This window comes from Pseudozobellia sp. WGM2, assembly GCF_017810075.1.
In the GTDB taxonomy this organism is placed as follows: domain Bacteria; phylum Bacteroidota; class Bacteroidia; order Flavobacteriales; family Flavobacteriaceae; genus JADNYK01.
The window spans coordinates 288,356-403,698 of sequence record NZ_JADNYK010000001.1 but is presented as its reverse complement, the minus strand read 5'-3'; the positions used below and the strand labels follow the sequence as shown (position 1 = coordinate 403,698).

117 protein-coding genes, 1 other RNA gene and 1 riboswitch (2 of these 119 running past the window's edge) are annotated in these 115,343 nt (G+C 38.1%); of the genes, 62 read left to right on the top strand and 56 right to left on the bottom strand.

What is annotated here, in order from left to right:
- The 3 genes from fsa to ffs form a co-directional block, all read right to left on the bottom strand.
- On the bottom strand, positions 1-349 hold the 5' portion of the coding sequence (fsa, locus tag IV512_RS01720; RefSeq protein WP_100868789.1) for a fructose-6-phosphate aldolase. 308 nt of this gene lie to the left of the window's left edge; only the first 349 of its 657 coding nucleotides appear in the window; the start codon lies at positions 347-349; the stop codon falls past the left edge of the window.
- A gap of 71 nt (positions 350-420) precedes the next feature.
- The gene (locus IV512_RS01715; protein ID WP_209400034.1) at positions 421-1,230 is read right to left on the bottom strand and encodes an SDR family oxidoreductase; all 810 of its coding nucleotides are present in this window, start codon (positions 1,228-1,230) and stop codon (positions 421-423) included.
- 123 nt (positions 1,231-1,353) lie between these two features.
- Positions 1,354-1,452: signal recognition particle sRNA small type (ffs, locus tag IV512_RS01710), an RNA gene on the bottom strand.
- Between the two features lie 131 nt (positions 1,453-1,583).
- Between ffs and IV512_RS01705 the strand changes: the two genes are divergently transcribed.
- From IV512_RS01705 to IV512_RS01670, 8 genes are all read left to right on the top strand, one after another.
- Positions 1,584-2,633, top strand: coding sequence for a glutaminyl-peptide cyclotransferase (locus IV512_RS01705; protein ID WP_209400032.1), 1,050 nt, complete (start codon positions 1,584-1,586; stop codon positions 2,631-2,633).
- Complete coding sequence (locus tag IV512_RS01700) at positions 2,634-3,026, top strand: thioesterase family protein (protein ID WP_209400030.1); 393 nt, start codon at positions 2,634-2,636, stop codon at positions 3,024-3,026. It begins immediately after the preceding gene.
- Positions 3,027-3,058: 32 nt separating this feature from the next.
- Positions 3,059-4,576: a hypothetical protein gene (locus IV512_RS01695; protein ID WP_209400028.1), complete on the top strand. Its 1,518-nt coding sequence runs from the start codon at positions 3,059-3,061 to the stop codon at positions 4,574-4,576.
- Between the two features lie 302 nt (positions 4,577-4,878).
- The gene (locus IV512_RS01690; RefSeq protein WP_100872153.1) at positions 4,879-5,610 is read left to right on the top strand and encodes a LytTR family DNA-binding domain-containing protein; all 732 of its coding nucleotides are present in this window, start codon (positions 4,879-4,881) and stop codon (positions 5,608-5,610) included.
- 141 nt (positions 5,611-5,751) lie between these two features.
- On the top strand, positions 5,752-5,916 hold the full coding sequence (locus IV512_RS01685) for a hypothetical protein (protein WP_209400026.1): 165 nt from the start codon (positions 5,752-5,754) through the stop codon (positions 5,914-5,916).
- Positions 5,917-5,996: 80 nt separating this feature from the next.
- Entirely contained in the window at positions 5,997-8,108 is a 2,112-nt protein-coding gene (locus IV512_RS01680; RefSeq protein ID WP_209400024.1) for a tetratricopeptide repeat-containing sensor histidine kinase, read from the top strand.
- Positions 8,101-8,772, top strand: coding sequence for a response regulator (locus tag IV512_RS01675; RefSeq protein WP_209400022.1), 672 nt, complete (start codon positions 8,101-8,103; stop codon positions 8,770-8,772). The genes IV512_RS01680 and IV512_RS01675 overlap by 8 nt, the downstream gene beginning before the upstream one ends.
- A gap of 165 nt (positions 8,773-8,937) precedes the next feature.
- Positions 8,938-9,591 carry a hypothetical protein gene (locus IV512_RS01670; RefSeq protein ID WP_209400020.1) on the top strand — a complete coding sequence of 218 codons (654 nt, stop codon included), beginning with the start codon at positions 8,938-8,940 and terminating at the stop codon, positions 9,589-9,591.
- A gap of 130 nt (positions 9,592-9,721) precedes the next feature.
- Here IV512_RS01670 and glyA read toward each other — a convergent pair whose 3' ends face one another.
- Entirely contained in the window at positions 9,722-10,996 is a 1,275-nt protein-coding gene (glyA, locus tag IV512_RS01665) for a serine hydroxymethyltransferase (protein ID WP_209400018.1), read from the bottom strand.
- A gap of 111 nt (positions 10,997-11,107) precedes the next feature.
- Between glyA and fahA the strand changes: the two genes are divergently transcribed.
- Positions 11,108-12,394, top strand: a complete 1,287-nt coding sequence (gene fahA, locus IV512_RS01660) for a fumarylacetoacetase (RefSeq protein WP_209400016.1) — start codon at positions 11,108-11,110, stop codon at positions 12,392-12,394.
- Between the two features lie 116 nt (positions 12,395-12,510).
- Positions 12,511-13,698, top strand: a complete 1,188-nt coding sequence (locus IV512_RS01655; RefSeq protein WP_209400014.1) for a hypothetical protein — start codon at positions 12,511-12,513, stop codon at positions 13,696-13,698.
- A gap of 58 nt (positions 13,699-13,756) precedes the next feature.
- Here IV512_RS01655 and ytxJ read toward each other — a convergent pair whose 3' ends face one another.
- Positions 13,757-14,152, bottom strand: a complete 396-nt coding sequence (ytxJ, locus tag IV512_RS01650) for a bacillithiol system redox-active protein YtxJ (RefSeq protein ID WP_209400012.1) — start codon at positions 14,150-14,152, stop codon at positions 13,757-13,759.
- A gap of 160 nt (positions 14,153-14,312) precedes the next feature.
- On the opposite strand from ytxJ, the gene clpB reads away from it, so the two are divergent.
- Entirely contained in the window at positions 14,313-16,913 is a 2,601-nt protein-coding gene (gene clpB, locus IV512_RS01645) for an ATP-dependent chaperone ClpB (protein WP_209400010.1), read from the top strand.
- Between the two features lie 114 nt (positions 16,914-17,027).
- Positions 17,028-17,624, top strand: a complete 597-nt coding sequence (locus tag IV512_RS01640; protein ID WP_209400008.1) for a TetR/AcrR family transcriptional regulator — start codon at positions 17,028-17,030, stop codon at positions 17,622-17,624.
- Positions 17,625-17,732: 108 nt separating this feature from the next.
- On the opposite strand, the gene IV512_RS01635 is transcribed toward IV512_RS01640, so the two are convergent.
- On the bottom strand, positions 17,733-19,469 hold the full coding sequence (locus IV512_RS01635) for a PorP/SprF family type IX secretion system membrane protein (protein ID WP_256439266.1): 1,737 nt from the start codon (positions 19,467-19,469) through the stop codon (positions 17,733-17,735).
- Between the two features lie 103 nt (positions 19,470-19,572).
- On the opposite strand from IV512_RS01635, the gene IV512_RS01630 reads away from it, so the two are divergent.
- Both IV512_RS01630 and smpB read left to right on the top strand, forming a co-directional pair.
- Positions 19,573-20,130: a histidine phosphatase family protein gene (locus IV512_RS01630; protein WP_209400003.1), complete on the top strand. Its 558-nt coding sequence runs from the start codon at positions 19,573-19,575 to the stop codon at positions 20,128-20,130.
- 83 nt (positions 20,131-20,213) lie between these two features.
- Positions 20,214-20,678, top strand: a complete 465-nt coding sequence (smpB, locus tag IV512_RS01625) for an SsrA-binding protein SmpB (RefSeq protein ID WP_209400001.1) — start codon at positions 20,214-20,216, stop codon at positions 20,676-20,678.
- Positions 20,679-20,698: 20 nt separating this feature from the next.
- Here the strand turns inward: smpB and IV512_RS01620 are convergent, their stop codons facing one another.
- On the bottom strand, positions 20,699-21,340 hold the full coding sequence (locus IV512_RS01620; protein WP_209399999.1) for a protein-L-isoaspartate(D-aspartate) O-methyltransferase: 642 nt from the start codon (positions 21,338-21,340) through the stop codon (positions 20,699-20,701).
- A 165-nt stretch (positions 21,341-21,505) separates the two neighbouring features.
- Here IV512_RS01620 and IV512_RS01615 point away from each other — a divergent pair, with 165 nt between their 5' ends.
- From IV512_RS01615 to IV512_RS01590, 6 genes are read left to right on the top strand one after another with little or no spacing between them, the layout of a single operon-like run.
- Positions 21,506-22,486 (top strand): Gfo/Idh/MocA family protein, encoded by a 981-nt coding sequence (locus tag IV512_RS01615; protein WP_209399997.1) that lies wholly within the window; start codon positions 21,506-21,508, stop codon positions 22,484-22,486.
- 36 nt (positions 22,487-22,522) lie between these two features.
- Positions 22,523-23,179, top strand: a complete 657-nt coding sequence (locus IV512_RS01610; RefSeq protein WP_209399994.1) for a YggS family pyridoxal phosphate-dependent enzyme — start codon at positions 22,523-22,525, stop codon at positions 23,177-23,179.
- Between the two features lie 59 nt (positions 23,180-23,238).
- Positions 23,239-24,606 (top strand): exonuclease domain-containing protein, encoded by a 1,368-nt coding sequence (locus tag IV512_RS01605; RefSeq protein WP_209399992.1) that lies wholly within the window; start codon positions 23,239-23,241, stop codon positions 24,604-24,606.
- Between the two features lie 3 nt (positions 24,607-24,609).
- Positions 24,610-25,464 carry an ion transporter gene (locus IV512_RS01600; RefSeq protein ID WP_209399990.1) on the top strand — a complete coding sequence of 285 codons (855 nt, stop codon included), beginning with the start codon at positions 24,610-24,612 and terminating at the stop codon, positions 25,462-25,464.
- On the top strand, positions 25,464-26,366 hold the full coding sequence (gene miaA / locus IV512_RS01595) for a tRNA (adenosine(37)-N6)-dimethylallyltransferase MiaA (RefSeq protein WP_209399988.1): 903 nt from the start codon (positions 25,464-25,466) through the stop codon (positions 26,364-26,366). Before IV512_RS01600 ends, miaA begins: the two co-directional genes overlap by 1 nt.
- Positions 26,363-26,866: a gluconokinase gene (locus IV512_RS01590; RefSeq protein ID WP_209399986.1), complete on the top strand. Its 504-nt coding sequence runs from the start codon at positions 26,363-26,365 to the stop codon at positions 26,864-26,866. Before miaA ends, IV512_RS01590 begins: the two co-directional genes overlap by 4 nt.
- Positions 26,867-26,914: 48 nt before the next feature.
- Here the strand turns inward: IV512_RS01590 and IV512_RS01585 are convergent, their stop codons facing one another.
- The 13 genes from IV512_RS01585 to IV512_RS01525 all read right to left on the bottom strand — a co-directional run bounded on the left by IV512_RS01585 (position 26,915) and on the right by IV512_RS01525 (position 39,503).
- Positions 26,915-27,628 (bottom strand): response regulator transcription factor, encoded by a 714-nt coding sequence (locus IV512_RS01585; RefSeq protein ID WP_209399983.1) that lies wholly within the window; start codon positions 27,626-27,628, stop codon positions 26,915-26,917.
- Between the two features lie 9 nt (positions 27,629-27,637).
- On the bottom strand, positions 27,638-29,221 hold the full coding sequence (locus IV512_RS01580) for a sensor histidine kinase KdpD (RefSeq protein ID WP_209399981.1): 1,584 nt from the start codon (positions 29,219-29,221) through the stop codon (positions 27,638-27,640).
- An 80-nt stretch (positions 29,222-29,301) separates the two neighbouring features.
- The gene (gene coaE, locus IV512_RS01575) at positions 29,302-29,892 is read right to left on the bottom strand and encodes a dephospho-CoA kinase (protein WP_209399979.1); all 591 of its coding nucleotides are present in this window, start codon (positions 29,890-29,892) and stop codon (positions 29,302-29,304) included.
- On the bottom strand, positions 29,889-30,851 hold the full coding sequence (locus tag IV512_RS01570) for a CdaR family protein (protein ID WP_209399977.1): 963 nt from the start codon (positions 30,849-30,851) through the stop codon (positions 29,889-29,891). The genes coaE and IV512_RS01570 overlap by 4 nt, the downstream gene beginning before the upstream one ends.
- Entirely contained in the window at positions 30,829-31,869 is a 1,041-nt protein-coding gene (locus IV512_RS01565) for a glycosyltransferase family 2 protein (protein ID WP_209399975.1), read from the bottom strand. The genes IV512_RS01570 and IV512_RS01565 overlap by 23 nt, the downstream gene beginning before the upstream one ends.
- A gap of 87 nt (positions 31,870-31,956) precedes the next feature.
- Entirely contained in the window at positions 31,957-32,766 is an 810-nt protein-coding gene (locus IV512_RS01560; RefSeq protein ID WP_100868816.1) for an enoyl-ACP reductase, read from the bottom strand.
- A gap of 131 nt (positions 32,767-32,897) precedes the next feature.
- The gene (gene recN, locus IV512_RS01555) at positions 32,898-34,550 is read right to left on the bottom strand and encodes a DNA repair protein RecN (protein WP_209399973.1); all 1,653 of its coding nucleotides are present in this window, start codon (positions 34,548-34,550) and stop codon (positions 32,898-32,900) included.
- A gap of 55 nt (positions 34,551-34,605) precedes the next feature.
- Positions 34,606-35,493: a DUF4835 family protein gene (locus IV512_RS01550; protein WP_209399971.1), complete on the bottom strand. Its 888-nt coding sequence runs from the start codon at positions 35,491-35,493 to the stop codon at positions 34,606-34,608.
- Positions 35,486-36,691, bottom strand: coding sequence for a bifunctional phosphopantothenoylcysteine decarboxylase/phosphopantothenate--cysteine ligase CoaBC (gene coaBC, locus IV512_RS01545; RefSeq protein ID WP_209399969.1), 1,206 nt, complete (start codon positions 36,689-36,691; stop codon positions 35,486-35,488). Before coaBC ends, IV512_RS01550 begins: the two co-directional genes overlap by 8 nt.
- Positions 36,692-36,697: 6 nt before the next feature.
- On the bottom strand, positions 36,698-37,030 hold the full coding sequence (locus IV512_RS01540) for a DNA-directed RNA polymerase subunit omega (protein ID WP_209399967.1): 333 nt from the start codon (positions 37,028-37,030) through the stop codon (positions 36,698-36,700).
- A gap of 12 nt (positions 37,031-37,042) precedes the next feature.
- Positions 37,043-37,867: an outer membrane protein assembly factor BamD gene (locus tag IV512_RS01535; protein WP_245224641.1), complete on the bottom strand. Its 825-nt coding sequence runs from the start codon at positions 37,865-37,867 to the stop codon at positions 37,043-37,045.
- Between the two features lie 209 nt (positions 37,868-38,076).
- A complete protein-coding gene (gene dapA, locus IV512_RS01530; RefSeq protein ID WP_209400682.1) occupies positions 38,077-38,970 on the bottom strand; it encodes a 4-hydroxy-tetrahydrodipicolinate synthase in 894 nt (297 codons plus the stop codon).
- Positions 38,970-39,503, bottom strand: coding sequence for a hypothetical protein (locus IV512_RS01525; protein ID WP_209399964.1), 534 nt, complete (start codon positions 39,501-39,503; stop codon positions 38,970-38,972). Before IV512_RS01525 ends, dapA begins: the two co-directional genes overlap by 1 nt.
- Before the next feature lie 141 nt (positions 39,504-39,644).
- Between IV512_RS01525 and IV512_RS01520 the strand changes: the two genes are divergently transcribed.
- Positions 39,645-40,370: a 5'-nucleotidase C-terminal domain-containing protein gene (locus IV512_RS01520; RefSeq protein WP_245224640.1), complete on the top strand. Its 726-nt coding sequence runs from the start codon at positions 39,645-39,647 to the stop codon at positions 40,368-40,370.
- An 8-nt stretch (positions 40,371-40,378) separates the two neighbouring features.
- Positions 40,379-41,290, top strand: a complete 912-nt coding sequence (locus tag IV512_RS01515; RefSeq protein ID WP_209399960.1) for a bifunctional UDP-sugar hydrolase/5'-nucleotidase — start codon at positions 40,379-40,381, stop codon at positions 41,288-41,290.
- A gap of 45 nt (positions 41,291-41,335) precedes the next feature.
- On the opposite strand, the gene IV512_RS01510 is transcribed toward IV512_RS01515, so the two are convergent.
- Positions 41,336-41,638 (bottom strand): hypothetical protein, encoded by a 303-nt coding sequence (locus IV512_RS01510; RefSeq protein ID WP_209399958.1) that lies wholly within the window; start codon positions 41,636-41,638, stop codon positions 41,336-41,338.
- 66 nt (positions 41,639-41,704) lie between these two features.
- Here IV512_RS01510 and IV512_RS01505 point away from each other — a divergent pair, with 66 nt between their 5' ends.
- Positions 41,705-42,961, top strand: a complete 1,257-nt coding sequence (locus IV512_RS01505; RefSeq protein WP_209399957.1) for a hypothetical protein — start codon at positions 41,705-41,707, stop codon at positions 42,959-42,961.
- Positions 42,962-43,050: 89 nt separating this feature from the next.
- On the top strand, positions 43,051-43,218 hold the full coding sequence (locus IV512_RS01500; RefSeq protein ID WP_157813125.1) for a lmo0937 family membrane protein: 168 nt from the start codon (positions 43,051-43,053) through the stop codon (positions 43,216-43,218).
- 69 nt (positions 43,219-43,287) lie between these two features.
- Here the strand turns inward: IV512_RS01500 and ligA are convergent, their stop codons facing one another.
- Complete coding sequence (gene ligA, locus IV512_RS01495; protein WP_209399956.1) at positions 43,288-45,282, bottom strand: NAD-dependent DNA ligase LigA; 1,995 nt, start codon at positions 45,280-45,282, stop codon at positions 43,288-43,290.
- A 57-nt stretch (positions 45,283-45,339) separates the two neighbouring features.
- Positions 45,340-46,203, bottom strand: coding sequence for a peptide chain release factor N(5)-glutamine methyltransferase (gene prmC / locus IV512_RS01490; protein ID WP_209399955.1), 864 nt, complete (start codon positions 46,201-46,203; stop codon positions 45,340-45,342).
- A 64-nt stretch (positions 46,204-46,267) separates the two neighbouring features.
- On the opposite strand from prmC, the gene ribD reads away from it, so the two are divergent.
- Genes ribD through IV512_RS01470 form a run of 4 tightly spaced genes read left to right on the top strand, consistent with a single transcriptional unit; the run spans position 46,268 to position 49,405 of the window.
- Positions 46,268-47,326: a bifunctional diaminohydroxyphosphoribosylaminopyrimidine deaminase/5-amino-6-(5-phosphoribosylamino)uracil reductase RibD gene (ribD, locus tag IV512_RS01485; RefSeq protein ID WP_371743242.1), complete on the top strand. Its 1,059-nt coding sequence runs from the start codon at positions 46,268-46,270 to the stop codon at positions 47,324-47,326.
- Positions 47,319-47,924 (top strand): HAD family phosphatase, encoded by a 606-nt coding sequence (locus IV512_RS01480; RefSeq protein WP_209399954.1) that lies wholly within the window; start codon positions 47,319-47,321, stop codon positions 47,922-47,924. The genes ribD and IV512_RS01480 overlap by 8 nt, the downstream gene beginning before the upstream one ends.
- The gene (locus tag IV512_RS01475; RefSeq protein ID WP_209399953.1) at positions 47,925-48,788 is read left to right on the top strand and encodes a DMT family transporter; all 864 of its coding nucleotides are present in this window, start codon (positions 47,925-47,927) and stop codon (positions 48,786-48,788) included.
- Positions 48,788-49,405, top strand: coding sequence for a YigZ family protein (locus IV512_RS01470; RefSeq protein WP_209399952.1), 618 nt, complete (start codon positions 48,788-48,790; stop codon positions 49,403-49,405). Before IV512_RS01475 ends, IV512_RS01470 begins: the two co-directional genes overlap by 1 nt.
- A gap of 8 nt (positions 49,406-49,413) precedes the next feature.
- Here IV512_RS01470 and IV512_RS01465 read toward each other — a convergent pair whose 3' ends face one another.
- Positions 49,414-49,812 (bottom strand): thioesterase family protein, encoded by a 399-nt coding sequence (locus tag IV512_RS01465; protein WP_209399950.1) that lies wholly within the window; start codon positions 49,810-49,812, stop codon positions 49,414-49,416.
- Positions 49,813-50,016: 204 nt separating this feature from the next.
- Between IV512_RS01465 and dnaA the strand changes: the two genes are divergently transcribed.
- The 3 genes from dnaA to IV512_RS01450 are packed head-to-tail and all read left to right on the top strand — an operon-like array spanning position 50,017 to position 52,640.
- Positions 50,017-51,441 carry a chromosomal replication initiator protein DnaA gene (dnaA, locus tag IV512_RS01460; protein ID WP_100868833.1) on the top strand — a complete coding sequence of 475 codons (1,425 nt, stop codon included), beginning with the start codon at positions 50,017-50,019 and terminating at the stop codon, positions 51,439-51,441.
- A 6-nt stretch (positions 51,442-51,447) separates the two neighbouring features.
- A complete protein-coding gene (locus IV512_RS01455) occupies positions 51,448-51,894 on the top strand; it encodes a low molecular weight protein-tyrosine-phosphatase (RefSeq protein WP_209399948.1) in 447 nt (148 codons plus the stop codon).
- 20 nt (positions 51,895-51,914) lie between these two features.
- Positions 51,915-52,640 carry an SAM-dependent methyltransferase gene (locus tag IV512_RS01450; protein ID WP_209399945.1) on the top strand — a complete coding sequence of 242 codons (726 nt, stop codon included), beginning with the start codon at positions 51,915-51,917 and terminating at the stop codon, positions 52,638-52,640.
- Between the two features lie 72 nt (positions 52,641-52,712).
- Here IV512_RS01450 and IV512_RS01445 read toward each other — a convergent pair whose 3' ends face one another.
- The 4 genes from IV512_RS01445 to dapF form a co-directional block, all read right to left on the bottom strand.
- Entirely contained in the window at positions 52,713-53,357 is a 645-nt protein-coding gene (locus tag IV512_RS01445; protein WP_209399943.1) for a hypothetical protein, read from the bottom strand.
- A gap of 146 nt (positions 53,358-53,503) precedes the next feature.
- Positions 53,504-54,547 (bottom strand): endolytic transglycosylase MltG, encoded by a 1,044-nt coding sequence (gene mltG, locus IV512_RS01440; protein WP_209399941.1) that lies wholly within the window; start codon positions 54,545-54,547, stop codon positions 53,504-53,506.
- Entirely contained in the window at positions 54,547-55,071 is a 525-nt protein-coding gene (locus tag IV512_RS01435; RefSeq protein WP_209399939.1) for a GNAT family N-acetyltransferase, read from the bottom strand. The genes mltG and IV512_RS01435 overlap by 1 nt, the downstream gene beginning before the upstream one ends.
- Positions 55,052-55,840, bottom strand: a complete 789-nt coding sequence (dapF, locus tag IV512_RS01430) for a diaminopimelate epimerase (RefSeq protein ID WP_209400680.1) — start codon at positions 55,838-55,840, stop codon at positions 55,052-55,054. Before dapF ends, IV512_RS01435 begins: the two co-directional genes overlap by 20 nt.
- A gap of 191 nt (positions 55,841-56,031) precedes the next feature.
- On the opposite strand from dapF, the gene IV512_RS01425 reads away from it, so the two are divergent.
- From IV512_RS01425 to IV512_RS01385, 9 genes are all read left to right on the top strand, one after another.
- On the top strand, positions 56,032-57,426 hold the full coding sequence (locus tag IV512_RS01425; RefSeq protein ID WP_209399937.1) for a trypsin-like peptidase domain-containing protein: 1,395 nt from the start codon (positions 56,032-56,034) through the stop codon (positions 57,424-57,426).
- Positions 57,427-57,672: 246 nt separating this feature from the next.
- Entirely contained in the window at positions 57,673-58,287 is a 615-nt protein-coding gene (locus tag IV512_RS01420; RefSeq protein WP_209399935.1) for a tRNA (guanine-N1)-methyltransferase, read from the top strand.
- A gap of 49 nt (positions 58,288-58,336) precedes the next feature.
- Entirely contained in the window at positions 58,337-58,780 is a 444-nt protein-coding gene (locus tag IV512_RS01415; RefSeq protein ID WP_209399933.1) for an N-acetyltransferase, read from the top strand.
- A gap of 23 nt (positions 58,781-58,803) precedes the next feature.
- Positions 58,804-59,478 (top strand): tRNA (guanosine(37)-N1)-methyltransferase TrmD, encoded by a 675-nt coding sequence (trmD, locus tag IV512_RS01410; RefSeq protein WP_209399931.1) that lies wholly within the window; start codon positions 58,804-58,806, stop codon positions 59,476-59,478.
- A 123-nt stretch (positions 59,479-59,601) separates the two neighbouring features.
- Positions 59,602-59,952, top strand: a complete 351-nt coding sequence (gene rplS, locus IV512_RS01405; protein WP_209399929.1) for a 50S ribosomal protein L19 — start codon at positions 59,602-59,604, stop codon at positions 59,950-59,952.
- Positions 59,953-60,707: 755 nt separating this feature from the next.
- Positions 60,708-62,927, top strand: a complete 2,220-nt coding sequence (locus IV512_RS01400; RefSeq protein WP_209399927.1) for an NADP-dependent isocitrate dehydrogenase — start codon at positions 60,708-60,710, stop codon at positions 62,925-62,927.
- Positions 62,928-63,048: 121 nt separating this feature from the next.
- On the top strand, positions 63,049-65,445 hold the full coding sequence (locus IV512_RS01395; RefSeq protein ID WP_209399925.1) for a TonB-dependent receptor: 2,397 nt from the start codon (positions 63,049-63,051) through the stop codon (positions 65,443-65,445).
- Positions 65,446-65,449: 4 nt separating this feature from the next.
- Complete coding sequence (locus IV512_RS01390) at positions 65,450-66,289, top strand: DUF4249 family protein (RefSeq protein ID WP_209399923.1); 840 nt, start codon at positions 65,450-65,452, stop codon at positions 66,287-66,289.
- 27 nt (positions 66,290-66,316) lie between these two features.
- A complete protein-coding gene (locus IV512_RS01385; protein WP_209399921.1) occupies positions 66,317-66,550 on the top strand; it encodes a DUF6095 family protein in 234 nt (77 codons plus the stop codon).
- Between the two features lie 6 nt (positions 66,551-66,556).
- On the opposite strand, the gene IV512_RS01380 is transcribed toward IV512_RS01385, so the two are convergent.
- Positions 66,557-67,240: a DUF4294 domain-containing protein gene (locus tag IV512_RS01380; protein WP_209399918.1), complete on the bottom strand. Its 684-nt coding sequence runs from the start codon at positions 67,238-67,240 to the stop codon at positions 66,557-66,559.
- 104 nt (positions 67,241-67,344) lie between these two features.
- On the opposite strand from IV512_RS01380, the gene IV512_RS01375 reads away from it, so the two are divergent.
- Both IV512_RS01375 and IV512_RS01370 read left to right on the top strand, forming a co-directional pair.
- Positions 67,345-68,433, top strand: coding sequence for a M42 family metallopeptidase (locus IV512_RS01375; RefSeq protein ID WP_209399917.1), 1,089 nt, complete (start codon positions 67,345-67,347; stop codon positions 68,431-68,433).
- Between the two features lie 47 nt (positions 68,434-68,480).
- On the top strand, positions 68,481-69,029 hold the full coding sequence (locus IV512_RS01370; protein ID WP_209399916.1) for an NUDIX domain-containing protein: 549 nt from the start codon (positions 68,481-68,483) through the stop codon (positions 69,027-69,029).
- Here the strand turns inward: IV512_RS01370 and hisS are convergent.
- The 6 genes from hisS to rpsF all read right to left on the bottom strand — a co-directional run bounded on the left by hisS (position 69,024) and on the right by rpsF (position 75,425).
- On the bottom strand, positions 69,024-70,400 hold the full coding sequence (gene hisS / locus IV512_RS01365; protein ID WP_209399914.1) for a histidine--tRNA ligase: 1,377 nt from the start codon (positions 70,398-70,400) through the stop codon (positions 69,024-69,026). The two genes, IV512_RS01370 and hisS, sit on opposite strands and share 6 nt — an antisense overlap.
- 86 nt (positions 70,401-70,486) lie before the next feature.
- The gene (locus IV512_RS01360) at positions 70,487-70,957 is read right to left on the bottom strand and encodes a DUF6495 family protein (RefSeq protein WP_209399912.1); all 471 of its coding nucleotides are present in this window, start codon (positions 70,955-70,957) and stop codon (positions 70,487-70,489) included.
- Positions 70,958-71,017: 60 nt separating this feature from the next.
- Positions 71,018-74,224 (bottom strand): carboxypeptidase regulatory-like domain-containing protein, encoded by a 3,207-nt coding sequence (locus IV512_RS01355; protein ID WP_209399910.1) that lies wholly within the window; start codon positions 74,222-74,224, stop codon positions 71,018-71,020.
- Positions 74,225-74,319: 95 nt separating this feature from the next.
- Positions 74,320-74,772 carry a 50S ribosomal protein L9 gene (rplI, locus tag IV512_RS01350; RefSeq protein WP_100868855.1) on the bottom strand — a complete coding sequence of 151 codons (453 nt, stop codon included), beginning with the start codon at positions 74,770-74,772 and terminating at the stop codon, positions 74,320-74,322.
- A 12-nt stretch (positions 74,773-74,784) separates the two neighbouring features.
- On the bottom strand, positions 74,785-75,081 hold the full coding sequence (rpsR, locus tag IV512_RS01345; protein WP_100868856.1) for a 30S ribosomal protein S18: 297 nt from the start codon (positions 75,079-75,081) through the stop codon (positions 74,785-74,787).
- A 5-nt stretch (positions 75,082-75,086) separates the two neighbouring features.
- A complete protein-coding gene (gene rpsF / locus IV512_RS01340; RefSeq protein ID WP_100868857.1) occupies positions 75,087-75,425 on the bottom strand; it encodes a 30S ribosomal protein S6 in 339 nt (112 codons plus the stop codon).
- Positions 75,426-75,658: 233 nt separating this feature from the next.
- On the opposite strand from rpsF, the gene IV512_RS01335 reads away from it, so the two are divergent.
- Entirely contained in the window at positions 75,659-76,351 is a 693-nt protein-coding gene (locus IV512_RS01335; protein WP_100868858.1) for a LytTR family DNA-binding domain-containing protein, read from the top strand.
- An 87-nt stretch (positions 76,352-76,438) separates the two neighbouring features.
- On the opposite strand, the gene priA is transcribed toward IV512_RS01335, so the two are convergent.
- From priA to nadC, 4 genes are read right to left on the bottom strand one after another with little or no spacing between them, the layout of a single operon-like run.
- Positions 76,439-78,895, bottom strand: a complete 2,457-nt coding sequence (gene priA / locus IV512_RS01330) for a primosomal protein N' (protein WP_209399908.1) — start codon at positions 78,893-78,895, stop codon at positions 76,439-76,441.
- A 15-nt stretch (positions 78,896-78,910) separates the two neighbouring features.
- On the bottom strand, positions 78,911-79,351 hold the full coding sequence (locus IV512_RS01325; RefSeq protein ID WP_209399906.1) for a DUF2147 domain-containing protein: 441 nt from the start codon (positions 79,349-79,351) through the stop codon (positions 78,911-78,913).
- Complete coding sequence (locus tag IV512_RS01320; RefSeq protein WP_209399904.1) at positions 79,348-80,316, bottom strand: YihY/virulence factor BrkB family protein; 969 nt, start codon at positions 80,314-80,316, stop codon at positions 79,348-79,350. Before IV512_RS01320 ends, IV512_RS01325 begins: the two co-directional genes overlap by 4 nt.
- Complete coding sequence (gene nadC / locus IV512_RS01315) at positions 80,317-81,174, bottom strand: carboxylating nicotinate-nucleotide diphosphorylase (protein WP_209399902.1); 858 nt, start codon at positions 81,172-81,174, stop codon at positions 80,317-80,319.
- 126 nt (positions 81,175-81,300) lie between these two features.
- On the opposite strand from nadC, the gene rlmH reads away from it, so the two are divergent.
- Positions 81,301-81,774: a 23S rRNA (pseudouridine(1915)-N(3))-methyltransferase RlmH gene (gene rlmH / locus IV512_RS01310; protein WP_209399900.1), complete on the top strand. Its 474-nt coding sequence runs from the start codon at positions 81,301-81,303 to the stop codon at positions 81,772-81,774.
- Between the two features lie 154 nt (positions 81,775-81,928).
- Positions 81,929-82,963: a bestrophin family protein gene (locus IV512_RS01305; protein ID WP_209399898.1), complete on the top strand. Its 1,035-nt coding sequence runs from the start codon at positions 81,929-81,931 to the stop codon at positions 82,961-82,963.
- A gap of 72 nt (positions 82,964-83,035) precedes the next feature.
- Here IV512_RS01305 and serA read toward each other — a convergent pair whose 3' ends face one another.
- The 4 genes from serA to IV512_RS01285 all read right to left on the bottom strand — a co-directional run bounded on the left by serA (position 83,036) and on the right by IV512_RS01285 (position 86,968).
- On the bottom strand, positions 83,036-84,928 hold the full coding sequence (serA, locus tag IV512_RS01300; protein ID WP_209399896.1) for a phosphoglycerate dehydrogenase: 1,893 nt from the start codon (positions 84,926-84,928) through the stop codon (positions 83,036-83,038).
- A gap of 166 nt (positions 84,929-85,094) precedes the next feature.
- Positions 85,095-85,793 carry a DUF3307 domain-containing protein gene (locus IV512_RS01295; RefSeq protein WP_209399894.1) on the bottom strand — a complete coding sequence of 233 codons (699 nt, stop codon included), beginning with the start codon at positions 85,791-85,793 and terminating at the stop codon, positions 85,095-85,097.
- Positions 85,794-86,402, bottom strand: coding sequence for a sigma factor-like helix-turn-helix DNA-binding protein (locus IV512_RS20010; RefSeq protein WP_209399892.1), 609 nt, complete (start codon positions 86,400-86,402; stop codon positions 85,794-85,796).
- Between the two features lie 113 nt (positions 86,403-86,515).
- On the bottom strand, positions 86,516-86,968 hold the full coding sequence (locus IV512_RS01285) for an isoprenylcysteine carboxylmethyltransferase family protein (protein WP_209399890.1): 453 nt from the start codon (positions 86,966-86,968) through the stop codon (positions 86,516-86,518).
- Between the two features lie 85 nt (positions 86,969-87,053).
- On the opposite strand from IV512_RS01285, the gene IV512_RS01280 reads away from it, so the two are divergent.
- The 5 genes from IV512_RS01280 to IV512_RS01260 all read left to right on the top strand — a co-directional run bounded on the left by IV512_RS01280 (position 87,054) and on the right by IV512_RS01260 (position 92,776).
- The gene (locus IV512_RS01280) at positions 87,054-87,644 is read left to right on the top strand and encodes a non-canonical purine NTP diphosphatase (RefSeq protein WP_209399889.1); all 591 of its coding nucleotides are present in this window, start codon (positions 87,054-87,056) and stop codon (positions 87,642-87,644) included.
- Positions 87,631-88,236, top strand: coding sequence for a DUF4337 family protein (locus IV512_RS01275; protein WP_209399888.1), 606 nt, complete (start codon positions 87,631-87,633; stop codon positions 88,234-88,236). Before IV512_RS01280 ends, IV512_RS01275 begins: the two co-directional genes overlap by 14 nt.
- A gap of 161 nt (positions 88,237-88,397) precedes the next feature.
- A complete protein-coding gene (locus tag IV512_RS01270; protein WP_209399887.1) occupies positions 88,398-90,164 on the top strand; it encodes a DEAD/DEAH box helicase in 1,767 nt (588 codons plus the stop codon).
- Positions 90,165-90,242: 78 nt separating this feature from the next.
- Positions 90,243-91,016 carry a carboxypeptidase-like regulatory domain-containing protein gene (locus tag IV512_RS01265; RefSeq protein ID WP_209399886.1) on the top strand — a complete coding sequence of 258 codons (774 nt, stop codon included), beginning with the start codon at positions 90,243-90,245 and terminating at the stop codon, positions 91,014-91,016.
- A 50-nt stretch (positions 91,017-91,066) separates the two neighbouring features.
- Positions 91,067-92,776, top strand: coding sequence for an alpha-amylase family glycosyl hydrolase (locus IV512_RS01260; RefSeq protein ID WP_245224639.1), 1,710 nt, complete (start codon positions 91,067-91,069; stop codon positions 92,774-92,776).
- 3 nt (positions 92,777-92,779) lie between these two features.
- On the opposite strand, the gene IV512_RS01255 is transcribed toward IV512_RS01260, so the two are convergent.
- Complete coding sequence (locus IV512_RS01255) at positions 92,780-93,307, bottom strand: SRPBCC family protein (protein ID WP_209399885.1); 528 nt, start codon at positions 93,305-93,307, stop codon at positions 92,780-92,782.
- An 82-nt stretch (positions 93,308-93,389) separates the two neighbouring features.
- Entirely contained in the window at positions 93,390-94,037 is a 648-nt protein-coding gene (locus IV512_RS01250) for an RNA methyltransferase (protein ID WP_209399884.1), read from the bottom strand.
- Positions 94,038-94,072: 35 nt separating this feature from the next.
- On the opposite strand from IV512_RS01250, the gene IV512_RS01245 reads away from it, so the two are divergent.
- The 4 genes from IV512_RS01245 to IV512_RS01230 all read left to right on the top strand — a co-directional run bounded on the left by IV512_RS01245 (position 94,073) and on the right by IV512_RS01230 (position 97,796).
- On the top strand, positions 94,073-94,765 hold the full coding sequence (locus tag IV512_RS01245; RefSeq protein WP_209399883.1) for an NAD-dependent deacylase: 693 nt from the start codon (positions 94,073-94,075) through the stop codon (positions 94,763-94,765).
- A 20-nt stretch (positions 94,766-94,785) separates the two neighbouring features.
- Positions 94,786-95,346, top strand: a complete 561-nt coding sequence (locus tag IV512_RS01240) for an adenylosuccinate lyase (protein WP_209399881.1) — start codon at positions 94,786-94,788, stop codon at positions 95,344-95,346.
- Positions 95,347-95,431: 85 nt separating this feature from the next.
- Positions 95,432-96,775 (top strand): adenylosuccinate lyase, encoded by a 1,344-nt coding sequence (gene purB, locus IV512_RS01235; RefSeq protein WP_209399879.1) that lies wholly within the window; start codon positions 95,432-95,434, stop codon positions 96,773-96,775.
- A 118-nt stretch (positions 96,776-96,893) separates the two neighbouring features.
- Positions 96,894-97,796: a mechanosensitive ion channel family protein gene (locus tag IV512_RS01230; RefSeq protein ID WP_209399877.1), complete on the top strand. Its 903-nt coding sequence runs from the start codon at positions 96,894-96,896 to the stop codon at positions 97,794-97,796.
- A 64-nt stretch (positions 97,797-97,860) separates the two neighbouring features.
- On the opposite strand, the gene IV512_RS01225 is transcribed toward IV512_RS01230, so the two are convergent.
- From IV512_RS01225 to IV512_RS01200, 6 genes are all read right to left on the bottom strand, one after another.
- Positions 97,861-98,676, bottom strand: coding sequence for a mechanosensitive ion channel family protein (locus tag IV512_RS01225; RefSeq protein ID WP_209399875.1), 816 nt, complete (start codon positions 98,674-98,676; stop codon positions 97,861-97,863).
- 201 nt (positions 98,677-98,877) lie between these two features.
- Positions 98,878-99,417 (bottom strand): DUF4252 domain-containing protein, encoded by a 540-nt coding sequence (locus tag IV512_RS01220; protein ID WP_209399873.1) that lies wholly within the window; start codon positions 99,415-99,417, stop codon positions 98,878-98,880.
- Positions 99,418-99,454: 37 nt separating this feature from the next.
- Positions 99,455-99,997, bottom strand: a complete 543-nt coding sequence (locus IV512_RS01215) for a DUF4252 domain-containing protein (RefSeq protein WP_209399871.1) — start codon at positions 99,995-99,997, stop codon at positions 99,455-99,457.
- A gap of 73 nt (positions 99,998-100,070) precedes the next feature.
- Positions 100,071-100,622, bottom strand: coding sequence for a DUF4252 domain-containing protein (locus IV512_RS01210; protein WP_209399870.1), 552 nt, complete (start codon positions 100,620-100,622; stop codon positions 100,071-100,073).
- Between the two features lie 15 nt (positions 100,623-100,637).
- Positions 100,638-101,084: a hypothetical protein gene (locus tag IV512_RS01205; protein ID WP_209399869.1), complete on the bottom strand. Its 447-nt coding sequence runs from the start codon at positions 101,082-101,084 to the stop codon at positions 100,638-100,640.
- Positions 101,071-101,580: an RNA polymerase sigma factor gene (locus IV512_RS01200; RefSeq protein ID WP_100872160.1), complete on the bottom strand. Its 510-nt coding sequence runs from the start codon at positions 101,578-101,580 to the stop codon at positions 101,071-101,073. Before IV512_RS01200 ends, IV512_RS01205 begins: the two co-directional genes overlap by 14 nt.
- Before the next feature lie 238 nt (positions 101,581-101,818).
- On the opposite strand from IV512_RS01200, the gene IV512_RS01195 reads away from it, so the two are divergent.
- Together IV512_RS01195 and IV512_RS01190 are read left to right on the top strand one after the other, a co-directional pair.
- Positions 101,819-103,342, top strand: a complete 1,524-nt coding sequence (locus IV512_RS01195) for a S41 family peptidase (protein WP_209399868.1) — start codon at positions 101,819-101,821, stop codon at positions 103,340-103,342.
- 86 nt (positions 103,343-103,428) lie between these two features.
- Entirely contained in the window at positions 103,429-104,910 is a 1,482-nt protein-coding gene (locus IV512_RS01190) for a S41 family peptidase (RefSeq protein ID WP_209399867.1), read from the top strand.
- Positions 104,911-104,963: 53 nt separating this feature from the next.
- On the opposite strand, the gene IV512_RS01185 is transcribed toward IV512_RS01190, so the two are convergent.
- The 3 genes from IV512_RS01185 to IV512_RS01175 are packed head-to-tail and all read right to left on the bottom strand — an operon-like array spanning position 104,964 to position 108,828.
- Entirely contained in the window at positions 104,964-105,890 is a 927-nt protein-coding gene (locus IV512_RS01185; RefSeq protein ID WP_209399866.1) for an ABC transporter substrate-binding protein, read from the bottom strand.
- Between the two features lie 5 nt (positions 105,891-105,895).
- On the bottom strand, positions 105,896-106,972 hold the full coding sequence (locus IV512_RS01180; RefSeq protein WP_209399865.1) for a DUF5074 domain-containing protein: 1,077 nt from the start codon (positions 106,970-106,972) through the stop codon (positions 105,896-105,898).
- Between the two features lie 11 nt (positions 106,973-106,983).
- The gene (locus IV512_RS01175) at positions 106,984-108,828 is read right to left on the bottom strand and encodes a TonB-dependent siderophore receptor (protein ID WP_209399864.1); all 1,845 of its coding nucleotides are present in this window, start codon (positions 108,826-108,828) and stop codon (positions 106,984-106,986) included.
- Positions 108,829-108,861: 33 nt separating this feature from the next.
- A riboswitch (cobalamin riboswitch) is annotated at positions 108,862-109,074 on the bottom strand.
- A gap of 83 nt (positions 109,075-109,157) precedes the next feature.
- On the opposite strand from IV512_RS01175, the gene IV512_RS01170 reads away from it, so the two are divergent.
- From IV512_RS01170 to IV512_RS01145, 6 genes are all read left to right on the top strand, one after another.
- Entirely contained in the window at positions 109,158-110,312 is a 1,155-nt protein-coding gene (locus IV512_RS01170) for an ABC transporter substrate-binding protein (RefSeq protein ID WP_209399862.1), read from the top strand.
- Entirely contained in the window at positions 110,313-111,344 is a 1,032-nt protein-coding gene (locus tag IV512_RS01165) for an iron ABC transporter permease (protein ID WP_209399860.1), read from the top strand.
- Positions 111,344-112,129 (top strand): ABC transporter ATP-binding protein, encoded by a 786-nt coding sequence (locus IV512_RS01160; protein WP_209399858.1) that lies wholly within the window; start codon positions 111,344-111,346, stop codon positions 112,127-112,129. Before IV512_RS01165 ends, IV512_RS01160 begins: the two co-directional genes overlap by 1 nt.
- Positions 112,130-112,193: 64 nt before the next feature.
- Positions 112,194-113,558, top strand: coding sequence for a DNA recombination protein RmuC (gene rmuC / locus IV512_RS01155; protein ID WP_209399856.1), 1,365 nt, complete (start codon positions 112,194-112,196; stop codon positions 113,556-113,558).
- Between the two features lie 38 nt (positions 113,559-113,596).
- Positions 113,597-113,962: a 6-phosphogluconate dehydrogenase gene (locus tag IV512_RS01150; protein WP_209399854.1), complete on the top strand. Its 366-nt coding sequence runs from the start codon at positions 113,597-113,599 to the stop codon at positions 113,960-113,962.
- A complete protein-coding gene (locus IV512_RS01145) occupies positions 113,963-114,508 on the top strand; it encodes an acyl-CoA thioesterase (protein WP_209399852.1) in 546 nt (181 codons plus the stop codon).
- Here the strand turns inward: IV512_RS01145 and pgl are convergent.
- Entirely contained in the window at positions 114,495-115,214 is a 720-nt protein-coding gene (gene pgl / locus IV512_RS01140; RefSeq protein WP_209399850.1) for a 6-phosphogluconolactonase, read from the bottom strand. The genes IV512_RS01145 and pgl overlap by 14 nt on opposite strands.
- 46 nt (positions 115,215-115,260) lie before the next feature.
- Positions 115,261-115,343: the final stretch of a glucose-6-phosphate dehydrogenase gene (zwf, locus tag IV512_RS01135; protein ID WP_209399848.1), read on the bottom strand. It continues 1,450 nt past the right edge of the window; only the last 83 of its 1,533 coding nucleotides appear in the window; its start codon lies beyond the right edge, outside the window — the gene reads right to left on this strand; its stop codon occupies positions 115,261-115,263.

Sequence of the window (115,343 nt, the reverse complement as noted above, 5' to 3'; positions counted from 1 at the left end):
CTGCAGAGAAGACCAACGTACAATTCGTACGAATACCCTTGTCCGAGAAATACTTAAGTGCTTTCACGCCATCTTTAATCATTGGAACCTTTACGACAATTTGATCGTGTAGTTCTGCAAGCTCTTCACCTTCTTTGATAATTTCATCAAACTCGGTAGAAATAACTTCAGCAGAAACATCTCCTTCAACGATGTTGCAGATATCGACATAGTGCTTCAATATATTGTTACGCCCGGTAATACCTTCCTTTGCCATCAAAGACGGGTTGGTTGTTACTCCATCAAGTACCCCTAATTGCTGAGCTTCTCGAATCTGGTCTAAATTTGCCGTGTCTATAAAAAATTTCATTTGTGTTGTTTTTATTAGATTTAGAATTAGATATAAGTCGAAAATGGGCTATTTAACCCAAGATCACGAATTTACAATTTATAATGTTTAAGTAAGAGTTTCTCGTACAGTTTATCCGGCAATACACCCTTTAATACTGTAGAGAGTTTTTGCAGAGGCTCCCCTACCTTATAATGCACCTTTGGGTGTTGTGTGTTTATGATTTCAAGAACTACTTTTGCCACGGCTATAGGATCACCGCTGGTATCAACATCCTCATCGATCATCTTTAGGGTTTTTCCGTAATTTTTGGCATATGGTGAATTTTCAACTATGGGGGCATGATACCTGCCTTTGGCAATATTCGTTTTAAAATCACCGGGAGCCAATGTACAGACCTTTATACCAAAATCTTTAACTTCCATTCTTAAGGCTTCGGTAATAGTGCCTAATGCACCTTTGGTAGCCGAATAGATTCCCCTGAAGGGCAGCCCCATATAACCGGCAATTGAAGTAATATTAATAATTACTCCGCTCTTTTGCGCTCTCATATGAGGTATGACTGCTTTAGACATATGTAGGGGACCATGAAAATTGGTCTGGAAAACCCTATCGATTTCGTTATGTGGGGTTTCTTCAATAGGCCCTGTTATACCCATTCCAGCATTATTGATAAGTATATCTATACGCTGTTCTTTTTCTAGTATGCCTTGAATAGCCTTTTTAATACTTGAAGGGTCGGTAACATCAAGCTCTAACAAATCAAAAACCTCAAAATCCGGATGCTTTTCTAAACTACGGGTGGTACCGTACACTTTAAAACCCATTGATTTTAGGTAAAGCCCTATGGATTTTCCGATACCGGAAGAACCGCCGGTAATGAGCACAACCTTTTTTTTCATACATCTGCAAAATAACGAATAAATTGAGCTGAACGGAAAGAAATTTAGAATTTGATAATGGGAATATAAATAGGAAGAATCAGAATGCAAAGTAAAGCATGATACTTCACTTTAGGGCACAAAAAAAGGCAAGCTACCTACATCGCACCGCTACAACCGTATACCCTTGCTGCGTTCCCACCCTGGGGGATTCTACAGGAGCTGGTCGTGTAGGACTTGCCGACCGCAAATATACAACCTTTTGTAACTTTGACAATCGTTTACCTCCTAATTTTATATTCGAATATTGATAGGAGTTCGTTATTTTTGTCTTTTATATCTGGTCCTCTGAGGACTACAAATCAGACATTACAATGAATACCCTTAAAATTTTTTCATCAAGTATTTTATTTCTCTTTATGGCTTGCGGAGGTGATAACACCCCTTCATCCCTATTTGAAATTGAATTTAACGATAACGGCAAAAAAATTCAACAGAATCAAAGCCTAGCTGTATCCATAAAGAATAAAAAAAATAAAGAAATTCAACAGGTCACTTACCTCCTAGAGGGAAATGAACTTGAAGTAAATGATGGAAAAATCACCCTCAATGTACCTACCTTAGGCGATAAAACCTTGAATGCCAAGGTTAAATACGAAGATCAAACTGTAGAGGTGACGAAGAACATCAAGGTTTTGGCGGCTAAATCACCTGAAATCTATACCTACGAAATTGTAAACGAGTACCCTCACGATAACAAGGCGTATACCCAAGGTCTTGAATTTCATAACGACACTTTATACGAAAGCACTGGAAAAAATGGACGCTCGTCATTAAGAAAAGTAGATTTTAATACAGGAGAAATTTTCCAGCAGGTAAATTTAGAGGATAACTATTTCGGCGAAGGCATTACTATCCTCAATGATAAAATTTACATGCTAACGTGGCGAAGCGGCACCGGCTTTGTTTATGATTTAAAAGACTTGAAGAGACTCGATACCTTTCAGTATGGCAAAAGCAAAGAAGGATGGGGCCTGACCAATGATGGTAAAAAACTGTATAAGAGTGATGGAACCGAAAAAATATGGTTTCTGAACCCTGAAACCCTTGTTGAAGAAGGCACTATTGAAACAGTGACCAACAAGTCAATTAACGATAGTGCAAATGAACTGGAGTATGTAGACGGAAAAATATATGCCAATGTCTATCAAAAGCCCAGTGTTATGATTATTGACGCCAAAAGTGGAGCTATCGAGGGTGTTATCAATTTCAGCGGGTTAAGCAATAAGGTTACACATCACCAAACCTGGAGCGATACCGACAATGTTCTCAACGGTATAGCCTATCACCCCAAGAGAAAAACTTTTTTCGTAACCGGAAAAGAATGGGACAAAATGTTCGAAGTGACCATTCAAAAAAAATAGATGCATAAATTTCAAAAGAAACTGGTCGTTAAAAAAGATGATTTAGATGATTTAGACCACGTGAACAATGTTCGCTACGTACAATGGATTCAAGATATTTCAAAAGAACATTGGTTAAAAGTCTGCCCTGAAGAAATAATCAAAAACAACATATGGGTGGTGATGACCCATCACATTACCTATAAGCTTGCTGCGAAGTTAGGTGATGTTATTAAAATCGAAACCCACATAGCCAGTAGTAAAGGGGCGAAGTCTGTACGTGTTGTTGAAATGCATGATGACCGAACCGGTCAACTATTGTTGCATTCGAAAACGGAATGGTGCTTACTGAATTCCGAGAGCTTAAAACCCATCCGAATCTCAGAAGAGATTAAAGAATTATTTGCTGAGTAAGTATTTTGATCTCTATATAGAAGTGATTTTATATGCGACATTTCCTCGTCATATCGATAACTATTCTAACCTTATTCGGCTTTTCATGCCGAAAAGACTTTGAATATACAGCTAGCTCGGGCAACTTGCATTTTTCAAAAGACACAGTATACTTAGATACTGTTTTTTCCTCTATCGGTTCAAGCACCTACACTCTCAAAGTTTATAATCACTCTGGCAATGACATACAAATACCAAGTATATCTTTAGGTAAAGGTCAAGAAAGCGCGTATCGCCTGAATGTAGATGGTATTGCCGGAAAAAACTTCACTAATATTCCGGTGAACTCCAAAGACAGCCTATTTATTTTTATTGAATCTACGATTGACATTTCAGATGCCGGTATTAACGAATTTCTTTATACTGATTTGCTCCAGTTTGACGAGGGCGATAATTTACAGGAAATTGCATTGGTGACCTTAGTGAAAGACGCAATATTCCTTTACCCTGAGAAAGATGCAAGTGGTAAAAAAAGACAGATTTTAGTAGAAAACGATACCGAAGAAAATCTAACAACTGTTCCTGGTTTTGAGTTTGGTTCCGATGAATTAGTGCTTACAAATGATAAACCTTATGTGGTTTACGGCTACGCGGCGATACCTCAAAGTAAATCATTGTTGATTGAAGCTGGCACAAGAATACACTTTCATAAGAATTCAGGTCTGTATGTCAGCCCCGGCAGCTCTCTAAAAATTGAAGGCGCTGTTAGTCAAGATTCTTTGCGTTTAGAAAATGAAGTGATTTTTGAAGGAAACCGTTTAGATCATGAGTTTTCTGACCAGCCTGCACAGTGGGACGGAGTGATTATTGCTTCAGGTAGTACAAGTAATGAAATAAACCACCTAACCCTAAAAAATGCATTGACAGGCATAAAGGTTTTCGGTGATGATATTTTAAACGAACCAACCTTATCTCTAAGGAACACACAGGTCTACAATAGTTTAATTAATAACTTAAGAGCTATATCAGCCTTTATAATAGGTGAAAACTGTGTGTTTGGTAGTTCAGGTGGCAGCTCATTTCTAATTAATTCTGGAGGCAGTTACAGCTTTAACCATTCAACTATAGCCAATTATTGGACTGACGGATTAAGAACATCAAGTGCTCTTCAAATTGATAATGAGCCTTTTGGAAAAAGAGAAAATTCCGAATTAATAAAAGCAGATTTTCAGAACAGCATTATCTATGGAAATAATGCTAATGAAATATCGCTGACAAATAATAACAGTAATACCTTCAATTATTTTTTTAACAATTGTCTCATCAAACTTGAAGATCAAGCAATGCAAAACGAGTCTCCTTTTGACGCTGTAAATGACAATCATTATTTAAATAACTTTTTTAATGAAGATGTGCATTTTAGAAATACAATTCATAATAATTTTCAGCTTTCACCTGAATCGTTTGCTATAGGAAAAGCGGATCCAGACATTTCAGTAAACGTACCTCAAGATATCAACGGAATCTTTAGAGATGAGAAACCTGATATCGGGGCATATGAGTTTCATTAACTTATTTGAATTCCACTATATATTAGTTTAAAGTACAAAACCTCAAGTTTTATACCCTAACCCCTCACCCATTTCAAATTCTTTTCTAGTGGCGCTATTTGATAAATAATAATGAATAGAACGCCTAACATTTTAATAATTACTTATTTTTCTTACAATATCGACTAATTTTTGAAAGTATTTTCTCTCAAACAGTCTAATTTTCAGTATTTTAGGCAGAAAAGCCCCAATTATTGTGGGGAATAACTTGGTTCGTTTATAACTTACTATCAGTAAATTGCATCAAAATAATAGTTGAACTTTTGGAATATAATTACACCATAATCGATTCTGACGCAACTTCTAATCTGCAATTGCAGCATTATTTAGAAGAATATGGTGATTTCACATGCACTTCTATTGCAAAAGATAGTTCTGAAGGCATCAATTCAATTTTAAAGTTTTCTCCTCAGATAGTTTTCATCAACCTAAACGAAAAAGCGCAAGAATATTTTCAAATGGTGATGGAACTACACCAATACTTGACTAGTCTACCTATTATTATTGGTATCTCAAAGGGTAAGCATCATGCGTACGATGCTATTAAAAATGGTTTTTTCGATTATTGGCTAATGCCGTACAATGAGTTTGATATTAGAAAATCGCTCTTACGGCTAAAAAAGCAAATTCCGGCAGAGCAAGAGCCCCAAACATTATGTCTTAGTTCTTATCGAGATTTTCAATATTTAGACACCGACGAAATTCTTTATTTGAAAGCTGATAACAATGCTACGGAATTTATAATGAAAGATGGCACAATAAACAATGCCTACAAGACGTTAAAGACCTTCGAAAATCAATTGCCAAAAAACTTTGTACGCATTCATCAAAGTTATATCGTAAATACGGATTGTATTTCAAGAATTAGCTATGGTAAAGCAATATGCACCCTAAAGCACAGCAAACAGCAATTACCGTTCTCAAAATCTTACCGAAAGAATATCGATAATTTGAAGCAATTGCTCTCAAAAAACACCATTTCTACCTTAAATTAGTCGAATACTCATAGAATTTGGTCATAAGCTAATAAACTTAGGTCGTTTACTACTACTTTTTTTTCTGCACAATAATTAATTTACTACCACCGTAGTTTAGCAGTAAGAAAAACAACAATAACCCCTAAATTTCTTTTGATTATGAAAAAAGTAGCAAGTATTTTCGCAGTAGTAGTAATGGCAATCGGAATGTTCTCTTGTGAGGCAGAAACCAACTTAGAAGAAACAGAAGCCGTATATAAGCTAAACGTTGATGCCGCTACGGATGGTGATGATGTCCGCCAAGATGATAGAGAAGATGGATAATATAAAATTTGTATAGTTTTAGTAAGAAGCCTTAACGTAAATTTAAGGCTTTTTTTATACCTTGTATTTAACAAACTTAAATGAAACCCAAATACTTCACATATGGACTTTTCTTTAATTTAGCGATATCCCTATTAATATCTTCTTGTCAACCTACAAGTGACCAAAAATCGAACCTAGAGTCAAAAGAAATTGACTCTATAATGAGTTTCATCGATTATGGTAGAAATAATAACTTAACCCACAGCAAAAGGTCAGATTTTCTTCAAAAAGCAGAGGATTATACTATGAACCTATCTGATGATTCTATACAAACCATACTAACCGCAAAAATATCATATTCTTATTTCAAACTTAGGGATTCTATAAAGTTCTTCAACTTGAATTCCAAAACCCTTGAATTAGCCCAAATTTCAAAAGATTCTGTTGTATTAGCTGATGCCCTCTGGGATAGAGCAGCTTTCTTTAATAGCCAAGCTGTGCCCGATAGTGCATTTTATAATTATTCCAAAGCCCAAAAAATTTATGAGAATCTTGGGAAGGACTTTGAAAGCTCAAGAATGCTCTACAACATGGCACTTACACAATCAAAAGTCGGGGATTATACAGGCAGTGAAATTAATACCATAAGAGCCATAGAAATATTAAAACCTTTAAACAAGAATCCACAACTTTACAATTGCTATAACAATCTTGGGTCGGTAACCAAAGAACTGAAAGAGTTCGAAAGAGCTATTGAATACTATAATATAGCCCTTGAGTATCAGAAAAAAATTGAACGGGAAAATAATTTTGAATCTAGCCTCAATAATAATATAGGGGTTGTCTACCAAGAACAAGGTAGATATAAAGAGTCCATTGCATATTTTCAAAAAGTAATTCAAGATAAATCTTTATTAAAAACTGAGCCCAAACTCTACGCTTTAGCTCAAAGCCATCTAGCTTTTAGTAAACTTAAAATATCTTCCAAATTTGATGTTTCTGAAGACTTGAACTCTTCAATCAAAATATTAGATAGTATAGATAACACTCCAGGATTGGCAAGAGCCTATTTTAATTTTGCCGAATATCATCTTATTCAAAAAGATACTCTAAAGGCTATATCATACGCCAATAGGTCAAAAGATTATGCGGAGCAGGCAAACAACAATGAAAGAATTTTATTGAACCTGCAACTTTTAGCAAAGCTAGAACCTGAGAAATCGACTGCCTACATTCGAGAATATATTTCTCTCAACGATAGCTTGCAGCAAGTTGAGCGTCAAGTACGGAATAAGTTCGCCCGAATTCGTTTTGAAACTGATGAATTTATTGCCGAGAACTTACTTTTGGCGAGACAAAAGCAATTATGGACAGGTATCGCCGTAGCTGTTCTTCTACTAGGTCTAATGTCATATTTTATTTTGGACCAAAGAGCAAAAAACCAAAAATTACGCTTTCAACAAGAACAACAAGCGGCGAACCAAGAAATTTTTAACTTAATGCTTGCCCAAAATCAAAAGGTCGAAGAGGCGAAAAAGTTAGAGCAAAAACGAATCTCTGAAGAATTGCACGATGGTGTTCTAGGCAGTATGTTGGGGGCAAGAATGGTGCTTACAGGCCTGAATAAAAAGAATGATGCAGAAGCAGAAGTGCAAAGAAAGAAAGCAATAGATTCTTTACAGGATGTAGAAAAGGAAATAAGGTCTATTTCTCATGAATTGAGTCATGCCGCTTATCAAAAAATTAATAATTTTATACATTCGATAGACGATTTATTAAAAACTGTTCAGGTATCCGGAAATTTCGATTATAATTTTTATTATGAAAAAGATTTTGATTGGGACGGCGGCATCAAAGGTGTAACCAAAATAAATCTTTATCGTTTGATTCAAGAAAGCCTTCAAAACTCGGTAAAACATGCGAATTGCAAAAAGGTAACCATTGACCTCGGAGTACATGACAATATGCTAATTGCAACAATCACCGATGACGGCAAAGGCTTTAAGACCAAGAAAGGCAAAAAGGGAATCGGTATGCGTAACATGGCTTCCCGAATCGAAAAATTAAATGGCAAATGGGAAATTAAAAGTACTGTTGGACAAGGAACTTCTGTTGTTTTCAGAATTCCCGTTAAAAATTTGACTCCCCAAGTCAAAAAGCTAGAACTAAACAAAAAACTTAAAGAGAGAACAGATCAAAACTATGGATAATTTAGTACGCATACTTGCCGTTGATGACCATGAAATGATAGTGCTGGGCTACAAATACACTTTAGAGGCCACCGATTTTGAAAATTTTAAAGTTATTGTAAATACCGCACCCAGTTACGAAAAGGGCAAGGCAGAAATTGAAAGTTCTTCGAAGAGAATTCCCTATGACCTCATTCTTCTTGATATTTCAATGTTTCCTGAAAATTCAAAGAGTGAAAAAAGTGGGGAAGATTTAGGCCTCTTGATTAAAGATATTTCACCATCTTCAAAAATTGTTTTTCTTTCTTCGTTCAGTGATAGTTATAGAATTAATAATATTTTGAAAACTGTTAATCCTGACGGCTACATGGTCAAATCAGAGGTTGATGAAAGAACACTTCAAGATATGGTGAAAACTGTTCTCGAAAAACCACCTTACTATACTGCCGCTGCTCTTCAGGCGATAAGACGAAAGATGGCCAATGAAGATCAAATTGATGAGCGCGACAAAAAAATACTGTATCAATTGTCGATTGGCACCAAAACTAAGGATATTTCTTCTATTGTTGCCGCCGCAAGTACGACCGTAGAGAACAGAAAAAGACAGTTAAAGGTAATTTTCGACGTTGAAAGTGGCAATGATTTTGCACTTATTGAAGAAGCACGTAAAAGAGGCTTCATTTAGCTTGAAAACCCTACTCTTCAACAACTGTAACAATCTGAAAAACAGATTTTTAAAAATTATATTATAGTGTTAATAGAAAAACCCCATTTTTTTTGGGGTTTTTCTTTGTATCAATAATGGCTTATCAATTTACTTTTGATACTATATTGAATACACTATACGTTTATGCCTTCATTTCCAGATAATTTCGAGAACAATTCGTCCGGAGGTTTCAATCTTGATTTGAGATTGGAGGGAATTGAATCTTTTAGAAAAAGTTTAGAGAAGTTCTTCTTCTCAGAAGCTACGGTACGCAATTGTGCCTCCAACAATTCAGGCGTTAACCTTGCTGTTGAATTAGAATGTAACCTTAGTTTGGTTGAAATGCTATTTCATTTCAATCGAGGTACTTGGGGTAATTTTTCACAAAGCTACTCCTCGTTTACCGCTGTTCTTGAAAAATTTAGAACTGAAAACTTGGTCTCGATTGATATTGAAGAGCTTTCTATTTTGTTTAAGGATACCCGTATCATAATCAATAAAATTTACGAAAGAAGTATACCTGAACAACTAGAGAGTATTTTAGGTGAAATGGGCAAACATTATGTTCATTTTAGCAAAGGTCTTTCTGAAACACCATATGAAATTTATGTTCCGGTTTTTGAAGAAGATTGTTCTGAAAATGATTTTTTCTTGAGGACTATTGAATCAAACCATTCGCAAAAAGACTATTTCAATTACTGGGGTCTTTATTTCGAATCTGAAGATGATGCTATCATTTATGATTTGCAGGCATCCCACTTAGAAAATGGTGATTTATATATGCTAAATACCGATTAAAAATATCCTTTTAATATCCACCTTTAGGTACAGTATGTTTTTAACAAAATGTACCAAAAACAAAAGAATCCGCAAGTCATTGAATAATTTGACTTAGCGGATTCTTATTTAATGAGATTTATTTTTCTAACTAGAAATTAAAAAGTTCACGACCCTGCATCAATTCGTTCACTTTTTTCTTGGCACTTTTAATTTTTGCTTCATCTTCCGAATTGGTCAGTACTTCATCAACCAATTCTACTATAGTAGACATATCTGATTCTTTCAACCCTCTAGTGGTAATTGCAGCCGTACCAAATCTGATACCAGAAGTTACAAATGGAGATTTGTCATCGAACGGAACCATATTCTTATTGGCGGTAATATCGGCATCAACCAAAACCTTTTCAGCATCTTTACCCGTAATATTTTTATTTCGAAGGTCAATCAACATCATGTGGTTATCGGTTCCTCCTGAAATAATATTATAACCTTTAGCTACAAAAGCAGCGGCCATTGCCTCGGCGTTCTTCTTTACTTGCAACATATAGTGCAAGAAATTATCGGTTAAGGCTTCACCAAAAGCAATTGCCTTAGCAGCAATAATGTGTTCTAAAGGCCCACCTTGATTACCTGGAAACACAGCCAAATCAAGCAATGCCGACATCTTGCGCAGATTACCGTTCTTTAATTTAATTCCGAATGGGTTATCAAAATCCTCCCCCATTAGAATAAGTCCACCCCTTGGTCCACGCAAAGTCTTATGTGTGGTAGTAGTAACAATATGACAATGTGGTATCGGATCGCTAAGAATACCCTTGGCAATCAAACCTGCCGGATGTGATATATCGGCCAACAAGAGCGCTCCAACGCTATCCGCAATTTCCCTAAACTTTTTAAAGTCCATATCTCGGGAATATGCAGAAGCACCTGCAATTATCAACTTAGGTTTTTCTTGATTTGCAATCTCTTGTATTTTGTCATAATTCAAGACCCCGGTTTCCTCATCTACCCCATAAAAAACAGGGTTATAAAGACGTCCTGAAAAATTCACCGGAGAACCGTGGGTCAAATGACCACCATGAGATAGGTCAAACCCTAAAATAGTATCGCCCGGCTTCAAACATGCATGGTAAACCGAAGCATTTGCCTGAGACCCTGAATGGGGTTGCACATTAGCATAAGCAGCGCCGAAAAGTTCTTTTGCTCGGTCTATGGCCAACTGTTCTATTTTATCAACAACCTCACAGCCACCATAATAACGTTTACCAGGATAACCCTCAGCATATTTATTGGTCAAAACCGATCCTGCGGCCTCCATAACCTGTGGGCTGGTAAAATTTTCTGAAGCTATAAGCTCAATACCACTTAGCTGCCGTTCTTTTTCTTCGGCTATTAAATCAAAAATAAGGTTGTCGCGTTGCATACGTCAATATTGTGTTAAATGAGGTGCAAAAATACAAATTGCTTCTTGTTAAGACCTATAAAATAATATATTTGATTAGCAATTTATTAAATACAAATTAACAATTACAATATGCCCATAGCTGCGAACGATCCTACAAAAAAAACATGGTTGAACGTCTCTGAAAATTCTGATTTTCCTATTCAGAATATACCTTTCGGAGTTTTTCTCACCCGTGACGATATCATAACTATAGGTACTAGAATTGGGGATTACGCCATCGACCTAGGTGCATTACATCAATTGGGTTACTTCAAAGACATACCCCTAACTGATGATATTTTTCTTCAAGACACATTGAATGATTTTATTTCAGACGGTCAAAAAACTTGGCGATTGGTTCGTAATCGAATTAGTGAAATATTCGACGCCTCCAACGATGAGCTAAAAAATAACAAGGGCCATCGCGAAGTGGTTTTGTTTTCTATGGATGAGATAGAAATGCAGCTACCTGTACAGATTGGCGATTATACCGATTTCTATTCCAGTAAAGAGCATGCAACCAATGTGGGCACTATGTTCAGAGATCCTGAAAATGCCTTGCTACCGAATTGGCTTCATATTCCTGTCGGGTATCACGGCAGAAGTTCTACAATTGTACCCAGTGGAACGCCTATACGCAGACCATTGGGCCAAACCATACCTAATAATTCTAAGAGTCCCGTTTTCGGACCTTCAAAATTGGTCGATTTTGAACTCGAAATGGCCTTTATTACTACAGATGCCAATGCACTGGGTGAACCCATACCTGTTAGTGAAGCTGAAGATTATATTTTTGGTATGGTTCTATTTAATGATTGGAGTGCTAGAGATATTCAAAAATGGGAATACGTACCATTGGGCCCGTTCTTGGCCAAAAACTTTGCCTCCTCCATTTCCCCCTGGATAGTTACTTTAGATGCTCTTCAGCCTTTTAAGGTCGAAAGCCCCGAACAATCCCCCGAACCACTGCCCTATTTAAGACTTACAGGAAATCATAGTTTCGATATCAATCTAGAAGTAGATATAATAACCGAATCGATGAAATCTACCACGGTCACAAAGTCGAACTTCAAGTATTTGTATTGGACTATGGCACAACAACTTGCCCACCACACTATAAACGGTTGTAAAGTAAATAGTGGAGATATGATGGGTAGTGGTACCATTTCAGGGCCTACTCCTGACTCTTATGGCTCTATGCTCGAGTTATCTTGGCAAGGCAAAAACCCAATAAAATTGAATGACGGCAGTGAGCGCAAGTTCATTGAAGATAATGACACCGTTGTATTAAAAGGTTATTGCCAGACTGAAAGTATTCGCATAGGTTTTGGTGAAGTTTCGACCAAACTATTGCCGGCGTTGAAAACTAATAAATAATACTCACAAAACACCCAATCAACGATTTCATACGATAGTTCATCGTTTTACGTTACTTAAAATATATATTTTGGCATGACCATTGAAATTATGCTGAAAACTATAAATCGTAAGTGATGAAAAAAACTATACTTTTTATTTCGATAATTTCATTATTTGCTGCATGTAGCAGCGTCAAACAGGCACAAAAGTCTATTAATACCGGTAACTATGAAAATGCCATTCATACGTCTATAGATAATTTAGCGAAAAACAAGACTAAAAAGGCTAACCAACCGTACATAGTTCTTCTCGAACAAGCATATATAAAGCATACCGAGCGAGAGCTAGAGCGAATCGATTTTCTAGAAAACGATGAAAACCCTGCCCATTATGAGGCCATTTACAATTCATATGTGAATTTAAGGGCAATTCAAAACAAAATTAAGCCACTACTTCCATTATTTATTATAGAAGAGAACCGTCAGGCAAATTTTGAATTCAACGACTATCAAGATGCAATTATTGATAGTAAAGATGATCTTGCAGAATTTTTATACGATAACGCCAGTAATTTATTGACCAACGCTACAAATAAACAAGACTATAGAAAAGCTTATGATGATTTTGAATATCTAGATAAAATTGAGCCTGGTTATGATGATGTTAAATATAAATTAGAAGAGGCATATGCTAAAGGTCTCGATTACATCAGCGTTGACTTGGTAAACGAAACTGAACAAATTATTCCGGCCAGATTAGAGGAAGAACTATTGAACTTTGACATTTATGGTCTTGAAAATTTTTGGACCAAGTACCACAATAACCCTCAAGCAGATGTCATTTATGACTATAATATGAAGTTAGCCCTTCGACAAATAAATATATCACCTGAGCGAATCAGTGAAAAACAGCTAGTAAAAGAGCGTCAGGTCAAAGATGGTTATAAGTATGCCGTAAATCGCGACGGAAGTATAGTAAAAGACAGTTTGGGTAATAAAGTTAAGATAGATAAATTTAAGACGGTTAGTTGTAATTTCTACGAATTCACCCAATTTAAAACGGCAGCGGTTAGCGGTTTAGTTCAGTTTACCGATTTAAAGACCAAACAACAGTTAAGTTCTTACCCCCTGGCCAGTGAATTTATTTTTGAGCACATTTATGCTAATTATGAAGGGGACAAGAGGGCAATCGATAACGACCAATTGAGTTTGTTAAAAGTCAAGGCTATACCGTTTCCTTCAAATGAGCAAATGGTCTACGATGCTGGCGAAGACCTGAAAGCAGGATTGAAATCAATACTGAGAAGACAAAAATTCGACTAAAAAAATCCCCAAGATAAGCTTGGGGATTTTTTTTGATTCTAATCGCCCGCCTTACAAATTAAACGAATTCTTCTAACCTTAGTTCTGAAATCGCGCCGTGAGAATCGTGGGCTACTACTTGAGCATTTTTTATTATCAGTAACTGGGGCGATTGATGAACAATATTAAATTTAGTTTCGACCTCGTTCGATACATTACGGTTCTTATGTAAATCAATAAAATAGAAATCCATTTGTTCTTCGGAAAGCGCATAATTCGATGTGAACATATTCAAGACCATTCTACTAATTCCGCAGGTAGTAGAGTGTTTGAAAATAACCTGGGGTTTCACCATTGATTTTTCTACTATTTCATCTAATTGACTTATGTGCGTAAGAGCTATCCATGGTATTTTAGTTTTTTCCTCGTTTTCCTCTTTACTTCCTCCTCCAAATAATCCACTAAAAAGTCCCATTAACTAAATTTTAAAATATCTTTATTAAAGATGCAAGTCAAAAACTGCCGAAATGTCCTGTATTTACTGATGTTAACAGACATTTTGTCTTGCTCAAAACCTTGGTAAGATTCTTGACTTATTCCTTTCAAAAGTAAACATAAGCTAAAGATATAAGAATATGAATTTTAATAATTATACCATAAAATCGCAAGAGGCTTTGCAACAGGCCCAACAAATTGCACAAGGCCTCGGGCACCAGCAAATAGAAAATGAACATCTCTTTAAGGCCATTGGCGAGGTCGATGAAAACGTACTTCCCTTTATATTAAAAAAATTAAATATCAATGTAGGTCTTATAGAACAAATTCTGGACAAAGAGCTGGAGAGTTTTCCAAAGGTTTCGGGCGGTGATATTATGCTCTCACGAGAAGCGGGAAAAACGGTTACCGAAGCTAGTATCATTGCCAAAAAAATGAGCGATGAATTTGTTTCGATTGAACATCTTTTACTTGCAATTTTAAAATCAAAGAGTAAAATCGCTCAAATCTTAAAAGATCAGGGCGCTACAGAAAAAGATTTAAAAGTAGCAATAGAAGAGCTAAGGGGTGGCGGCAAGGTTACTTCACAAAGTGCTGAAGAAACCTATAATTCTCTAGATAAATATGCAAGAAACCTTAACGAATTGGCCGACAGTGGCAAACTTGATCCTGTAATCGGACGTGATGAAGAAATTCGTAGAATTCTACAAATTTTGTCTCGTCGAACAAAGAACAACCCCATGCTGGTAGGTGAACCTGGCACTGGTAAGACTGCTATTGCCGAAGGTCTTGCGCATCGTATTATTCAAGGTGATGTACCTGAGAACCTACAGGATAAGATTATCTATTCCTTAGATATGGGGGCGTTAATCGCAGGCGCAAAATATAAGGGTGAATTTGAAGAGCGCCTAAAGTCGGTAATTAAAGAGGTTACTTCATCTGACGGTGACATAGTTTTGTTCATCGATGAGATACATACCTTAGTTGGGGCAGGTGGCGGACAGGGAGCTATGGATGCGGCAAACATCTTAAAACCTGCACTGGCACGAGGCGAATTACGCGCTATTGGAGCAACAACTTTAGACGAATACCAAAAGTATTTTGAAAAAGACAAGGCTTTAGAAAGACGTTTTCAAAAGGTGACGGTAAACGAGCCAGATACCGAAAGTGCAATTTCGATCTTAAGGGGTATTAAAGAAAAATACGAGGCACACCATAAAGTGCGCATTAAAGACGATGCGGTAATTGCAGCGGTAGAATTATCCCAACGTTACATTACCAATAGATTCTTGCCGGATAAGGCAATTGATTTGATGGATGAGGCCGCGGCTAAACTCCGCATGGAAATCAACTCAAAACCTGAAGAGTTAGATGTTCTAGATCGCAAAATAATGCAGTTGGAAATTGAGATTGAAGCCATTAAAAGAGAAAACGATAAAGCAAAGCTTAAGTCGCTGAATGTTGATTTGGCCAATTTTAAAGAAGAGAGAAACGAGATTTTCGCCAAATGGGAAAGTGAAAAGTCGGTCGTCGACAACATTCAGAAGACCAAGCACGATATTGAAGAATTTAAATCGGAAGCAGAGAGAGCTGAACGTAATGGAGATTATGGAAAAGTTGCAGAGTTGCGCTACGGAAAAATCAAAGAAGCTCAAGAACAACTTGAGAAGCTACAAGAAGAACTTCTAGCCCAACAAGATACCGACACCTTGATTAAAGAGGAGGTTACGAACGAAGATATCGCTGAAGTAGTCGCCAAGTGGACAGGCATTCCTGTTACTAAAATGCTTCAAAGCGAACGCGAAAAGCTCTTACAACTTGAAGATGTTCTACACAAACGTGTAGTAGGTCAAGAAGAGGCGATTGAGGCAGTTTCCGATGCCATACGTCGAAGCAGGGCCGGTCTTCAAGATACCAAACGACCTATTGGTTCCTTTTTGTTCTTAGGTACGACAGGTGTAGGTAAAACAGAACTGGCTAAAACCTTGGCGTCATACCTCTTCGATGACGAAAATGCGATGACCAGAATTGATATGAGCGAATATCAAGAGAGGCATTCGGTCAGTCGCTTGGTGGGGGCACCTCCGGGGTATGTGGGTTATGATGAAGGCGGTCAATTGACCGAAGCGGTTCGAAGAAGACCTTATTCCGTTGTCTTGTTAGATGAAATCGAAAAAGCGCATCCTGACACCTTCAATATCCTCTTACAAGTTTTGGATGAAGGACGGTTGACCGACAATAAAGGTCGTGTTGCCGATTTTAAGAATACTATCATTATAATGACCAGTAATATGGGCAGCCATATTATTCAAGAAAAGTTCGAGAATAGCAATAATATTTATAGTGCTACGGAAGCCGCTCGAGTAGAAGTACTCGGATTGTTGAAAAAAACGGTCAGGCCCGAATTCTTGAATCGGATAGATGATATTATTATGTTTACTCCGCTAAGCAAAAATGATATTTCTAAAATTGTGAGACTACAACTCGATTATTTGAAAAAAGTGGTAGCTAAACAACACATTACAATCGATGCTACAGATGAGGCTATCGAGTATTTATCTGAAAGAGGGTATGACCCACAATTTGGTGCTAGGCCCATTAAAAGAGTAATACAAAAAGAAGTACTTAACAAGCTTTCGAAAGAATTATTAAAAGGCAGTATATCTACGGATAGCATAGTACTTATCGATTCATTTGAAAATGAGTTGGTTTTTCGAAATCAAGAAGAACTGGTGAAGTAAGATAATACTTCATAATATAGATTAAGGCATCTTTAAAAAAGGTGCCTTTTTTTTGACAAAACTAGATACCATGCAGTATATAAATTTTTTATCTTCGTACAAAACTGCACCACGATGACCACCAAAGCTGAAAGAACCACTACCTATATTATTGAAACCGTAGCACCTATATTTAATAAACTAGGATATGTAGGTACCAGCATGAGTGATCTTACCGAGGCAACCGGATTGACCAAAGGTGCTTTATATGGCAATTTTGAAAATAAAGAAGCCTTAGCAATATCAGCATTTGAGTACAGTAGTAAAAAATTGTTATCAAAAATTGATCAGGTATTATCGATTGATGGCAGTTCATTAGATAAAATATTCGCCCTTACCGAATTCTATCGTCATTATGATGATTTCACCGCCGATTTAGGAGGATGCCCGGTACTCAATACAGGTGTAGACGCACAGAACAACAACAAACTTCTTGCCGCAGCAAGCAAAGAAATAATTAAGGAAATTGAGGGTAAAATTGCTTTGGTTCTCGAAAACGGCACTAATAGTAATGAACTGAAACTACCCGTTACTCCCCTACAGTTCGCCAAACAATTTTATACTATGATTCAGGGGGCAATCGCTATGTCTACGATTACACGAGATAGAAAGTATCTTATTAATACTATTGCCTATCTAGACTTATTGGTCAAAAAGGAAATTAAAATATAGTACCGAACTACTAATTATCGACATTTAATACCTTAGAATTCTCTAGTCTTATTAAAAACAGTAAGCCTCTAAAAGATAATAATAGATTAACGTCATAGGGTTAGTTCATTATTTGCCGACCACTCTAAATATCCACGTATTTCCGGCATACTTACCACCATATTTACCGTCTCTCGCTTGTCTAGCTTCTCGCATAGTATCGAAACGTTGTAAGTAGGCGTAGTGATAATTGTTCTTACCCCTTTGAAATGACCCGGGGCTCATTCCTTTGCTTCTAAGGTCTGCCATGAACGCATCAAAATATTTCTTAGTACCAAATACATTGGCAATTAAATAATAACCAGGCTCTAACCCATCTTCGGTTTGAACTTCCTCATATTTCTCACCCTTTTGGGGCCTATCGGCTTCATTTTGCTCCGCTAGTTCAGCTTTGCGCTTAGCTTCTTGGGCGATAGAATCACGTCTGTGCTCTTCAGCTAACCGTCTCGCTTCTGCCAATGCCTCTGCTTGCTTGGCCTTATTGATAGAATCTAATTTACGGGCTTGTTCTTCTCTACGAATATTCGCCAATGCTTCTTCCTCATCTTCAATAGCTTCTTGCTGCTCTTTAGCATTTTTCTCGACCTTGGCCAAGGCCTCTTCTTCTTTTTGTTTTGCCTTTGCTTCTTGCTCTTGTTTTAGCTTAAGTTCTTTCGCTGCCAATACAGCTTCTTTTTCAATATCGGCAATTGAATCACGAACTCGTTTTTCTTGTCTTCGCTCTTCTTTATCTTTTTCTCTAGCCGCCTTCTTAGCTTCTTTAGATTTATTTTTTTCGTTTTCAGCAATTTCTTCCGCTTTTTCAAGCTCTTCCCTCATTTGCTGGTCTTTCTCTTCTTGGTTTAATTGAAGAATGATACCCTCCTCTTCTTCGATATCAAAACCTACCACCTTATGTCGTTCGTCTGGTTTGCCTAAAAAATAGGCAGCCATCAGTTCAAAAGAGGCATCCTTTGAGATGGAAGCACTTGTCCCCAGCTCGACCAAAGCTCCAATAGAAAAATGTTTAAAAAATGTGCCTCCTACTCCAATACCATAACCGTAAAAGTTATTATAACCTACTTGACCCCAATATTTATCAGTATTCAGCAATGAATAAAATCCGATTTGATTTGATTGACCGGGAATAGTTCTCAAGTACATAGAGGGCCTTAAGAAGGCATTTGTTGTGGCCCCTAACGTTAAGGGAAAATCATATGACAATAACGACATGAATATTTTATCTTCTTTAGCCGTATTCCCCTCTTTGGCATTAAAATTATAATCGATTAAATTTTCAGAGGCCAGGCTCAGGGTAAGACGTTCTACCGATATACTTGCTCCAGGCGCCATTTGAATTATAAAATCGTCAGTAATCGTCGGTAATGGTATGGGAAGGTTAGGGTCAACTTGAAAACTATTATTCGCCAATTCTTGTTTAAAGGCAAAAACATTGACCCCTAAAGACAATCTCACCAAATCGTTTAACTCAAATTGATGAGCATAATTAACCGCTCCACCCGTATTAAAAAAAATCCCTGTATTTTGCTGAAAGAAGGCTAACCCTGCAGCTGATTTTGAATTTAATTTTCTTGTATAGTTCAAGAATATCGTCGTAGGGTCACTATCAATACTCTGCCATTGCCATCTTGACCAAAATGCTACCGATTCCGCATTGTTTCTATCTAATGAAAACGCAGGATTAAACAAACTGGCATTATATGTCGTTAAATTATGTTGCCTTAAATCGGCAGGTAAGCGCTCTTCTCTTTGACCGTACGCAATCAAAGAAAAATTTAGCAAAATTAACAGGCTAGTAATTTTCATCATAAACAAAAGAACAAAAACAAGCAGTTTAACATACTTTTTTCAGCTAAATTTAGTTAACATTTATGCAAGAGTTTTCAACCAAAAAAAAGAGTCTTTAATTATGAAAGGCATTCAAATCATTCAAGTTGTAGTACTTTTCCTATTCATTGTAGGTTGTAAAGATAATCAAAAAAAGGTGGAACCGTTGAACGTAGACCCGGCCGTTTCAACTTTTTACTTTGTAAGACATGCGGAAAAAGACCGTTCGAACCCCGAAGACCCAGATCCTGAACTTAATCAACGTGGTCTTGGTAGGGCAATGCATTGGGCCGAAATCTTAGATGACGTTGAACTAGACGCCATTTATTCAACCGATTATCAAAGAACTTCGATGACAGCAGCACCTATTTCTGTAAAAAAAGACCTCGATGTTCAGTATTACGAACCACAAACTATCGATATTGATCAATTTAAAGCCGATAATTTAAATAAAACAGTTTTAGTTGTTGGTCATAGCAACACCACGCCCGATTTTGCAAACAAGGTTATGGGAGAAGATGTGTTTTATGAGATGGACGACTCTGATAACGGCAGTCTGTTTATAGTACAGCTTGTGGGAAACAAAGCGACTTCTCAACGACTTCATATTAATTGCAACTGCCCAAAAGAAAGAGAGTAATTTATTCGTTACCTAACTTATATAAGTTAGCAATCATCACTCTGCGATTATTGTAATTCGAACGACTTGTTTACTTTTGTAAGATGGTTCAAAAGAACATCAATATAAAGAATAAGAAGGCTAAGTTCGAATACGAATTTTTAGACACTTATGTTGCGGGCATTGTTTTGGCCGGTACCGAAATAAAATCTATTCGAGAGGGTAAAGCTTCCATTTCCCAAAGTTTCTGTGAATTCAATGATCGAGGGGAAATGTTTGTAATCAACATGCAGGTCGATGAATATTCGCATGCTTCGCACTTCAATCACCGACCAAAGGCCGAAAGAAAACTTTTATTACACAAAGGCGAACTCAAAAAACTTAGAAAAGAGGTTTCTACGAGCGGATTAACTATTGTACCGCTCAATCTTTTCGTTAATGACCGAGGGCTTGCAAAAGTTAAGATTGCACTTGCCAAGGGTAAAAAACTTCACGATAAAAGGGAAACTATAAAAGACAGAGACAACAAAAGAAACTTGGCTCGAATCAAAAAAAGTTTCAATAATTGATTTATAAAGAATAGAGCGGCTTAATTTTTGTTTTCCAACAAAGGCACAAATCGAAATGAACCGAATTCTTTTTTCTCAAATTCCTTCTCCGATTTTCGAATAAACAACGTCATGACCTGATCGTTCACTCCGACAGGTATAACTAGACGACCACCTATTTTTAGTTGTGCCATTAGTGGTTTTGGCACCTCAGGTGCACCAGCAGTAACCACAATCGAATCAAATGGCGCATCAGGTGGTAAACCTTTATAACCATCACCGAAAATATTCTTTTTAGGGCGATAGCCCATTTTGCCAAAAAAAAGTTTGGTTTTCTTGAATAGCTCTTGCTGTCTTTCAATGGTAAACACCTTAGCCTTTAGGTGAAGTAGTACTGCCGTTTGATAACCACTTCCCGTGCCGATTTCCAATACCTGGTGACCAGGTTTCACTTGCAATAGTTGAGTTTGAAATGCCACTGTGTAAGGTTGTGAAATGGTTTGGTCTGCCGCTATAGGAAATGCTTTATCTTGATAGGCATGCCCCTCAAAACTACTATCCATAAACAAATGTCTGGGTATCGTTTTAATTGCACCAAGTACTTTGGTATCGGTAATACCTTTTTTCACCAGTACTTCGGCGAGCTTATTTCGCATTCCCCTATGCTTGAAGGTATCTTTCAATGGTTTGGTTTTAGAAAGGTAAAGTTAGGTCGTAAATAATCAAATCACAAGAAACAACCAGCGACAAAAATTAAGTTGTGATACTCAACTTTTTGAGTTAGAATCAATTTCTTGAGAAATCATGAAACCCAAAAATATCCTTATTTTTGGGGTAAAGAGAAATAGATGTTAAAAGTTGGGGTTTTGGGCGCCGGTCATTTGGGTAAAATCCATCTACGATTGCTCAACGAGTCGAAAAAATATGAACTTATCGGATTTTACGATGCCGATGCTATTAACGGAAAAAAGGTAGCCGATGAATTCGGATACCAGTATTATGACAATATAAATACGCTAATCGACGCCGTAGACGTCGTAGACATAGTCACCCCTACCCTTTCACATTTTGATTGTGCTAAAAAAGCGATTCAAAAGGGAAAACATATTTTTATAGAAAAACCGATAACAAACACTTTTGAAGAAGCTCTTGAGTTATTAAAGTTGAAAGAACATTATGGTGTAAAAGGACAGGTGGGTCATGTTGAGCGATTCAACCCTGCTTTCTCGGCGGTGAAGGCCCAAATTAAAGAGCCAATGTTTATCGAGACCCATCGATTGGCAGAATTTAACCCTAGAGGAACTGATGTACCCGTGGTTTTAGATTTAATGATCCATGATATAGATGCTATTTTAAGCGTTGTCGATTCAGAGGTCAAGCAAATAAATGCGAGTGGTGTTTCGGTAATCAGCAAGTCGCCTGATATTGCCAACGCACGTATCGAATTTGAAAATGGTTGTGTAGCGAATCTAACCGCGAGTAGAATATCGCTCAAAAACATGAGGAAGTCCCGGTTTTTTCAAAAGGATGCCTACATATCCGTTGACTTTTTAGAAAAAAAGGTAGAGGTTGTAAAAATGAAAAACGCCCCAGAAGTCGCAGGCGATTTTGATATGATTCTGCAAAATGCGGAAGGTGAAAAAAAGCAAATTTATTTTGAGAATCCTGATATAGTCAATAATAATGCTATTCTAGATGAGTTAGAAAGCTTTTCCGATTCGATTATCAACAATACAGAACCAATCGTTACTCTTGAACAAGGTACAAATGCCCTAAAAATTGCACTTCAGATTATTGATTCTTTCAAAACTGATGCTAGCCTTAGTTAACAGATACAGCTAACCCTACAGAAGAATTACCTTTATATGCCCATAAAAGAGAACTTGCGAAAAATACTTGAAACGATTCCCGACCATGTAACTTTGGTTGCTGTTTCGAAAACGAAACCCATAGAAGAGCTTATGGAAGCCTATGAATCTGGGCAGCGGATTTTTGGCGAGAACAAAGTTCAAGAGATGGTCGGTAAATGGGAAGAGCTTCCCAAAGATATTCAGTGGCACATGATTGGTCACCTACAACGGAACAAAGTAAAGTATATGGCCGAATTTGTATCATTGGTGCATGGGGTCGATAGTTTTAGGCTTTTGAAGGAAATAGATAAACGAGCTTCCGGGCAAAATAGAACTATTGATTGCTTGTTACAGATGCATATTGCCGAAGAAGATACTAAATTTGGGTTGGACCGAACAGAACTAGAGGATATGATAAATTCAAAAGAATTCAAGTCCCTAGCTAACATTAATATAAAAGGATTAATGGGCATGGCCACTTTTACTGAAAACCAATCTCAAATAAGAAGGGAATTCAGACAGTTAAAATCAATTTTTGATGACCTTAAAAATAAAATACCACAGCTTGATATTCTGTCAATGGGCATGAGTGGTGATTACAAGGTTGCCATTGAAGAAGGTAGTACTATGGTTCGCATCGGCAGCAGTATCTTTGGAGCTAGAAATTACTAGAATCTTCGGTAAATTTATCTTGCGACCCAAAAGCATCTTTTTAAGACTAAACTAATTTAATGTACGCAATACTCGATATAGAGACTACAGGAGGAAAATTTAATGAAGAAGGCATTACAGAAATCGCCATTCATAAATTTGATGGACATAAAGTTGTAGATAAGTTTATTAGTCTAGTCAATCCGGAAAAAGACATTCAGCCATTTGTGGTCAATCTTACGGGAATCAACAACAAAATGTTACGTACAGCACCTAAATTTCATGAGGTAGCCAAGCGCATAGTCGAAATTACCGATTCTAGTGTAATTGTGGCCCACAATGCGCAATTCGATTATAGAATACTTCGAACCGAATTTAGAAGGTTGGGGTATAATTTTGAAAGAAAAACACTCTGTACAGTAGATCTTTCTAAAAAACTGATTCCTGAAGCCGAGTCACACAGTCTTGGCAAACTTGTGCGCTCATTGGGCATACCTGTGAGCGATCGACATCGGGCCAATGGAGATGCACTGGCTACCTTAAAACTATTTAAAGTTTTGCTCTCCAAAGATTCAGATAAAACCATTGTTAAAGATATTATCAGAGAAAAGGAACATGGTGAACTTTCTGATAGACAGTTAGACATTGTTGAATCATTACCCTCTGAAACCGGCGTATATTACATGCACGATAAAGATGGTGAAGTTCTATACTTAGGCAAGAGTAGTAATATAAAAAAACGTGTTAATCAACACTTTACCAACAATGGCAGTCGATCAAGACAACTTCAGAAAGCGACCAAAAAAGTTACATTTGAAAAAACAGGTAGCGAACTAGTCGCACTTCTAAAAGAAAATGAAGAATTAAGAAGAAATCGACCCAGATTCAACCCTAAGCAACCCAAAACATTATTTTCTCACGGAGTTATCGTGAAGACAAACAGTGATGGCTATCTTACCTTGGTAGCAGAAAAATTGAAAGATAGCAACGAAGCATTAACCACATTCAACAGTTCGGCCGGGGCTAAGAATTTCATTTATAAAATCACTGAAGAATTTGAGCTCTGCCCTAAACTCAATGGAATTTCAGAGGCGAAAAAAAATTGTTCGAATTATGATTCAGGTGATTGTCATGGCGCTTGTATTAAAAAAGAACCCATAGAAAATTACAATAAACGCGTAAGAACAGCAGTAGATAAATATTCACTAGACCATAAGAATATTATCATCGTTGACAAGGGTCGAGAAGTTGGAGAATATAGTGCGGTTCTAATTAAAAATGGTATCTTCAAAGGATTTGGTTTCTATGACCTCAATCATCAAATTAATAATATTCATATCTTAGAATCGATAATCGTTCCCATGAAGGGCGATGAAAACACTTCACACATCATTGAAACATACCTTAGAAAAAGAAGGGTATTAAAGATTTTAGAGTTAAGCAACTAGATATTGAGAGATAGTAAACCTGATAAGGGCTGGAAACACAGAGTCCATGAAATAATATATGAAGCCGACACCCCATTGGGTAAATGGTTCGATATTCTATTGTTCTTTCTGATTATAATTAGTGTTTTGCTAGTTATGTTAGAGAGTGTTAGGTGGATCGATGCTAAATATCATAAGACCCTATTTGTTTTAGAATGGGTCGTTACCGTGCTCTTCACCATAGAATATATTGCACGAATCATTAGTATAAAAAAGCCATCAAAATATATTTTTAGCTTTTATGGCATTATTGATTTCTTATCTACCATTCCCCTTTACCTTTCGTATATATTTGCGGGATCACAAGTACTGTTGGCCATTCGCGCCTTTAGATTACTTCGGGTTTTTCGTATATTAAAACTAGTTCGTTTTCTAGGCGAAGCTTCACAATTAAAACGCGCCTTAAAAGCAAGTCGTGCAAAAATTACGGTATTCTTATTTGCAGTATTAATCTTATCGGTGATACTAGGTACTGTAATGTATCTGATCGAAGGTGATGAAGCTGGCTTCACCAGTATACCTACAAGTATTTACTGGACTATCGTGACCCTTACTACTGTAGGATATGGAGATATAGCGCCTATCACTCCTCAAGGTCAACTAATAGCCACGATTATTATGCTGGTCGGTTATGGCGTAATTGCCGTACCAACTGGTATTGTTACCGTAGAATTTGGAAAACAAGGGCAAGACCACGAAAAAAAACCTTCGGGAGACAAGCATTTCGTTCACGTAAATACTCAAGCTTGTACTACATGTGCCAAAGAAGGTCATAGAGATGATGCCACCCATTGCTATAACTGCGGAAGCAAACTCTAATGAACGAATTACTTATATCAGTCATAGGGCCCACGGCAATCGGAAAGACAAAACTTGCCATTGAGCTTGCGAAGCATTTTAAAACCGAAATTATATCAGCTGATTCAAGGCAATTCTATAAGGAAATGAATATCGGTACCGCCGTACCTGCAGATGATGAATTGTCCCAAGCTCCGCACCATTTCATTCAACATCGCAGCATTCAAGACGATTATTCTGTTGGAGATTTTGAACGGGAAGCACTTAATCGGCTTGATACACTTTATCAAAAAAAAGATATAGTTATCATGGTCGGTGGTAGCGGATTGTACATAAATGCAGTTACCAAAGGGCTTGATAATTTTCCTAAAGTAAACGCTGAAATACGGCTTGAGCTCAATAAGAGGTTAGATAAGAATGGCATATCAAGCCTACAAGAGTTACTCAAAACAGAAGATTTCGAGTATTACAAAAAGGTAGATCTTAACAATCCACACCGTTTGGTTAGAGCACTTGAAATTTGCATCGGTACGGGCCGCCCTTATTCTTCATTTTTGAAATCCGAAAAGAAAAAGCGCAGGTTTAAGACCATTACAATAGGGTTAACGGCGGAAAGACAAACCATATATGATCGTATCAATCAGAGAGTTGGTTTAATGGTTAGTGAAGGACTAATTGAAGAGGTTCGAAACCTGATTGATTATCAACACTTAAATGCATTACAAACTGTGGGTTACCGAGAGTTATTCAATTACTTTAAAGGAGATTGGTCGCTGGAGTTTGCCATCTCAGAAATTCAAAAGAATACAAGAAGGTTTGCCAAAAGGCAAATGACTTGGTTCAAAAAAAATGAACAAACACTTTGGTATGAATTTGATACTTCTTCTACCCAGATACAAAACGATATAGAAAAACTGCTATGAAAAAGCCACCGATTATATTTGTTATGGGCGTCTCAGGCTCGGGAAAAAGCACTATTGGAAAGTTATTGGCCAAAAAATTGGAACTCAGTTTTTTTGATGGCGATGATTACCACCCTGATGAAAATGTCGAAAAGATGGCCAAGGGGCATCCTCTAAATGATGAAGATCGAAAAGGTTGGCTCGTTAAGCTGAACGAACTGGCAAAAGAAAATCGAGAACAAGGTGCTATCATTGCGTGTTCGGCGTTAAAGCATAAGTATAGAAAGTTATTGCGCAACGGATTGGAAGACCAACTTAAATTTGTTTTCTTAAGTGGTTCATTCGAATTGGTTTCAAAGAGGCTACAGCAGCGAAAAGGTCATTTTATGCCCCCAAAATTACTGCGCTCACAATTCGAGGCTTTAGAAATACCTACATCGGCATTATTGGTGAATATTGAAGATAGTCCGAAAGTAATTGTAGAAAATATCATCAAAAAACTTGATAACCAATGGGCATAAAAAAAACCCGTTAAAAACGGGTTTTATATTCAGTTCTACTCATAAATATTATTTCTCCTCTTCTTTCACTACCAAGCGGAATCCTTCTCCGTGAATATTTAAAATTTCAACGGTATCATCGAGTTTTAAATATTTACGCAATTTCGCTATATAAACATCCATACTTCGAGAAGTAAAGTAATTATCATCTCTCCATATTTTGGTGAGTGCCAATTCTCGAGGCATTAAATCATTTTCATGCAGCGCCAAAAGTCGTAGCAATTCGTTTTCCTTTGGTGAAAGCTTTATCGACTCCTCTTCTTTATATTTTAAGAAACGAAGTTTTGAATTCAAATGGAAATTACCGATTTGAAATTCAAATTTCTTGCTATCGGCCAATGTATTGGATGCTTTTCTTTGAAGAATCGCTTTAAGCTTCATCAATAGCACTTCAGAATCAAAAGGCTTGTTCAGGTAATCGTCTGCACCTGCCTTATATCCTTTCAATACATCTTCTTTCATTGTTTTGGCAGTAAGAAATACAATTGGCACATTTTCGTTTTTCTCACGAATCTCCTTAGCCAAAGTGAACCCATCTTTGTAAGGCATCATCACATCTAAAATACAGATATCGTAGTTATCTTTTTTGAACTTCTCAAAACCCTCCATTCCGTTCTTTGCCAATGTAACGTCAAAATCGTTCATAGACAAATAGTCCTTCAGCACGATCCCAAAATTCGGATCATCTTCAACCAATAGTATTTTCTTATTTATAGTTTCCATAATTTTAAATTAAATTAAAGGCAATTTTATATAGAAAGTACTTCCCTTTCCTTTTTCACTCTCTGCATAGACCTCACCCTGATGGTCATCTACAATATTTTTTACATAAGCAAGGCCTAAACCATGCCCTTTCACGTTATGAAGGTCACCTGTATGTTCTCGATAAAACTTCTCGAACACCTTCTTCAAAACAGCTTTACTCATACCCGCCCCATTATCTTGAATTTTAAGTATTATAAAATTCTTGGCCACTTCAGTAGATATATTCACTTGGGGCGCATCGGGGGAGTATTTTATGGCATTATCAAGAATATTAACAACAACGTTTGTAAAATGCATTTCATTTGCAAGAACTTCACTACGGGGTGCAGCCAAATTAGCTTCGATAAAACCACCACGATCGGCCACGATCAACTCCACATGAGCGATTGCATCTTGTATTATGTCGTGAAGGTCTACCCTATCCTTACTAATATCCAATTGATTCTTCTCAAGTTTCGATATTCGCAAAACATTTTCGACCTGCGCATGCATGCGTTTATTTTCATCACGAATCATGCCCAAATAACGATGAATCTTTTCTTTGTCACCTATTATTTTCGGATTTTTAATCGCCTCAACGGCCAGGTTTATGGTCGCAATAGGTGTTTTGAACTCATGGGTCATATTATTGATAAAGTCAGATTTTATTTCAGAAATCTGTTTCTGACGAATCAATTGATAAATAGCTCCGGAATAAGATGCTACGATTACCAAAATGAACAATAATGACAAAAATGCCATTCCCATTATCGAACTGATCAAAAAGCGTTTTTTCTTCGGAAAGTTTATGAGTAGGGAAAAATTAGTTTCTCCCTCACTATCCTTAAAAATATCGGCTTCATAAATCGTACTCTGAGAAAACTTGAATTTTCTAGATTTCACCTTGGTGGGCAAGCCCCTGCTATAAATACCATATTCATACTCAATATCCATATTTCGGTCATTAAGCTCTCGATTTAGAAGCAATTCTATTTCTTGCTTTGAAACTCTTTTGTGAATAGGTACTTTTTTGGCATACTCCATAAACATATCGTCGAATGCCGCTTTTTCCAAAGACGTCAACCCACCTATCTTCTCGATTTTTTCAATGGGTGTCAACGATATATTCTTACCATCAAGGTCGAAATTTTCTTTGAAGACCATACTAGTACGCTTGCTCGTATAATTTTTTATAGTGGTGGTATCTCCACTATCGCTGTTGTCAAAGAACGTTGATGCTATATTATAATCTTCTTCGAGTATACCGTGAGAATAAGTTCGAATCTCGTTCGAATTCAAATCTTTATCGATAAACAAGAAATTACGTACAGGTGTCGTTTTTGCCTCTACCCCCATACTGTCTATCTGACTTAAGTACCTTTCGGAGTAATCGCGTCTTTCACGTCTTTCTATCTTTTCGGTAACCTCATTTAAAATATCGATTACCGCATTAGAAAACTGCTCTTCTTTGTCATCTACCGACTGCTTTATCCAAAAGCTTTGAACGAAAATAATTCCGATCAAGGAGAGGCTCATCAAAATCACCAAAAGAACAAACAACCTCTTATTCATTTCAATATAAAATTAAAGATTTAACATTTAGCAAATTGTACGTTTAACCAAACCTTAACAAAAATGTTAAAACGCTGTGGTTACTGGTATCCACGAAGAAGTTGATGATGAATTTCCATTACTTTAACCTTTGTAATTTTCAAATCGAGGTTTTCAATTACAAAGTGTGATGAAATCATCTTTTTGTTATCTGACAGTTGATTGTCGATTCTCGCTTTTACATCTTTTTCAGAAGTCTGCGTATCACGATGCAAAACACGCGCTATCCTAACGTTTTCAGGTGCCGTAACCAAAATGATTTTATCGTAAAAATCTTGAGATCCTATTTCAAAAATAAGTGCGGACTCTTGAATAACGTAACTGAAATTCTGATTCGCCCTCCATTCAATAAAATGTTGCCGCACTGCAGGGTGCACAATTGCATTCAACTCCCCTAGCAATCCATCATCATTAAAAACTTTTTCGGCAATATACCCCCTATCTATTTTATCTCGGTAATACGCCTCATCACCTAATAATTTCTTAATAGCACTAACCACCTCTTGAGAAGTATTCATTAGCTCTTTGGCCTGCTTATCAGAATTATATACAGGAACACCTAAATCTTCAAACATGCCGGCAACAGTTGTCTTACCACTACCTATACCACCAGTCAAACCTACCGTAATCATTCGCGCTTCAGTAAAAATTCGACCTTTTTCTCCATAAGATTTGCACTATGCACACCTTCCGGCCTTTTGGTCAGTTTAAGCTCAATTTCATTGGAGTTTGAATTTTCAAGTGACCTATAATCCACAATTATTTTAAAATCACTTTCATCAAGCTCTTTAAGCCTAGAAATTTTAGCCTTACATAAAAGCTGCACCTCTTCAGGAAAAGTTTTGACCTGGGCCCCTTGGGGAAAATTAATCTTTTCAATAGGAAGTTTAAAAACCTTTTCTGAAAATCGCGCTATTTCACCACTTAGGGTTACCCGATACTTCGAATATGTGGTATTCTCTAATTCGGGAGACTGCAGTAAATCAACATCTTTTGAAAAGTTTGATGCCATATCAGGAAGCTGTATTTTTTCACTATTTATGAATTCGATGGTATCGATTTCTACAGCAGGCCCTGTAATAGTAACAGAATCAGGGGAAACCGTCATTTTACCATCTAAAAGGTAATTCTTCACCAAATTCAATTCTACCCTTGGCTTTATAGGTACTTTTTTAGATTTGACAGCTAACATTTGAAAAAATAACGTATCATTATCTATTTCTAGAAGAGACATATTTCCCGGTAGTTGCTTCTCAATTTGTTTGCGATACACTAACGGACTAGCATAAAAGGTAGAGGCCTTCTTCTCTAATTCGGTAAGGTCTATAAATACCTTTTTATTAATAAAGTTAAAACGCAAAAACTGAAAACCCCCAGCCCTTAACTTAACATCAATTTCTGACTTCGAGGCACTTTCAAACAAAAACCCTTCGGGCACATTAACATATTCTAAATCAAAAACCGAATCGTTAACGTATGACCTCGAAAGGCTATTGATGAACCAAATCAAGGCTGAGCAAAGTAGGAATATAAGAAATATCTTGACCTTGCGTTTTTTAAGACCGTTTTTAATCTTTTGTATCAGCAACATTGTTGGGTTTAAAAAAAAGTTCAGGAAACAATACTTCGGCCCTGCTTTTGTTAAAGTTAACCAAGATACTTGATTTTAAAAAACCGAGTCCGTAACCGAGAAACTGAGTGCTTACCGCAAAAAGAGACAATAAAGCTATTGCCAAATTTCTGTTTTTTATCAATGAATCGATAAATATTAGAGCATAATACACGACATACAAATAAAATGGCAATTTAATATTCACGAATATTAATAGCACTGCAAAGAATAAACCCATTAGAAACAGCGACGGAAACCAGTAGGTAATTTTAGCCGTATGTGGATGCCATTTATTCAGTATTGGTCTAACCTTACCAAATTTGGTCACTTGATTATAGAATTTTTTCCAATCTATACGTCTTTTATGATATACAAAGGCATCTTGAATCAGCTTTGAATCATACCCCTGGGCCCAAATTCTAAAAGTGAGATCAGGGTCTTCTCCCGGATGTATGAGACCAAAACCATTCGTCGCCTCAAAAGCTTCCTTCGAAATTCCCATATTAAAGCTTCGGGGTTGAAATTTGCCCACCGCTTTTTTGTTCCCCCGTATACCTCCGGTGGTCAGTACAGAAGTCATTGCGTAATTAATAGCCTTCTGTACTAGAGTAAAAGACTCATGAGCAGCATCTGGCCCACCATAGCAGTGAACGAATTCAGACCGAAGCGATTCATTTACGGTCTCTAAATACCCTTTTGGAACGATGCAATCGGAATCAAGTATTATGAAATAATTGCCCTTCGCTTTTTTCATTCCAAAGTTTCTGGAATTTCCAGGACCAGAGTTGGGTTTCTCATAATAAGAAATGGTAATCAAGCTATTAGCTTGATCCTTAAAGGCCTGAGCTCGATCTCTTGAACTTATAGTTGACCCATCTTCAACGATTACGACTTCAAATGGTCTATCATAGGTCTGAACCATTAGACTAGCTAACAATTCTTCTATTTCATCTGGCCTATTAAAAACCGGAACGATAAATGAAAAAGATAAATTCATTGAACTATTTAAAGTTCAATACCCATTTGACCTACACAAAGTAAATTGCTTTAACTAAGTTAGGTTAGATATCGAAAGTTTTGATCTCTACGAGAATTGCTCGATGACCTCTTTGCTTACACCGGTGTTCGAAAAACCGCCATCATGAAAAAGGTTCTGCATGGTAACTTTCTTGGTCAAATCTGAGAAAAGAGTTACTGTATAATCGGCACACTCCAATGCCGTAGCATTACCCAAAGGCGACATTTTTTCTGCATAGTTAATAAAACCATCAAACCCTTTAACCCCTTGACCAGCAGTGGTAGGGGTCGGAGATTGTGAAATGGTATTTACACGAACATTCTTCTCTTTACCGAAGAAATAGCCAAAACTTCGGGCAACAGATTCTAAGTAGGCCTTATTATCGGCCATGTCGTTGTAATCTGGAAATACACGTTGCGCCGCCATATAAGTTAGCGCAACTATACTACCCCAATCGTTCATGGCATCCGCCTTATAAAGGCTTTGTAAAACCTTATGAAAAGATAGTGCGGATACATCCCAACCTTTAGTTGTAAAATCATATTTCTCATCGGTATAAGAACGACCTTTTCTAACGTTGATAGACATACCAATGGCGTGAAGTACAAAATCGATTTTACCACCTAAAATTTCCATAGACTGACTAACCAAATTTGCCAAATCTTCTTCGCTTGTAGCATCGGCCGGAATTATCTCAGATCCCGTCTTTTCTGCCAATTGCTTGATTTGACCCAAACGCATGGCCACCGGGGCATTGGTAAGAACAAAAGTTCCTCCTTCTTCATGAATTCTTTCAGCAGTTTTCCACGCTATGGAATTTTCGTCCAAAGCTCCAAAAATTATTCCTTTTTTTCCTTTTAGTAAGTTATATGACATGTGTAATTTGATTTGACTGGGTTAAAGGTTCAAATATATTTAAAATGTTAACAAAGGTAATTAAATCAGGGCATCAAATTTAAAAATAGGATAGCCTTGAAAAACGAAGTTCAAAAATTGATGCAAAACAACTAGTTCAACAATTGTCTGGCATGGGCCATTGCGGAATCAGAAATATCTTTACCTCCCAACATTTCGGCTAACTCCACTACCCTTTCATCGGCATTCAGCTTTTTCATTTTGGTGCGTGTAACGAATGCTTCCTCCACTTTGAAAACCTTATAATGGTAATCGCCCTTCGACGCTACCTGCGGTAAATGAGTAATCGAAAAAACTTGCATATTCTCGCTCATTACTTGCATAATTTCTCCCATGCGGTTAGATATTTCACCAGAAACCCCAGTATCAATTTCATCGAACATCATGGTTGGCAAGTTTTCGTATTTTGCAAGTATCGCTTTAATAGTCAACATTATACGCGACAACTCTCCGCCAGAGGCCACCTTTTTCAATTCGCCATATGCACCCCCTTTATTGGCCGAGAAAAGAAAGGTCAATTCATCTGAACCATTACTCTTGAACTCTTGAACTGTATTTAAACCAATATCAAAGCTGGCGCTTGCCATACCTAGGGTTTTTAAGCTGTTTTCTAGCTGTTGTTTTAATTTAGGTAGCACTTTGCTTCGTCTTTCACTTATCTGCTTCACGAAGGACAATAGCTCTTTTTTCACTTTATCAACTTCAGCTTCTTTATTCGAAATTTCTGATTCGATGTTTTCCGCCGCATCTACTTTCTCAGCAAGTTCTGTCTTTATTTCCATTAATTCTGAGACTTCTTGCACTCCATGCTTTTTCTGCAAATCGTACAATTGTTGAAGTTTGACATTAATTTCCTCTAGAGCCTGCGGGTCTGCTTCGGTAACCTCTTGCAGATTTTGAAACTCGTTTGCAATGTCGTCGGCCTCGATAAACAGAGACTCAATTCGTTTATTCAGTTCTACATATTGATTACCGTAAGCGGATAATTTATTTGTCAATTGCTTCAATTCGGTCAAGAGGTTAACCGCCCCCGCTTGTTCATCGTTAAGTAATTGATGACCGCCAGAAAGTAGCTCAATTATGTTTTCGACATTGTTCAACTGTTCGTACTGCTCTTCAAGTTCTTCTTGAATTCCAGGTTTGAGAGGCGCTGCTTCTAGCTCTTGAAGTAAAAAACTATTATAATCATGTTCTTTTATCGTCGCCTTTTGAAATTCGATAAGATCTTCCAGTTCTTTGGATGTCCTTTTGAACTTACTCAGTTGAGATTTATAATCGACTAGAATATCACTATTGTCGGCCAATGCATCGATTACCTTTAATTGAAAATCATTCTCGGTCAAGCGCATGGTCTGGTGTTGCGAATGCACATCGATTAAACTGTCACCCAATTTTGCCAGAATACCCAAAGTCACCGGTGAATCATTTATAAATGCCCTCGATTTTCCACTTGGGTGAATTTCTCGCCTTACAATAGTTACATCTTCATAATCTAAATCATTCGTCTTAAAGAAAGGCTTTAAACCATACTTATCGATTTGAAATTCGGCTTCGATAATACATTTGGCCTCTTTGTCACGCAGAGCGCTTAAATCAGCACGTTTACCCAACACCAAGGCAAGACCGCCCAGCAAGATAGATTTACCCGCTCCGGTCTCTCCTGTGATACATGTAAAGCCGCTTTCAAACGATACGTTCAGGTTATCAATTAAAGCGTAATTTTTTATAGAAAGATTTGTTAGCACGTATAAATTTTCATTGCGTCACGCAAAGATAATTTATAAATGCATACTGAAAGAATTAGTATTGAATATCATTCCAAGTACTGGAATACAAGGGCGCCACTCGATTCAGTGTCTCCTTAAGCTGTATTATATCGACCTTAGGGCCATCAGAAAAGACATTTTGAATTTCTTCTGATTTAGCATCAAAAAATGTTTGAATCAAAAAAGCATTAGGTCGTCTTTTAATCATGGTTTCGAAAAGCTTCATTGTACCTGCGATTACTTGTTTGCCCGTACTGTTATTATCACCTAAAATATCAAGCCCTTTTCTATGATAATTATACATAGCAATACGGTACTCACGATATGTATTCGACAATAAGTTATCGATAAGTTCAAAACGGCTACGATCGGTATTCTGATCCCAACCTGAATAACTAGTACCCTGTGCTTGCGTAGTAATTTGTTGCGCCTTTCTAAAGTGTTCGGTACCCCCTTCTAAAGCGAAGGTGTCGGCATCTAAACCTAGAATTACATAAACGTAGTACGAAATAACACCTACTAAATTGGAGTCAAATACATTTTCATTGAAAACTAAGGGCTGAAATTCTAAATATTCAAAATTGAATTGACCGTCCTTATAATTAAAAACTGGTGTTTCATAAGAAGTATTGAATACAGGTCGAGAGGATTGAATTTGAATGTTACCTTCAAAACGATTAGACTCGTAATTTGTTATAGTAATAAACATTTGGGCATTTATCCTTTCGTTTTCCTTGTAGGTGCGATTTGTCCATTTGTTTTTATTTACAAAATCATTGAGGGAACGTTCTAAAGTTTTGAAAACCTGTTGATTTGTTTGGGAAACTTGATCAGCGTTTATAGTTATCAAGCAGTTCAACTCTTGCGCCTGAAGAAAACCGCCAAATAGAATAAAAAGAAAAAGTACAAATAAGCTACGCATAATATCGTTTCAAAATTTCAGCAAATATATCTTCGGCCACAGCCGCTTTGCTCTTAAGTTCAAACGAATTAATCGCGTAATTCTTATCTATAAACGTAATTTTGTTCGTTGAATGACCAAAACCGGCACCCTTGTCATTCAAAGAGTTGAGCACAATAGCATCTAGATTTTTCTTTTTCAGTTTGGCTTTGGCATTTTCCATCTCATTTTCGGTCTCGAGGGCAAAACCTACCAAATACTGCTTTTGCTTATCTTCCCCAAGGGAAAGTAAAATATCTTTAGTCTTCACCAACTCAAGTGAAAGGTCTGAATCTTTTTTCTTTATCTTCTGATCCGCTACCGTTTTTGGTCGATAATCTGCCACCGCCGCAGCACAGATAACAATATTCATGTGTTTATAATAAGCATGCGCGCAATCATACATTTCTTCAGCAGAAACTACTTTTTTAATTTCCACCAGATCATGATTTAACCCTATATGAGTAGGCCCGGAAACTAAAATGACCTCCGCTCCCAAATTTGCCGCAGTTTTGGCAAGTTCATACCCCATTAAGCCTGAAGCATGGTTACCTATAAAACGTACTGGATCAATAGCTTCATAGGTTGGGCCCGCGGTAATCATAACTTTTTTCCCACTTAAGGGAAGCCCTTCTGATAGATATTTCTTTATAAAGCTGACAATGTCTTCCGGTTCTGCCATACGACCTTCTCCATGAAGACCACTGGCGAGCTCACCTGAAGTTGCCGGTATCATAATATTACCAAACGATCGTAATTTTTCAAAAGATGACTTAGAAGAAGGATGTTGGTACATATCTAAATCCATCGCCGGCGCAAAAAAAACTGGGCATTTAGCCGATAAATAAGACGCCAGCAGTAAATTATCACAGGTACCATTAGCCATTTTCGACAATGTATTGGCCGTAGCCGGGGCTATCAACATCATATCTGCCCAAAGCCCCAATTCGACATGATTATTCCAATCCGTTGCTCCTTCATCCTCATTAATAAATGTAGAAAGTACAGGGTTTTTAGAAAGTGTCGCTAGCGTAAGTGGAGAAACAAAAGAGCTGGCACTATCCGTTAAAATTACTTTTACGTTAGCACCAGCTTTTATCAATAAACGAACGAGAAAGGTAGTCTTGTAAGCGGCAATCCCTCCGGTAATGCCTAAAAGGATGTTTTTACCGCCTAACATATTTCGCTACTTATCTTTCTCTGTATTTCTGTGGTAAATCTTATCATGCAACCACTCCTCTACAGCTAGAGCATGTGGCTTAGGTAATTTTTCGTAGAATTTTGAAACTTCGATCTGCTCTTTGTTTTCAAAAACTTCTTCTAAACTATCGCTATAAGTAGCAAACTCCTCCAATTTCTCCAATAACTCTTTCTTGATTTCAGAATTAATCTGAATGGCGCGCTTGGCCGTTATCGAAATTGCTTCGTAGATATTATCGGTTTTTGCATCAAACTCGTTTCTATTGACTGTTTTAGTCGAAACGGGCGCTTTGGAATTTTTCAAATCGTTCATATTCATGATTACAATGATTTATTTCGCTTCTGTCAGTTGTTGGAAGCCCTCTAATTCTTCATTAACTTTTTCTAAAAGTTTATCTGCCTTCTCGGCATATTTCGTTTCAGGAAACTGTTTTTTCAACGTTGCATAATACTCTTTGGCTTCTTTCAATCTAGGCCTTTGTAACGCCTGAAAACTATTCAATGCATACTGAGAAGCAGACTCGAATCGATAATACATTGCATCTTCTCGGTAAATAGAACCTGGGAAATCTGAAATAAAATTATCGAAGGCCGATACCGCCGGAGTTAAAAATGTAAAATCAAACTCCCCTATTTTATTGAACTGCTTGGCTATTTCGTATGCCTTTCTCTCTTTTTTGGTCGTTAGCTCCTTCGCCATGGCGTTAGCCTCATCAAAATATTCAGAATCTGGATAAGCATTGATAAAGTTTTGCAACTTGGCCAAAGCTTTATCGGTATCAGTCTGATCGAGAGAATGACGAGGTGACAACTCAAAATAGCTTTTAGCTCCATAAAAAGAAGCTTCAGCAACCTTTTCACTCTTCGGATAAGACTTTACGAAACGTTCATACTGATACCCGGCCGTATTAAAATCTTTTCTTTTAAAATAAGTATCCGCCAAAAAGAACATTACCCTCTCCCCTTGTGGCTTTCCTACATATTTAGGGGCGATCTGCTCAAAAAGGCGATTTGCCCTTTTCATATCACCTTCCTCATAGAATTTTTGGGCCAAATCATACTTCGGCTTAACTTCCTCGTTCTTAAGCACTTTTTGATATTCGCTACATGATTGTAACAAAACAGCCAAAATCAAAATTGGGGCTAACAGTCTCATTCTAAAAAACATTTTGCAAAATTACGGATTCCCTGTGGATATAAAAAACAAAAAATAAAACTCTAAAATTAGAGGAAACCAATCTCCAAGCCAATGCTTTTGTGGAAGATTTAACATCATATCGGGAATGTTGGGCCCTACATCCCGTCTTTAAGCAGCCAATACTGCTTCAATCTGAAGTTTGCAAACAAAATAGAATCAATGCAGTGCTAATTGGCAGCAACTTTCACAAAAGGTCTCACAAAGTCAGATATTTTATTCTTAAGTTGTTCAGAAGCTTCAACCAAGGGCAAACGTACCGAAGCCCTAGACAGACCTAAAACTTCAAAAATGGCTTTAATACCTGCAGGATTACCTTCTTGAAAAATCAACTCCATACCTTCTTGCATGGCATAGTGATAGCGATATGCCTCATCGACCTCGTGATTAAGACCCGCCCTTATCATATGGGAGAATTCGGAAGGTAGACCCTGACCCAACACAGAAATGACGCCTACTCCACCGGCCAAAACCGTTGGTAATGCGGTTATATCATCACCAGAAATAACTTGAAAATTTTTAGGGCAAGTCTCTATCAACTCTTGAACTTGAACCATACTGCCCGAAGCTTCTTTTATAGCGACAATGTTTTGAGATTCTTCGGCCAATCTCTTAACCGTAGAGGGCAGCATATTACTTCCCGTTCGACCGGGTACATTATATAAAATAATAGGCTTAGGAGCTGCATTGGCTATCGCCATAAAATGCCTGAATACACCTTCTTGGGTCGGTTTGTTGTAATAGGGTGAAACGGAGAGAATCGCCTCAAAATTGGTTAAATCAAGGGTTTGAAGCTCTTCGATTACCGAATGGGTACTATTACCACCCACACCAACTACCAAAGGTAGTCGACCTGCATTGGCGATGGTAACCGTGTCTATTACCAATTGTTTTTCATCTTTTGTAAGGGTAACCGATTCACCTGTGGTACCTAAAACCACTAAATAGTCGACCCCCCCGTCGATACTATAATTTACTACCTTGTGCAAGGCATCGATATCTATTGATAAATCTTCTCTGAATGGAGTTATTAACGCAACTCCTGTTCCTACTAGCTCTTTCATCATCCAATTTCGTTTAAAACACCGAGGTATTTTTTCAATTCTGTCTTAAAGGTCTTAAAATCTTTCAACGGCGCATCAAGAATCAAATCGTTATACACCATATCAACATCTTTAAACCCGGCTCTAAAACGAGCTTTTGTTTTAATGCTCATTAGTTGTACCAATAGATTTTCTTCAGTGTAATAGTTCACTAAAAGATCGTACTCACGACTCAGAAACTCTAAGGCATAACTATTTTCAATATTTCCATTCCACCCTAAATCCTTATCAGAAAATACGGGAGTTGAATAGGGAGAGTTCTTGTCGTAAAAACTCTTGTATCCAATAATTTTAACTGCATTTGGTCTTAACTTGTAATCTTCAACAAACTCAAAAAAAACATTGGCATCTTCAAAATGGTCAAGATCCACTATACAACCTACCGAACTAATACCCTGACTGCGGTTAATAGTAGGTAATTCTTTTGTTAATTCTTGCTTTAAAAATTTAACGCCAGAATTGTATTTGAGCTTATCTTTTATTCCCTTAAACATGTACTTTTACATTTTAGATCACAACGGCTCTTAAAAGTCGAGATGTGCCCTACAAATGTAAAGAATCTCCTCTCAAATTATTGTGCTAAGATAAAATGAAATATGGTTTTAAAAATACAACATTTTGTTATATTTTCAACAATGTTGATATCAACTTCCTGTAAAGACGGTAGTATCGGGCTTTCTAAAGTGTCGGGAAAGGAAGTTTTAATCGATGCCACGCTGAAAAAGTCCGATTCTATAGAGGCTTTCGTTTCTCCCTATCGCCAACGTGTCGACGAAATTCTCGACAGTACCCTGGCCTATTCTCCTTATATAATATCTAAAACCGACGGAGACCTAAATTCATCTGCCGGAAATTTAATGGCAGATATAGTTTTCTCTGAGGCCAACCCCATATTTAAGGCACGAACCGGTAAAGAAATAGACTTTGTACTTTTGAACCATGGCGGCATTCGAGCCATGATATCAAAGGGTAATATTTCCCCTAGAACAGCCTATGAGGTTATGCCTTTCGAAAATTCTATAGTAGTTGCCGAATTAACAGGAGCATCCGTACTTAAAATGGCATCCTTTTTAAGGGATTCAGGACGGGCTCACCCTATTTCAGGACTGCAAATTATTCTAGACAAAAAAAATCAAATAGAGACTCTTAAAATTCAAGGTCACCCCTTAGACCCCTCTAAAACCTACTATGTTGCCACCTCCAACTATTTAATTTCCGGGGGTGATCAAATGGGCTTTTTTAAAGATGCGACCAGAGTGGTGAATACAGACTACCTTATTAGAAATGCGATGATCGATTATTTTAAAAAGGTAGATACCATAGCCCCAACGGTTGACGACAGATTCATTAAACTACAATAGCTGAAACCATGAAACGAAGACAATTTATCAGCAATAGTATGGCTTCAACAGCCTATGTAGGTCTTGGCGGACTCTCTCTCAACTCGTGTTTTGGTGTAAAGGAAAAACATATTACAATTCTTCACACCAACGATGTACATAGTCATATCGACACTTTTCCGAGCACCCATTCAAAATATGCCAATTTAGGTGGAGTGGCCAAACGGGCTACTTTGGTTGAAAAAATCAGAAATGAAAACCCCAACACCTTACTTTTAGATGCTGGCGACATTTTTCAGGGTACCCCCTATTTTAATTTTTACGGAGGTGAACTCGAGTTCAAATTAATGAGCATGCTCAATTATGATGCGGCAACCATTGGCAATCATGATTTTGACAATGGTATAGACGGGCTTTTGGCCCAATTGCCCCATGCTCAATTTGACCTGTTATCGGCTAATTACGATTTTAAAAATACTCTTATGGAAGGACGTGTTCAACCCTACAAAATATTTAATGTTGACGGAATTAAAGTTGGCATTTATGGTTTAGGTATCGAATTAGCAGGGCTAGTTACCAAGAAACTGTACATGGAAACAAAGTATTTGAACCCCATGGAAATCGCTCAAGACACCGAAAGAGAGCTGAAAGAAACCCACAATTGTGATTTGGTCATCTGCCTATCTCATTTGGGATATGAATACAAGAGAGAATCAAAGCCTAGCGACCTTTTATTGGCTTCGCAAACACAATACACTGATTTAATTATTGGAGGCCACACCCATACCTTTTTAGATAAGCCTACAGTGATAAAAAACAAAGTAAATAGAGATATTTTGGTCAATCAAGTAGGCTGCTTCGGTATCAATTTAGGCCGTATCGACTTTTATTTCGATAGCACGAAAAATAGTCAGTCGACGGGAATATCAATTTCCGTTTAGCTTCTGGCTTTACAGAAAACTTGACCTAGTATAGCATAGAACAATTCACAAATTTAATGCAAATTCAGTGATTTCACGATGTTCCTCATCCAAAGATAAGTTACAGAAAGAACGACCTGCCATTCTATACCAATACCCGGCATTAAAGCGGTCACCTTCTTCTCTGTGCAAATAAGCATGGATCCAACTACCTAAATCAGAATGCAAATCTTGGGCAATGTTATGAGATTCTTCCCATTTATTATTGCCCGCAAACCAAAGGGCCTTGAGAGCTTCTGGCCATTCCGCCGGAGGGCGCGTGTTTTCAAGTGTCAATTCAAATTCTTGATAGTTAGCAGGTTTGCTCATTTAATTCTAATTTTCTTTGTTTTTAGCATTTAAAAATACCTAATTTGACTAAGAATTACTCATCTATTGATTTCTAAAGAACAAAACAGATTTCTTGATACCATATGCCCATCATATTTGGTCGGGCTAATAGCCGTATTGGTAATTCTTTGCATTCATATGTTACCCTCAATGGATAGCATGCTGAATGAGAACAATACGAAAATCTCTCATGTTTTTCTCAAATCACAGATTGACTACCACAATGAGCTTCCACCCTTCGCCAGACGCCCGTTAACGACTGCTTTAATGTATGGCCTTTCTGATCTTTTTAAACTCAAGGCTGGCTATTCTTTCATAATTGTCAATTTTACCCTCTTATTTTTAAGTGGCATTTTACTTTTTCGACTATCCGTTCAGTTAAATGCTTCAAGAAAAATGGCTATGGCCAATATGCTCGTCTATTTTGTATCTTTCTCGATTTTCTTTGCTTTTTTTCCTCCAGTTTTCACTTACGACGAACCCCTGCAATACTGTTTGATTTTTTCATCTTTGATTCTGCTCTTTAAGAAAAAATGGATTTGGTTTATAGTTTTTTTCACATTAGCCCTAGTTGCCAGAGAAACCAGTGCCCTTTTAGTACCGGCGATGGGTCTATTTTATTTTTCTGACAGTTCACGCTGGAAACGGACACATTTAAGAGAGAAACTACGATTTATTTCTACTTTGCTTCTTCCTTTAGTTTTCTATTGTATCTATCTATTACTGTTTATGTGGAGTAACGACATGATAGGTGCTGCACAGGCTGAAATGGGAAGCAGATATTCCTGTTTTCTAGAAAATTTTGAAAGTCTAAGAAATACCGTGGAATCGGCCACTTCGTTATACATAGTTCTAGTACCATTTGTATATTTAAGCGTACTTATCTACAGCAAAATAAGCGCATTTATTTATAGAAAAAAATTTCTTCTTGCATTCTGGATTACCGTTTTGATTAACACACCCATTGTGATTCTAACGGCTTTTGCCAGAGAATCTCGTCTTTTTTCGCTCCCCCTTGTATTTCTTTGGCCCGTTTGTGCTCAATTATTCGGTGAGAATTTACGTGAAGTATTTTCATTGAGATCTTTAGAAGTATTTTCTAAAAGATGGTATTTTTTACTCAGTTTTATAATTTTAAGCTTAGGCAACTACTTCTTTTGTTATCACTTTTATGCCGGTTTAGGGCTTGGAGACAATACTTTTTTCAAAGAGTATATATTCATTATTAATCTGCTGTTATTGCTCCACATTTATATAACAACCATAAAATCAAAACAGGGCCGCGACTTGGCTATCACATAGTTATTGCGCTATAATTTAACCCAATAACAACCATTTCAAATATTCTTTTAGGGTAATTTAGAATTCTAATAACCCTAAAACAAAAAATTATGAGAGGTCTTCTTTGGTTAGTTGCCGTAATATGTATCGTTGTATGGCTTTTGGGAATGCTGGGAATCGTACCTGGTATGGGAACCAACAGTTTAGTGCACATTCTAATAGTTATTGCGGTAGTAGTAATTCTATACAACATTATTTCGGGCAGGAAACCTTTATAAAATGGAGAACAAACCCAAGTAATAAAAAAGTCGAGCACAGAGCTCGACTTTTTTATTACCATTTGCATATTATACCATTTTCAAAAACTCTTCTTCGGTAAGAATAGGCACCGATAGCGACTCGGCCTTGGTTCTCTTACTAGGCCCCATTTTATCACCTGCCACCAAATATGAGGTTTTTGATGAAATGCTTGAACCTACTTTTCCACCGCTATTCTCGATTAGTTTTTTTAATTCTGTGCGACTGATGCTTTCAAAAATACCTGAAACCACCAAAGTCAACCCTTTAAGTTTATCCGTTTGATTTTCCAATTGTTCTTCAGAAAGACTGAACTGAACTCCGTAACTTTTTAGGCGCGAAACTATTTCCCGATTGGCTTCATTATCAAAAAATTCAACCACAGAGCTTGCTATTCTCTGACCTATTTCATTAATAGCCACCAAGTCTTCCTCATTAGCTACCATCAGTGCATCAATATTTTTGTAGGCTTTAGCTAATTTTTTGGCCACTGTTTCTCCAACAAAACGTATCCCCAGAGCAAACAATACCCTCTCAAACGGAATAGAAACGGAAGCCTGCACACCGTTTACAAGGTTTTCCGCAGATTTCTCCGCCATACGCTCCAGAGGCAATAATTGTTCTTTGGTCAGGGTATACAAGTCTGCATAATTGGTTATCAATCCCTCTTGATATAACATTTCTACCGTTTCGCTACCAAGGCCTTCAATATCCATAGCCTTTCTAGAAATAAAATGTTGAATTCGACCTGTTATCTGGGGTGGGCATCCATAATAATTTATACAATAGTGTTTGGCATCACCCTCTGTGCGTAACAGCTCGGTACCACACTCAGGGCAATTCTCAATATATTGTGTGGGTTCTGATCCTTTTGGCCTTTGGGTAAAATCGACTCCGACAATCTTAGGAATGATTTCACCACCTTTTTCAACAAAAACCGTATCCCCTTCTCGAATGTCAAATTTTGAAATTTGGTCGGCATTATGCAAAGAAGCACGTTTTACCGTCGTACCGGCCAATAAAACCGGCTCTAAATTGGCTACTGGCGTTATGGAACCTGTTCGCCCAACTTGATATGTAATCTCATTCAGCAGGGTCGAAACTTGTTCGGCCTTGAATTTATAGGCCATGGCCCAGCGAGGTGATTTTGAGGTAAAACCCAATTCATCTTGCTGTTGCAGACTGTTTACCTTTACCACCACCCCATCGGTTTCGTAGGGCAGATTATGCCGGTTTACATCCCAATGATTGATAAATGACAGAACTTCATCGGTCGATTTGCAGAGTTTTGCCACTGATGGTACTTTAAAACCCCATTCTCGAGCTTTCTCCAGCATTTGCCATTGTGTGGCTATACCCGTATTTTGGCCTACTATTCCATAAAGCAGACAATCTAAAGGTCGCTTTGCCACCAAAGAACTGTCTTGCAATTTTAAACTTCCGGAAGCCGTATTTCGGGGATTCATATAGGGCTCTTCGCCATTTTCGAGTCTTTCGGCATTCATTTGCGCAAACCCCTCGAAGGGAAGCACGATTTCGCCCCGAATATCGAACTTGGCCGGAAAATTATCCTTTAACTGAAGGGGCACCGATTTTATGGTTTTAACATTGGTAGTAACATTATCACCCTGAAAACCATCACCACGGGTAACCGCTCGAACGAGCCTGCCCTCTTCATAGGTTAAACTTATCGAAGCCCCATCATACTTGAGCTCACAGGTGAACTCTACATTATCATCACCTAAAATTCGCTGAATACGTTTCTCCCAATCTTCTAAATCTTCTTTAGAATAAGAATTGTCGAGCGAATACATACGCTCATTATGAACCACCGTTTCGAAGTTTTTGGTAACAGCGCCACCAACCCTCAATGTTGGTGATGAAGGGTCGTAAAATTCAGGATTCTTAGTTTCTAGAAGCTGTAATTTCTTTAGTTTTTCATCAAACTCAAAATCAGAAATCACGGGCTCGTCCAAATCATAATAGTTATGGTTATGTGCCCTGAGTTCACTTCTTAGCTTGTCTATCTGCTCTTTTTCGGTCATTTAGATCAATGTATATTCCGTTCAGATGTAATAATTGAATTTTCAGAAGTACGTATCTCAAATAACAGCCTTTATCATTCTGTCATTATCGAACATATCTTTTCGCAGTTCAATTTCTGAAAAATTATGTTCTTTTAGAAGTTGTTCGGTCTCTTTTGCCAAATATTGATTGATTTCTAAATATAAAGCCCCTGATTCATTCAAATGCTTTTTCGCAAACAAGGCGATTTCCTTATAAAATATCAAAGGGTTATCATCCTCAACAAAAAGGGCCAAACTAGGTTCATTATCCAATACATTTGAATGCATTCCTACTTTCTCCTGTTCCCGCACGTAGGGCGGATTTGAAACTATAATATCGAACTTATCGCTCAGTTCCGGGCGATTCAAAATACTCAAATGTGAAAATTGAATCGAGACCTTATTCTTAATCGCATTAGTACGGGCCATTTTTAAAGCCGATTCCGAAACGTCTAAGGCATATACTTCTGCTTGCGGCAAATTTTTGGCCAATGCGATGGCGATACACCCACTACCCGTTCCAATATCGAGAATTTTAATTTCCCCAGCGGTTTTGCTGCCTGAGAAAGCTTTTACATCGTCAATAATCCACCGAACTAATTCTTCAGTTTCCGGTCTTGGTATCAAAACATCGGGGTTAACAGCGAAATCAAGCTCCATAAAACTGGTCTCCCCTATGATATATTGAATCGGCTTGAATTTTTTCAATTCCGACAAAGCCTCGAATAAGGGTTGTTCTTCGGTTTTGGTAATCGTGACATCAGGTTTCAGTGCGAGTATAAAGCGCTCCAGCCCAAGATGATGCTCGATTAAAAGGTAGAAAAAACTATTTATCTCTTCAAGAGCATAGAGACCACCAAGTTCTTTATGAAAAATATTCCTGATTTCTTTTAGTTGCATTATAGAGCGAACGATTGAAAATTCGAAGACTGGTTCACTAGGAATATTATCCTATTTTTACGGTGTGAAGATACACAGAAATTACATGCTGCGCTGTTTGCAAATTGCCAAAAACGGATTAGGAACAACTGCTCCGAACCCCATGGTCGGCTGTGTAATCGTGCATGATTCTAAAATCATAGGTGAAGGCTTTACCAGCCCTTACGGGGGGGCGCATGCCGAGGTGAATGCGATAAACTCGGTAGAAGACAAATCGCTTCTGAAAGAAGCCACGCTGTATGTGAGCCTTGAGCCCTGTTCGCATTTTGGTAAAACACCACCCTGTGCCGATTTGATTGTAGCCAACGAAATTCCGCAAGTTATCATAGGACTTGTTGACCCTCATGATAAGGTTGCCGGCAAAGGTATAGCTAAGCTGAAAGCGGCAGGAGTATCGGTCGAATATGGTTTTCTAGAAAAAGAATGTCGTGAACGACATAAACGTTTTTTGTCTTTTCAAGAAGAGAAAAGGCCATATATCATTTTAAAATGGGCCCAGACTACCAACGGTTATATAGCACCTAGTAAGAAATTACGATCAGAAAGGCCCGAACCGTATTGGATAACCAATGCACATTCTAGACAATTGGTACACCAATGGCGAAGCCAAGAACAAGCAATTCTCGTTGGAACCAATACCATTATTGAAGATAACCCTAAGTTAGACGTAAGACAGTGGTCAGGCACAAATCCTATTCGCGTTGTTATAGATAGAGAACTGAAAATTGATAGTAACGCAAATGTTCTAGATGGTAGCATACCTACAATAATTGTTACTGACAAAAAACTAAAAGACAAAAAACGAGAAGAAGATGCCATCAGCCATATTTATATCGATTTCTCACATGAAATAGCAACCCAATTAACCGAAGCGCTATACAACGAAAATATAAACAGCATATTTATCGAGGGAGGTGCAAAAACCATACAAAGTTTTATAGACGCCAACCTTTGGGATGAAGCGAGGGTATTCACTGGGCAAACGACATTTTCCAAGGGAGTAGAAGCACCCAAATTTTCAGGTCGAATCACAGGCACACAAAAAATAGAAACCGATATCTTAAATATATTCCACAATGATTAAAAATATCATCTTCGACTTTGGCGACATTTTCATCAATCTAGACAAGCAAATTGTCTTTAGGGAAATGCTTAAGTTCGGTGGAACACCAAATCTCACACCTGAATTGATTGAACTGAACAACCAGTATGAGGTTGGCGAAATCTCTTCTGAAGAGTTTATTTCAAGACTATCGGTAGTCTACCCTGCAGCATCTTCTGCTGAAATCACCGATGTTTGGAATGGAATGTTATTAGACTTTCCCGACACTAGATTACGTTTTATCGAAGAACTGGCAAGCGACAAAAAATATCGCATGTTTCTCTTGAGCAATACCAATGCCTTGCATATCGAACATGTAGAAAATAAATTGGGTACCGATAAATACCTGCGGTTCAAAAATGCATTTGAACAATTCTACCTCTCTCACGAAATAAATTTACGTAAACCCAATATCGAAATTTATCAATTTGTGCTAGATCAGAATAATTTAACGGCTGAAGAAACATTCTTCATTGACGATACTAAAGAAAATACCGATGCAGCTAAGAAGTTAGGCATCAAATGCTGGAATCTTCAAGTGGGCAAAGAAGATATCACCCAATTAAAATCTAAATTTTAAATGGTGTATCTCTGTCTGAGTGTACTTGCTGCAAGTCTAATCTTTGTGGTGTTCAAATTGTTTGATCGATTCAAAGTTCAAACGTTTTATGCGATTATCGCCAACTATTTTGTAGCGTGCTCCGTTGGACTAATTTTTTATAATGGAGACATAGCCCTTACCAAAATACCTAGAGAACCTTGGTTTTTGGGCACATTGTTATTGGGGGTTCTTTTCATTGTGGTATTCAACTTAATGGCGGCTACTGCCCAGCGTGTAGGTGTTAGTGTTGCATCTGTTGCCACCAAAATGTCTTTGGCCATACCCGTTCTCTTTGGTGTAATTATGTATAATGAAATACTTGGCCCAATAAAGATTTTTGGTGTAATACTGGCACTGGGCGCAGTATATTTCGCTTCAATTAAGGGAGATTCTTTGGTTATAAAGAAATCCACGTTTTTATTGCCTCTCGGAGTATTTCTGGGTTCAGGTATAATCGATACCAGCATTAAATATATTCAAGAGACTTATATTCAAGAAAATGAATATCCGATTTTTTCGGCAACTGTTTTTGCAATTGCGGCAGTAACCGGCATAGTTTTCATCAGTATTAATGCCTACAAAAAACCATTGAGGTTTAATTTGAAAAACATATTAGGTGGTATCGCATTGGGGGTGCCCAACTATTTTTCGATATACTTTTTATTAAAGGCGTTGAAAAATGACACGCTCAATAGCGCTTCGGTATTCACCATAAACAATGTAGCTATCGTTATGCTCACCACATTATTAGGAATTTTACTTTTTAAAGAAAAAATCAGTGGTAAAAATTGGCTGGGTATAGCCTTGGCCGTAATAAGTATTTTATTAGTTGCTTTCTTTTAATGGATGAAGTTAACGACACATATAAAACTATTGCCACTGCTTCCGAAGAGGTTCTTTACAAAGACAAAAAGAGCAAATTTTATGGGTACGCCTACCCAATTGTGAAAGAAGGTGAAGTCAAGGAAATTATCGAAACCTTGAAAAAGAAGCATCCATCAGCAAACCACGTATGTTACGCCTGGCAAATTGGTGTAAAATCACCGGTATTATATCGTGCCAACGATGATGGAGAACCTAATAATTCAGCAGGAATGCCGATTTATGGTCAATTGCAATCTTTCGAGGTTACTAATGCTCTAGTTGCTGTTGTACGAATATTTGGTGGCACAAAACTTGGTGTCGGTGGTTTGATTTCTGCTTACCGTTCAACTGCTCAATTGGCATTGGAAAATTCTAAAATTGTTACCCGAACCATCAAACAATCTTTTCATTTGCATTTTACTTATCCTCAAATAGATGTCGTGATGCGAACCATAAAGCAAAAAGAGTTGCAGATTGTTTCTCAAAAAATGGAGATGGAATGCGAAATCGTTATTTTGGTCAGGGAGAAAGATGCACATGAAGTGGAAAAAACTTTCAAATCAATTCAGGGAGTTGCAATAAGAAAAGAAGACTAAAAAAATCTTCAGTACGATAACTTCTCTAAAATGTAATCAGGGCATTTTATAGGACGCTTTGTAGTTGTGTCCAAAAAAGCTAAAACCGTGTTGGCCTCTACCAAAATTTCCTTTTTTTCATTATAGATTTTGTAATCGAATTCGATTTTGACCAAGGGTGTTCTCACAAGTCTGGTTTCCACCGTAATTAGGTCATCGTAAACAGCAGATTTCTTAAAATGAAGAGACAAAGAAATTACTGGTAACATAATACCGTTTTTCTCCATAGTTTTGTAAGAAATACCCATCTCCCTCAACCACTCTACCCTTCCAATCTCTAGGTATTGCGCATAATTGCCGTGATAAACCACTCCCATTTGATCAGTTTCACCATATCTCACTCGGAAAGAAATTTTGTTAAAGTTCATATATCTTCGGGTAAAAACTATATATTTAAAAGATTTCGATTTAGGCAATGAACATGCGAAAAAAAAAGGGCAAATTCAATAGACCTTTGATTTTTTTTTTAGCTTTTTTGTTCACATATTTGCCCCACTAAGAAAGTACGTTTTCCCTCATACTTTCGTCCAACTTACGAAATCACTAACCGACAAAATAAGATAAACTTTAAAATGGGTGTTACTGCTAATTCCGTATGGAAAAATTGTCTGGCTTTTATAAAAGATAATATCCAACCGCAGGCATTCAAGACTTGGTTTGAACCCATAAAACCAATTAAGCTTTCAGAGAATGCACTTAGCATTCAAGTACCGAGCAAATTTTTTTACGAGTGGCTAGAAGAACACTATGTCAAATTGCTTAAGGTCGCCCTCACAAAAGAGTTGGGTGAAACTGCAAAATTGGTCTACATTATCCGTATGGAAAACACTTACGGAAACAAAGAACCATTTACTGAAAAAATACCCAGTTCTAATCGCGGCAATATGGGGCCTCAAGAAATGGATGTGCCTATCAAATCAAAGAATCCTGAATTAAAGAATCCGTTTGTAATTCCTGGGATCAGAAATATCAAAATTGAATCTCAGTTAAATCCGAACTACAATTTTGACAACTTTTTAGAAGGCGATAGTAATCGATTGGCACGTTCTGCAGGCATGGCAGTGGCCAATAAGCCTGGCGGCACCTCTTTCAACCCACTGTTGGTTTTTGGTGGCGTTGGTTTAGGCAAAACACATTTGGCCCATGCCATTGGTGTTGAAATCAAAGATAAATACCCAGAACGCACGGTGCTTTATATTTCTGCCGAAAAATTTACCCAGCAGTATATTGAATCCGTTAAAAAGAATACAAGAAACGATTTTATTCATTTCTATCAATTGATAGACGTGTTGATTATTGATGACGTTCAATTTTTATCGGGCAAGTCAGGAACGCAAGATGTTTTCTTTCATATTTTCAACCACTTGCACCAGAATGGCAAACAAGTTATATTGACCTCTGACAAGGCTCCGGTAGACATGCAAGACATTGAGCAACGTTTATTATCCAGGTTCAAATGGGGACTCTCTGCCGAGCTGCAAAGTCCAGATTATGAAACACGCGTTTCCATTGTCAAAAACAAATTATATCGCGATGGGGTCGAGATGCCCGATGATATTATCGATTATGTGGCAAAGCATATTAAAACGAATATACGCGAATTAGAAGGCGCTATTATTTCGTTGATCGCCCAGTCTTCTTTTAACAAAAAAGAGGTTACCATCGAGCTTGCCCAACAGGTCGTGGAAAAGTTCGTAAAAAATACTAAACGCGAAGTTTCAATCGATTACATCCAAAAAGTAGTGTCCGATTATTTTGAAATGGATGTCGCTACGCTACAATCGAAGACCCGAAAAAGACACATTGTACAAGCAAGGCAACTGGCCATGTTTTTTGCTAAAAAATTCACCAAAGCTTCATTGGCAAGTATTGGTTCACAAATAGGCAAAAGAGATCATGCCACGGTATTGCATGCCTGTAAAACGGTAGACAACCTCGCTGAAACCGATAAGCAGTTCAGAAAGTATATCGAAGACCTTACCAAAAAATTTACTTGATTTGATATGAAGACCAACGTTTTAATGGTATGCCTTGGTAATATTTGCAGGTCACCGTTAGCCGAAGGTATTCTTAAAAGCAAAGTAGACCCTGACACTGTATACATAGATTCGGCAGGAACTGGAGGATACCACATTGGAAACCCGCCCGACCCAAGGTCTATTGCAATTGCACGAAATCATGGGCTAGATATTGCAAAACAACGTTGCAGGCAGTTTAGTAGCGCTGATTTTGAAAATTTCGATGTAATTTATGCTATGGACCGTAGCAACTACGCCAATATTATAGCTTTAGCCAGTTCACCCACTGAAAAGGAAAAGGTAAAACTACTTCTCGAAGAGGTAGAACTTTCTACCAAAGAAGTTCCGGACCCTTATTGGGATGACGATGGTTTTGAGAAAGTATATCAGCTTATAGATACGGCTTGCGACGCCATTGCAAAAAAGCTTTAAACAGCTACTACTCATAAAATATGGATTACAGCAACACCCAAACCGGAAAGTTATATCTGATACCCACAACGCTGGGTGATAACGAACCTCTAGAGGTTCTGCCCATTTCAATAAAACAAGCCATAGAGCAAATAGATCATTACATTGTAGAGAATGAAAAATCTGCTCGCCATTTTATAAAAAAAATAAGCCCCAGAAAATCACAGCCCAGTCTTAACATTTCTATATTGAACAAATATACAGAGGCAGAAGAAATTCCGGATATGCTACAACCTTGCATTCAAGGTAAGAACGTAGCCGTATTGTCGGAAGCGGGTTGCCCCGGTATTGCAGACCCGGGTGCAGATGTTGTGAGAATCGCGCATGATAAGAATATTCAAGTCGTACCACTTGTAGGCCCTTCATCTATAGTGCTGGCACTCATGGCCAGTGGCATGAACGGACAGAGCTTTGCTTTTAACGGATACCTACCAATTGACGGCCCGGAACGCAAAGGAGCTATCAAAAGATTAGAGAAGACATCACGCGACCAAAACCAATCTCAACTCTTTATTGAAACGCCTTATAGAAACGATAAGCTCTTTACAGAACTCATTAAAACCTTAAACCCCACTACCCGACTTTGTGTGGCTTGCGATATAACCCTTCCCTCAGAATATATTCTCACCAAAACCATAGCGGACTGGAAACGCACCAAAGTGGAATCACTGCATAAAAGACCTGCTATTTTTATACTTCAGGCATAGCAGCCAAAACTACCAAAAAACAAGCCCCAGCATATTGCTAGGGCCTGTCCATTTTCATATGTACATAATATTTTAACCTGAAATCGCTTTAATTTTGGGGTTTCTCTTCGGCAAAACATGCGAAACATCGTAGCCCGAAAACTTATGCATGTAAATAGCGATGCTGGTACCGTAGCTATCAGCCACATCGATTGCACCCCATGAGCGCAAATATTTTTTAACATTTCCGGCGCCGGCCAAATGCGCAGCAGCCAAAATACCCGATTCTGTAATAACGGTACCGTTTATTTCCTTACCTGCAAAACGCGGAATGTCTCTTCTAAGAATCCATTTGTTGCGCGCAATATTGGTATGAAATACCCTTTCTTGCAAAATGGGATCATTCAAAAAACGGGTAGCATTGTATACACCCATCAATTGCAGAGTGCCTATACCGAACTGATATTTACCTAAATACCCTAAGGTATTTGTGGTAAAATAATTGCCCTGAGACTCTTTGAATGCCAAGGCTTCTTTGAAACCAATATAAGAGCTTCCTAAAAAAGGCGGAGCCATTAAAATTGTTTTCGAAACGGTTTTGTTTTTGGGAAACAAAACCAAAGTAGGTTTGTCGACTTTTAGAGTTTTAGGTACTTTGACCTCAATTGGCTTAAATGCAAAACTCAATAAAACGCCGGTAATGATAAGGGGGCTCAAACATATTAGCCACTTTCTCATAATTTGTATTTCCTATGACTTACGTAAAAAACACCTGCATAGATTTCACAAGGGGCAAAGATACGTTCGTTTTAAGGTGACTTTTAAAAAGATTTGTTAAAACGCCCCTGATTCAGTTAAGAAGTCTTAAAGTTTGGATAAACTACCTATCGGTTAATTTTCTGGGCATTTATCCATTGGATGTACTGTACTTTATTTCTGTTATGCTGCGCCAACGTCTTGGCAAATTTGTGATAACCAAAATTTTCGACATTAGCTACGAAATAAAGATAATCATGCTTTTCAGGGTTGAGCACCGCATCTATTGCCGATATATCGGGCATAGCTATCGGCCCTGGGGGCAAACCCGCATACTTATAGGTATTGTAAGGGGAATCAAGTTCTAAATCTTTATACAGCACCCTTTTGATCACCAAATTAAAATCGTTTGAATTTTTCTTCAATGCGTAAATAACCGTAGGATCTGCTTGTAAGAGCATACCTCTTTTCAATCTATTCAAATACAGCCCTGCGACCTTAGGTCGTTCATCGACTTTGGCAGTTTCTTTATGTACTAATGAGGCAAGCGTCACGACTTCTTCAGGATTTAAACCTTGGGCCTCTGCTTTTTTCAGCCGTTCATCGTTCCAAAAACGAGAATACTCCTTGGCCATTCGCTCACGAAACTCTTCGCTATCGGTATTCCAAAAGAACTCGTAGCTATTCGGAATATACATCGCCAGCTTGGTTTCTTCCGTAAAACCTTTATCCTTAATAAAACTTCCATCATTAAATGCCGCTAATAAAGTGGCACTATCGGGTTCAATTTGCGCGGCGATTCTTCCGGCTAAATCTGCAATAGTTTCTTGGTTGTTAAAGGAAACGTTTACTGGAATATTATTAGCTCTAAGGGAATTAATAATTTCATTATTGTTCATGCCTTTCTTAATCGCGTATTTTCCGGCCTTTACATTCGCTACATACCCTTTTCGCTTAGCGATTTGTTCAAATGTTTCAACATTCTCAAGCAAAGGTTCTACCTGTTTCTTGACTTCGACAAAATCAGCATCCGAAGAAATAAAAACAAATGCTTCTTCATTATTGAAGGAGGTATTCGGTGACAATACGGCGTTGTAAACTATATAAGAAAAAATACCGCCAACGACAAGACCCGCCAAAACGATAAACAGTAAAATACGTTTGATATACATTATTTATAAATCTTTTGAAACAAAATTTCGTTCTTAAACTTTCTGTCTGATAGTATCCAATCTTTCTTCACGCCGGCTTCTATGAAACCCATTTTTTTGAACAGGTGAATACTTCTAGCGTTTTCTTCCAATACATTGGCATAAAGCTGTCTTAGCTGTAATATTTTAAAAACATAGTCTTGCAACAATTTTATAGACTCGGCCCCAACCCCTTTGTTTCGCTGCTCTTCATCTGATACAATGATGCCCACCCCCGCTCTACGGTTTTGAGGATCAAAATCGAACAAATCGATTAGGCCAAGGCATTTATCCGTCGTATCGCAAATACACAACCTTAATTGCTTCACTTCATAAATATCTCTGTGGGCATTATCGAGATATTGCTTCAGAACATGTTTTGAATATGGAGCAGTCGTACCACTAATTTCCCAGATTTCAGTATTGTTCTCTAGTTTATACAAAAACTCGAGATCATCAGGTTCCAAAGCTCTCAACTTTATATTTTCACCTTGCAAACTCAGCATATATTTCTCCTTTGAAAACCTGCTTTGCAGGCCCAATCAAATAAATGTTCTGGTAAACTCCGTTGTTTTTCTCGAACTGAACTGCTAATTCTCCGCCTTGAACTTTAATTTTAACCATTTCAGATTTAGTTCTTCCTTGATTGTGCATGGCTAAAGCTACCGCTGTTACACCAGTGCCACAAGATAAAGTTTCATTTTCAACTCCTCTTTCATAGGTTCTAACCGCAAAATAATCATCTTCTATGGTCTCAACGAAATTGATGTTGCTCCCCCTTTGCCCATAAAGCCCATAGCGCATTTTTCGTCCTTCATTATAAACATCGAAATTCTTAATATTATTCACCATTTGCACGTGATGTGGTGACCCTGTATCTAAAAATGTGTAATTCGGTTTGTCTTTTATCTCAGTAAGATCCTGCATCTGAAGACTAACAACATCTTCATTAATAGATGCCTTGTGCAGACCATCTACGGCATTAAAAGTGGTATCTTTTTGAATAATGCCCAAATATTGGGCAAATGCCACCGTACACCGACCACCATTACCGCAGAGGCTGCCCTCGTTACCATCGGCATTATAATACACCATTCGAAAATCTACAGACTCGTCGTTTTCTAGTAGAATTAAGCCGTCTGCACCTATACCAAATTTACGGTCGCACAGGCGAGCCACTAAACCGACGTCTTCTTTTGGAAAATGTAATAATCGATTATCGATCATCACAAAATCGTTTCCTGTACCTTGGTATTTATAAAATGAAAGCCCCATAGTTATATTATCGAGCGACAAATATAAGGTTTTAAACCTATCCTCTAATTGAACAAAAAGCTTGTAAAGCTAACCTGACAAGGTTCTGATTAAGATTATTTTAGCAGTTAAAAACACGTTAAAGACGTTTGATCAGAGTTTCAAATGGACTAATTTTAACATATTAAATCAAACCAATTTTTTAAGTAACTATGAAAAGAATCGCAGGCACTTTTTGTACGGCCCTTCTGGCGGGAGCATTAACCTTAGGGGCATATAAAATATTCTTCGAAAAACCGAATTACACCATAGTCTCAGAAAACGAGGGGCAATCTGTTTTCAATACAAGTTACACCCCTGCATCTGCCAAGGGCGCAGGTATTAATGAAGTAGATTTTACAGTAGCGGCAGAAATGACCGTGAATGCGGTAGTTCACGTAAAAAATGTCACCATCAATCGTAATCGAGGCAGCTACTTAGATTTTTTTTATGGGCACGGTAGCAGTGCTAAACCACAAGTGGGTACCGGGTCGGGAGTCATTATTTCACAAGATGGCTATATTGTGACCAATAACCATGTGATCGACAATGCAAGCCATCTTCAGGTAATGCTCAACAATAATAAGGTTTATGATGCCGAGCTTATAGGTGCCGATCCCAATTCAGATATTGCCTTAATAAAAATTAATGCGGATAGTAAACTACCTTACTTAGCTTTTGGTGACTCCGATAACACAAAAATAGGCGAATGGGTATTGGCTGTCGGAAATCCGTTTAGCTTAACTTCCACGGTTACCGCTGGTATCGTGAGTGCTAAAGCTAGAAATCTAGGTAAGGTCGACCAGTCTTTTATTCAAACGGATGCCGCCGTAAACCCAGGCAATAGTGGCGGTGCCTTGGTAAACACCAACGGAGATTTAATAGGTATCAATACCGCGATTACTTCTCAAACCGGATCTTATGTAGGCTATTCATTTGCAGTGCCAAGCAATATCGCAAAAAAAGTGGTCGATGACATATTGGAGTATGGTAACGTTCAAAAAGGAATTTTAGGAATAGACATCGCTATGGCCAATACCCCTTATGCCGTTCAAAAAGGTATCAATGAGATTGAGGGAGTATATATTTCAGGCATTGAAGAAGATACCGGTGCAGAGGAAGCCGATTTAAGAGAGGGGGACATTATCAAAGAAATTGATGATATAAAAATCAGAAGGCATGCTGACCTAACCGGATATCTGTCGTCAAAAAGGCCTGAAGACACGGTTCAAGTGACCATAAATAGAAACGACGAAACTTTCACCGTACCTGTCGTACTTAAAAAGCGACAAGTGATTACCGTACCCCATATGGGCTTGGATATCAAAAACCTCTCTAAGGAGGATATGAAAAAATTCAGGACGAAAAAAGGGGTCAAGATTGTAGGCGTACCAGAAATGTACCGAGGCTATGGACTTGACGGAAAAGTACTTCTGTCATTAGATGATGAAGAAATCAATGATATTGAAGAGGCTAAAGTTTTATTCGGTCAAATATCTAGAAGAGGCCGAACGATTATCACCATGATCAATGATAAAGGAGAACGTGAACGACTTATATTTCAATAGAGAGAATAGTGCCCCTGTTCTGGGCATTTTTTTTACATTGAAATCTGGCAAATTACCGAATAGTAATTGTTTCATTTTTTTCTAATTATGAAATCTAGACACCTCGTTTTCACCGTATGTAAATAAATATTGTGATTGAACCAGTGGTTTGAAAAGCAGCTAATCAGCAAAAATTTTTCTTAATTGATAATATTCAATTACTTTAGCTCCCTCTAATTGATTAACTCCAAAGAATTACTTGAAAATATGAAAGGTATTAAACTACTGTTACTTTTAACGGCCTTATTTACTTTCAACCTACAATTTGCCCAAGAAGAGGAAGAAGAACTGTCGTTGGACGAAGGACCTATTACCAGTCAATTCGATTTTATCTACAAGAAATCAGGTAATTATCGTGCTGACGGTAAGAGATATGAGGTAGTTCGAACCATATCTCTTGACAAACTCAGACAGAATGTCTTAGATACGCTTAGCGGATATAATATAAGAGCGTCAGAATTGAAGGCCACTATATCGGGCCATGAGTCTACCATCTCTTCTTTGAACAAAAAACTAGAGGAAACGACCAATAACCTTGTTTCAGTGACCGAAGAAAAAGATAGTATGTCGTTTTTGGGCATTATGGTCTCAAAAAGCACATATAATGGTATACTGTGGACGGTAATCGGATGTCTTTTGGCCTTTTTACTTTTCTTTATTTACAAGTTTAGAAACAGCAACATACTTACGCAAGAGGCCAAGACCAATCTTTCGGAGTTAGAGACAGAATATGAAGATCATAGGCGGCGTGCTCTAGAAAGAGAGCAGAAAATCAGTAGGCAACTACAAGACGAGATAAATAGATATAAGAAGCAAAAATAAGAAAAAGCTCCTCTAAGGAGCTTTTTTGCTATTTACACTACACCGACAAATGTTAGATATTATCAGGGCAGAAAGGGAACATCTTAAGGATGTTGTTCCACTTTTCGATTCTTACCGTGTTTTCTATGGTCAAAAATCAAATGAAGAAGCAGCCTTAGAGTTTATTACCGATCGTTTCTTGAACGATGAATCTATTATACTCATGGCTTACATTGAAAAACAGGCGGTAGGCTTTGTTCAGTTGTATACCACATTTTCTTCAGTTTCGATGCAATCTTCATATATTCTGAACGATTTATATGTAAGTAAAAATCACAGAAAGAGGGGTGTTGGAGAAGCTCTTTTGGAGAAAGCCAAAGAACTTTGCCATGAAAATGGTTTTAAGGGCTTGGCTCTAGAGACCGCAAAAGACAACCCAGCCCAAAGCCTTTATGAAAAACTAGGCTGGGAAAAAGATTCGGACTACTTTCATTACTTTTGGAAGTCAGTTTAGCTTCTAAACAAAAGTGTACTGCCATGCGAATTGATATCATAACTGTCTTGCCCGAGTTGTTAGAGAGTCCGTTCAACGCCTCTATCTTAAAAAGAGCCATTGACAAGGGCCTTGTAGAGGTTCATATGCATAACCTTCGTGACTATACCGACAAGTCTTACAACCAAGTAGATGACTACCAATATGGCGGCGGCGCAGGTATGGTACTTATGATAGAACCCATCGACAGATGTATTTCGGCGCTGAAAAATGAGCGTGATTATGATGAAATCATTTACATGACACCCGATGGCAAAACGCTTGACCAAAGAATGGCCAATAGCCTATCGCTAATGAAAAATGTAATGGTACTGTGCGGACATTATAAGGGAGTCGACCAAAGGGTACGTGACCGTTTTATCACCAAAGAGATTTCAATAGGTGATTACGTATTATCTGGTGGTGAGCTTGGTGCCGCCGTACTTTGCGACTCTATCATCAGGTTAATACCAGGGGTGTTGAACAATGAAACCAGTGCACTTACCGACACCTTTCAAGATAATCTTTTGGCCCCGCCGGTATATACAAGACCTGCCGATTATAAGGGAATGAAAGTGCCAGACGTTCTATTAAAAGGAGACTTTCCTAAAATTGAAAAATGGCGTGAAGATCAGGCCCAGGCAAGAACTGAAAAATTACGGCCTGATTTATTGGAATGATTGCTCAAAAAACTACGGAAATTACTTGCAGTTTACATATTATAAACTAATTTTGCATCCTGTTAAATCAACCTCTGACGAAAATCGTGAATGTTGTTTTAAGATTATCTATAAATATATAACATGGAAGCATTATTAAAATTCGTACAAGACGAATTTGTTGCAAAAAAAGAATTTCCTGAATTTTCTTCAGGCGATACTATTACCGTTTACTACGAAATTAAGGAAGGTGAAAAAACACGTACTCAGTTTTTTAGAGGCGTAGTTATTCAGAGAAGAGGTTCTGGAGCAACCGAAACCTTTACCATTCGTAAAATGTCAGGTACGGTTGGTGTAGAGCGTATCTTCCCCATTAATATGCCGGCACTACAAAAAATTGAAATCAATAAAAAAGGTAAAGTACGTAGAGCTCGTATCTTCTACTTTAGAGGCCTTACAGGTAAAAAAGCACGTATCAAAGAGGTGCGTTCTTAAGGTTTACCTAGCTAAAAATATAAATCCTGTATTGATGAACTTCAATACGGGATTTTTGGTTATAAACAATTGTTAATATCGAATGTTTATAACCTGTTGATTTTAAATATGTTAAAAATTGATTTTATAACAATTTATTTTTTAAATTAGTATCACGGTTAAAGTAAAAACCTGTCGATGGTGGATATGGAAACCGTTATGAAGTCAACGTTCTTTGTATTATTGTTTTAGTCAGGTTTTTAGTTTGAAGTAATTCAAATTAATAACATATTGACGAGCATAAAACCATGACTGTCGTCCTTTGGGAAAATTTATGTGAATGCATCTACGGTTTATAAAAGTACTGTACTTATATAAGCGTACAAGATCATTGAAATAATAAGAAAGAAAAATACTTTTGTTGCTTGGTGGAATGCTGAAGAACAGAGTTTTTTTCAAACGTGGAAATAGTGATGCGAACGCAATCAATGGTTGCCGACCTACGAAGATAGGTGCGAAAGTTTGACAACTATTTCTAAAAATCCATATCAATGTATTTATACAATGATATGGATTTTGTTTTTTAGTATCGCTTTGAACAGCGAATCAGCGAATTTTTGTTCAGACTTCTTAGAATCGAACTACCCTTTCGAACCTAGCATAAAATTACCATATATTGCTGTTCAAACCTTATACTTAAAGGCGTTGATGTTTTGAGCTTAAACAAAACATAAAATTGTATATTTGCTCCGCTTTAAATTAAACTCCATCAATTCATGTCGAAGATTTTTTATACTAAAACCGACGAGGCCCCAGCTTTGGCGACGCAATCATTTTTGCCCATTGTAAAGGCTTTTTCTAAAACTGCAGACCTTACCATTGAAACTAAAGATATTTCTTTGGCCGGTAGAATTATTGCCACATTTCCTGATTTTCTTGAAGTAGACCAAAGAATTTCAAACGATTTAGAAGAATTGGGCAATCTAGCTAAAATGCCAGAGGCAAATATTATTAAACTTCCAAATATTAGTGCTTCAATTCCACAGTTAAAGGAAGCGATTACTGAATTGCAGGGCAAGGGTTATGCCCTACCCGACTACCCCGACAGTCCTGAAAATCAAAAAGAAGAAGAAATCAAGTCTCGATATGACAAAATAAAAGGTAGTGCCGTAAATCCGGTTTTACGTGAAGGTAATTCTGATAGACGGGCTCCTCGGGCCGTCAAGAATTATGCAAAACAAAATCCGCATTCTATGGGAGCTTGGGCCAGCGATAGCAAAACCCATGTTTCAACTATGAATCAAGGCGACTTTAAAAGCAATGAAAAGTCTTTAACCGTCAACGATGCATCGAAAGTTAAAATCGAATTGGTTCAAAAAGACGGTTCTTCAAAAGTATTGAAGGAAAGTGTTGCTTTATTGGATGGTGAAATCATTGATGCTACCGTAATGAAAAAAGCGGCTTTAACCTCGTTTCTTAAAGAACAGGTAAAGGATGCCAAAGACAAAGGAGTGCTCTTTTCACTACATATGAAAGCAACCATGATGAAGGTCTCAGATCCCATCATCTTTGGTCATGCCGTTGAAGCCTATTTTGAAGATGTATTCAAAAAACACCAAGCAACTTTTGATTCCATAGGAATAAGTGCAAACGACGGTTTAGAAAACTTGTTTGCCAAGCTTGAAAAACTTCCTGCTGACCAGAAACAAGAAATTGAAAACGATATAAAGCAAACTATCGATAACGGTCCTGATCTGGCCATGGTAAATTCCGATAAAGGTATTACCAATTTACATGTGCCCAGTGACATTATTATCGATGCCTCTATGCCGGCAATGATCCGTAACTCAGGTCAGATGTGGAATGCCGAAGGCAAACCTCAAGATACCAAGGCCATTATACCCGATAGCAGCTATGCCGATATTTATACGGCGACTATTGAGTTTTGCAAAGAAAACGGAGCTTTTGACCCGACCACAATGGGTACTGTACCCAATGTTGGTTTAATGGCCCAAAAGGCAGAAGAATATGGCTCACATGACAAAACTTTTGAAATCGGTGCTTCGGGTACGGTAAAAGTTACCGATTTAAACTCCGATGAAGTTCTTATTGAGCACGAAGTAGAACAAGGTGATATCTGGAGAATGTGCCAAGTTAAAGACGCACCTATTCAAGACTGGGTAAAACTAGCCGTATCGCGCGCAAAAGCGACCCAGGTACCGGCCGTTTTCTGGCTTGATGAAAATCGCGCGCATGATGCCGAATTAATAAAAAAGGTAAATACATATCTTAAAGACCACGATACCGAAGGTTTAGAGATAAAGATTTTGTCTCCGAAAAAAGCCACAGAATACACGCTTAAAAGAATGAAAGCAGGCGAGGATACAATTTCGGTTTCAGGTAATGTTTTACGTGATTATTTGACCGACCTCTTCCCTATTCTAGAAGTAGGCACCAGTGCAAAGATGCTTTCTATCGTTCCGCTAATGAACGGTGGTGGTCTTTTCGAGACCGGTGCCGGTGGTTCTGCTCCTAAACATGTTGAACAATTTTTGGAAGAAGGTCATTTAAGATGGGATTCTTTAGGCGAATTCTTGGCCTTAGGTGTTTCTTTAGACTTTTACGGTGAGAAGAACGATAACCCAAAAGCACGAGTTCTAGGGGATGCTCTAGATAGTGCAACGGAGAAATTTCTAATCAACGATAAATCTCCTTCACGAAAAGTAATGGAACTCGATACTAGGGGCAGCCATTTTTACCTGGCACTTTATTGGGCCGAAGCATTGGCCACCCAAGACAAGAATGATGAATTGAAATCGACTTTTACTAAGGTTTATCAAGAACTGAGCGAGAATGAGAGCAAGATTGCTCAAGAGCTTATTGACAGCCAAGGCAGCACGAAAGATGTTGGCGGCTATTATTTACCCGATTTAGAAAAGGTAGCAAAGGCCATGAGGCCAAGTGCAACGCTCAATTCCATATTAGATACGATTTAAAATAGCTAGATAATACATATAAATGGCCCTCTATTGTATAAAATAGAGGGCTATTTTTTTAAATTATTGTTAAGTGTTTTCCTGTTGATCAATTCTAGCTACTTTTATAAAAATTATCTCAATGGCCCGATTTTTAAAGGTTTTTCTTGCCTTTTTATTTATTTCTCAAATTAGCTTTGCACAACAGCGTTTTACCTTAAGCGGCACAGTAACGGAAGCCTCAAGTAACGAGACCTTGATAGGTGTTACCATTGCCTTTCCCGAGTTAAAAACAGGCGTCACTACAAACGAATATGGGTTTTACTCCATAACCCTTCCCGAAGGTGAATACCGTCTTCAGGTCAGCTATTTAGGGTTTCAAGATGTCGTTCAAGATGTTTCTCTTAGTGAAAGCATGAAAATGAACTTTCAAATGGAGGAATCCGCAGAACTTTTACAAGAGGTTATAGTCACCGAAGATGTGGAGAAAATGGATATTCGAAAACCACAGATGAGTGTAAATGCAATGTCTGCTGAAACGATCAAGAAAATTCCCGTAATACTGGGGGAAGCAGATGTAATAAAGTCCATCTTACTTCTTCCAGGTGTTACCAATGCTGGGGAAGGTGCTTCAGGATTTAATGTTCGAGGCGGCGCTGTCGACCAAAATCTTATCTTATTGGACGAAGCTACCATTTTCAATTCTTCCCACCTCTTCGGTTTTTTCTCGGTTTTTAATCCTGATGCCATAAAAGATTTAAAATTATACAAAGGCGGTATACCTGCTCGCTATGGCGGTCGGGTTTCATCTGTTCTCGATATTTTTCAAAAAGAAGGTAATAGTAAAGAATTTAAGGTGAACGGTGGCATAGGTGCCGTTGCTAGCCGTTTGTTGGTAGAAGGCCCTATAAAAAAAAATAAAGCCGCTTTTTTAATAGGCGGTCGAGCATCATATGCCCACCTCTTCTTGCCATTGTTCGATATCGATAATACAGCTTACTTTTATGATTTAAATACCAAGCTCAACTATAATATCAACGATAAAAACAGCATCTACTTGTCAGGGTATTTTGGCCGTGATGTCTTCGGCATCAGTGAAAGCTTTGTCAACACTTATGGTAATGCTGTCGGAAATTTTAGATGGAATCATCTTTTTTCCGATAAGTTATTCTCCAATTTGTCTCTGATCTATTCCGATTACTACTACGGACTAAAGCTTGATTTTGTCGGCTTTAACTGGAATTCAGGCATACAGAACTTCAACGTTAAGTACGATTTAAAACATTATGTTAGCGATAAACTACAGGTCAATTATGGCATTAATGATATTTATTATCGATTTAACCCCGGCGAAATAGAACCTAGCAACTCAAACTCAGGAATTATCGAAGAACGCCTGACCCAAAAATATGCGAATGAATTTGCCGCTTATGTTGACATCGAACATGATATTACCGAAAAGCTTAGTCTTAATTACGGGCTAAGGTTCAGTAATTTCATACGCCTTGGTCAGAGTGAGTTAAATGTCTATGAAAACGACAACCCTGTAGATTTTGACCCAGATTTGTTGATATATAAAGCGGCTGATCCTATTGACGTAACCAGTATAAAAAAGAGTTCTAGCCTATCGACTTTCAATAATTTTGAGCCAAGAATCTCCTTGGCCTATACGATAAACGACCAAAGCTCTTTTAAAGCTAGTTATACCCGTTTGGCCCAGTATCTACATCTTTTATCAAATACTAGCTCTCCCACACCACTGGATGTGTGGACACCTAGCGGACCATTTACAAAACCACAGCTATTGGACCAATACGCTATGGGCTACTTTAAAAATATCGGCAGCGGTGAATATTCAGTAGAAACTGAAATTTTTTATAAGGATATTCAGAACCGGATCGACTATATCGATGGGGCCAATCTTATTGCCAACAATGCCATAGAATCAGTAATTTTAAATGGTGAAGCGCGAGCTTATGGTCTTGAATTATTACTTAGAAAAAATGAAGGAAGATTTCAAGGGTGGTTGGCCTATACCCTATCAAAATCTGAACAGCGAACCCCGGGAAGAACTTCAACGGCCAGCAACGGAATATCGGCCAATGAAATAGGAATAAATTTTGGCGAATGGTACAATACACCTTACGACAAAACCCATGATGTCTCCCTCTACGGCAGTTACGAATTGAATTCAAAATGGACTTTCAATTCCAATTTTATATTTCAGACAGGGCAGCCCACCAATTACCCTGTAGGGCGATTTAATTTTCAAGACCTATCGGTACCTTATTACGGTTTGAGAAACTCGGAACGTCTACCGACCTATCACCGTTTAGACCTTTCAGCAACCCTAACACCTAAGAAAAATACAGAGAAAAAATGGCAAGGGGAATGGGTGTTCAGTATTTACAATGCTTATAACCGCAGAAATGCAGCATCTATCAATTTTAGGCGAAATACAGATACGCGTGAAAATGAAGCCGTTCGCACTTCTATTTTCGGCATTGTACCCGCTGTAACCTATAATTTTAAATTCTAAGACTATGAAAAAGTACTTTCTATACTTCATCATATTTGTTCTTTTTGTAGGCTGTGAAGATGTTATTGATATTGACACACCATCGGAAGAACCAAGGTTATTTGTAGATGGATTGATTCGTGTAGACGAAAATATGACAACCACTAACATATCTATAGAACTGGGGTTGACGAACGCTTTTTTCGAGTCGACCGATGCTGCTTCGGGTAGTGAAGTGGTAATACGAAATGAATCTTATGTAGGTACCGACTCTTCTGACGAAAACTTCATTGTTTTAAATGAAACTTTTCCGGGCATTTATGAGGCAACAAAAAATACCGATTTCTTTACGAGTGGTGAATTACAATTACTGATCAACCATGAAGATCAAGTGTATTTGGCAACAACAACCTACGTACCGGCGGTCGAAATTGACAAGTTAGAACAAGGCGAAGGCAGTCTTTTTTCGGGAGATGAGACAGAAATTTTGGTTGCCTTTACCGATGATGGAAATCGTGATGACTTTTATCTTTTTGATTTTGACTTTAACGAGTATCTCGTCACTGAAGATGAGTTCTATCAAGGACAAACTTTTGAATTCTCTTATTTCTACGATGAGGGTGTGCAAGCTGGTCGGGAAATCAGAATAAGTCTAATTGGGGTCGACGAGACTTTTTTTAATTATATGAATCAAACCATTGTACAAGCCGGCGGTGATCAAGGTCCGTTTCAAACGCCTTCGGCTACGGTTAGAGGGAACATTATAAATGTTACGAACGGGGAAAATACAGATGCTAGAAACGATTTTGCCCTTGGATATTTTGCCGTATGCCAAACCTTTAACAAATCGATTGTTATTGAATAGCGAAAACATAAAGTACATTAAGAACCGATGAGAACCGATAAAGACTTACTTGTAAAGGGAATAAAATTTTTGGCCTATACCATAGCCTTAATGTTTATGGCACCTTTCGTAATTTATCAAGCATTCAAAAATCAAGAAAACGTACTATATTGGCCGGTCTTGGTACTTGGCTTGATTTTAGGAGTCGGCGCCATTGCCATGGGCTTCTATAGTATTAAAGTTATTCTAGACTCTTTGTTCGGTTCAAAAAAGGGAAAATAATACTAGTCAATCCCGCTTGCCCTGTAACGTCCATTTATTGCTGAGTTGAGCGTAATCGTAATCCAATACCGATTCTTGTCTTTCTAAGCGATATGAAGCAAAAGCTCGTTGAAGAATATCCTCTATCAAATAATCTTCATGAACTTGGTCAGGGTGAAATTCCTCTTTTAAGCTAATACTGAACATACTTGCCGTTGTATTGTACCAAAAGGCCCGCCAACCACTGCGAAGCTCTTTGACCAGGTCAAAACTGGTTTCACCGGTCTGTCTATAAATAAGCTTTACAAGAATCTGTCCCTCGGTTCGGGTAAGTTTCTTCAGTTCTTCCGAAAATTCTTCTTCAATAAACTTCTGTACCTTTTTTGTATACTTCTTTTGGTGCCTTTTCTTCTTTATCGTAGCAATACTATCGTTTAGCTCTACCAACCGTTCCGCAGCCAATTTGGCATATGGGTAGACCTTTATGGTCTTTCTTCTGAGAATATAATAACGTAATTTTTCTTTGTACGAGCCAAACTTAAGTTTTCCGAATAGATAGACTTCATCAAGGTCTATCGAACTTTTGAATATAGAATCACCTTCAACTATAATCATCTTTTCAGCAACCGAATCCAAAGGCTGTTCTTCTACTTGAGAGAAGCCCAAAGCACAAAAAATAAAGAATAAGAAGAAATTAACGGTTTTTTTCATGGCGGATTTAAATGCAAAAGCCTTGCCAAAATTAACGATAATTACGGCGGGTTATTATTAATTAAAAGTGAATATCGCTAAGTTTGTAGCTAAATCAATTTTAAATGGCTAACAAGAAAATTATCACAAAAAAATCTCTTGAGTTTTTTGAAAAATACTTGAATAACGCCTCCCCAACTGGTTATGAATGGGAAGGTCAGAAAATATGGATGGACTATCTAAAACCGTACGTTGATACCTTTATTACCGACACTTACGGATCTGCGGTCGGGGTAATAAATCCTGATGCCAAGTATAAAGTGGTCATTGAAGGGCATTCCGATGAAATTTCTTGGTATGTGAACTACATTACCGATAACGGCTTGCTCTATGTGATTCGCAACGGAGGTAGCGACCACCAGATTGCCCCTTCTAAATGGGTGAACATACACACCAAAAACGGAATGGTCAAAGGCATATTCGGCTGGCCGGCTATTCACACTCGAGATAAATCGAAAGAAGAAGCACCGAAATTAGATAATATTTTCATCGATATAGGGGCTAAAGATAAAGAGGAAGTTGAAAAAATGGGGGTTCACGTAGGTTGTGTAATCACTTACCCTGATGAATTTCAAGTACTGAACGAAGATAAATATGTCTGCAGGGCAATCGACAACCGTGCAGGTGGTTTCATGGTTGCGGAGGTTGCGCGACTTTTACATGAAAACAAGAAAAAACTTCCGTTTGGGCTATATATCACCAATGCCGTACAAGAAGAAATCGGTCTTCGCGGTGCTGAGATGATTACCCAGACGATCAAGCCCAATGTCGCCATCATAACCGATGTCTGCCATGATACGACCACGCCGATGATCGATAAGAAAACCCAAGGTCATACCGAAATTGGTTCTGGCCCCGTTATTTCTTATGCGCCTGCGGTACAGAATAAATTGCGTGAACGAATAATTGAAACAGCAGAAGGTAAAAAAATACCTTTTCAGCGTATGGCGGCCTCTAGGGCTACCGGTACCGATACAGATGCTTTTGCCTATAGTAATGGCGGTGTAGCTTCGGCATTGATTTCATTACCTCTCAGGTACATGCATACCACGGTTGAAACCGTTCACCGTGATGATGTGGAAAATGTAATTCGGTTGATTTATGAGACCTTGTTGAACATTAAAGAAGGGGAAACCTTCAGCTATTTTGACTAGAACTTACAAATCCTTCCATCACCGGGAGGATTTTTTTATTTTATTCTATGGATGAATTAATTGATATTTTGGATGCTTCGGGAAACAAGACCGGAAAAACTGCAATGAAGTCTGAAGCCCATAAAAATGGATGGTACCACGAATCGGTTCATATTTGGTTTTATACGAAAAGTGGTCAAATTCTTATTCAGCAACGTGCTAAAAACAAAGACACCCACCCCCTACTTTGGGATGTTTCAGTGGCCGGTCATATTGGTGCTGGAGAACGTATCGAGATTTCTGCGGTGCGGGAAGTACAAGAAGAAATCGGATTGAAAATTTCAGAACAGAACCTTGAAAAAATCGGGTTTTTTAAGTCTTTTCATCAGCATTCGGAAATTTTAATCGACCGAGAATTCAATCATGTTTATCTATGCGAACTAACTTCTCCGATAAGCGAATTGGAAAAACAGGAAAGCGAGGTACACGATTTAAAAATGATTCCGTTGATCACTTTTGCGCAAGAGACCTGGGGAATGGCCCATCCGCAAAAATACGTTCCACATGATATGGCATACTACAAGACCGTTACTACAGAAATTAAAAAACGATTATAAGGTTATGATGAACTTTTCGGGATTGGCTAGCGAATAGGTAGCCTGTTCCCCACTCTCCATATTTTTGACCAAAAATTGATTTTCTTCAAGCTCTTTAGATCCCATGGAAATTACATAAGGCACGTTGCGATTATTGGCGTATCTGAATTGCTTTTGAATTTTGGCACTCGAAGGGTAAATATCGGCCTTTACGCCAGACTTTCTAAGTTGGCCCACCAACTTCAATGCAGCCAAGGCTTCCCGTTCACCAAAATTGAGACACAAAACCTCTAAAGACCTATCGATAGCTTCCGGGAAAAGTTCAAGCTCTTTTAATACCAAATAAATACGATCCAGCCCAAATGAAATACCGACACCGCTAACATCTTTTAAACCGAAAATTCCGGTAAGGTCATCATAGCGACCGCCTCCGCCGATAGATCCCATTTTCACACCGCTAGGTGCAGCAACCTCAAAAATAGCACCTGTATAATAGTTGAGTCCACGAGCTAGGGTAACATCTATTGCTAGTTGTGCCGATTGAAGCCCTAAGTTTTCAATATTCTCAACGATAAATTTTAATTCTTCTACACCTTTAGTGCCTATTTCGGAATCTGCCAAAAGAGTTTGGAGTGCTTCCAGCTGTTCTAAATTGCTTCCTGAGAGCGAAAATAATGGCTCTACCTTAGCAATCGCTTCAGCGGTAAGGCCTCTTTCCGACATCTCTTTTTTGACTCCGTCCTCACCAATTTTATCCAATTTATCCAAGGCTACCGTAAAATCGATCAAGAGGTCTTGAGCCCCGATAACTTCCGCTATACCTGAAAGAATCTTGCGGTTGTTCATTTTAATGGTGACACTCTCCAACTTCAACTCGGTAAAAACGGCATCATATAACTGTACCAGTTCTATTTCTTGAAGTAAAGAGTTAGAGCCGACTACATCGGCATCACACTGGTAAAACTCACGAAAACGCCCTTTCTGAGGCCTATCGGCACGCCATACGGGTTGAATCTGATAGCGTTTAAAAGGGAAGTCGATTTCATTTTGATGCATGACGACATAGCGCGCAAAGGGCACCGTTAAATCGTAGCGTAGGGCTTTTTCTGAGATTTTAGGAGTAATACTTCCTGAGTCTTTAGCAGAGTAAGTAGCCTCATCTACCTTTTTCAAATAATCACCAGAATTTAAAATTTTGAAAATTAAGCGATCACCTTCATCCCCATACTTACCCATAAGGGTCTCGGAATTTTCAAAGGACGGCGTCTCGATAGGCTGGAAACCAAATGTTTCGAAGTGCTTTTTTACTACATTAAAAATATAATTACGCTTGGTAACTTCAGAAGGGGTAAAATCTCGGGTTCCTTTAGGTATACTTGGTTTTTGGGCCATGAAAAAGTTAGTTGAATGGAAATACCTTTAAATCGATTCGAAGATCAATACCGGTACGTGAAGTAAATAATCGGGCAAATATCGATTTAATTAATGATTTTGTCAAACCATTGGAACAATTCACCTTTGGTAATGACAGCCCCTTGTTGTATCAATTGAAACTTGTCGAGATTTTTATCTTCTGAATATGCTTTTGATGCCGTAAGATATTCGACAAAATCAGATTGCCAATTTTTTTTGAACCAAGAGAAACCTATCTCGGTTTTTAAATCGATTTCTGGGTTCATTACCTTTACCGACACCAACTTCATTTCTTTATCGGTCAAATGGAAAAGGTGCATTTGCTTTTCAGAAATGTTCTCTAAATAAGAGACTTTTCCCAGAACGCCCTCCCAGACCAAATCGCTGAATACATCGATTTCATCTTCGGCAACCTCGGGTTTGTTGGTCTTTATATCTTGCCATTCATCAGCTGTAATTGACTGGGTTGCCAAAAAGTTGATAAACTCTGGATGCAACTCTTCAAGTTGCTGTTTTGTAAGCCTTGAATATTTCATTTTGCAAAAATAAAAAGGGCATACGAAACGTATGCCCTTTTCTAAGAATTTTATCGGTTATTAGAAAATATATCTAAGACCAAATTGCATTTGCCATCTAGAAAATAAACTTGAGTCGTATACAAAGGTCTCGGTCAGTTGATCATTAAAGGTGTAAGTAGGTACGTTGTTGTCATCTACCGTAACGGATAAGGGGTTCAGACTGTTCGGTTGCTGAATTACACCCCAATCGCTATTTAACAAGTTTCCAAAATTAAGAATGTCAATACTGAATTGAACAGTATGTGTTTTATCAGCAGACACATTAAAACGGTAATCTTGCAAGAATTTGACATCCCACTTTCCTCTCCATGGTGCAAGCGCACCATATCTATCAAAGTATTGCCCTCTGTTATCACTCATATAATCATCTTGCTGAATAAACTGCTCGAAAGCTTCTGCTTGACCAGCACCAGAAAACTGCATCTGTGAAACTTCAGCAGCTGTAGGAATGTACAGTAGGTCATTGTTTTGAAACGAACTATCATTATTGATGTTACCTGCATATGTATAATTGAACCTGCCACCTTGGGCATACTCAAAGAAAGTCGAAATCGTAGTAGACCATTCATTGTTTCCACCATAATTAAACTGCTTCGCTGCAGCACCGATTACCCTATGGGTATCGCCATATTTTGAATACGATAAAATATCTTGGTTGGCATCGCCTAAATTAGGGTTGAAATCAAACGCATCACCGGTAATCTCAGCCTCAATAGAGTTCACATCTTGCGCGTTCAAGTAGTTATAGGCCACACTGGCATAAAGACCATTATCAAAAGTCTTCTGGGCTTTTAAAGATGCGTTCCAGATTCTTCCCTTATCGGAATTTGTAAATACATAAGCGTTGGTTGCTCCTCCAAACTCGTTCAATGACCTATCACCTGGTTGGTATACAGGTCTGTTATCTACACCTTGTAAAGAACCTGAAGGACTATTTAAGCCCCAGTTTTGAACATGTGCACCATTGAAATCTTTAGTGTACGATACATCTGCCGTTAAAATAATTCCGTTTTCAAATCTATGATCTGCACCTATATTGGTACGCCATACTTGCGGCCATTTAAAATCTGGATCAACAATCTGATAGAAGAAAAAGTCTACTGCCTGCACTTGATTACCTAACCATACAAATGGAAATCGGCCCGTAAAGATTCCGGTACCGCCACGTACTTGAGTAGTGTTCTCACCTTTTACGTCCCAATTGAAGCCGAGTCGAGGGGATATAAGAAAATCATTATTCGGCAAGGTAGTAGAGTCAAGATTAGTCGATTCTCCTGTTTCAGGATCAAAGTATTCAATACCTGGCTGATACGTACCATCAGGAAAAGCCCCTCCCTTACGTTCAATATTTTCTCTTATCTTATCTTCTGTGTCAAAATAAAGTGGTTTGTCGAAACGAATGCCATAAGTGATTTTAAATTCTTCATTAATATTCCAGTCATCTTGAATATAAAGTCCTAATTGACCTACATTGGTTTCGGCCAGAGCCCACCCCCCTGGAGTACCATCGGCAGATTGGTTGTTATTGGCGAAAGTTGCTTCAGCACCCTGAATTAGATTATCGATAAGCCCCCCGGGTTGAGCATTGGCCAAAAATTCGTCGACGTCAGCAAAGTTTCTATCGAAATCGCCTCCCAAAGGAAAACCAAAAGTACCTCCATAAACACCAAGATTAAAAGAGTTGTCGAACTGAAATTTTTCGAAAGCGACACCTGCCGTTAAGGTGTGATTGCCTATGAAATAGTTAAAGTTATTCGTTACCTGAAAAACTTTTTGGTCCAGTTTATTATTAATCGAAAAAGGCTCATGACCCGCGACAATATAGTTACTCAAATCTCCTCCTTGAATAATAATACTCGGTGCTGGAGATGAAAAAGGAGTTCTAAAATCATCGAAGTGTGAATAACCTACTTGCAGTTTGTTGGTAGCATTTGTGCCAAAGGTAGAGTTCAGTTCAACCTGAAACGATTGAAGGTTGTTATTGATTTCATAACCCGAGTTCTCGAACTGTAATATTTGAGCACTTGGCCCTCGAACACCAATTGCCGTAGGGTGAGCAGGCTTTTCTTTAGAGGAATCCAAAAAGTTATAGATTACGGCCAAGCGGTGGTCATCATTGATATTCCAATCGAGCTTCAATATACCTTTAGTAGACTCAGCTCCATATGTAAACCCCTCATATCTACCGGTATCATAGCCTAGCCCGGCTAGAGCAGACTGTACAGCTATCAAATCGCTTTCTAGCACCCTAGACTCATTAATGGCACCCGAACCAGTATTGGGTACCCAACCACTAGTTCCTAAATCATCTCTCCGATCTCTCTCAAAATTGGCAAAGAAAAAAAGTTTATTTTTTACAATTGGTCCTCCAACACTGACCCCGTATTGATTTTGTTTCAGGTCTGGTTTTACCACATCTTCCCCTCTAATCTTACCTCCTGTAAGACTTTCGTTTCTGAAAAAACCATAAACACTACCATGAAACTCATTGGTTCCACTTTTGGTAACTGCATTGACGGTTGCACCTGTAAACCCGGATTGTGTTACGTCGTATGGAGCCAACGATACTTGAATTTGGTCAATAGCATCCAATGAAATAGGTTGTGAACTTGTTTGGCCACCGGGGCCAGGAGCATCTAATCCAAATGGATTACCGAAGAAAGACCCATCTAAAGAAAAGTTATTGTATTGATCGTTCCGACCTCCAAAAGATAGTCCGCCACCACCCGTTGTACCAGAGGCACTTGGTTCTAATCGTGTAAAGTCTTCAGCAGATCTCGATATTGTTGGTAGTTTAGTTAGTTCTCTTCTACCCACACTAGTTTCCGCTCCCGTGCGGTCACTTCCAAAGGTGCCACCCCTATCTGAAATTACAACCACTTCATCAAGAGCTTGACTTTCGGTCTGTAAGGCAATATCTACTGTGAACGTTTTACCTAAAGAAAGGTAAATATCATTGAGTACCTGTTCTTTAAAGCCAACATAAGATATGGTAACTTGATACGGGCCGCCAACTCTCATGTTCAGAATTTTGAAAAGCCCGTCTTCATTGGTAATAGAACCATATTTGGTTCCGGTCGGCAAATGTACGGCCACTGCATTGGCCCCAAGCAAGGGCAGGCTTTGGTCGTCAACGACCGTACCTGACATGTTTGATGTGGTAACCTGCGCCGAGGTTGCGAGGCCTACGAGCATCAAAAATGCAAATAGGTAAATTTTTTTCATAATAACGGTTTTGAGTTAATTTTTTGTAAAACTAATTCAAAAAAAAAGAGCTATGCACGCATAGCTCTCAAAAGTTATTATTGATTATCAACCGATTATTTCTGCTCGGCGACAACTTCAAAATCAAATTGCACATTCACTTCACGATGTAAACGAATGTCAGCAGTATATGGCCCTGCCCTTTTAATGGCACCACCTTTAATGCTAATGAATTTCTTGTCGATTTCATGACCTTCTTTAGCCAATACATCAACTAAATCAGAAGCTGTCACAGATCCGAAAAGCTTATCGCCGGCACCAACTTTAGCTGGTATCTTAACATCTAGCTTAGCCAAACCTTCAGCTGTTTTATTAGCTGCATCAACTACTTTCTTCTCTTTATGAGCTCTTTGTCTTAAGTTCTCTTCAAGAACCTTTTTCGCAGAAGGTGTAGCCATTGTTGCCATACCTCTTGGAATAAGGAAATTTCTACCATAACCGTTTTTCACGGTCACAACATCATCTTTAAAGCCCAAATGCTCTACGTCTTGTCTTAATATAAGTTCCATCTCGCTTTAAATTTATTTTAGTAGATCGCCTACATATGGCATTAAAGCCAAGTGACGTGCTCTTTTTACCGCTTGAGCTACTTTGCGTTGGTACTTCAAAGAAGTTCCGGTAAGTCTTCTTGGTAACAATTTACCTTGTTCGTTAACCAATTTCATCAAGAAATCTGGATCTTTATAATCGATATACTTGATACCTGACTTCTTGAAACGACAATACTTCTTTTTAGTATTAGTTTCAATGTTCAATGGGGTCAAATAACGGATTTCCCCATCCTTTTTACCTTTTGCTTGCTGTTGTAATGTTGCCATAATACTTACGCTTTAGCTTTTAACCTAGTTCTTCTTTTTTCTGCCCACTCGATAGCGTGCTTGTCTAATTTTACGGTCAAAAACCGCATAATGCGCTCGTCTCTTTTGAACTCTTGCTCGTAAGGAGCAACAACTTCACCAGTTGCGGTAAACTCGAACAAGTGGTAAAAACCACTTTTTTTGTGCTGTATGGCATAGGCCAATTTTTTAAGCCCCCAGTTTTCTTTGGAGACCATTTTGGCGCCATTGTTAATTAAGAAATCTTCAAATTTCTTAACTGTTTCCGCTATCTGATCATCAGAAAGCACGGGATTCAAAATGAAAACAGTTTCGTAATGGTTCATAAATGTATATTTTTTAGGAGCGCAAAAGTAAGAATATTTATGACACTTTACAAGAAAACGGAAATTTCTTCGTTATAGATTGGTAACCCAGAAAAAATCGAACTTAACCAAATCTTAACCAATGTTCATTACAAGATACACACAAAACATGACGATCTTTACACATTTAGTTGCTGTTTAACGTCATTTTTTAGTATTTTGTCGATGATTTAACCCCACAAATCGACCCGTTTATGAAATTAAGAAGTATTATCGTCGACGACTCGTCAATGCAACGAATGGCAGTTGCAAAGCTGGTCAATAGTCACCCAAATTTAGCTATGGTGGCGGAATACAGCAACGCGATCGAGGCTAAAAATGGAATTAAGAACAATGAAATCGATCTCATTTTTCTTGATGTAGAAATGCCTATTATCAGTGGTTTCGACCTACTCGAATCACTTGAAAACAGACCTCAAGTCATCTTGATTACAGGTAAACCCGACTACGCCTTAAAGGCTTTCGATTATGATGTAACAGATTACTTGCACAAGCCGATTACCATGGCGCGCTTTGACGCCTCTGTGAAAAGAGCCGTTTCTAAATTTGAGCAATTACACAAGGTACAAGAAGACGAAGAGCATATTTTCGTAAAGAGTAACCTTAAAAAGCGAAAGGTAATCTTGAACGATATCAAATGGATAGAGGCTCTCGGTGATTATATCAAATTGGTAACCGATGAAGCCAACATAGTTATCTTATCTACTATGAAATCTTTTGAAAAGCAATTACCAGAAGATAAATTTCTACGTATTCACAAATCGTATATCGTGAATCTAGAGAAAATAGAGAAATTCAACAGCAAGAATGTTGAAGTTAGTGGCAGGTCTATTCCTTTAAGTAGGAACAAAAAGACCGAATTGGCCGAAGCGCTGAGCAACGTCTAAACTTCTACTTTCAAATTATTATAAGGTCCCGATTAAAATCAGGACCTTTTTTTTTGAATTATTTTAACCTTTGAACTCTAAACCTGATTAAATATGATCTACATTATAAATAACCCTTACGCTTCTAAACTGGGCAACAGCATTAAAAGATCTTTCCGTTCTTCTTATGCCGGATTTCACACCACTCACCGAAGTGCCATTCGGAATCTTCACCAATAGATTTTTCAAGAACTGATTTCGAATTCGTGCCACAGGCGGATACTCCGGACCGAGAACATTACCTCCTAAACTATTCCTCAAGGCTTTAGCGAACCATTCGGCAGCCTCATTTAAACGATTATACTCCTTATGCTTAAAAGTAATTTTTATAATTCTATTCTTAGGCGGATACTTGTATTGCTCACGCTCATATAACTGTTCTTTAAACATACCCTCAAAATCGTTCGTCGAAACCTGTTTTAAAATTTGATGATATGGGTTATAGCTCTGAATAATGACCTTTCCTCTTTTTTGGGTGCGCCCTGCCCTACCCGCTACTTGTGTCAATAACTGAAAGCATCTTTCATGGGCCCTGTAATCAGGAAAGTTCAATAAAGAGTCTGCATTCATTATGCCCACCAAACTTACATTTCTAAAATCAAGACCTTTGGTGAGCATTTGCGTACCGACGAGAATATCTATCTCTTGCTGCTCGAAAGCCGTTATTATTTTCTCGTAACCATGCTTGCCCCGGGTGGTATCTAAATCCATTCGCCAAGTTTTTGCTTCGGGAAATAGTGTTTCGAGCTCTTTTTCAACTTGTTCGGTACCAAAGCCTTTGGTATCTAGAGTATGACTACCGCAAGCCTGACATATTTCAGGAAGTGCCATATGGTACCCACAGTAATGACACCGAAGTTGCTTCTTGTATTGATGAAAAGTGAGGCTAACATCACAATTTGGGCATTGAGGTGAATGGCCACATGTGGTACACTCGACTATTGGTGCATAACCCCTTCGGTTTTGAAAAAGAATGACCTGACCACCTTCATTTAAAGCTTCTTCAATTTCTAGAAAAAGCCGTTCTGAAAAATGACCTTTCATCCGCTTTTTTCGTGTCTGTTCTTTTAGGTCGACCAATTCCATGTCAGGCATCAAAACATTGCCAAAGCGTCTTTGTATTTCTGCAAAGCCATACTTGCCCCTTTGGCCGTTAAGGTAACTTTCAATACTTGGGGTTGCCGATCCCAACAAAATATTGCTACCGTGCAAATTACCCAGAACAATCGCTGCATCACGGGCATGATACCTCGGGGCCGGATCAAATTGTTTGAACGAACTTTCGTGTTCTTCATCAACAATCACGAGTCCTAGATTTGAAAAAGGCAAGAACAGAGCGGATCGCGCACCAATTACAATTTGTGCCTTCGATTTCTGTGCCAAAACATTGTTCCAAACCTCTACTCTTTCCTGAACATTGTACTTCGAGTGATAAACCGATACCTTTTCGCCAAAATACTGCTGCAAGCGCGTAATCAACTGGGTTGTCAAAGCTATTTCGGGTAAGAGATATAATGCTTGCCTACCTTTTTGAATACATTCATCAATTAGCTTGACATAAACCTCTGTTTTGCCCGAAGAGGTAACACCATGAAGCAGAGTAACCAATTCTTTTCCAAAATTTTCATGAATATCTTCAAAGGCTTTTTGCTGATATTCATTTAACGCCTTTAATTCACTGTTCTCTTCTTCACCTTCATAATTCACTCTATCCGTTCTGAAAAAATATTCTTCTAAAATCTCTTTATCGACCAAAGATTTAATCACCGCTTTAGAAGCACCGCTGGCCTCTTCCAATTCTGAAACCTTTATGGGCTTTTTATGAACCGCCTGTAACTGAAATAATGATAGCACCACTTGGCTTTGTTTGGGTGCCCTTGTCAATGTCTTCAGCAAAGCTTCCAAGTTTTCTTCGGATAGATACGATTGACCGAGCTTTACATATTTGATAAGCTTGGGTTTGTATTGCTCATAAATTTCCTCTTTTAATAGTATTACATTCTTTTCCAGCAATCTATTTAAAATAGGTAAAACATTCTTACGGTCAACTATGGCACTCACCTCATGAACTTTTAACGAACTTTGGTGGTGTAAAGCTTCAAAGACCAAAAATTCATCATCTTCTAACTGAGATTCTTCAATCTCTACTTCTGTATTTCTGAGAATCAGGGTTTCACTTTCCAATAAAAATGCCCCAGGAACCGCACTGCGAAAAACTTCACCTATCGAGCACATATAGTAATCTGCGATCCACTTCCAATGTTTTAACTGAAACCTGTTTACAATGGGCTCATCATCTAAGATTTTATGAATTTCTTTGGCCTCGTAAACGTCAGGTGGGTTGTTATGAATTCTATAAACCAGTGCCGTATAGACTTTCGATTTTCCGAAGGGAACACCCACACGAACGCCCGGCGAAAGTAATTCCGCTTCAGCTTGGGAAATTTTGTACGTAAAAAGTTTTTCTAAAGGAATCGGTAAGATTACATCAATAAAATACTCCATAAATGTAGTTACATTCTATCTATCTACACGTTGCCAAGTTTGGGTACGATATATAAATGCAAGATACCCCCTAACTTTAAGTTCATCTGAATTTTCGGGATTCAGCCATATTTTACAACGAAAGGTCATGGCCTGTTGTGGGTCAAAAAGAGTATCGCCTTTGTAAACCCCTTCACCCACATGTATGGCCCCTTCAATAATGGTCATGCCCAAAACAGGTTTGTCTTTGCGCTCACCCTCACATTTTTCACAGATAAAGTTTTCCTTACCCTCTTCTACAATTTCAACCACCTTGCCGTACATCTGCCCTTCTTCTTCATAAATATCAATAATAGCTTTCGGTTTGCCGGTACGGTCATCTATCGTTTTCCATTTTCCAAATACACTTTGAGATTGTACCAGCTGCACGAAGCAGAAAAACAAGCCCATTAAAACAATTCTATGTGGTTTTATCATTCCTTTTTAAAAGTTTTGCGTAATGAGTTCAAAGAGGCGTTCAATTCGAACCCTAACAGCAATATATTGGAATTTAACCAGATATAGACCATTAATATTAATAAACCGCCCAGAGCACCGTATAACTCGTTATATCTAGCGAATTTCTCAACATAGACCCCAAAAAGATACGAAGTCAACATGAATAATAAGGTGGTCATCAATGCTCCAATAGAAAAGAACTTGGCCTGCCTACCTTCTGTTGTGCCAAAATAATAAAGTATGGCCGTGGTAAAATAAGATAATAGTATGAAGAATATCACCTTGCCCAACTGAGCGCCAACGATATCATTTTCAGTAAGGTCGTAGCCCCTGGTCTTTGCGGCCCAAACACTGAGATAATCTAAAATATAGAACTCTACATAAACATAGGCCACAGCACCTACAATTAATAATATGGATAATATCAAACCGACCATAAGCGCATACATGTATTGCCTGAAGAAATTTCTAGTAAGTTCAACATGATACGAATTCTCAAACCCTCCAAAAATCGCGTTTACGCCATTGGCCATTAAAAAGATAGAAAACAAAAATGCCGAAGAAAGTAATCCGCCTCGCTTTTGATCTTTAATCTGTTGATAGATATCACCAAAATAATCACTGGTAGCAGAGGGTAGAAACGACTCTAAGAATATAAGGAACTGTGAATCGAAATTTTCATTACCTATACTAACATAAGGTATGATAAAGGGTACCAAGGTTATCAAAAAAATCAATAAGGGGAATAGCGCCAAAAATAGACTGAAGGCAATAGAACTTGCCCTAGTCGAAATGGCTCCTTTGAAAATGCCAAAAATATACATCTCCATCAAATCATAGAGGGAAAGACCTTCAAAAGCCGGTAGCTTAATCTCTTTCAAAAATTTGGCCAACCAGTTCAGTATGGGAATCTTATCAATCTTTTCCTCTATATCTTTGGACATCTAAACTGCCTTTAAGCTCAGGTCCATATTATATACCGAATGGGTCAAGGCACCTGAAGAAATATAGTCAACCCCACATTCGGCATACTTTCTAATCGTTTTCTCATTAATGCCCCCTGAAGATTCCGTTAGACATTGATCACCGATTAGTGCAACCGCCGTTCTGGTATCTTCGTAATTGAAATTATCAATTAGAATTCTATAAACTCCTCTCGATTTTAATATCTCACGAATTTCATCGAGGTCTCTCGCCTCGACTATTATTTTTAAGTCTCTGCCCGTTTCCTTCAAATAATTTTTGGTTTTCTCGATGGCTTTGCTCAATCCGCCAGCAAAATCGATATGGTTATCTTTAAGCATTATCATATCATATAATGCAAAACGATGGTTTTCGCCTCCTCCGATTTTAACAGCCCATTTTTCGAGCGCCCTGATGCCAGGGGTTGTCTTTCGTGTGTCTAGAATTTTGGTGCCAGTACCTTCTAATAATTTCACAAAAGTGTCGGTTTTACTAGCGATTGCACTCATGCGTTGCATTGCGTTGAGTACCAAGCGTTCAGATTTTAGTATGCTTTGAGAACTGCCTGAAACATAAAAAGCGATATCACCATATTTAACAGGGGTTCCATCTTCTAAGATACTCTCAACGACCAAGTCTTTATCTACATAAGCAAACACTTGCTTCGCAAAATCTATACCCGCGATTATTCCATCATCTTTAACCAGCAATTTAGCTTTACCGTGAGCATTTTCAGGTATACAGGCCAAAGAACTATGGTCACCATCTCCAACATCTTCGCGTATGGCGTTTTTAATAATATTATCTATTTCATTTTGAAATTGTTCTGCGGAAATCATAAACGGTATTTAGCTTTAGGCTAAATTAAGAAATGTTAAGGGTTTTAAATTACTACGGAAATGGTTATTTGATGATGACCTCTGAAAGCACATAAAAATAATTCAAATTTCACTTTATATTTGCGCATGACCATTAAGCTACTTGCCATAGGAAAAACGGATAGCAAACCGTTGCAGCAACTAATTTCAGAATATGAAAAACGGTTAAAACATTATGTGAAATTTGAAATTGATGTAATTGCTGATATCAAAAATTCTAAAAACCTATCGGAAGCCCAACAAAAAGAAAAAGAGGGAGAACTAATTTTAAAAAGGCTTTCACCAACCGATATCCTAGTACTTTTAGATGAAAACGGCAAACAGTTTTCATCAATAAACTTTTCAAGTTACCTTCAAAAGAAAATGAATGCGGGTGTCAAACAGTTAGTACTGGTGATTGGCGGCCCCTATGGGTTTAGTGAAAATGTATATCAAAAAGCAGAGGGTAAGATCAGTTTATCAAAAATGACCTTTTCCCATCAAATGGTACGCCTTTTTATCATCGAACAAGTTTATAGAGCTTTTACCATTTTAAGAAATGAACCTTATCATCACAGGTAACATGAACTGATTTTCAGTTTTCCCTAAGAGTTAGCGGTAATTCTTTTAGTTATAGATGATGATTTTCTACAAGTTATCTTAAAAAAAAGCTTTTCAATAATCTACATTACCAAATCAACTTTTCTACATTAGCGGACTAACAAAAGTTACAACTATGATTGTTACCAAGGGAATTCCGTTCAAGAAGCTATTTAATCTGTCTTTTCATCATGTTATTTGGCTCTTTGCCTATATGGGTGGTATTGCAGTTCTATACCGATTTAATATTATTTCTTACGAAATACCCTGGTTACCCGTATCGGTCATTGGTACCGCGGTTGCATTTTATGTTGGTTTTAAAAACAATCAATCTTACGACAGAATGTGGGAAGCCAGAAAAATATGGGGCGGAATAGTCAATGATAGCCGTGCATGGGGCATGCTGGTAGATGGCTACATTACTAATTTGAACACTACAGAAAAACGAAGTGATGAAGAGCTGCACACTATCAAAAAAAGATTGATTTACAGGCAAATTGGATGGCTTTATACTCATAGAGAACAGCTATTGGTATCTACTTCGTGGGAACATGTAACACAGGGCGGACTCACGACTAAACATGCCGAACGACTTGAAGAGAAATTTGGGGTGGGTATTATTAATGATAGTCTAGAATATCGTCAACTGAGAAATTTTCTTTCTGAAGAAGAATATAACCGACTGGCACCTAAAGCCAATACAGCCACACAAATTATAAATGAACAATCAAGAGATTTGCGAGAATTGCGCAAAAATGGCTTAATAGATGATTTTAGACATATCAAAATGCAAGATGTTCTACGCACTTTCTACGAATTACAAGGTAAGAACGAAAGAATCAAGAAATTTCCCTTTCCCCGTCAATATGCTAATATGAGCTATTATTTTGTGGGAATATTCATTTTTTTGTTGCCCTTTAGTATGATGCCCGAAGTATTAGATTCCGGAAGTGTCAATTTTTGGCTTGCAGTACCGATCTGTGTGTTGTTAGGCTGGGTTTATATTATGATGGAATTAATTGGGGATTATTCAGAAAACCCCTTCCAGCGAATGGCGAATGATATTCCTATGCTCTCCCTTTGCAGAACTATCGAAATAGACCTCAGGGAAATGTTGGGCGAAACAGAACTTCCTCCCCCTGTAAAGGCACAAAAAGGAGTACTTATGTAAATTTATTGATGACAAACACAATAAAAAAAGCCCTTTCAAAAGGGCTTTCTCCATTTTATAAATTAAGTGCCATTAATACAACACCCTAAATTTAATAGTGTTCTCTACCTTTTTAAGGGCTTTGATAACGTCTTTGTTGTATTCTTTGTTGACATCTGTAATCACGTACCCTACATCACTGTTCGTTGAAAGATATTGCCCAACAATATTCAACTCATATTTGGCCAACACCTCATTGATTTTAGCCATAATACCAGGTACGTTTTTATGAATATGTAAAAAACGATGCGCTTTTTGCTGTTTGGGCAATCTTATGTTAGGAAAGTTGACCGCATCTACGGAATTTCCGCTATTGATATACTCCATAATTTTATTAGGCACAAAATCAGCGATATCACGTTGAGCTTCTTCTGTACTACCACCCACATGCGGAGTTAAAATCACGTTTGGTATGCCCTGCAGTGCGGTATAAAATTCACCGTTACTTCTCGGTTCTTCAGGGTAAACATCGATAGCTGCACCGGCAAGTTTACCACTTTTCAAAGCATTTGCCAAAGCATCGATATCAACCACGAATCCTCTAGAAAGATTAATTAACATAGCGCCATCGCGCATTTGATTGATTTCCCTTGCGCCAAGAAAGTTTCTATTCGCCTTGTTGTCGTCAATGTGAAGAGTTACCACATCAGATACATTCAATAAATCTTCAAGGCTGTTGCATTTTTTGGCGTTACCTAAAGAAAGTTTATCCTCTACATCATAATAATAAACACGCATACCTATCGCTTCGGCCAAAATCGACAATTGTTTGCCTATATTACCATAACCGACGATACCTAAATTTTTACCACGAACTTCTCGAGACCCTTGTGCCGTTTTTTGCCATTGCCCTTTATGAATTTCACTACTACGGGCGAATACGCTTCTCATCAGCATAATAATTTCACCAATGGCCAATTCGACCACCGAACGGGTATTGCTGTAAGGCGCATTGAATACGGCAACACCCTTCTTGCTTGCATACTCCAAATCGATTTGGGTCGTACCTATACAGAATGCACCAACGACCAATAATTTATCAGCAGCATCAAGCACCCTTCGGGTTACTTGCGTCTTAGAGCGTATACCCAAAACATGTACGCCTTTTATTTTTTCAATTAATTCTTCTTCCGGTAAACTGTGCTTTACCAACTCTACAGAAAAACCATCTCTTGACAGGTTTTCTAAAGCTGCTGGGTGCACGTTTTCCAATAGTAAAATTTTAATTCTGTTCTTCGGATAAGAAATATTTCTAGGTAGATCGTTCACAAAAAGAAATTCATCAAGGTTAGGGGTTATAAAATCTGCTTTGCTCGCTGCTTTTTCACGGTGTACATTTTCGGTATAAGCAAAGAATTTGTCTGCAATACCTGCTTCTTTCATTACATAATCACTATAGCCATCACCGATAACCTGAACCTCACCATCAAGATTCATTTCACGCAGACATGCTATTTTTCCATTGTGTTGGGAAAGTACATTTTTTTCATCGAAGCCCACAATATTTCCTTGCTCATCAAAAGCAAAAGTGTTGGCGTAAACCCGATCTGATGGAATATTATATTCTTCTACGATAGGTACAATAAATTCTTTGAATCCACATGAAATAACATAAATATCATCTGAAAATTTTTCAAAAAATTCTTTATTTGCTTCTATGGATCTAGAAATTTTATGGCGCAGTTCTTCTACCAAGGGCCCCAAATCATCTTGATGGGCATTCAGTAATTTTATACGACGCTCCAAAGACTCTGTAAAAGAAATATCACCATCAATTCCCAAATTGGTTATCTCCTGTATTTGATTAACTATTTCTTCTCTATTCGACTTATCTTTCAAGGTCATTTCAGCCAAAACATCCAATGCCTCTACCCTAGTTAAAGTACTATCAAAATCGAATACGTATTTCCTATTTGTTGCTACCATGTTCTCGATGAAAAATTAAGGCACAAAAATAAAGATTAATTCGGTGTATTTTGGGTGATTGTTATTAAAAGTTACTTCTGTAACTAATCGGTATGGTTTTGAAGTTTAATTTAAAACCAGAGCAATCTAAGAAGCTGTACTTTATGAGGTTTGAAGAACACTTCAATTAATTACCAACATAGATTATACCCGCTAAAATTGCAAGCCCGAAACTAAGTAAAGTACCTATTAAAATGTATTCCGTCAATTTACGGTTATTACTCTCCTTGAGGTCGTTAAAGCGAAAAACCGACTTGGCACCAATTAGAAGACCTATTGCTTCCCAACGCCCCATAATTATAAACATAAGAACAAAAAGCCTTTCGATAATACCAATATATTTGCCTGCATTTGGCAAAGACTTATGGTCTAATTCAATCTTATCTGACATAGCCTCCAATAACTTACCCATAATTATTGCCGATGGGAAACTAACAAAAACAATAGCTGTTATAAGTGCCCAATCTAAATCATTGAAAAGTTGGGCCGTATGCCCCCATAAATTACCATAAAATGCGCATATATATATTATGGTAATATGTAAGACCTGATCGATAAAAAACGGAATACTTTTTAATTTAAATAAAGGTGTAACATGCAATTTGGCCAAATCGATCAAGCAATGTGAAACCATTATTATGAGCGCAAGCTTCCAGTACTTTAAATCCCATAACAATAAAAGAGTTACCAAAAAATGAAGCAAAACATGAAAATATAAATATCTAGATCCTGCCTTATGTACTTCTTTATGAATTACCCATCGGTTAGGCTGCAACAGAAAATCACCAATAAGATGGGCCAGCAATAACTTTGTAAACAATATCATCTATTTCAATTCTTTTAAAGTTTTAGAGTAGTATGCCAATAATTGATGCACTAAATCTAACCGAGCCCGTTTTTGACGTTGACTAACCGCCGATTGCTGAATATTAAGGCGTTTTGCAATTTCTGTTTGTGATGCGTCGGGGTTATCGAGGGCCAGTACTACGATCTCTGCTGACACGGGGCTCCAGTCATCCATGAAATCTAGGGCCAACTTGAGCATTAAATTCAAAGTCTCATCGAAAAAGCCATGGCCCGTTGCAATAGTAAGATTTAATTTGTCTTCTTTCAAACTTTCAAATGTTCTGCCAGAACGCTGGTACGCCGGGCCATTTGACTCGCTCACTCCAACACCTACAAAAGTTTCACTACCCAAACCTATGCCCATGCGAGCATCGAGGCCCTTCGTAGACTTCAGTAAAGCCTTAATATAAATAGCGGTGCTCAATGCTTTATCTTGAGGTATTTTTAGCTGAAATTCATCTCCTCGATAAATTTCCCAGTCGGTGGGAGATTCACCAAATCTTACAAAATATTGCTTGAGAACGCTAAGCCAAGCGTCTGAGCTGTGGTTGCCCGACCCTATAATGTCTCCTGTTATGATTGCTATCACCTATTATTAGTTAAAGCGCTAATATATAAAAATATAAGCAAAAAAACTAATAATTAAAATTATAATTCAAAATGCTTATATTTTAACATATAAGCCAAATACCTAATATAACATTAAAACCATCTACGAGTTTTGACACAATATTGTTTATACTCCTTTCCGAAAATCGATAATAACACCTCTTCTTCAGGAATAATCTGAAAACGGTTCATATAAGCTACAAAAGCCGCCGCGAGTAAAGTATTGAAAGCATTGCCCAACCAAATACCCCAAGCCAAAAGAACCATTAACATGGCCAGATACATGGGGTTTCGAGAATATGCAAAAAGTCCGTTAGTCACTAACTTAGTCGTTTTCGTCGGGTTCCTGGGATCTATTGATGTCTTGCTTCTGAAGAAATGAATCAAAGCCAAAACACTCAACAGAAATGCACTACCCAGAAGTGCAAGAATCAAGTAATTTCTTCCGAAAAAGTCAAAATATCCAAATGGTAAAAACTCTGACAATAAAAACATTATCAAAGCAAAAATTAAAACAATGACCACTGGCGGTATCTTCAATTTCATAAAACAATATTCAGAGATTATACAAAATTAATGTATTTTGAATCCGACAACGCCCTTACGAACGTATATCTCATAAGCCCCCACGATGAAACTTGTCTTCGCTACCCATAACAAGAACAAATTCTCAGAGGTAAAACGACTAATGCCCGAGCATATAACCCTATTATCACTTGACGACATCTCATGTCTTGATGATATTCCTGAGACAGGCGACACCTTAGAAGAGAATGCCAAAATAAAGGCTGATTACGTCACGAAAAAATATAATCTACCTTGTTTTGCCGATGATACAGGCTTACTTGTTGATGCTCTAAACGGGCAACCCGGGGTGTATTCAGCAAGATACGCCGGACCTCAAAAAAAGGCAGATGACAATATGAACAAGTTGTTATTTGAACTAAAGGAAAAACAAGAACGAAATGCACATTTCAAGACCGTAATCGTACTTAATCTAAATGGTGAGCAAGTAATTTTCAAAGGAAAGGTAGAAGGCGAAATAACCCTAGAAAAACAAGGAGTACAAGGTTTTGGATATGACCCCATATTTAAACCTAAAGGATATTCAACAACCTTTGCCCAATTATCGGTAGACCTAAAAAACAAAATCGGCCACCGAGGTAAGGCCATCAACCAACTAATAACTTATTTACAAACCGACCCACATGCCAAACAATAGAAAAATAGAAGAAAGAGGAGGCGTACTGATTATTTTCTTCGTTGCCTTATTAGCCATAATGAAGGTAATCAACAGCTCTTTTGAGAAACAAATAATCGATGCAAGCAATAACGAAGTCAGTTATTCCGACTGGTACAATGCGAAAAGTATCAAGCAGATTATGAAAGAAAGTGAACGTGACTACCTAAGTGCATTACTGAGCACGTCGCTATTAAGTCAAGAGAAATCATCTGATTTAAGAATGAAAGTAGAAGATACCAAAGCCCTTATTTTCAAGTATGAAGCAGAAAAAACTGAAATTCTCATGGGTTCGGCGAATATTCCACCAAGTGCTTGGGTACAAGATTTAGATGGTGAAATGGGCAAAATCATAGGTCTAAGAGAGTGGCGAGAAACTTCGAAGCAATTAACCGAAACTGTAGCCAAAATAGATTTAGGCATTCTCTTTCTACAGATAAGCGTAGTATTCGGCGTTATCTGCCTTATTATACAAGAAAATCAGAAACTTCAACAGACCTTTACGTGGCTGATGATCGGATCAGGTACGATAGGTATACTACTCTCGCTATACGGCTACGCACTATCGTTATAATCACCTATATTTCAAAAGGTAACGTTTTATAAATAAATAAGCTTACCTTTGCCGCTTATTTTTAACGCCGCCGGTATGGCAGGTGTTGCTTTGAGTCTAAGGGTTATACGATAATCGCTCTACGCAACACACCTATTAGCGATTAAGTATACCTTATTATTATGACAAAATTTGAAGCACTAGGGCTAAACAAAGCCTTATTAGATGCTGTTGCCGATATGGGATTTGAAAGCCCTTCGGAAGTACAGGAAAAAGCAATCCCAATCTTATTGGAAAGCGAGACCGATTTGGTGGCCCTCGCTCAGACCGGCACCGGTAAAACTGCCGCATTCGGTTTTCCTCTTATTCAAAAACTAGACAGTAAGAGTCGAACCACTCAAGGTTTGATTCTCTCCCCCACCAGAGAACTTTGTTTGCAGATTACAAGTGAAATGCAAGCATACTCGAAATACGAGAAAGGTCTTAGTACCGTGGCTATTTATGGCGGAGCAAGCATTACGGAACAAGCCAGACAAATCAAACGTGGTGCACAAATAGTTGTTGCCACACCCGGCCGTATGAAAGATATGATCGGTCGCGGACTGGTCGACATCTCAAAAATCGACTACTGTATTCTTGACGAAGCTGACGAGATGTTGAATATGGGCTTCTATGAAGACATTAAAGAAATTCTTTCCAACACTCCAAAAGAAAAGTCTACATGGTTGTTTTCGGCTACTATGCCAAAAGAAGTGGCAACCATTGCCAAAAAGTTCATGCACAGCCCCGTCGAAATAACGGTAGGAGCTAAAAATGCGGGTACATCCAATGTACAACATGAATATTATGTAGTCGGAGGAAGAGATAGATACCCTGCCCTGAAAAGATTGGCAGATGCCAACCCTGATATTTTCTCCGTTGTTTTCTGTAGAACAAAAAGAGACACCCAAAGAGTAGCTGAAAAGCTTATCGAAGACGGTTACAACGCCGGGGCATTACACGGTGACCTTAGCCAAAATCAGCGTGATTTGGTCATGAACGCCTTTCGTAAAAAGCAGATTCAAATGTTGGTGGCCACCGATGTTGCCGCGCGAGGTATCGATGTCGATGATATTACCCACGTTATCAACTATCAGCTTCCCGACGAAATAGAAACTTACACCCACCGTAGTGGGCGTACCGGTAGAGCAGGTAAATCAGGTATTTCAATGGTAATCGTTACCAAAAGTGAAATGCGAAAAATTCATTCCATAGAGCGAAAAATTCAGCAGAGTTTTATTAGCAAAAAAATACCTACAGGAATTGAAATTTGCGAAATTCAGCTCTATCATCTTGCCAATAAAATCAAGGATACTAAAATCAACAAAGATGTCGAGAACTATTTACCCGCCATCAACGAAGTACTTGAAGGCATTGATAGGGATGAACTGATCAAAAAAATCGTATCGGTCGAGTTTACACGATTCTCTAACTACTACAATAAAACCAAAGACCTGAATAGTTCTGCAGGAAACGAACGTTCTGACAGAAACAATCATATGCCTTCCGATGGCTCTGTTCGTTATTTCATTAATGTAGGCGAAAAAGACGGTTATGATTGGATGTCGCTAAAAGATTTCTTGCGAGATACTCTTAGCCTTGGTAAAGAAGATGTTTATAAAGTCGATACAAAAGATACTTTCTCATTCTTTAATACCGATGAGAAACATCAAGACCAAATTCTTCAATTTTTCACAGACTTTAAACTTGAAGGCAGGTTTATAAATGTAGAAGTATCTAAGAGCCCAGGGGGTGATGGTGGCCGTGGGAGAAAAAACAAGTCAAAAAGACGAGGTCGAGATAACGACCGAGGAGGTCGAGGTAAAAGAAGAGATAGAAGCTCTTCGAAGAGCACTTCGAGCCATTCAGGTAAGAGAAGAAGCAAGAAGAACAGAAGCGACTTCTTTTAGTTAATCATATATTAAAAAATACGCTTCGGCGTATTTTTTCGTTTTGTTTAGTAATTTTAGCCTTGCATTTAATTTTTAATGAGAGCACTCCTATCTTTTCTATTTCTCTGTTTTAGCATAACCCTATTTGCTCAAGAGGAAAATCTTACTGAAGAAAAACTAAGCGCGGTAGTCATCAACGCCCAAACCGAAAAACCTATGGGCAGCGTGCATGTGGTAAACTTAAATCAGGTCGTAGGTACCATTACCAATGACAATGGTGAGTTTTCTATAACCGCGGCCGTCAACGATACACTTTATTTCTCCTTTTTGGGTTTTAAATCTCAAAAAATTAGGGTTACCAATGATATGTTCAAGTTTGAAGATACTAAAATTGCGCTTACCGAACTCGCATATGCTTTAGAAGAAGTAATTGTACGCCCATACCAGTTGACTGGTTATCTTGAAATCGATGTGAAAAATTTTCCTATCAACAATTCATATCAATACAGTATTTCTGGACTTTCAGTAAGTTACGAAGGGGGCAATAAAAACCCTAGTGCAGTCACGAAAGTACTTGGAGCCATTCTTAACCCGGCAGATTTATTGCGAAACCTCTTTGGCAAACGACCCAATCAGATGCGAAAGCTACGAAAAATGAAAGAAGATGACCAAATACGTGATTTATTGGCTTCGAAATTTGACAGAGAGACGCTTACCGAACTTCTTCAGATAGAAAAAGTTGATATTGAAGATATTTTAAATAATTGCAATTACTCAAAATCATTTATTAGAACTGCCAATGACCTTCAAATTCTTGATGCCATAAGCAGTTGCTACGAAGAATTTAAGGTGCTCAACCGCAAAAAATAATTCTTTGATTTCCCCACGGCATTTTATAGCTTTAGACAAAATAGATGTCTATGAAGAAACTGCTCACCGCGGTATGTTTTTTATTTTTGGTCGCTGCATGTGTCGAACAAAATAAAGAACCGGTTAAAGACACAGCGACGACCGTAATAGAGTCGCAAGATGATTCCACAATGGTCAAACCATTCGCTTGGGAAGGTGCCAATATCTATTTTTTACTTACTGATCGCTTTAACAACGGTAAAACCGAAAATGACATTAACTTTGATAGAACTGAGCCTACTGGTCCATTAAGAGGTTTTATGGGCGGTGATATAGTTGGTATAACCCAAAAAATTGAAGAAGGGTATTTCTCTGATTTAGGAGTAAATGCCATTTGGTTTACCCCTGTTGTCGAACAAATTCACGGTGCTACCGACGAAAATACTGGCAATACCTACGGGTATCATGGTTATTGGGCAAAAGACTGGACTGCCATCGACCCCAATTTCGGAACTAAAAAAGAACTCGAAAACATGGTCAAAACAGCCCACAAAGAGGGCATTCGTGTTTTGATGGATGTCGTACTTAATCACACCGGTCCGGTTACCGATATGGATCCTGTTTGGCCAGAAGAATGGGTCAGAACAGCACCTATATGTGATTTTACCAATTACGATAATACCACGAAATGCACATTGGTAGAGAACCTACCTGATATTATTACCGAATCGAATGAAGCCGTTGAACTACCCGATGCTCTATTGGCCAAATGGAAAAAGGAAGGTAGGTTGAGTCAAGAACTTGATGAACTTCAATTATTTTTTGAGCGTACCGGTCACCCTAGAGCACCACGCTTTTATATTATTAAATGGCTTACCGACTATGTGCACAGCTTAGGTATCGATGGTTTTCGCGTAGATACGGTAAAGCACGTGAACGAAAATGCTTGGGGCGAGCTGTATGAGGAAGCTTCCTATGCCTTCGAAAACTGGAAAAAAATGCATCCTGAAAAGGTGTTGGACGATACACCGTTCTTTATGGTGGGCGAAGTTTATAATTATGGTATTTCCGGGGGAAGGGAATACAATTTCGGAGATACGTCCGTTGACTATTTTTCCCATGGATTTCAGAGCCTGATCAATTTTGAATTGAAGACCGATACACAAAAAGATTATGAGTATATTTTTAAAAAATACCATAAGAAATTACATTCTGAACTATCGGGAAAAGGTGTGGTCAACTATCTTACCTCTCACGATGATGGCAACCCTTATGACCAAAATCGCAATGACCCTTACAAAGCCGCCAATGCTTTATTGCTCACTCCAGGGGCGTCGCAAATTTATTACGGAGACGAAACTGCTCGAGATTTGATTATTGAAGGTACGGTTGACAACCCCGTTCAAGGGGATGCTACACTTCGTTCGTTTATGAATTGGGAGGAATTGGATAGCCTACCGGAAAAACAAAATATTCTTAAACACTGGCAAAAACTGGGAAGTTTTAGAATCAACCACTTAGCCATCGGTGCAGGTCGACACAAGCAATTATCTAAAAGTCCGTATGTATTCAGTAGAACATATGTTAAAGACGATTATAAAGATAAAGTAGTTGTGGGATTGAATCTTCCTAAAGGAAAAAAATCATTATTAGTCAAAGGTTTCTTTGGAGATGGCACCAAACTCTACGACACTTACTCCGGAACAAGTGTAACCGTCGAAAACGGACATGTGGCACTTGATAATGATTACGACATTGCCCTGCTTGAACTTGCCCAGTAAAAGTCACTTTTCAAGGTTCAATTTTAAATTGGCCAACCCCAGTTCAAAATCTTTTCCGACGGCCTTATCCATACTCATAAACAGCATCATTATAGTCATAGGAAATTTATGATCGCCCGTGAAACCCCAAGTCACTTTTGATTTGTCGGCTTGAACCTCGTCTATTTGCAGAAAACAATCAGAAGTAGATTTCCAAGGTTTCAAAAAACGAAGTTCAGATTCAATACGTTCATTTTCAACTATTCTCGTTATTTCTTGCTCGCCTTCGCCGACATCTTTGTTTCCGTTCCAATAACTTACCGATCCGACTTCTCCATCAACTCCAGTGAACTTCTTATCCATATTCGGGTCTTTCTTGGCCCATGGAGACCAATCATCCATATTCTTCAAAGATTTAAGATAATTGAACACTTCGGGTTTAGACCTCGATATTTCAATAGACCTCGAAACCTTATACGTTTTTGGAGCAATAAGTGCAAGAAATATAACTAGGGCAATGAGCCCTACAATGATGTAGAGTGCGATATACATTTGTTTTTCAATTGGTTGGATTTTAAATGTACAAAAAAATTAGAATCGCTTATTGAAATTTAGCCCATACTTAAATAGCAATCTATCTAAATCTTTGAAGAATCTCGTCTATGCTCTTAATTGATTTTTTTGTCCAGTCAAGTCGCTTATCCAATTTTTCAGATTCCGTAAGCTGCCATTTAAAATCGGTTTTTCTTAATTCGTTGGCAAGGTGTTGTAAAATTATGGCCGCCGATACCGATATATTTAAACTTTCGGTAAAACCCAACATGGGTATTTTTAACGAACCATCACATTGTGCAAAAGCTTCTTCGCTTAAACCCTCACGCTCGGTTCCGAAAAGAAATGCCGTTTTGCCTGTAATCTTAAAATCATCTAATAAACATGACTCGTTATGGGGTGAGGTCGCAATTACCTTATATCCGTTTGCTTTTAAAGTATCAATACACTGGGTCGTTGTTTCATATCTGTGTACATCTACCCACTGCTGTGCACCCATTGCAATATTCTTATCTAAGCGCTTACCAAAACGATTTTCTATAACATGCACTTCTTGTATACCGAAAACATCACAACTACGAATAACGGCACTTGTGTTGTGCAATTGATACACATCTTCTATGGCAACGGTCAGAAAATTTGTGCGTTCTTCTAAAATTTCAATAAATCTATTTTTACGTTTTTTGGTAATAAATCCCTCTAAATATTCAAGAAGTAGGCCATCGTTCATAAATCTAAATTAATAAAAACTCTATTTTTATGGTAATGAAGAAAAAAATTACTGTACTAACTGGCGCTGGAGTCAGTGCCGAAAGTGGGATCAACACCTTTAGAGATGCCGATGGACTTTGGGAGGGCCATGATGTTATGGAAGTAGCTTCACCCCAAGGTTTTCATAAGAACCCCGAATTAGTTCTCAATTTTTATAATGAGAGACGACGACAATTGCCCCAAGTACAACCAAATAAAGCCCATATGGCATTAGCTGATTTAGAAAATGGGTTCGATGTTACGATTATTACCCAAAATGTTGACGATTTACACGAACGTGGTGGAAGTTCCAACGTCGTTCATCTTCACGGTGAGCTTTTAAAAGTGAGAAGTACCGGTGATGAGTCGTGTGTTTTAGACTGGGCAGAAGACCTCAGCTTGGGCAATCTCTGTTCGAAAGGTCATCAGTTGCGCCCTCATATCGTTTGGTTTGGTGAAGAGGTTCCGATGTTGGAGAAAGCAGTTCATATTACTGCTGATTCCGATATCTTGATTATTATAGGTACCTCTATGCAGGTATATCCCGCTGCGGGATTGGTAAATTATGCCACCCCAGGTACACCTATTTACTTTATAGACCCTAAACCTAGTATTTCTGAGAATGATTTCGACAACCTGAAAATTATACCAAAAAAAGCGGCAGAAGGCGTACCCGAACTTATACATGAGCTATTAAAATTGGGCTAAAATAAAAAACATCTGAAATTGTGACCAAAGAAGAACTTTATCAATCGTTAGATTACGTAAACCATTCACGAGAGAAACGTGCCGAGATGTCCTCTTTGGTTTTGAATAATTTACGATTGGTCAGGCCGCTAATGGAAATTGCTTTCAACGTAGATAATCCGATTTCAAATCGGGCAAGTTGGGTGTTAGAATTTACGGCAAAAGAAAATTTGAACTATATCATTCCGCACTTAGATTTCTTCACAAAAAATATTGGTAGGGTACATCTTGATTCTGCCGTAAGGCCAATGGCCAAAATTTGTGAGTTTCTCGTTAAGGCGTATTTTGCCCAACCTAGGAGCGAAATTCAAAAAAATCTAACCGACCATCATCTAGAACTCATAGCCACTACCTGTTTCGACTGGTTAATAGGTGAGCACAAAGTGGCCGCAAAAGCCTATTCAATGACAAGTTTATTACTATTGGGTCGAAAATTCGATTGGATCCATTCAGAACTTAAAGTAATTATAGAACAAAATTATCACAATGGTAGCGCTGCATATAAAGCTAGAGCTCGGCATACGCTTGCGAAGCTTAAATAAACCATTTTTTAGGGCATTGATCATCTTCTAAATCCACATCTTATGGTATCTTTGCTTTTTTCAAAATTTAAACCATACCGATCGTATGTCACTAAACGCATTAAATGCCATTTCTCCAATAGATGGTCGTTACCGAACTAAAACTGAATCTCTGGCTTCCTATTTTTCTGAAGAGGCACTAATTAAATACAGGGTTCTTGTCGAAATAGAATATTTCATCGCCCTATGCGAAATACCCTTGCCCCAGTTAACTGATTTCGACCAGTCAAAGTTTAGTGCACTTAGAGAAATTTACAAGAATTTTGATACCAAAGACGCTCAAGAAATTAAAGAAATAGAGAACGTAACCAATCATGACGTTAAGGCCGTTGAGTATTTTATTAAAAAGGCATTTGATAAATTAGGAATCTCAGATTACAAAGAATTTATTCATTTCGGTCTTACCTCACAAGACATCAATAATACCGCCATACCCTTATCAATTAAAGAGGCCATGAACGAAGTATATGTTCCTGGTTATCTTGAATTGCTTGAAAAATTAAAGGAATTAGCTTCAGAATGGGCCGAAATACCTATGCTAGCGCGAACCCATGGCCAGCCCGCATCGCCAACTCGGTTGGGTAAAGAGATTGATGTGTTCGTAGCACGACTGAAAGAACAGTTCAATCTATTGAACGATATACCTAGTGCCGCAAAATTTGGTGGAGCCACGGGAAACTATAACGCACATAGAGTTGCCTACCCAAATACTGATTGGAAAGCGTTCGGACAGAAATTCGTTCAAGAGAAATTAGGATTGCACCATTCCTTTCCAACCACACAGATAGAGCATTATGATCATATGGCTGCGCTTTTCGATACGTTAAAAAGAATCAACACCATTATCTTAGATCTTGACCGCGATTTCTGGACCTATGTTTCTATGGATTATTTCAAACAGAAAATTAAAAAAGGTGAAGTTGGTTCATCTGCGATGCCCCATAAGGTAAACCCTATCGATTTTGAAAATTCTGAAGGTAATCTGGGTATAGCGAATGCGGTCTTCGAACACCTTTCTGCAAAGCTTCCCGTTTCACGTCTTCAAAGAGACCTTACCGATAGCACGGTTCTAAGAAATGTTGGTGTACCCTTTGCTCACACGGCAATCGCTTTTCAGTCAACCCTTAAGGGCCTGAACAAGCTTCTTTTGAACAAAGTGAAATTCGAACAAGATTTAGAAAATAATTGGGCCGTTGTAGCCGAAGCTATTCAAACCATCTTACGCCGAGAAGGGTACCCTAACCCATACGAAGCGCTTAAAGGTTTGACGAGAACCAATGAGGCCATTAATCAAACATCGATTGCCAATTTTATCGAAACCCTCGATGTCTCAGATTCTATCAAGACAGAATTGAAGGCGATTACCCCAAGCAATTATACGGGCGTATAAGTCAAGGATTTTTTGAATAGCACAAAAAGGTTCGGTATACATCCTCTAAGTTTGCCCCATTCGTATAAATTTACGTTTCTAGTTGAAGAAACTTCTTGAACAACTAAAACCAATCAAAATGGAGGATAAATTTTCGGTACAAGATGCAATAGGAAAACTTTGGGAAAAAATGGACGGATGGCTTGATGCCATTATCTTAAAATTACCCAATCTCGTTTTGGCCATATTAATTATGGTCTTATTCTATTTTATCGCCCGTGGCTTACGCAATCTTTTCAGAAATACTTTGTTAAAAAAAATAGCACAAGTATCGATACAACAGATTATTGCTAAGACCGTTTTTGTAGTCGTTCTTCTCATAGGTTTCTTTTTTGCACTAAGTGTTCTCGATTTAAATAAATTACTTACCAGTATTCTGGCCGGTGCCGGAGTTCTCGGTCTGGCTATAGGCTTGGCTTTACAGGGCACCCTGAGCAATACAGTTGGGGGGTTTTTGCTCTCTTTTATGCCCAATATCAAAATTCACGATTTTATTAAGAACGGCGACGCATCGGGAGTTGTAGAAGAAATTACACTTCGAAACATAGTTATTCGAACCCCTCAAAATAACATAACTGTAATACCTAACTCAAAATTTGTAGATGGGCCGTTCACAAATTATTCATTGACCGATAGAGGTCGTGTTTTTGTAAATTGTGGGGTCGGGTATGAAAGTAATCTTCAAGAAGTTGAAGATCTTACGGTGAAAGTCATAAGTGAGAATTTCAAGCAAAATGATGGTGAATCCGTCGAATTCTTTTATACTGAATTTGGTGATAGTTCAATTAATTTTATGGTACGTTTTTGGACTGATGTCAAAAGTTTCAAAAATGAGCATGCCGCTAGGCATAAAGCAGTCAAACTCATTAAATCTCACTTCGATGAGCGTGATATTAACATTCCGTTCCCAATTAGAACATTGGATTTTGGTAAAAACAATTTAACCGTACATTCTCAAGATGCTGTTTCTAAAGAACAATAAGGTATATCACTTTTATAAAAAAAGCTTCCGGACTGGAAGCTTTTTTTATTTTCTCTTAAAACTATTACCCTTTTTTCTGTATTTCTACTTGATGTGGATAAGGAATTTCAATACCCGCTTTATCCAAGGCCAACTTACACCCTTCGATAGTACCGAAATAAACATCCCAGTAATCTTCTGGCTTGCAATAAGGTCGTACGGCAAAGTTAACAGAACTATCACCCAATTCGGAAACATTAACCGAAGGTGCAGGATCCTGCAACACTTTTGGGTTAGAGGTAAGCACTTCGAGAAGTACATCTTTGGTTTTTTTAATATCTTCATCATAGCCAACCCCTACGGTCGTATCTACCCTCATCTTACCTTCGGCAGTATAATTAATTATGTTACCGTTCGCCATCGCACCGTTAGGCACTATGGCCAATTTATTTTGGGGAGTTATTAATTTTGTCGTGAATATTTCAATTTCCTTTACTCCACCTAAGACACCTTGGGCTTCTATCAAATCACCGATCTTATAAGGTTTAAAAATCATAATCAGGACCCCACCTGCAAAATTGGATAGCGATCCCTGTAAAGCTAGACCTACCGCTAAACCTGCTGCAGCTATAATTGCGGCAAATGTAGTTACATCAACACCTAGGGTCGAAATAACTATTATTACCAATAATGCCTTTAACGCCCAAGAAAGCATGTTTACCAAAAAACGTTGTAAAGAATCATCGTAGGTACCCTTTGCCATCATTTTTCGGACGCCTTTCAGCAGGTTTTTAATAATCCATGAACCGATAATAAAAATCAAGATGGCACCTACGATTTTAGGCCCATACTCAACTGCAAAATCGATTCCTTTATTCATCCAAATTTCAGCTTGTTCCATAATTAAATAATTTAGTTAGTGTTAAGCTTCTAAGTTAAAAAAAACATCGATAAAGCCCATGTAATCTTTTTGTTATGAATGAAACATTTAGTTCATGACATCAAAAAGGTGTAATCTTTAGCACATTATACTCTAAACAGATAAAATCCTGCATCGAGAAAACCTCTGATGCAGGATTTTATTCTTATTTAAAGCAATTCGTTACCCTTTGAGCATCTCACCCAGTTGGCCAAGACCTTCCCCTCTGTATTCTGATTTTTGTAAAGCTTGCAAAAATTGCATCATTTTGGCTGGGTTCATACCGCTACCCAAAACACGAACAAGTAAGAATCCCTTTTCGGTATTATCTCCATAAATAACTACCTCGTCTATAGACTCTTCATCACCAGAATACTTAATGGTAGCTTTACCATAACTAGTATTCATTTTCATTAGCTCGGTGAACTGGCTACCCTTCAAAATTGATTTCACTTTGCCTTTTTCCATCTGAAACTCAGCTTGATTGGAGTCTGTAATTTTGAAGGCCAGTACATTCAACTTTCTCAATGAGGCCAGTGCATCATTTTGCTCTTCGGTAAGTTCCGCTTTTTCAAGATTTAAAAGACTAACAGGTAAATCTATAGATAAAAAATTTGGATTCTCTGAATTGTCTACATAATACTCCTGCAGACTTTGGGTAGATGAACATGACCCAAAGATTACGATACAGAAGATGCCAAAGATTAATTTTATTGTTTTCATGGTTTCGAATTTAGTTGCTGTTCGATGAAACGACTATTTACCTACCTGCTTTATTAAGCTCTTCAGGAAGGTTCATACCGTTGGTAAGTGCAGCTATTTTATTCAAGTCGATATCACCGGTCAATGAAACCAAAATACTTTCAAACTTTCTATTACCGATTTCAAATTCGTCATTATTAATATCGGAAACAAAAAGTAATAATTCTTTTACATGATCTTGGTCTCTACCCTCCTTGATATAGAATCTTACGTTCGCTTCTTTGTCTTTTACACGCATCAGCTCTTCCATAGAAGACGATTTCAAATACTTATCTACCGATTTCTTCATATCTCGTGATACATCCAAATCTTCGGTAATAAAAACCTTTACTCCATTCAAGCCTTTAGAAATCTCCGCAAAATCTTGTGCTTCTTCGTTTTCTCGGTCAAAAGCCGCCACATTGCCAGCTAGCCGTATCAGGCTTTTGTTCACGGTAATCGATGCCACATGGTCCATATCTTCATATTTATCGAAAATAGACTGTGACCACCCTAGAAAGGGCATTAAAAGAATTGCTAATACTACATTAAGTTTTTTCATGACTGTTGATTTTAATTGATTGATGAATATTGAATTTATTAATAATTTGATTTATTTGAATGGATTACCCACCTTAACGACCACCTTTCTTACCAGCTTCATTTAGTTCTTCGGGCAGATTCATTTTTTTGGTCAATGAACCAATCTTGTTCAAATCTATATCTCCTGTTAAAGAAAGAAGAACGGTCTCTATCTTTCTTCCGTTTACGTCAATATCTGCATTTTGTATACCTGTTACGAACATTAACAATTCACTTACATGGTCATCGTCTTTACCACTACGTATATAAAATTTTACATTGGTATCTTTATCTTTAACTCGCATCAGCTCTTCTAACTTTGTAGATTTTAAATACTTATCTACAGCTATCTTCATGTCGGAAGCAATGCTACGGTCTTCGGTAATAAAGACCTTTAGATTATTTAGGCTTTTAGCAATATCCATAAAATCTTGAGCCTCGGGATCGTCTACCTCAACATCGATTTTACTAAGCAGATTGAACATACTTCTGTTCACCACTACGGCACTCACATTATCTAAATCTTCATACTTATCGAATAAAGATTGTGATATGGCCACAACTGGCATAATCGCCATCACTATTATTGTTACTATCTTTTTCATTTTTCGGGTTTTGATTTAATTCTTGTTATATATCTTTTCTTTTGCCTCGACAAACTCATTCAAATATGCCACTTTCTCAGTACCTCTACTGAAGTTTTCGGCCAAGAGGTCTAACGCTTTTTTAGTCTCTTGGTAGGCATATTCTGCCTTTTGCTTTTCTAACTGCTGCTGCTCATGATAGTTTTTACCAAAGTAGGCGCCGACCATTAATAGAGCGATTGCAGCGACCGAAAGCCAAGAATACATTTGTTTTGAAGCATTTTTCTTTTTGCCCAACGACACCCCTTTGGTATACTGTTCTTTTTTGCTGACTGCAAAATATCTGAACATGGGTCTGTAAGCTTCTAAATGAGGGGCTATATCATCTTGTGAAAAATACGCTTTCAATATTTTCTCATCTGCAACGGATGTTTTAGCCTCTAGATAATTTTTCAATAAATGCTCAATCCTATCCAATTCCATAGCTATGTTTTTCCATTAATTTTTCCCTTACTGTTTTTCGTGCTCTCGATAGAGCGACCCGTACAGCTGTCGGTTTCATTTCTAACATTTCTGATATTTCTTCATAATCATACTCTTCGATATCTCTAAGTTGTAATACCATTTTCTGCTGCTCTGGCAACTCTTCCATAATTCGTTGCACCCAGTTTACACTGTCTATGGCCTCCACTTGCTTTTGTAGCGATGTGTTGTTTTCACGATAATTACTATGTACCAATTTCAAATTACCTGCTTGCCTTGATTTCAGTCGGTCTAGACAGAAATTTTTAGTCATTGTCATTGCAAAGGCCTCGACGTTGTTATAAGAACTTATGGCCTTGCTTTTAGACCAAAGTTTCAAAAGAATCTCTTGAGTCGCGTCTTCAGCCTCTTCCCGAGAGACCAATAGTCGTTTGGCCATTCGAAAAAGTTTATCTTGAAAAGGTGTCACAATTTTTAGAAAATCTGACTGTTTCATTTTTTGATCGGGTTGTTTTTCGTACACCTGATGAACGGTCTACAAAAGGAAGACGATACACCGTTATTTTTGTTACAATTATTTTTATACTATTTCGAATGTAAGTATTTTCGATAATTATATACTAACTTAGTATATTGCTATACAGCGCTATACAGTATTAACCCCCGAAAAAAATCTTTCTCTCTTTTATGGAACAATAATTGCTAAAGTTCCACTGACTCCAGAAAATAAATTTATGAAAAAGTATATTTCCCCTATTTACCTTGTCGCAGCATTGTTCTTTATCGGTTGTTCTTCAGACGACGATATCATTCCTGATTTTGATGAACAAGAAATACCCCAAGAGGAAGAGCAGCCCAATGTGACTGCCGATGACTACCCAGCTCAAAATTTTATGTGGCAGGCCATGAACCAATTTTACTTTTGGCAAGGCGATGTTGCCAATTTAGCGGATGATAATTTTACCGGACCAGATGATTCTAATTATATAGAATTTTTGGCATCAGAAGAAAACCCAGCTACTTTTTTTTACGAAGACCTTTGCAACAATCATGTCAATGCAGTCGGTGAAGCTTCGGCCGTCGATAGATTCAGCGGTGCCGTAGAAAATTATAGAGACCTGCTCAACTCTCTTCAAGGTATTTCAAGAAGCAACGGCCTTGAGTTCAATCTTTATTTAAACGATGATAGCTTTAGTGTTTATGGGGTAGTCAACTATATTATGCCCAATTCCGATGCTTCTGAAAAAAATATCAAAAGAGGCGATTTCTTCAACGGTGTTAATGGCCAATTAATGAATATAGATAATTATATTGATTTGCTCTTTGGTGACGATGCTTCTTACACCTTAAATATGGCCAATCTTGAAAATGATGTTATAGTCAGCAATGATGAGGAAGTTGAACTGACCAAGATCGAAAATTTCTCTGAAAACCCAATTCTCGTCAGTACGGTAATAGAACAAAACGGACTAAAGATCGGTTATTTGATGTATAACGGTTTTCTTGCTGCCTTTGACGACCCCCTTAATGAAGCTTTCGGAGCTTTTAAAGCAGAAAATATTGATGAATTAGTATTAGATTTTCGTTACAATTCTGGTGGGCGTGTATCATCAGCGATTCAAATAGCCAGTTCGGTATATGGTGCAAAAACCGAAGAGGTTTTTATCAGGCCCCGTTTTAATGATAAGCTTCAAGAACAGTTTGGTACGCCTGACAACTTTACCGATGTGACTTTTGACAGTGAAACCGCTATCAATGAATTGAATCTAACAAGGGTCTATGTAATCACCAGTGGCAATACGGCCTCGGCCAGTGAACTGGTTATCAATGGCCTTGAACCATATATTGATGTTGTTCAAGTCGGAACCACGACAGTAGGTAAAAATGAATTTTCGAACACTTTTGTCGATGATCCCGAAGGTTCTTTTTTGTATAATCCTGATAGAGAAAACCAAATCAACCCCAATAATAGCTGGGCCATTCAACCTTTACTGGGTAGAAATGAAAATGCCGACGGTTTTTCTGATTACACAGGTGGTCTCGTTCCTGACCATATACAAGCGGAAGACATTGGTAATCTCGGTGTATTGGGAGACGAAAACGAACCATTATTGGCCCTAACCTTGTCTGTAATTTCAGGTGGAACCGCCAAGCGTAGTTTAACCCAACCCTATGCGGCAGACTACTTGACCAATTCTAAAATGTTCACGCTCACTAAGGATAACATGTTTATGGATGGACTTCTTGAAAAACTTTAACTAATCTCCCTGAAAATAATACCATTACTTTCACGTTGACATTTATGGAGGCGATTTTTCTTCTTTCTATTTCTAAAACTTAATTAATGAAAAAGTTTACAATGGGGGTAATCCTATCCCTAGCACTATTCGTTTCATGTGTAGCTGATGATGATTTTATCATTCCAGATACAGTAGACCCTGACCCTGCAGCCGGTGTGCATGTACAAGATTTTATGTGGAAGGCCATGAACTTTTGGTATTTCTGGCAAACGGATGTCGAAAATCTTTCTGACAGCAAGTTTCCGAATACTGATGAAGGCTCAGAAGCCTATACTACTTTTTTAAGTTCGGAAAATAACCCTGGTCAATTTTTTGACAATCAATTGTTGTTCAACCAAGATCGCTTTAGTTTTTATTCAGATGATTATGTAACATTGACCCAGTCTCTGTCCGGTATCTCGAAAAGCAATGGCCTTCAATTCGGTTTGGTACGTATTCAAGACAGCAACGACATTTTTGGCTATGTTCAGTATGTTGTCGAGGGGTCGGATGCTTCAAAAAAAGATATTAAGCGAGGTGATATTTTCACAGGTGTCGACGGTACTACAATGACCGACAGCAACTATGTTTCACTACTTTTTGGCGAAAATGATAGCTACACCTTAAATATGGCCGATATAGTAGACGGTGAGATTGTACCTAATGACAAAGAAGTAGCCCTTGTAAAAGAGGTGGGTTTACAAGAGAACCCTATACTTCTTGATGAGATTATTGAAATCGGAGGTGCAAAAGTGGGATATCTTGTTTATACCGGCTTCACCAACGAATTTGATGAGCAGCTCAATACAGTTTTTAATAGATTCAATAGCGGTGGTGTGACCGACGTGGTATTAGATTTGCGCTATAACCCAGGCGGCTCTGTTAATACGGCTATTCTCCTCTCAAGTATGCTGTATAGCACAGACACTAAAGAAGTTTTTCTTAAGGCTAGGTATAACGATAAATATCAAACTGTTCTTGAGGATAACGGCACAGACCTTAAACGCTATTTTGCCGACAAAACAGGAAAAGGAACAGAAATAAACTCTTTAAATCTTAGCAAGGTTTACATATTGACCACATCGGGCACCGCATCAGCTAGTGAGTTGGTGATTAACGGTTTAGAGCCGTATATTGATGTGGTACAAATAGGTGAAACATCAAGGGGAAAAAACGAATTCTCGACCACTATGGTAGACGATAGAGAAAATAATTATCTCTACAGCCCTGATAGGGTCAATAAAATAAAATCCAATAACAAATGGGCCATTCAACCTTTATTAGGAAGAAATGAAAACGCGGATGGTTTTTCCGATTATACTTCAGGTCTGGTGCCCGACATTCCATTAGATGAAGACCTATCGAATTTAGGAGTTCTTGGTGATGTAAATGAACCTCTTTTAGCTAGAGCCTTAAACGAAATTACCGGAAGCACTTCGAAAAGAAAGTTTGAAGTGGTTATGCCGGCCAAGACAATGACCTCTTCAAAAATGTTCACTCCGATCAAAGATAATATGTTTGTAGACGACTTGCCGGTAGTTTGGTAAATCTTCCAAAATGAAATAAATAAAAAAAGGTCCGTTATACACGGACCTTTTTATTACATCTCGTAGAACCTAATATATTTTGATTTCAGGTCTTCGGGCACGGCAACTATATCGGGGTGAAACAACCCTGCCAATAGCTCTATTCCATCAACAAGGGTACTGGCAGATGATTGAGTGAACAAATCGAAGTCAACGATAAAAATTTTTCTTTCCTTCACCGCCTTCATAGAGGGCCAACCATCTTGGGCCAATAGTGGGTACATTTCTTTTACAGCTTTTTCCGTTTTAAAGCCACAGGGTGCAATAACTATAACCTCAGGGTCATAATTTTTGATTTTTTCCCATGTAGTGACCATACTATCACCTGACGGATTTGATAGTCTATCCATTCCTCCCGCCAAATTAATTTGGTAGGGTATCCAATGTCCGCAATTATATATTGGGTCTACCCATTCAAGCAAAGCAATTTCTTTAGGTTCGACCTTCGCTAAATTTAAGCTATTGGTCACTTTTTTTATGCGACGTTTTAATTTCGTTAAATAAGTATAGGCCACCTCTTCCCTATTCAGAGCTTTAGCAATCGTTACGGCATTATCAAATACGTCTTTTAGATTGTTGGGGCTTATAGATATAAGCTCTGGTTGTTTCTCAAGGTTTGCCACTGCTGCCGCGGTGCATTCTGTATCAATTTGACAAACATCACATGTATCTTGAGTAAAAATGATGTCTGGGGCTATTTCCGCCAGTGCCGGCTCATCAACATAATAAAGCTTTCTGCCGTCTTTTTTACTCTCTGAAAAGAATACATCTATTTGTTTGCTTGTGTAATTCTTGCCTTCCAATATACAACGTACCACCGGCTTTTTCTCTTCCAATGCCTGCGGCGGACACTCAAACGTTATACCATACAAATGGTGTTGCAGCCCCATATCATAGAGCATTTGCGTTACCGCTGGCATAAAAGAGCAAACTTTGAGCATCGTTTCTAATTGAAATACACACCTCTTGGAATTATACCTACCGGAATGGTATTCGTCTTTTCCTTAGAGCTCAAATCGTAAATAATCAAGTCGCCTTTGCTTGCAAAATCTTTGGCATCAGTACCGTACAATTTACCATCGTTTACAGTCATGGAATAGAAGGAAGCATTTTCGATATAAGGTTCTGCAGGCAATTCAGTAGCATTTACGCTGAACAAATACACACCGCCGTCCATACCAAAGTAAAGCTCGTCTCCATCAATATTTAAACCGCCAGGGTGCTGTACCGTGCTAAAATCAAAAGTACGGCTCACTTCGTTAGTAGTCGCATCGATTTCTACCAAAGCCCCATTGGTTTCCTCAGCAGCATAGGAGGGCGCACCGCCACTTAAAACCCATAGATTACCTGATGCGTCCCATTGCATAGAATTAGGCAAATCTCCCACTTCTATTGTGTCCAGAACCTCATCGTTCGATGGGTCTATCACCGAAACAATGTTATTCTGCCCGTAGGCACCTTGATGGGCTACATACACAAATTCGGAATTTGAAGTAATCGCTTCCGGACCTAATTCTACGGGAATAGCACCAATAACTGCATTTGCCTCTAAATCGATTATGGCAATGTAGTCGTCGCTTTCATCTGCGGTATCTCCCCAATTCGTCACATAACCTTTTCCATTGGAAACGGTCATATACCTAGGGTTCATCAAGTCTTCCTCAATAACCGCTATACTTTTGAAAGTGTATCTATTAACAACATGTATTTTATGCGAGTTGTTGACGACGATATAGGCCAAATCATCATCAAAGGCCATTGATTGTACAATATTACCCAAGTCTTCATTATTTTCCTTTTTAAAAATAGTTTCTTCGATGACCGAATTATCTTCAGAAATAAAAGTTACCGTTCCCGTGCCATTATTGAAAGGCCCCTCATTTACAATCAACATTCCATTTTCGTAGGCTGCTTCAGGTTCCTCGGCCCCATCGGGTAATGCAGGGCTATTATCATCATCTGAACAGCTAGTTATGAATAGTGCCGACAATACTATTAGAATTGATACTTTATTAATTTTCATTGGGTTCTATATTAAATATTTAGTTTTAGTTTTAATTGCATATTTCTTCCCGGCATAGGCCGAAAAGCTACATTCTGATAATTCTTGTTATATAGGTTATTGATTTGAAATTTGGCTTCAATAGCCAGTTTTCGTTGAATTCTAAAACTTTTCGAAAGACCTAAGTTCGACACTGAATAGCCAGATAAAGAATCTGAATTGTCTGAAGTAGTGAAAACACTTCCGTTAAAAAATAGTTGATAGAACAATTGCCATGACCCGTATTCATAACCAAGGTTAGATGTAATTTTATGCTTTGGTACATACATCAATATTTCATCGGTGGTTTTGTTGATTGCCTTTGTGTAACCATACCCACTTAGCCATTTTACATGATGTGCTCCCCAGTATTCGCTAAATTCCAACGAGGTTTCGAAACCATAATTCGAGGTTTCATTTATATTGATTGGTGACCAAATTCCAGAATTGTTAGGTCTCCACTGTATCAAGTCATCAGAAGCAATGTAATAGGCCGAACATTTGAACATCAACTTTTTTAATTGAAAAAGATGTCCAATTTCCCCTTGAAATGAAGATTCAGGCCTGATATCAGAGTTACCGCCAGAACCACCGCCAAGCATCCAGTAAATCTCGTTAAAAGTGGGTATTCTATAATTTTTTGAACCGCTCAAATAGAAGGTATGCTTGGGAGCCGTCGCATATTCAAGATTCAACGCATACACGAACGGGCTTCTATAATCGTTGACGAACTCTTTTCTTAAATTGATGCTGTAGGCCAACTTATCTGCAAGTTGATGCTTCAGCAAGAAGGTGGCTGCCAAAGTGTTTCTTTTAGCATTTTCTATAGAGCTTCCTTCAGCCGCAATATGACTATAGTCTGCAATAGTATTGACAACTACTTTCTTAAAATGGATTTTATAATCGTAATTGGTTAAAAATGTGGAGGTTTGCCCAAAGGAAAAATCATCACGTTCTTTATTCTCGAAATACTTATACCTTTCATAGAGATAACCCAGTTTCAGTCTCTGAACTCGGTTTTCTTTAAAATGATTCCATTCCAGAAGATTACGGGAATTGTAATCTTTATAATTCGATTGGGACGGTGCCGTAATAGTACCCGAAAAATCACGATCACCAATAAAGGTGTTGTGATAAAATTTCAACAATTGTTTTTCAGTTATCTTATACCCTAGGTTTCCATTAAAGTTGATATTTTCAAATGCACCATTTTCATTTTTTAAGTCAGTGCCCAAATAGGTATAATCGTTTTCCGAGGCTCTATAGTTTACTCCGAAACCCAATGTCAATTTCTCAGAGCCCCCAGAAGTGCTATAATCAAAAGTCTTTGTATCGAAACTTCCATAGCCCAACTCCAGTTCATGTTTTCTAGCACTATCGAATCGAAGAACATCTTGCAAATGCACGCTACCGCCAATAGCTCCACTACCAAATTGAACACTTCCACCGCCACGACGTACCTTAACATTACCGTAATTTCTAGGCACAATGGTATTAAAATCGACTTGGCCCGTGAGTTGTGAATTGATGTTTATACCGTTCCATACTACAGCCGTCTGTGACGCATTTGTACCCCGAAACGAAGGGGAAGAAACCATGCCCAAACCATTTTCTTTCAAATAAATGCCAGAGTTGAACTGTAATAAATCCGTCAGCGAAGCTCCGTTTCTTTCTAATACGGAGTCTTGAAGAACATCAACTTTTCCCTCAGAAAAATGTAACAATCGTACATCGGTCAAAATAACCTCATCAAGAACTGTTATGCTATCTCGCTGACCATAGGAGAACATTGAGAATAACAGTAGAATAGCATATACAGAATTGCGAACAGTTTTCATACCGATTAAAGCCTTTTACCCGAAAGCCTTACAAATTAGGATTAAGAATTAGGCAGGTCTCCTGACTTGTTCAATGCTGTTTTACCTTCCCATCTAAAAAGACAGTGGTTTTGAAGAAAACAACATCCTCACAAAGAGGTGCCAAAAACAACTTGGCATGAACTTACAGTTGCGGGAACAGCTCCGGATTCGCACCAGATTCCCTTTTAATTCCGTCATCGGAACACCAATAACGGAAACCGAAATTCTCGGCGAAAATAAACATTTTGTTTAATCTTTTAATTGAAAGATCAAATAATACTACTTTTGAGAACATTAAATCTTTCACCTTGTACAAAACATTTTTCTTTGTTTTATTGGTTACCCTTATTTCGTGCAAAACCGATAAAAAGAAGCAATCACATTCGACAATCTCTCAAGAAACACCCTTACAGGCAGGTGATGTAGCTTACGCAAAGGGTTTTGAGATTGAAAAATCAGGTGATTTGACCATTATCAAGGTTTCTTCTCCTTGGCCCGATGCCGACAACGGTTTTACCTATGCGCTCGTACCGAAAAATAAAATGGCTTCAATAACGCTGGATAGAGACGCTTACGATGCCATAGTTGCCGTTCCTGTAGAAAAAATGGTTGTCACTTCTACAACTCATATCCCTTCCCTTGAGGCTCTCGGAGTAGCTGATAGGCTTGTCGGCTTCCCCAATACGGCGCTTATATCATCTAAAGAGACCCGCAAACGCATTGAGGAGGGAATGGTAAAAGAATTAGGCAACAATGAGTCCATCAATACGGAGATGGTGATAGATTTAAGTCCCGAAATAGTAGTCGGGTTTGGCATCAATAACCAAAATAGAGCTTATGAGACCATTAAACGCTCAAACATACCGGTAGTTTATAATGGTGATTGGACGGAGCAATCGCCGTTGGGAAAGGCGGAATGGATTAAGTTCTTCGCCCCATTTTTCGAATTGGAAGAAAAAGCCGAACGTCTGTTTTCAACTATTGAAAACAACTATAACAAGACTAAAAAAATTGTTGAACATGTAGAGCAAAGACCTACGGTATTAACGGGAGGCTTATTTAAAGATGTATGGCACGTTTCGGGAGGCAATAGTTGGATGGCTCAATTTCTCAACGATGCAAAAACAGATTACTTGTGGGCCGATAGTGATGATACGGGGGGTATTGCCCTGAGTTTAGAATCCGTTTTGGCCAAAGCTTCTAAAGCCGATTTTTGGTTAAACCCATCTATGCTGACTTCATATAACGCAATGAAAGAAGCCAATCGGCACTACACCCAATTTGATGCCTTTAAAAATCAGCGTATCTATTCGAATACTATAGCTCAAGGCGAGACCGGCGGACTTCTATATTATGAACTTGCGCCCAATAGGCCCGATTTGGTATTAAAAGATTTGATACATATTTTTCACCCAGAGCTACTGCCGCAACATGAACTATTCTTTTTTAAGCCGTTAGAATAAGTGAACAGTTTTCAAACATACCGTTGGCATTTTTTGGTTTTAATAATAGCATTGGTATGTTCTTTTCTCTTGAATATCAGCCTTGGTTCGGTCGGCATACCGCTCTCAGAGACACTTAGTTCAGTTTTCGGTGATAGTGTACAAAATTCATCTTGGGACTATATTATCTGGAATTATAGAATACCCAAAGCTTTGACCGCAATTCTGGCCGGCAGTGCTCTAGCCTTAAGCGGACTCCTCATGCAAACGCTGTTTCGAAACCCGTTAGCAGGGCCGTTTGTCTTAGGTATAAGTTCGGGGGCCAGTTTAGGCGCCGCACTTTTAATTATGGGGTCTGGATTATTCACAGGTTTATTTTCGTTCACTTTGCTGAACGATGTGGCTCTCGCGGTGGCGGCTAGTCTCGGTAGTTTTTTGGTATTGTTAGCAGTAGTGGTAGTTGCCTCGAGGGTAAAAGACACCATGGCCCTCTTGATCATTGGCTTAATGTTCGGCAGTGTTACAGGTGCACTTGTGAGTGTGCTCTCCTATTTCACCAAGGCAGAAAAATTGCAACAATTTGTCTATTGGTCTTTCGGCAGTGTAGGTAACCTTTCTTGGCCTCAATTGACATTACTTCTTGGTATTGTTTTGGTCGGAATTATCCTAAGTATTTTATCTATTAAAAGCCTGAATACCCTACTGCTAGGTGAAAACTATGCGCAAAGTTTGGGCATACATTTGAAAAAATCTAGATATCTCATAATTATTGCAACCGGTCTACTCGCTGGAAGTGTTACGGCGCTTGCCGGCCCCATTGCTTTTGTTGGCTTGGCCGTACCTCATTTGACAAGACAGATATTTCACACCACCGACCATCGGATCTTGGTGCCGGCGGTACTGGTGTACGGGGCAATTTTATTATTACTTTGCGATACAATCGCTCAATTACCTCAGTCAGAAAATGTATTGCCCATTAATGCCATTACAAGCATTTTTGGGGCTCCTGTAGTAATTTGGTTGTTACTTCGAAAAAAGAGAATGGTATTCTAATGGCTGAAAGTAATACTTCAAATAACGTACTCAAGGTTATTGACCTAAATATTGGTTATAAAAATAAATCAATAACTGAAAATATCGACTTTACCTTAAAGCAAGGAGAATTGATGGCCGTCATAGGCGTAAACGGTATTGGCAAATCAACTCTTTTACGAACAATGGCCAATGCCCAAGAAGCGCTTTCCGGTAATATTGAAGTTGATGATAAATCGCTCATTTCGTATACCCCTAGAGAACTGTCGTCGAAGCTGAGTGTGGTTTTGACCGAGCCACTTGCCTCTAAGAACCTTTCCGTGATTGAATTGGTGGCCTTGGGCAGACAACCGTACACCAACTGGGTCGGTACGCTCACAACTACCGATAAGAAGAAAATCAAGGAAGCTCTTAATATGTTAGACCTTGAACCGCTACAGCATAAAAAATGTTATGAATTGAGTGATGGGCAATTGCAACGGGTCATGATTGCCCGAGCCTTGGCGCAAGACACTTCAATCATACTGCTAGATGAACCTACCACCCACCTCGACCTCTTTCATAAGGTGCAGATTCTAAAGCTCTTAAGGTCAATAGCCCATAATACCAAAAAGACGATAGTTTTTACCTCACACGAAATAGAGATGGCCATTCAAATATGTGACCAAATTTTGTTGTTGAATGGTAAAGACAATCCCTTTGGTCGACCTCAAGACCTTATTAAAAAGCAGGCATTCGAACGTATTTTCCCAGATGATGTGGTGACTTTTGATGCTACAACCGGCACTTTTCGTATTAAAAAGTAAACAAGCAAGCCTATCTAGCTTTAACACCAAACTTGTATCTTTACTGCGAAGATTATAATTGAAAATGAACGAATATTTGATATACTTATTGGTTGGCCTGATTTGCCTTGCTATCGGCTATTTTTTAGGCAATTACATTCAAAATTTAAAAACCAAATCAAGTCAAAGTGCTTTGGAAGAACGTGAACAACAGTTACACGCCAACCTGACGACGTTAGAACAACGTTTACGAGATGCCGAGGAGCATAAAAACCATCTGCAAGATGAAAAGTCTCAATTAAGTAACCAAATCGTTCGGTACCAAGCAGATATTGAAAATTTAGACGCTAAAAATCAGGAACAAAAACTGGAAGTCGAAAAACTGCAAGAGCGATTTACCAAAGAATTCGAGAACTTGGCCAATAAGATTCTCGAAGAGAAAAGTCTAAAATTTACCGAGCGTAACGAAAAGAATATCAAAGACATACTTACTCCACTTAATGAAAAAATTCAACTTTTTGAAAAGAAGGTTGAAGAAAGTCAAAAAGAGAACATCAGTATTCATTCCGCTCTAAAAGAGCAGTTACTGAACTTGCAGACCCAAAACTTGAAAATTACCCAAGAGGCTGAAAATTTGACCAAGGCCCTAAAAGGCGACAGCAAAATGCAAGGCAATTGGGGCGAGCTCGTTTTAGAGCGTGTACTAGAAAAGTCAGGTTTGGAAAAAGACCGGGAATATTCGGTGCAACAGAGCTTTACCCGTGAAGATGGATCGCGGGTGCTTCCCGATGTCATCATTAATCTACCTGACGGCAAAAAAATGGTCGTCGATTCTAAAGTATCATTGACCGATTATGAGCGCTTCGTTAATGCTGAAGATGAATTGCGAGATAAGTTTCTAAAAGACCATATCAATTCCCTCAGAAAACACGTAGACCAACTATCGGCCAAGAAATATGAAGATTTGTACGAAATGGAGAGTCCTGATTTTGTATTGATGTTCGTTCCCATAGAACCCGCCTTCGCCATTGCCATAAACAATGACAACACGCTTTACAATAAAGCTTTCGAAAAGAACATTGTTATCGTAACCCCTTCTACTTTACTGGCTACCTTGCGAACTATCGATAGTATGTGGAACAATGAAAAACAACAACGTAATGCCATCGAGATTGCACGACAAGCTGGTGCCCTTTACGATAAATTCGAAGGATTTATGACCGATTTGACCAAAGTCGGCAAAAAGATGGATGAGGCCAAATCGGAATATAAAGGGGCGATGAACAAGCTTTTTGATGGTCGTGGTAATATCATCGTAAGTATCGAGAAATTGAAAAAAATGGGTGCCAAGGCAAAAAAGTCACTTCCAGACCCTATCTTGAGGCGGGCGGAAGATGATTTGGAAGAAATTGAAAATGAAACCAATACCTCGGGTAAATTAAATTTATAATTTCAGCCTTGAAGTAAATCTAACTTGACACTTGTACTATGAAAAAACCTCTATTTATTACGCTAGGCATTATCATTGCTCTGTTCGCGTTGATCTATGCCTTTATCTATTTCGTACCTTACAGTGATGGTATTCGTTCCGGTGAGCTTATAAAAATCAGCCATAAGGGTATTCTGGTAAAAACTTGGGAAGGTGAGATCAGTCAGGGTATTTCGGGTGCCCAAATTTTTTCTTTTTCAGTTTTAGATAAGGATAAAGAGGTTATAGAGAAATTGCAAGACTACCAAGGTCAATACGTAAAATTACATTATACAGAACGTTTTGCCACCTTCTTTTGGCTGGGTGACACCAAGTATTTTGTAACTCAAGTAGAGCAAGAACAATCCCCACATTTCAGAAAGTAAATGGAAACATTCAAAAGTGCAACAGAATCAAGAGTATCGATAACCGAGCTGATGCTCCCCTCCCACTCCAATTTTGGCGGTAAAGTACATGGTGGGCATATTCTCAATCTCATGGACCAAATTGCATTCGCCTGCGCTTCGAAACACTCGCAGTGCTATTGTGTGACGGCATCTGTGAATCGGGTCGATTTTCTACACCCTGTAGAAGTTGGTGAACTTCTAACTTTGAGAGCCTCTATAAATTATACCGGCCGAACTTCAATGGTAGTCGGTGTTCGTGTAGAATCTGAAAACATTACGAAAGGTACCAAAAGGCATTGTAACTCTTCATACTTCACCATGGTGGCCAAAGATGAGAATGCAAAAAGTATAGCTGTGCCCGGTTTACTATTGGAAAATGAGCAAGGTGTACGACGCTTTGCAAGAAGCAAAAAACGAAAAGAGGAAGCTTTCATTAGAGATACCGAGTTCGAAAGCTCCCATTTTAAAATAGATGAACATCTAAACGATCTAGAAAAAGAGAACGTTAAGATTATTTTGAAGTAATACCCGTAGCTGCCGCCTCGTCTAAAAACCACAACAGGTTTCCAGACTTTGGAGCCACCAAATTTGCAGGATAAGATTTAAAGCCACCTTTTTGGTCTAATATTTCCGAAACCTTTTCTACCTTACTTTCCCCTGTGACCAAAAACGCAACAGTTTTGGCGTTGTTTATTGCATCGCCCGTTATGGTGACCCGTTTTTGACCACTTTCAGGGTGCACGGCCACTTCACATACTTTATCTGAATGCCATAATTCAATTTCATGGGGAAAAATGGAAGCCGTGTGCCCATCGTCACCCATACCAAGAATAACCAAATCAAATTGAGGGTATCCATTGACATTTGGCAGCGTATCAATTAAAACCGTTGAATAGCGCTGTGCTTCTTGTATTGGGTCATTCTCCCCTAGAATGCGATGTATATTGCTTTCGGGAACATCAATTTTTGAGAACAAATGTTCAACGGTCATTTTATAATTGCTCTGGTCATCATCTGGCGATACGCAACGCTCATCGCCCCAATAAAAATGAACTACAGACCAGTCAACACTGCTTCCAAATTCATAGGCAAGCACATCAAAAACGATTTTTGGGGTACTGCCCCCTGAAAGGGCTACATGAAATTCTTTGTTTTCGCCCGTTTGCGATGCAAAAAACTTAGAGAACTCTTCCGCAACTGTGTTTTTATCTTTATATATCTTCAACTTCATATCAATCACTAATCCTATTAAACAATAACTTTTTGTAATTCAAAATCTAGCAAATAACACAGAAACCAGGATCATCTGTCAAATTCGGACCTGGGTTACGCCAAGAACCAATGCCCTCAATAAGTTCAT

Coding starts and splice junctions, on each gene's coding strand:
- coaE (WP_209399979.1), bottom strand. CDS start 29,892: ATGATTACGGTAGGTTTGACTGGTGGTATAGGTAGTGGTAAGACAACT.
- IV512_RS01535 (WP_245224641.1), bottom strand. CDS start 37,867: ATGAGACTGTTAGCCCCAATTTTGATTTTGGCTGTTTTGTTACAATCA.
- IV512_RS01220 (WP_209399873.1), bottom strand. CDS start 99,417: ATGAAAACAATAAAATTAATCTTTGGCATCTTCTGTATCGTAATCTTT.
- IV512_RS01180 (WP_209399865.1), bottom strand. CDS start 106,972: ATGAAAATTAATAAAGTATCAATTCTAATAGTATTGTCGGCACTATTC.
- pgl (WP_209399850.1), bottom strand. CDS start 115,214: ATGAAGTTGAAGATATATAAAGATAAAAACACAGTTGCGGAAGAGTTC.
- IV512_RS01465 (WP_209399950.1), bottom strand. CDS start 49,812: ATGAACTTTAACAAAATTTCTTTCCGAGTGAGATATGGTGAAACTGAT.
- nadC (WP_209399902.1), bottom strand. CDS start 81,174: ATGATTTCCGCAGAACAATTTCAAAATGAAATAGATAATATTATTAAA.
- IV512_RS01375 (WP_209399917.1), top strand. CDS start 67,345: ATGGCTAACAAGAAAATTATCACAAAAAAATCTCTTGAGTTTTTTGAA.
- IV512_RS01380 (WP_209399918.1), bottom strand. CDS start 67,240: ATGAAAAAAACCGTTAATTTCTTCTTATTCTTTATTTTTTGTGCTTTG.
- IV512_RS01255 (WP_209399885.1), bottom strand. CDS start 93,307: ATGTATATCGCACTCTACATCATTGTAGGGCTCATTGCCCTAGTTATA.
- IV512_RS01385 (WP_209399921.1), top strand. CDS start 66,317: ATGAGAACCGATAAAGACTTACTTGTAAAGGGAATAAAATTTTTGGCC.
- IV512_RS01610 (WP_209399994.1), top strand. CDS start 22,523: ATGCCCATAAAAGAGAACTTGCGAAAAATACTTGAAACGATTCCCGAC.
- IV512_RS01550 (WP_209399971.1), bottom strand. CDS start 35,493: ATGCGTAGCTTATTTGTACTTTTTCTTTTTATTCTATTTGGCGGTTTT.
- IV512_RS01565 (WP_209399975.1), bottom strand. CDS start 31,869: ATGAATTTATCTTTTTCATTTATCGTTCCGGTTTTTAATAGGCCAGAT.
- rpsF (WP_100868857.1), bottom strand. CDS start 75,425: ATGAACCATTACGAAACTGTTTTCATTTTGAATCCCGTGCTTTCTGAT.
- IV512_RS01190 (WP_209399867.1), top strand. CDS start 103,429: ATGAAAAAGTTTACAATGGGGGTAATCCTATCCCTAGCACTATTCGTT.
- IV512_RS01655 (WP_209400014.1), top strand. CDS start 12,511: ATGAAAAAAACTATACTTTTTATTTCGATAATTTCATTATTTGCTGCA.
- dnaA (WP_100868833.1), top strand. CDS start 50,017: ATGGGTGTTACTGCTAATTCCGTATGGAAAAATTGTCTGGCTTTTATA.
- IV512_RS01205 (WP_209399869.1), bottom strand. CDS start 101,084: ATGGAATTGGATAGGATTGAGCATTTATTGAAAAATTATCTAGAGGCT.
- IV512_RS01270 (WP_209399887.1), top strand. CDS start 88,398: ATGACAAAATTTGAAGCACTAGGGCTAAACAAAGCCTTATTAGATGCT.
- clpB (WP_209400010.1), top strand. CDS start 14,313: ATGAATTTTAATAATTATACCATAAAATCGCAAGAGGCTTTGCAACAG.
- dapF (WP_209400680.1), bottom strand. CDS start 55,840: ATGGGGCTTTCATTTTATAAATACCAAGGTACAGGAAACGATTTTGTG.
- prmC (WP_209399955.1), bottom strand. CDS start 46,203: ATGCAACTAAAAGAAATCAGGAATATTTTTCATAAAGAACTTGGTGGT.
- priA (WP_209399908.1), bottom strand. CDS start 78,895: ATGGAGTATTTTATTGATGTAATCTTACCGATTCCTTTAGAAAAACTT.
- IV512_RS01675 (WP_209400022.1), top strand. CDS start 8,101: ATGGATAATTTAGTACGCATACTTGCCGTTGATGACCATGAAATGATA.
- IV512_RS01150 (WP_209399854.1), top strand. CDS start 113,597: ATGAAAAAACCTCTATTTATTACGCTAGGCATTATCATTGCTCTGTTC.
- IV512_RS01590 (WP_209399986.1), top strand. CDS start 26,363: ATGAAAAAGCCACCGATTATATTTGTTATGGGCGTCTCAGGCTCGGGA.
- IV512_RS01285 (WP_209399890.1), bottom strand. CDS start 86,968: ATGAAATTGAAGATACCGCCAGTGGTCATTGTTTTAATTTTTGCTTTG.
- IV512_RS01480 (WP_209399954.1), top strand. CDS start 47,319: ATGATTAAAAATATCATCTTCGACTTTGGCGACATTTTCATCAATCTA.
- IV512_RS01265 (WP_209399886.1), top strand. CDS start 90,243: ATGAGAGCACTCCTATCTTTTCTATTTCTCTGTTTTAGCATAACCCTA.
- rlmH (WP_209399900.1), top strand. CDS start 81,301: ATGACCATTAAGCTACTTGCCATAGGAAAAACGGATAGCAAACCGTTG.
- IV512_RS01160 (WP_209399858.1), top strand. CDS start 111,344: ATGGCTGAAAGTAATACTTCAAATAACGTACTCAAGGTTATTGACCTA.
- IV512_RS01420 (WP_209399935.1), top strand. CDS start 57,673: ATGAAAGGTATTAAACTACTGTTACTTTTAACGGCCTTATTTACTTTC.
- IV512_RS01250 (WP_209399884.1), bottom strand. CDS start 94,037: ATGAACGATGGCCTACTTCTTGAATATTTAGAGGGATTTATTACCAAA.
- IV512_RS01510 (WP_209399958.1), bottom strand. CDS start 41,638: ATGAGCAAACCTGCTAACTATCAAGAATTTGAATTGACACTTGAAAAC.
- IV512_RS01175 (WP_209399864.1), bottom strand. CDS start 108,828: ATGAAAACTGTTCGCAATTCTGTATATGCTATTCTACTGTTATTCTCA.
- smpB (WP_209400001.1), top strand. CDS start 20,214: ATGGTTCAAAAGAACATCAATATAAAGAATAAGAAGGCTAAGTTCGAA.
- IV512_RS01305 (WP_209399898.1), top strand. CDS start 81,929: ATGATTGTTACCAAGGGAATTCCGTTCAAGAAGCTATTTAATCTGTCT.
- IV512_RS01670 (WP_209400020.1), top strand. CDS start 8,938: ATGCCTTCATTTCCAGATAATTTCGAGAACAATTCGTCCGGAGGTTTC.
- IV512_RS01520 (WP_245224640.1), top strand. CDS start 39,645: ATGTTGATATCAACTTCCTGTAAAGACGGTAGTATCGGGCTTTCTAAA.
- mltG (WP_209399941.1), bottom strand. CDS start 54,547: ATGTATATCAAACGTATTTTACTGTTTATCGTTTTGGCGGGTCTTGTC.
- IV512_RS01580 (WP_209399981.1), bottom strand. CDS start 29,221: ATGAATAAGAGGTTGTTTGTTCTTTTGGTGATTTTGATGAGCCTCTCC.
- IV512_RS01525 (WP_209399964.1), bottom strand. CDS start 39,503: ATGTTTAAGGGAATAAAAGATAAGCTCAAATACAATTCTGGCGTTAAA.
- rpsR (WP_100868856.1), bottom strand. CDS start 75,081: ATGGCAACATTACAACAGCAAGCAAAAGGTAAAAAGGATGGGGAAATC.
- IV512_RS01680 (WP_209400024.1), top strand. CDS start 5,997: ATGAAACCCAAATACTTCACATATGGACTTTTCTTTAATTTAGCGATA.
- IV512_RS01445 (WP_209399943.1), bottom strand. CDS start 53,357: ATGAGAAAGTGGCTAATATGTTTGAGCCCCCTTATCATTACCGGCGTT.
- IV512_RS01225 (WP_209399875.1), bottom strand. CDS start 98,676: ATGGAACAAGCTGAAATTTGGATGAATAAAGGAATCGATTTTGCAGTT.
- IV512_RS01145 (WP_209399852.1), top strand. CDS start 113,963: ATGGAAACATTCAAAAGTGCAACAGAATCAAGAGTATCGATAACCGAG.
- IV512_RS01705 (WP_209400032.1), top strand. CDS start 1,584: ATGAATACCCTTAAAATTTTTTCATCAAGTATTTTATTTCTCTTTATG.
- IV512_RS01455 (WP_209399948.1), top strand. CDS start 51,448: ATGAAGACCAACGTTTTAATGGTATGCCTTGGTAATATTTGCAGGTCA.
- IV512_RS01685 (WP_209400026.1), top strand. CDS start 5,752: ATGAAAAAAGTAGCAAGTATTTTCGCAGTAGTAGTAATGGCAATCGGA.
- glyA (WP_209400018.1), bottom strand. CDS start 10,996: ATGCAACGCGACAACCTTATTTTTGATTTAATAGCCGAAGAAAAAGAA.
- IV512_RS01320 (WP_209399904.1), bottom strand. CDS start 80,316: ATGTCCAAAGATATAGAGGAAAAGATTGATAAGATTCCCATACTGAAC.
- IV512_RS01245 (WP_209399883.1), top strand. CDS start 94,073: ATGAAGAAAAAAATTACTGTACTAACTGGCGCTGGAGTCAGTGCCGAA.
- IV512_RS01615 (WP_209399997.1), top strand. CDS start 21,506: ATGTTAAAAGTTGGGGTTTTGGGCGCCGGTCATTTGGGTAAAATCCAT.
- IV512_RS01585 (WP_209399983.1), bottom strand. CDS start 27,628: ATGGAAACTATAAATAAGAAAATACTATTGGTTGAAGATGATCCGAAT.
- miaA (WP_209399988.1), top strand. CDS start 25,464: ATGAACGAATTACTTATATCAGTCATAGGGCCCACGGCAATCGGAAAG.
- IV512_RS01470 (WP_209399952.1), top strand. CDS start 48,788: ATGGATGAAGTTAACGACACATATAAAACTATTGCCACTGCTTCCGAA.
- serA (WP_209399896.1), bottom strand. CDS start 84,928: ATGGTAGCAACAAATAGGAAATACGTATTCGATTTTGATAGTACTTTA.
- IV512_RS01390 (WP_209399923.1), top strand. CDS start 65,450: ATGAAAAAGTACTTTCTATACTTCATCATATTTGTTCTTTTTGTAGGC.
- IV512_RS01515 (WP_209399960.1), top strand. CDS start 40,379: ATGAAACGAAGACAATTTATCAGCAATAGTATGGCTTCAACAGCCTAT.
- IV512_RS01260 (WP_245224639.1), top strand. CDS start 91,067: ATGAAGAAACTGCTCACCGCGGTATGTTTTTTATTTTTGGTCGCTGCA.
- IV512_RS01695 (WP_209400028.1), top strand. CDS start 3,059: ATGCGACATTTCCTCGTCATATCGATAACTATTCTAACCTTATTCGGC.
- IV512_RS01370 (WP_209399916.1), top strand. CDS start 68,481: ATGGATGAATTAATTGATATTTTGGATGCTTCGGGAAACAAGACCGGA.
- rmuC (WP_209399856.1), top strand. CDS start 112,194: ATGAACGAATATTTGATATACTTATTGGTTGGCCTGATTTGCCTTGCT.
- purB (WP_209399879.1), top strand. CDS start 95,432: ATGTCACTAAACGCATTAAATGCCATTTCTCCAATAGATGGTCGTTAC.
- IV512_RS01630 (WP_209400003.1), top strand. CDS start 19,573: ATGAAAGGCATTCAAATCATTCAAGTTGTAGTACTTTTCCTATTCATT.
- IV512_RS01450 (WP_209399945.1), top strand. CDS start 51,915: ATGGATTACAGCAACACCCAAACCGGAAAGTTATATCTGATACCCACA.
- IV512_RS01280 (WP_209399889.1), top strand. CDS start 87,054: ATGAAACTTGTCTTCGCTACCCATAACAAGAACAAATTCTCAGAGGTA.
- dapA (WP_209400682.1), bottom strand. CDS start 38,970: ATGAAAGAGCTAGTAGGAACAGGAGTTGCGTTAATAACTCCATTCAGA.
- IV512_RS01500 (WP_157813125.1), top strand. CDS start 43,051: ATGAGAGGTCTTCTTTGGTTAGTTGCCGTAATATGTATCGTTGTATGG.
- IV512_RS01475 (WP_209399953.1), top strand. CDS start 47,925: ATGGTGTATCTCTGTCTGAGTGTACTTGCTGCAAGTCTAATCTTTGTG.
- IV512_RS01425 (WP_209399937.1), top strand. CDS start 56,032: ATGAAAAGAATCGCAGGCACTTTTTGTACGGCCCTTCTGGCGGGAGCA.
- IV512_RS01400 (WP_209399927.1), top strand. CDS start 60,708: ATGTCGAAGATTTTTTATACTAAAACCGACGAGGCCCCAGCTTTGGCG.
- hisS (WP_209399914.1), bottom strand. CDS start 70,400: ATGGCCCAAAAACCAAGTATACCTAAAGGAACCCGAGATTTTACCCCT.
- IV512_RS01275 (WP_209399888.1), top strand. CDS start 87,631: ATGCCAAACAATAGAAAAATAGAAGAAAGAGGAGGCGTACTGATTATT.
- rplI (WP_100868855.1), bottom strand. CDS start 74,772: ATGGAACTTATATTAAGACAAGACGTAGAGCATTTGGGCTTTAAAGAT.
- IV512_RS01215 (WP_209399871.1), bottom strand. CDS start 99,997: ATGAAAAAACTTAATGTAGTATTAGCAATTCTTTTAATGCCCTTTCTA.
- IV512_RS01395 (WP_209399925.1), top strand. CDS start 63,049: ATGGCCCGATTTTTAAAGGTTTTTCTTGCCTTTTTATTTATTTCTCAA.
- IV512_RS01185 (WP_209399866.1), bottom strand. CDS start 105,890: ATGCTCAAAGTTTGCTCTTTTATGCCAGCGGTAACGCAAATGCTCTAT.
- IV512_RS01210 (WP_209399870.1), bottom strand. CDS start 100,622: ATGAAAAAGATAGTAACAATAATAGTGATGGCGATTATGCCAGTTGTG.
- IV512_RS01195 (WP_209399868.1), top strand. CDS start 101,819: ATGAAAAAGTATATTTCCCCTATTTACCTTGTCGCAGCATTGTTCTTT.
- IV512_RS01335 (WP_100868858.1), top strand. CDS start 75,659: ATGAAATTAAGAAGTATTATCGTCGACGACTCGTCAATGCAACGAATG.
- IV512_RS01200 (WP_100872160.1), bottom strand. CDS start 101,580: ATGAAACAGTCAGATTTTCTAAAAATTGTGACACCTTTTCAAGATAAA.
- IV512_RS01605 (WP_209399992.1), top strand. CDS start 23,239: ATGTACGCAATACTCGATATAGAGACTACAGGAGGAAAATTTAATGAA.
- IV512_RS01715 (WP_209400034.1), bottom strand. CDS start 1,230: ATGAAAAAAAAGGTTGTGCTCATTACCGGCGGTTCTTCCGGTATCGGA.
- IV512_RS01295 (WP_209399894.1), bottom strand. CDS start 85,793: ATGATATTGTTTACAAAGTTATTGCTGGCCCATCTTATTGGTGATTTT.
- IV512_RS01560 (WP_100868816.1), bottom strand. CDS start 32,766: ATGTCATATAACTTACTAAAAGGAAAAAAAGGAATAATTTTTGGAGCT.
- rplS (WP_209399929.1), top strand. CDS start 59,602: ATGGAAGCATTATTAAAATTCGTACAAGACGAATTTGTTGCAAAAAAA.
- IV512_RS01700 (WP_209400030.1), top strand. CDS start 2,634: ATGCATAAATTTCAAAAGAAACTGGTCGTTAAAAAAGATGATTTAGAT.
- ligA (WP_209399956.1), bottom strand. CDS start 45,282: ATGACCGAAAAAGAGCAGATAGACAAGCTAAGAAGTGAACTCAGGGCA.
- ytxJ (WP_209400012.1), bottom strand. CDS start 14,152: ATGGGACTTTTTAGTGGATTATTTGGAGGAGGAAGTAAAGAGGAAAAC.
- coaBC (WP_209399969.1), bottom strand. CDS start 36,691: ATGTTAGGCGGTAAAAACATCCTTTTAGGCATTACCGGAGGGATTGCC.
- fahA (WP_209400016.1), top strand. CDS start 11,108: ATGCCCATAGCTGCGAACGATCCTACAAAAAAAACATGGTTGAACGTC.
- IV512_RS01570 (WP_209399977.1), bottom strand. CDS start 30,851: ATGTTGCTGATACAAAAGATTAAAAACGGTCTTAAAAAACGCAAGGTC.
- IV512_RS01325 (WP_209399906.1), bottom strand. CDS start 79,351: ATGATAAAACCACATAGAATTGTTTTAATGGGCTTGTTTTTCTGCTTC.
- IV512_RS01415 (WP_209399933.1), top strand. CDS start 58,337: ATGTTAGATATTATCAGGGCAGAAAGGGAACATCTTAAGGATGTTGTT.
- IV512_RS01355 (WP_209399910.1), bottom strand. CDS start 74,224: ATGAAAAAAATTTACCTATTTGCATTTTTGATGCTCGTAGGCCTCGCA.
- IV512_RS01360 (WP_209399912.1), bottom strand. CDS start 70,957: ATGAAATATTCAAGGCTTACAAAACAGCAACTTGAAGAGTTGCATCCA.
- trmD (WP_209399931.1), top strand. CDS start 58,804: ATGCGAATTGATATCATAACTGTCTTGCCCGAGTTGTTAGAGAGTCCG.
- IV512_RS01435 (WP_209399939.1), bottom strand. CDS start 55,071: ATGCTGAGTTTGCAAGGTGAAAATATAAAGTTGAGAGCTTTGGAACCT.
- IV512_RS01540 (WP_209399967.1), bottom strand. CDS start 37,030: ATGAATATGAACGATTTGAAAAATTCCAAAGCGCCCGTTTCGACTAAA.
- IV512_RS01635 (WP_256439266.1), bottom strand. CDS start 19,469: ATGAAAATTACTAGCCTGTTAATTTTGCTAAATTTTTCTTTGATTGCG.
- IV512_RS01230 (WP_209399877.1), top strand. CDS start 96,894: ATGGAGGATAAATTTTCGGTACAAGATGCAATAGGAAAACTTTGGGAA.
- IV512_RS01640 (WP_209400008.1), top strand. CDS start 17,028: ATGACCACCAAAGCTGAAAGAACCACTACCTATATTATTGAAACCGTA.